Annotated in this window: 101 protein-coding genes, 3 tRNA genes and 2 pseudogenes (2 of these 106 running past the window's edge); 68 read left to right on the top strand and 38 right to left on the bottom strand. The window is 64.9% G+C overall.

From position 1 onward, the window contains the following. The 12 genes from phaC to G5S42_RS45225 form a co-directional block, all read left to right on the top strand. On the top strand, positions 1-1060 hold the 3' portion of the coding sequence (gene phaC / locus G5S42_RS21505; RefSeq protein WP_176110586.1) for a class I poly(R)-hydroxyalkanoic acid synthase. 746 nt of this gene lie to the left of the window's left edge; only the last 1060 of its 1806 coding nucleotides appear in the window; its start codon lies beyond the left edge, outside the window; it ends in the stop codon at positions 1058-1060. 179 nt (positions 1061-1239) lie between these two features. Continuing rightward, complete coding sequence (locus tag G5S42_RS21500) at positions 1240-2421, top strand: acetyl-CoA C-acetyltransferase (RefSeq protein WP_176108640.1); 1182 nt, start codon at positions 1240-1242, stop codon at positions 2419-2421. Between the two features lie 227 nt (positions 2422-2648). After that, a complete protein-coding gene (locus tag G5S42_RS21495) occupies positions 2649-3389 on the top strand; it encodes a 3-ketoacyl-ACP reductase (RefSeq protein ID WP_176108639.1) in 741 nt (246 codons plus the stop codon). Between the two features lie 137 nt (positions 3390-3526). After that, positions 3527-4144, top strand: coding sequence for a polyhydroxyalkanoate synthesis repressor PhaR (gene phaR, locus G5S42_RS21490; RefSeq protein ID WP_176108638.1), 618 nt, complete (start codon positions 3527-3529; stop codon positions 4142-4144). A gap of 430 nt (positions 4145-4574) precedes the next feature. After that, positions 4575-5618 carry a tRNA dihydrouridine synthase gene (locus G5S42_RS21485; protein WP_176108637.1) on the top strand — a complete coding sequence of 348 codons (1044 nt, stop codon included), beginning with the start codon at positions 4575-4577 and terminating at the stop codon, positions 5616-5618. An 82-nt stretch (positions 5619-5700) separates the two neighbouring features. Further along, positions 5701-7095, top strand: coding sequence for a 30S ribosomal protein S12 methylthiotransferase RimO (gene rimO, locus G5S42_RS21480; protein WP_176108636.1), 1395 nt, complete (start codon positions 5701-5703; stop codon positions 7093-7095). Positions 7096-7098: 3 nt separating this feature from the next. Further along, positions 7099-8049, top strand: coding sequence for a sugar kinase (locus G5S42_RS21475; RefSeq protein ID WP_176108635.1), 951 nt, complete (start codon positions 7099-7101; stop codon positions 8047-8049). Between the two features lie 85 nt (positions 8050-8134). Further along, positions 8135-9319 carry a beta-ketothiolase BktB gene (bktB, locus tag G5S42_RS21470; RefSeq protein WP_176108634.1) on the top strand — a complete coding sequence of 395 codons (1185 nt, stop codon included), beginning with the start codon at positions 8135-8137 and terminating at the stop codon, positions 9317-9319. 63 nt (positions 9320-9382) lie between these two features. Next, positions 9383-10051, top strand: coding sequence for a hypothetical protein (locus G5S42_RS21465; RefSeq protein ID WP_176108633.1), 669 nt, complete (start codon positions 9383-9385; stop codon positions 10049-10051). 84 nt (positions 10052-10135) lie between these two features. Beyond that, positions 10136-11320, top strand: coding sequence for a cystathionine beta-lyase (locus G5S42_RS21460; protein ID WP_176108632.1), 1185 nt, complete (start codon positions 10136-10138; stop codon positions 11318-11320). A 181-nt stretch (positions 11321-11501) separates the two neighbouring features. Next, entirely contained in the window at positions 11502-11951 is a 450-nt protein-coding gene (locus G5S42_RS44375; RefSeq protein ID WP_246392044.1) for a hypothetical protein, read from the top strand. Positions 11952-12002: 51 nt separating this feature from the next. Then, positions 12003-12134 (top strand): hypothetical protein, encoded by a 132-nt coding sequence (locus G5S42_RS45225; RefSeq protein ID WP_018432050.1) that lies wholly within the window; start codon positions 12003-12005, stop codon positions 12132-12134. A gap of 74 nt (positions 12135-12208) precedes the next feature. Here the strand turns inward: G5S42_RS45225 and serB are convergent, their stop codons facing one another. Next, a complete protein-coding gene (serB, locus tag G5S42_RS21450) occupies positions 12209-13048 on the bottom strand; it encodes a phosphoserine phosphatase SerB (protein ID WP_176108631.1) in 840 nt (279 codons plus the stop codon). A gap of 286 nt (positions 13049-13334) precedes the next feature. On the opposite strand from serB, the gene G5S42_RS21445 reads away from it, so the two are divergent. The 4 genes from G5S42_RS21445 (at position 13335) to G5S42_RS21430 (ending at position 19031) form a co-directional block, all read left to right on the top strand. Then, positions 13335-14570 (top strand): cytochrome P450, encoded by a 1236-nt coding sequence (locus tag G5S42_RS21445; protein ID WP_176108630.1) that lies wholly within the window; start codon positions 13335-13337, stop codon positions 14568-14570. 197 nt (positions 14571-14767) lie between these two features. Further along, positions 14768-15778: a non-homologous end joining protein Ku gene (gene ku / locus G5S42_RS21440; RefSeq protein WP_176108629.1), complete on the top strand. Its 1011-nt coding sequence runs from the start codon at positions 14768-14770 to the stop codon at positions 15776-15778. Between the two features lie 48 nt (positions 15779-15826). Then, positions 15827-18646 (top strand): DNA ligase D, encoded by a 2820-nt coding sequence (gene ligD, locus G5S42_RS21435; protein WP_176108628.1) that lies wholly within the window; start codon positions 15827-15829, stop codon positions 18644-18646. 82 nt (positions 18647-18728) lie between these two features. After that, on the top strand, positions 18729-19031 hold the full coding sequence (locus G5S42_RS21430) for a hypothetical protein (RefSeq protein ID WP_176108627.1): 303 nt from the start codon (positions 18729-18731) through the stop codon (positions 19029-19031). A gap of 22 nt (positions 19032-19053) precedes the next feature. On the opposite strand, the gene G5S42_RS21425 is transcribed toward G5S42_RS21430, so the two are convergent. Continuing rightward, entirely contained in the window at positions 19054-20022 is a 969-nt protein-coding gene (locus G5S42_RS21425; protein ID WP_176108626.1) for a LysR family transcriptional regulator, read from the bottom strand. 112 nt (positions 20023-20134) lie between these two features. Here G5S42_RS21425 and G5S42_RS21420 point away from each other — a divergent pair, with 112 nt between their 5' ends. Together G5S42_RS21420 and G5S42_RS21415 are read left to right on the top strand one after the other, a co-directional pair. After that, positions 20135-21151 carry a zinc-binding alcohol dehydrogenase family protein gene (locus tag G5S42_RS21420; RefSeq protein ID WP_176108625.1) on the top strand — a complete coding sequence of 339 codons (1017 nt, stop codon included), beginning with the start codon at positions 20135-20137 and terminating at the stop codon, positions 21149-21151. Positions 21152-21384: 233 nt separating this feature from the next. Then, positions 21385-21933, top strand: a complete 549-nt coding sequence (locus G5S42_RS21415) for a DUF6013 family protein (protein ID WP_176108624.1) — start codon at positions 21385-21387, stop codon at positions 21931-21933. Between the two features lie 70 nt (positions 21934-22003). Here G5S42_RS21415 and G5S42_RS21410 read toward each other — a convergent pair whose 3' ends face one another. Further along, a complete protein-coding gene (locus G5S42_RS21410; RefSeq protein WP_176108623.1) occupies positions 22004-22810 on the bottom strand; it encodes an ABC transporter permease in 807 nt (268 codons plus the stop codon). Continuing rightward, positions 22807-23550, bottom strand: coding sequence for an ABC transporter ATP-binding protein (locus G5S42_RS21405; RefSeq protein WP_176108622.1), 744 nt, complete (start codon positions 23548-23550; stop codon positions 22807-22809). Before G5S42_RS21405 ends, G5S42_RS21410 begins: the two co-directional genes overlap by 4 nt. A gap of 211 nt (positions 23551-23761) precedes the next feature. On the opposite strand from G5S42_RS21405, the gene G5S42_RS21400 reads away from it, so the two are divergent. Both G5S42_RS21400 and G5S42_RS45220 read left to right on the top strand, forming a co-directional pair. Further along, positions 23762-26260, top strand: coding sequence for an AsmA family protein (locus G5S42_RS21400; protein WP_176108621.1), 2499 nt, complete (start codon positions 23762-23764; stop codon positions 26258-26260). Continuing rightward, entirely contained in the window at positions 26260-26385 is a 126-nt protein-coding gene (locus G5S42_RS45220) for a hypothetical protein (protein ID WP_013089381.1), read from the top strand. Before G5S42_RS21400 ends, G5S42_RS45220 begins: the two co-directional genes overlap by 1 nt. A 199-nt stretch (positions 26386-26584) precedes the next feature. On the opposite strand, the gene G5S42_RS21395 is transcribed toward G5S42_RS45220, so the two are convergent. Both G5S42_RS21395 and G5S42_RS21390 read right to left on the bottom strand, forming a co-directional pair. Next, positions 26585-27076, bottom strand: a complete 492-nt coding sequence (locus G5S42_RS21395; RefSeq protein ID WP_013089382.1) for a hypothetical protein — start codon at positions 27074-27076, stop codon at positions 26585-26587. After that, positions 27009-27344, bottom strand: coding sequence for a hypothetical protein (locus G5S42_RS21390; protein ID WP_157646264.1), 336 nt, complete (start codon positions 27342-27344; stop codon positions 27009-27011). The genes G5S42_RS21395 and G5S42_RS21390 overlap by 68 nt, the downstream gene beginning before the upstream one ends. Positions 27345-27458: 114 nt before the next feature. Here G5S42_RS21390 and G5S42_RS21385 point away from each other — a divergent pair, with 114 nt between their 5' ends. From G5S42_RS21385 to G5S42_RS21375, 3 genes and pseudogenes are all read left to right on the top strand, one after another. Then, positions 27459-29069 carry a sensor histidine kinase gene (locus tag G5S42_RS21385; protein WP_176108620.1) on the top strand — a complete coding sequence of 537 codons (1611 nt, stop codon included), beginning with the start codon at positions 27459-27461 and terminating at the stop codon, positions 29067-29069. Between the two features lie 54 nt (positions 29070-29123). Then, positions 29124-29362 (top strand): annotated as a pseudogene (locus tag G5S42_RS21380) (hypothetical protein). A 59-nt stretch (positions 29363-29421) separates the two neighbouring features. Further along, a complete protein-coding gene (locus G5S42_RS21375) occupies positions 29422-31395 on the top strand; it encodes a hybrid sensor histidine kinase/response regulator (RefSeq protein WP_176108619.1) in 1974 nt (657 codons plus the stop codon). A gap of 123 nt (positions 31396-31518) precedes the next feature. On the opposite strand, the gene mscL is transcribed toward G5S42_RS21375, so the two are convergent. The 4 genes from mscL to mfd all read right to left on the bottom strand — a co-directional run bounded on the left by mscL (position 31519) and on the right by mfd (position 38050). Beyond that, a complete protein-coding gene (gene mscL, locus G5S42_RS21370) occupies positions 31519-31965 on the bottom strand; it encodes a large conductance mechanosensitive channel protein MscL (RefSeq protein WP_176108618.1) in 447 nt (148 codons plus the stop codon). A gap of 99 nt (positions 31966-32064) precedes the next feature. After that, positions 32065-33099, bottom strand: coding sequence for a threonine/serine dehydratase family protein (locus G5S42_RS21365; RefSeq protein WP_176108617.1), 1035 nt, complete (start codon positions 33097-33099; stop codon positions 32065-32067). Positions 33100-33188: 89 nt separating this feature from the next. Beyond that, positions 33189-34421 carry an acetylornithine deacetylase gene (gene argE, locus G5S42_RS21360; RefSeq protein ID WP_176108616.1) on the bottom strand — a complete coding sequence of 411 codons (1233 nt, stop codon included), beginning with the start codon at positions 34419-34421 and terminating at the stop codon, positions 33189-33191. A 149-nt stretch (positions 34422-34570) separates the two neighbouring features. Continuing rightward, positions 34571-38050: a transcription-repair coupling factor gene (mfd, locus tag G5S42_RS21355; protein WP_176108615.1), complete on the bottom strand. Its 3480-nt coding sequence runs from the start codon at positions 38048-38050 to the stop codon at positions 34571-34573. Positions 38051-38169: 119 nt separating this feature from the next. On the opposite strand from mfd, the gene ispD reads away from it, so the two are divergent. Both ispD and ispF read left to right on the top strand, forming a co-directional pair. Then, positions 38170-38883, top strand: coding sequence for a 2-C-methyl-D-erythritol 4-phosphate cytidylyltransferase (gene ispD, locus G5S42_RS21350; protein WP_176108614.1), 714 nt, complete (start codon positions 38170-38172; stop codon positions 38881-38883). A gap of 82 nt (positions 38884-38965) precedes the next feature. Next, positions 38966-39445 (top strand): 2-C-methyl-D-erythritol 2,4-cyclodiphosphate synthase, encoded by a 480-nt coding sequence (gene ispF / locus G5S42_RS21345; protein ID WP_176108613.1) that lies wholly within the window; start codon positions 38966-38968, stop codon positions 39443-39445. 33 nt (positions 39446-39478) lie between these two features. On the opposite strand, the gene G5S42_RS21340 is transcribed toward ispF, so the two are convergent. The 3 genes from G5S42_RS21340 to gluR all read right to left on the bottom strand — a co-directional run bounded on the left by G5S42_RS21340 (position 39479) and on the right by gluR (position 42333). Beyond that, positions 39479-40027 carry a peroxiredoxin gene (locus G5S42_RS21340; protein WP_176108612.1) on the bottom strand — a complete coding sequence of 183 codons (549 nt, stop codon included), beginning with the start codon at positions 40025-40027 and terminating at the stop codon, positions 39479-39481. 76 nt (positions 40028-40103) lie between these two features. Then, complete coding sequence (gluS, locus tag G5S42_RS21335; RefSeq protein WP_176108611.1) at positions 40104-41453, bottom strand: two-component system sensor histidine kinase GluS; 1350 nt, start codon at positions 41451-41453, stop codon at positions 40104-40106. A gap of 145 nt (positions 41454-41598) precedes the next feature. Beyond that, positions 41599-42333: a two-component system response regulator GluR gene (gluR, locus tag G5S42_RS21330; RefSeq protein ID WP_006048917.1), complete on the bottom strand. Its 735-nt coding sequence runs from the start codon at positions 42331-42333 to the stop codon at positions 41599-41601. Positions 42334-42560: 227 nt separating this feature from the next. Here gluR and G5S42_RS21325 point away from each other — a divergent pair, with 227 nt between their 5' ends. The 3 genes from G5S42_RS21325 to G5S42_RS21315 all read left to right on the top strand — a co-directional run bounded on the left by G5S42_RS21325 (position 42561) and on the right by G5S42_RS21315 (position 44792). Next, entirely contained in the window at positions 42561-42887 is a 327-nt protein-coding gene (locus tag G5S42_RS21325) for a hypothetical protein (RefSeq protein ID WP_176108610.1), read from the top strand. A gap of 351 nt (positions 42888-43238) precedes the next feature. Beyond that, a complete protein-coding gene (locus tag G5S42_RS21320; RefSeq protein WP_176108609.1) occupies positions 43239-43544 on the top strand; it encodes a hypothetical protein in 306 nt (101 codons plus the stop codon). A gap of 72 nt (positions 43545-43616) precedes the next feature. Beyond that, the gene (locus G5S42_RS21315) at positions 43617-44792 is read left to right on the top strand and encodes a DUF1501 domain-containing protein (RefSeq protein WP_176108608.1); all 1176 of its coding nucleotides are present in this window, start codon (positions 43617-43619) and stop codon (positions 44790-44792) included. A 36-nt stretch (positions 44793-44828) separates the two neighbouring features. Here G5S42_RS21315 and G5S42_RS21310 read toward each other — a convergent pair whose 3' ends face one another. Further along, the gene (locus G5S42_RS21310) at positions 44829-45665 is read right to left on the bottom strand and encodes a squalene/phytoene synthase family protein (protein WP_176108607.1); all 837 of its coding nucleotides are present in this window, start codon (positions 45663-45665) and stop codon (positions 44829-44831) included. Between the two features lie 230 nt (positions 45666-45895). Between G5S42_RS21310 and G5S42_RS21305 the strand changes: the two genes are divergently transcribed. Then, a tRNA-Leu gene (locus tag G5S42_RS21305) sits at positions 45896-45982 on the top strand. A 119-nt stretch (positions 45983-46101) separates the two neighbouring features. On the opposite strand, the gene G5S42_RS21300 is transcribed toward G5S42_RS21305, so the two are convergent. The 3 genes from G5S42_RS21300 to G5S42_RS21290 form a co-directional block, all read right to left on the bottom strand. Beyond that, positions 46102-46389 (bottom strand): hypothetical protein, encoded by a 288-nt coding sequence (locus tag G5S42_RS21300; RefSeq protein WP_176108606.1) that lies wholly within the window; start codon positions 46387-46389, stop codon positions 46102-46104. A 119-nt stretch (positions 46390-46508) separates the two neighbouring features. Further along, positions 46509-46958: a MarR family winged helix-turn-helix transcriptional regulator gene (locus G5S42_RS21295; protein ID WP_176108605.1), complete on the bottom strand. Its 450-nt coding sequence runs from the start codon at positions 46956-46958 to the stop codon at positions 46509-46511. 63 nt (positions 46959-47021) lie between these two features. Next, positions 47022-48167: a glycerate kinase gene (locus G5S42_RS21290; protein ID WP_176108604.1), complete on the bottom strand. Its 1146-nt coding sequence runs from the start codon at positions 48165-48167 to the stop codon at positions 47022-47024. A 457-nt stretch (positions 48168-48624) separates the two neighbouring features. Between G5S42_RS21290 and tig the strand changes: the two genes are divergently transcribed. From tig to G5S42_RS21250, 8 genes are all read left to right on the top strand, one after another. Continuing rightward, positions 48625-49971 (top strand): trigger factor, encoded by a 1347-nt coding sequence (gene tig / locus G5S42_RS21285; protein ID WP_176108603.1) that lies wholly within the window; start codon positions 48625-48627, stop codon positions 49969-49971. A 194-nt stretch (positions 49972-50165) separates the two neighbouring features. After that, entirely contained in the window at positions 50166-50819 is a 654-nt protein-coding gene (clpP, locus tag G5S42_RS21280) for an ATP-dependent Clp endopeptidase proteolytic subunit ClpP (RefSeq protein WP_013089401.1), read from the top strand. A 196-nt stretch (positions 50820-51015) separates the two neighbouring features. Beyond that, positions 51016-52287, top strand: coding sequence for an ATP-dependent Clp protease ATP-binding subunit ClpX (clpX, locus tag G5S42_RS21275; RefSeq protein WP_013089402.1), 1272 nt, complete (start codon positions 51016-51018; stop codon positions 52285-52287). A 201-nt stretch (positions 52288-52488) separates the two neighbouring features. Next, positions 52489-54909: an endopeptidase La gene (gene lon, locus G5S42_RS21270; protein ID WP_018432018.1), complete on the top strand. Its 2421-nt coding sequence runs from the start codon at positions 52489-52491 to the stop codon at positions 54907-54909. A 320-nt stretch (positions 54910-55229) separates the two neighbouring features. Next, complete coding sequence (locus G5S42_RS21265) at positions 55230-55502, top strand: HU family DNA-binding protein (protein WP_008923411.1); 273 nt, start codon at positions 55230-55232, stop codon at positions 55500-55502. A gap of 101 nt (positions 55503-55603) precedes the next feature. Then, positions 55604-55679 (top strand) — tRNA-Val (locus tag G5S42_RS21260). Positions 55680-55726: 47 nt separating this feature from the next. Continuing rightward, positions 55727-55803, top strand: a tRNA-Asp gene (locus tag G5S42_RS21255). Between the two features lie 86 nt (positions 55804-55889). Then, on the top strand, positions 55890-57824 hold the full coding sequence (locus G5S42_RS21250; protein WP_176108602.1) for a SurA N-terminal domain-containing protein: 1935 nt from the start codon (positions 55890-55892) through the stop codon (positions 57822-57824). A 95-nt stretch (positions 57825-57919) separates the two neighbouring features. Here G5S42_RS21250 and G5S42_RS21245 read toward each other — a convergent pair whose 3' ends face one another. Then, complete coding sequence (locus G5S42_RS21245; RefSeq protein ID WP_176108601.1) at positions 57920-58261, bottom strand: hypothetical protein; 342 nt, start codon at positions 58259-58261, stop codon at positions 57920-57922. A 118-nt stretch (positions 58262-58379) separates the two neighbouring features. Further along, positions 58380-59084: an arylesterase gene (locus G5S42_RS21240; protein ID WP_176108600.1), complete on the bottom strand. Its 705-nt coding sequence runs from the start codon at positions 59082-59084 to the stop codon at positions 58380-58382. Here G5S42_RS21240 and G5S42_RS21235 point away from each other — a divergent pair. Beyond that, positions 59083-59769, top strand: coding sequence for an ABC transporter ATP-binding protein (locus G5S42_RS21235; RefSeq protein ID WP_176108599.1), 687 nt, complete (start codon positions 59083-59085; stop codon positions 59767-59769). The genes G5S42_RS21240 and G5S42_RS21235 overlap by 2 nt on opposite strands. Positions 59770-59898: 129 nt before the next feature. Here G5S42_RS21235 and pgi read toward each other — a convergent pair whose 3' ends face one another. From pgi to G5S42_RS21220, 3 genes are all read right to left on the bottom strand, one after another. Beyond that, positions 59899-61521 (bottom strand): glucose-6-phosphate isomerase, encoded by a 1623-nt coding sequence (gene pgi / locus G5S42_RS21230; RefSeq protein ID WP_176108598.1) that lies wholly within the window; start codon positions 61519-61521, stop codon positions 59899-59901. Between the two features lie 340 nt (positions 61522-61861). Next, positions 61862-63517 (bottom strand): NAD(P)H-hydrate dehydratase, encoded by a 1656-nt coding sequence (locus tag G5S42_RS21225; RefSeq protein WP_176108597.1) that lies wholly within the window; start codon positions 63515-63517, stop codon positions 61862-61864. 178 nt (positions 63518-63695) lie between these two features. Continuing rightward, a complete protein-coding gene (locus G5S42_RS21220) occupies positions 63696-64991 on the bottom strand; it encodes an FAD-dependent oxidoreductase (protein WP_176108596.1) in 1296 nt (431 codons plus the stop codon). 313 nt (positions 64992-65304) lie between these two features. On the opposite strand from G5S42_RS21220, the gene purL reads away from it, so the two are divergent. Next, positions 65305-69387: a phosphoribosylformylglycinamidine synthase gene (purL, locus tag G5S42_RS21215; protein WP_176108595.1), complete on the top strand. Its 4083-nt coding sequence runs from the start codon at positions 65305-65307 to the stop codon at positions 69385-69387. Between the two features lie 177 nt (positions 69388-69564). On the opposite strand, the gene G5S42_RS21210 is transcribed toward purL, so the two are convergent. The 5 genes from G5S42_RS21210 to G5S42_RS21190 all read right to left on the bottom strand — a co-directional run bounded on the left by G5S42_RS21210 (position 69565) and on the right by G5S42_RS21190 (position 73429). Further along, positions 69565-70344 carry a peptidylprolyl isomerase gene (locus G5S42_RS21210; protein WP_176108594.1) on the bottom strand — a complete coding sequence of 260 codons (780 nt, stop codon included), beginning with the start codon at positions 70342-70344 and terminating at the stop codon, positions 69565-69567. 10 nt (positions 70345-70354) lie between these two features. Then, positions 70355-70666 carry a BolA family protein gene (locus G5S42_RS21205; protein WP_008919166.1) on the bottom strand — a complete coding sequence of 104 codons (312 nt, stop codon included), beginning with the start codon at positions 70664-70666 and terminating at the stop codon, positions 70355-70357. Position 70667: 1 nt separating this feature from the next. After that, entirely contained in the window at positions 70668-71198 is a 531-nt protein-coding gene (locus G5S42_RS21200) for a septation protein A (protein WP_176108593.1), read from the bottom strand. A gap of 176 nt (positions 71199-71374) precedes the next feature. Next, on the bottom strand, positions 71375-71797 hold the full coding sequence (msrB, locus tag G5S42_RS21195) for a peptide-methionine (R)-S-oxide reductase MsrB (protein ID WP_013089415.1): 423 nt from the start codon (positions 71795-71797) through the stop codon (positions 71375-71377). Between the two features lie 75 nt (positions 71798-71872). Further along, positions 71873-73429: a protein adenylyltransferase SelO gene (locus tag G5S42_RS21190; RefSeq protein WP_176108592.1), complete on the bottom strand. Its 1557-nt coding sequence runs from the start codon at positions 73427-73429 to the stop codon at positions 71873-71875. 210 nt (positions 73430-73639) lie between these two features. On the opposite strand from G5S42_RS21190, the gene G5S42_RS21185 reads away from it, so the two are divergent. The 3 genes from G5S42_RS21185 to G5S42_RS21175 all read left to right on the top strand — a co-directional run bounded on the left by G5S42_RS21185 (position 73640) and on the right by G5S42_RS21175 (position 78901). Beyond that, entirely contained in the window at positions 73640-75313 is a 1674-nt protein-coding gene (locus G5S42_RS21185) for a 3-(methylthio)propionyl-CoA ligase (RefSeq protein ID WP_176108591.1), read from the top strand. A gap of 171 nt (positions 75314-75484) precedes the next feature. Then, positions 75485-77575, top strand: coding sequence for a 3-hydroxyacyl-CoA dehydrogenase NAD-binding domain-containing protein (locus G5S42_RS21180; RefSeq protein WP_176108590.1), 2091 nt, complete (start codon positions 75485-75487; stop codon positions 77573-77575). 147 nt (positions 77576-77722) lie between these two features. Beyond that, positions 77723-78901, top strand: coding sequence for an acetyl-CoA C-acyltransferase (locus G5S42_RS21175; protein ID WP_176108589.1), 1179 nt, complete (start codon positions 77723-77725; stop codon positions 78899-78901). 97 nt (positions 78902-78998) lie between these two features. On the opposite strand, the gene G5S42_RS21170 is transcribed toward G5S42_RS21175, so the two are convergent. Continuing rightward, the gene (locus G5S42_RS21170) at positions 78999-79505 is read right to left on the bottom strand and encodes an LEA/WHy family protein (RefSeq protein ID WP_176108588.1); all 507 of its coding nucleotides are present in this window, start codon (positions 79503-79505) and stop codon (positions 78999-79001) included. 171 nt (positions 79506-79676) lie between these two features. Between G5S42_RS21170 and G5S42_RS44370 the strand changes: the two are divergent. The 5 genes and pseudogenes from G5S42_RS44370 to G5S42_RS21150 all read left to right on the top strand — a co-directional run. Next, positions 79677-79841: pseudogene (locus tag G5S42_RS44370) on the top strand (PLP-dependent aminotransferase family protein); the annotation flags it as partial. A gap of 103 nt (positions 79842-79944) precedes the next feature. Then, positions 79945-80430, top strand: a complete 486-nt coding sequence (locus tag G5S42_RS21165) for a PaaI family thioesterase (protein ID WP_176108587.1) — start codon at positions 79945-79947, stop codon at positions 80428-80430. A gap of 76 nt (positions 80431-80506) precedes the next feature. Further along, positions 80507-81505 carry an NADP-dependent oxidoreductase gene (locus G5S42_RS21160; protein WP_176108586.1) on the top strand — a complete coding sequence of 333 codons (999 nt, stop codon included), beginning with the start codon at positions 80507-80509 and terminating at the stop codon, positions 81503-81505. 52 nt (positions 81506-81557) lie between these two features. Further along, entirely contained in the window at positions 81558-82439 is an 882-nt protein-coding gene (locus G5S42_RS21155; RefSeq protein ID WP_176108585.1) for an SDR family oxidoreductase, read from the top strand. Between the two features lie 90 nt (positions 82440-82529). Then, positions 82530-83489, top strand: coding sequence for an alpha/beta hydrolase (locus G5S42_RS21150; RefSeq protein WP_176108584.1), 960 nt, complete (start codon positions 82530-82532; stop codon positions 83487-83489). 65 nt (positions 83490-83554) lie between these two features. Here the strand turns inward: G5S42_RS21150 and G5S42_RS21145 are convergent, their stop codons facing one another. The 5 genes from G5S42_RS21145 to G5S42_RS21125 form a co-directional block, all read right to left on the bottom strand. Then, positions 83555-84421 (bottom strand): NRDE family protein, encoded by an 867-nt coding sequence (locus G5S42_RS21145; protein ID WP_176108583.1) that lies wholly within the window; start codon positions 84419-84421, stop codon positions 83555-83557. A gap of 144 nt (positions 84422-84565) precedes the next feature. After that, the gene (gene ygfZ / locus G5S42_RS21140) at positions 84566-85636 is read right to left on the bottom strand and encodes a CAF17-like 4Fe-4S cluster assembly/insertion protein YgfZ (protein WP_176108582.1); all 1071 of its coding nucleotides are present in this window, start codon (positions 85634-85636) and stop codon (positions 84566-84568) included. 165 nt (positions 85637-85801) lie between these two features. Next, positions 85802-86107, bottom strand: a complete 306-nt coding sequence (locus G5S42_RS21135; RefSeq protein WP_176108581.1) for a hypothetical protein — start codon at positions 86105-86107, stop codon at positions 85802-85804. Between the two features lie 66 nt (positions 86108-86173). Next, entirely contained in the window at positions 86174-86470 is a 297-nt protein-coding gene (locus G5S42_RS21130; protein ID WP_176108580.1) for a hypothetical protein, read from the bottom strand. Position 86471: 1 nt separating this feature from the next. Beyond that, a complete protein-coding gene (locus G5S42_RS21125) occupies positions 86472-87218 on the bottom strand; it encodes a hypothetical protein (RefSeq protein WP_176108579.1) in 747 nt (248 codons plus the stop codon). Positions 87219-87739: 521 nt separating this feature from the next. On the opposite strand from G5S42_RS21125, the gene mltG reads away from it, so the two are divergent. The 10 genes from mltG (at position 87740) to G5S42_RS21075 (ending at position 97558) form a co-directional block, all read left to right on the top strand. Beyond that, the gene (gene mltG, locus G5S42_RS21120) at positions 87740-88750 is read left to right on the top strand and encodes an endolytic transglycosylase MltG (protein WP_176108578.1); all 1011 of its coding nucleotides are present in this window, start codon (positions 87740-87742) and stop codon (positions 88748-88750) included. Further along, entirely contained in the window at positions 88750-89370 is a 621-nt protein-coding gene (tmk, locus tag G5S42_RS21115; protein WP_176108577.1) for a dTMP kinase, read from the top strand. Before mltG ends, tmk begins: the two co-directional genes overlap by 1 nt. Before the next feature lie 95 nt (positions 89371-89465). Continuing rightward, positions 89466-90509 carry a DNA polymerase III subunit delta' gene (locus tag G5S42_RS21110; RefSeq protein WP_176108576.1) on the top strand — a complete coding sequence of 348 codons (1044 nt, stop codon included), beginning with the start codon at positions 89466-89468 and terminating at the stop codon, positions 90507-90509. A 49-nt stretch (positions 90510-90558) separates the two neighbouring features. After that, a complete protein-coding gene (locus tag G5S42_RS21105; protein WP_176108575.1) occupies positions 90559-91074 on the top strand; it encodes a GNAT family N-acetyltransferase in 516 nt (171 codons plus the stop codon). Between the two features lie 80 nt (positions 91075-91154). After that, entirely contained in the window at positions 91155-91946 is a 792-nt protein-coding gene (locus tag G5S42_RS21100) for a TatD family hydrolase (RefSeq protein ID WP_176108574.1), read from the top strand. 48 nt (positions 91947-91994) lie between these two features. Then, the gene (locus tag G5S42_RS21095; protein WP_176108573.1) at positions 91995-92726 is read left to right on the top strand and encodes an ankyrin repeat domain-containing protein; all 732 of its coding nucleotides are present in this window, start codon (positions 91995-91997) and stop codon (positions 92724-92726) included. Between the two features lie 192 nt (positions 92727-92918). Continuing rightward, entirely contained in the window at positions 92919-93275 is a 357-nt protein-coding gene (locus tag G5S42_RS21090; RefSeq protein WP_176108572.1) for a Rap1a/Tai family immunity protein, read from the top strand. A gap of 157 nt (positions 93276-93432) precedes the next feature. Beyond that, entirely contained in the window at positions 93433-94656 is a 1224-nt protein-coding gene (locus tag G5S42_RS21085; protein ID WP_176108571.1) for a mechanosensitive ion channel family protein, read from the top strand. A gap of 155 nt (positions 94657-94811) precedes the next feature. Further along, on the top strand, positions 94812-96224 hold the full coding sequence (gene otsA / locus G5S42_RS21080) for an alpha,alpha-trehalose-phosphate synthase (UDP-forming) (RefSeq protein WP_176108570.1): 1413 nt from the start codon (positions 94812-94814) through the stop codon (positions 96222-96224). A 266-nt stretch (positions 96225-96490) separates the two neighbouring features. Beyond that, positions 96491-97558, top strand: a complete 1068-nt coding sequence (locus tag G5S42_RS21075; protein ID WP_176108569.1) for a glycosyltransferase family 4 protein — start codon at positions 96491-96493, stop codon at positions 97556-97558. 247 nt (positions 97559-97805) lie between these two features. Here G5S42_RS21075 and G5S42_RS21070 read toward each other — a convergent pair whose 3' ends face one another. The 4 genes from G5S42_RS21070 to G5S42_RS21055 form a co-directional block, all read right to left on the bottom strand. After that, positions 97806-98393, bottom strand: a complete 588-nt coding sequence (locus G5S42_RS21070; protein WP_176108568.1) for a BPSL1445 family SYLF domain-containing lipoprotein — start codon at positions 98391-98393, stop codon at positions 97806-97808. Between the two features lie 78 nt (positions 98394-98471). Next, on the bottom strand, positions 98472-98783 hold the full coding sequence (locus G5S42_RS21065; RefSeq protein ID WP_176108567.1) for a hypothetical protein: 312 nt from the start codon (positions 98781-98783) through the stop codon (positions 98472-98474). After that, entirely contained in the window at positions 98780-99229 is a 450-nt protein-coding gene (locus G5S42_RS21060; RefSeq protein WP_176108566.1) for a hypothetical protein, read from the bottom strand. The genes G5S42_RS21065 and G5S42_RS21060 overlap by 4 nt, the downstream gene beginning before the upstream one ends. A 230-nt stretch (positions 99230-99459) precedes the next feature. Next, positions 99460-99759, bottom strand: a complete 300-nt coding sequence (locus tag G5S42_RS21055) for a PsiF family protein (protein WP_018431983.1) — start codon at positions 99757-99759, stop codon at positions 99460-99462. A 39-nt stretch (positions 99760-99798) separates the two neighbouring features. Here G5S42_RS21055 and G5S42_RS21050 point away from each other — a divergent pair, with 39 nt between their 5' ends. The 3 genes from G5S42_RS21050 to G5S42_RS21040 all read left to right on the top strand — a co-directional run bounded on the left by G5S42_RS21050 (position 99799) and on the right by G5S42_RS21040 (position 102272). Beyond that, positions 99799-100032, top strand: coding sequence for a hypothetical protein (locus G5S42_RS21050; protein WP_176108565.1), 234 nt, complete (start codon positions 99799-99801; stop codon positions 100030-100032). 176 nt (positions 100033-100208) lie between these two features. Then, the gene (locus G5S42_RS21045; protein WP_176108564.1) at positions 100209-100508 is read left to right on the top strand and encodes a YciI-like protein; all 300 of its coding nucleotides are present in this window, start codon (positions 100209-100211) and stop codon (positions 100506-100508) included. A gap of 582 nt (positions 100509-101090) precedes the next feature. Then, positions 101091-102272: a DUF6566 family protein gene (locus G5S42_RS21040; RefSeq protein WP_176108563.1), complete on the top strand. Its 1182-nt coding sequence runs from the start codon at positions 101091-101093 to the stop codon at positions 102270-102272. A gap of 69 nt (positions 102273-102341) precedes the next feature. On the opposite strand, the gene G5S42_RS21035 is transcribed toward G5S42_RS21040, so the two are convergent. After that, positions 102342-103913 (bottom strand): mannose-1-phosphate guanylyltransferase/mannose-6-phosphate isomerase, encoded by a 1572-nt coding sequence (locus tag G5S42_RS21035; RefSeq protein ID WP_217709929.1) that lies wholly within the window; start codon positions 103911-103913, stop codon positions 102342-102344. Positions 103914-104521: 608 nt separating this feature from the next. Here G5S42_RS21035 and G5S42_RS21030 point away from each other — a divergent pair. The 8 genes from G5S42_RS21030 to G5S42_RS20995 form a co-directional block, all read left to right on the top strand. Further along, on the top strand, positions 104522-105919 hold the full coding sequence (locus tag G5S42_RS21030) for an undecaprenyl-phosphate glucose phosphotransferase (RefSeq protein ID WP_176108562.1): 1398 nt from the start codon (positions 104522-104524) through the stop codon (positions 105917-105919). An 81-nt stretch (positions 105920-106000) separates the two neighbouring features. Then, positions 106001-107446: a UDP-glucose dehydrogenase family protein gene (locus G5S42_RS21025; protein ID WP_176108561.1), complete on the top strand. Its 1446-nt coding sequence runs from the start codon at positions 106001-106003 to the stop codon at positions 107444-107446. A 36-nt stretch (positions 107447-107482) separates the two neighbouring features. After that, a complete protein-coding gene (locus tag G5S42_RS21020) occupies positions 107483-107935 on the top strand; it encodes an arsenate reductase/protein-tyrosine-phosphatase family protein (RefSeq protein ID WP_176108560.1) in 453 nt (150 codons plus the stop codon). Next, positions 107932-109134 carry a polysaccharide biosynthesis/export family protein gene (locus tag G5S42_RS21015; protein ID WP_176108559.1) on the top strand — a complete coding sequence of 401 codons (1203 nt, stop codon included), beginning with the start codon at positions 107932-107934 and terminating at the stop codon, positions 109132-109134. Before G5S42_RS21020 ends, G5S42_RS21015 begins: the two co-directional genes overlap by 4 nt. 140 nt (positions 109135-109274) lie before the next feature. Beyond that, on the top strand, positions 109275-111473 hold the full coding sequence (locus tag G5S42_RS21010; protein WP_176110583.1) for a polysaccharide biosynthesis tyrosine autokinase: 2199 nt from the start codon (positions 109275-109277) through the stop codon (positions 111471-111473). Between the two features lie 56 nt (positions 111474-111529). After that, a complete protein-coding gene (locus G5S42_RS21005) occupies positions 111530-112471 on the top strand; it encodes a glycosyltransferase family 2 protein (protein WP_176108558.1) in 942 nt (313 codons plus the stop codon). Continuing rightward, positions 112468-113628 carry a glycosyltransferase family 4 protein gene (locus tag G5S42_RS21000; RefSeq protein ID WP_176108557.1) on the top strand — a complete coding sequence of 387 codons (1161 nt, stop codon included), beginning with the start codon at positions 112468-112470 and terminating at the stop codon, positions 113626-113628. Before G5S42_RS21005 ends, G5S42_RS21000 begins: the two co-directional genes overlap by 4 nt. Before the next feature lie 3 nt (positions 113629-113631). Beyond that, positions 113632-114551, top strand: the 5' portion of a protein-coding gene (locus G5S42_RS20995) for a glucose-6-phosphate isomerase (protein ID WP_176108556.1). 583 nt of this gene lie beyond the right edge of the window; only the first 920 of its 1503 coding nucleotides appear in the window; its start codon is at positions 113632-113634; its stop codon lies off the right edge, out of view.

The following is a 114551-nucleotide window of genomic DNA, read 5'->3' as shown; positions in this document are numbered from 1 at the left end:
GATCGTGCCGCCGTGCATCAACAAGTACTACATCCTCGACCTGCAGCCCGAAAACTCGCTCGTCGCGCACGGGCTCGATTCGGGCCACCAGGTATTCCTGATTTCGTGGCGCAACGCCGATCAGTCGATCGCGCACAAGACGTGGGACGACTACATCGCCGAGGGCGTGCTCACTTCGATCGACACCGTGCGCCAGATCAGCGGCCGCGAGCAGATCAATACGCTCGGCTTCTGCATCGGCGGCACATTGCTCGCCACCGCGCTCGCGGTGGCCGCGGCGCGCGGCGAACATCCGGCCGCGTCGATGACGCTGCTCACTGCGATGCTCGACTTCTCCGACACGGGGGTGCTCGACGTGTTCGTCGACGAGGCGCACGTGCAGATGCGCGAGCAGACCATCGGCGGCAAGAACGGTGCGCCGCCGGGGCTGATGCGCGGCATCGAATTCGCGAACACGTTCTCGTTCCTGCGCCCGAACGACCTCGTGTGGAACTACGTCGTCGACAACTACCTGAAGGGCCGTACGCCGGTGCCGTTCGACCTGCTGTACTGGAACAGCGACTCGACCAGTGTGCCGGGGCCGATGTACGTCTGGTATCTGCGCAACACGTATCTGGAGAACAAGCTGCGCGAGCCGGGTGCGCTGACCACCTGCGGCGAGCCGATCGATCTGTCGAAGATCGACGTGCCGACCTTCATTTACGGTTCGCGCGAAGACCATATCGTGCCGTGGCAAACCGCGTATGCGTCCGCGCCGCTGCTCACGGGACCGCTGAAGTTCGTGCTCGGCGCGTCGGGTCATATCGCGGGCGTGATCAATCCGCCCGCGAAGAAAAAGCGCAGTTTCTGGAAGCTCGAGAGCGACGCGAAGACGCTGCCTGCAAGCGCGGACGAATGGTTCGAAGCGGCGACGGAAGTGCCCGGCAGCTGGTGGCCCGAATGGACCGACTGGCTCGATCAGTACGGCGGCAAGAAGGTGAAGCCGCGCGCCACGCTGGGCTCCGACGAATTCCCGGTCATCGAGCCGGCGCCGGGCCGCTACGTGCGGCAGAGGGAGTAGGTTTCACGCACGGGCCGACGCGCGCGTTCGAAGTTGCTGTGCAGTCGGCCGGTGCATAGGTGTTTGGCAGGTGAATGAGCGTCTGGTTGATGAAGGCGTGAGAGCAACGCAAGTTGCGACGCAATTTTTAACGTAACGGGCTGCGGCGCGGTTTGCCGGGATGCCCTGAGGATATGGAAATGACTGATGTTGTGATCGTATCGGCCGCTCGTACTGCAGTGGGCAAGTTTGGTGGGTCGCTGGCGAAGGTTGCCGCACCTGAACTCGGAGCGGTCGCGGTGCGCGCCGTACTCGAACGGGCCGGCGTGAAGCCGGAACAGGTGAGCGAAGTTATCTTGGGCCAGGTGCTGACGGCGGGCTCCGGTCAGAACCCCGCGCGTCAGGCGCTGATCAAGGCGGGTTTGCCGTCGGCCGTGCCCGGCATGACGATCAACAAGGTTTGCGGCTCGGGTCTGAAGGCCGTGATGCTCGCGGCCAACGCGATCATCGCCGGCGATGCGGACATCGTCGTCGCAGGCGGCCAGGAAAACATGAGCGCCGCGCCGCACGTGCTGCCGGGTTCGCGCGATGGTTTCCGCATGGGCGACGCGAAGCTGATCGACTCGATGATCGTCGACGGCCTGTGGGACGTCTACAACCAGTACCACATGGGCGTGACGGCTGAGAACGTCGCGAAGGAACACGACATCACGCGCGAACAGCAGGATGCGTTCGCGGCGCTGTCGCAGAACAAGGCGGAAGCCGCGCAGAAGGCAGGGCGCTTCAACGACGAAATCGTGCCGGTCGAGATTCCGCAACGCAAGGGCGAGCCGCTGCGCTTCGCCACCGACGAATTCGTGCGTCACGGCGTGACGGCCGAATCGCTCGCGGGCCTGAAGCCGGCGTTCTCGAAGGAAGGCACGGTCACGGCGGCGAATGCGTCGGGCCTGAACGACGGCGCGGCCGCGGTGCTCGTGATGTCGCTGAAGAAAGCGGAAGCGCTCGGTCTCACGCCGCTCGCGCGCATCAAGGCGTACGCGAACGCGGGTGTCGATCCGAAGGTGATGGGCATGGGCCCGGTGCCGGCTTCGCGCCGCTGCCTCGAGCGCGCGGGCTGGACGCCGGCCGACCTCGACCTGATGGAAATCAACGAAGCGTTTGCCGCACAGGCGCTCGCCGTGCACAAGCAGATGGGCTGGGACACGTCGAAGATCAACGTGAACGGCGGCGCGATCGCGATCGGCCACCCGATCGGCGCGTCCGGCTGCCGGATTCTCGTTACGCTGCTGCACGAAATGCAGAAGCGCGATGCGAAGAAGGGTCTGGCGTCGTTGTGTATCGGCGGCGGCATGGGTGTCGCGCTCGCGGTCGAGCGAGTTTAAAGTACGCTGGGTACGCCGCGCGCGACCGCGACCGTTCGCGCGTGGCCTTCGCCGGCACAGCCATCTGGCCGCGCCGCACGCCAACTGGCGGTGGGGCGCGCTGCAACAGATGACTCGGGCCGGCAGCGCGCGTTGCCAGACGGTCGCCCGGCGGCAACGTGAACCAGCATCAGGCGAGGCACGAGGCCGCCGGCAGGCGCCTCGACAACGATAACGGAGTGTGGTTTATGACACAGCGAATTGCGTACGTAACGGGCGGCATGGGCGGCATCGGCACAAGCATCTGCCAGCGTCTGCACAAGGAAGGCTTCAAGGTGATCGCGGGCTGCGGCCCGAATTCGCCGCGCCGTGCAAAGTGGCTCGACGAGCAGAAAGCGCTTGGCTTCGACTTCGTCGCCTCCGAGGGCAACGTCGGCGACTGGGAATCGACCAAGGCCGCGTTCGACAAGGTCAAGGCCGAAGTCGGCGAGATCGACGTGCTGGTCAACAATGCCGGCATCACGCGCGACGTTGTGTTCCGCAAGATGACGCACGAAGACTGGACCGCGGTGATCGACACCAACCTGACGAGCCTGTTCAACGTCACCAAGCAGGTGATCGACGGCATGGTCGAGCGTGGCTTTGGCCGCGTAATCAACATTTCGTCGGTGAACGGCCAGAAGGGCCAGTTCGGCCAAACCAATTATTCGACTGCTAAGGCAGGCATCCACGGCTTTACGATGTCGCTCGCGCAGGAAGTCGCGACCAAGGGCGTGACGGTCAACACCGTGTCGCCGGGCTACATCGGCACCGACATGGTCAAGGCCATCCGCCCGGACGTGCTGGAAAAAATCGTCGCGACGATTCCGGTGCGCCGCCTCGGTCAGCCGGACGAAATCGGCTCGATCGTCGCATGGCTCGCGTCGGACGAATCGGGCTTCGCCACCGGCGCAGATTTTTCGCTGAACGGCGGCTTGCATATGGGCTGAGCCATCGGCGCGCCGGACCGGATGGCGGCGCGCTCCGGCTCAGATGGTTTCCCCGGCGTCCCGGCTGCGCAATCGATTCGATCGCACAGCCCGGACGCCGTTTCCGCGTTTGCTTAACTCGAGCTTAAAGGCGTTACATGACTACTACTACAAAGAAAACGGCCGAACGACTGATCAAGAAATATCCGAATCGTCGGCTCTACGACACGGAGACGAGCACCTACATCACGCTGACTGATGTGAAGCAGCTCGTGCTCGATCAGGAAGATTTCAAGGTGATCGATGCCAAGAGCAACGAGGACCTGACGCGTTCGATCCTGCTGCAGATCATTCTCGAAGAAGAGAGCGGCGGCCTGCCGATGTTCTCGTCGTCGATGCTGTCGCAGATCATCCGGTTCTACGGTCATGCGATGCAGGGCATGATGGGCACGTATCTGGAGAAGAACATCCAGGCCTTCATCGACATTCAGGCGAAGCTCGCCGACCAGTCGAAGAATCTCTATGAAGGCAAGGCGATGAACCCTGAGGTCTGGTCGCAGTTCATGAACATGCAGGCGCCGATGATGCAGGGCATGATGACCAGCTATATCGAGCAGTCGAAGAACATGTTCGTGCAAATGCAGGAGCAGATGCAGAACCAGGCGAAGACCATGTTCGCCACGTTCCCGTTCACGCCGGGCGGCGCTGTCAATGCGAACAACGCGAGCAATGCGCCGGCTACGCCCCAGGGCAATCCGGAGCCGGAGAAGAAGTGAACGAGTGAATGGCGGCGACGTCCGCTCGGGTCGACGAGGGCTTCGGGGGTAGCCCGCGGACGCGAAGCCGACCTTCATGGCTGCAACGGGATCGCGCGACCTGGCTGAGCCAGCTCGTGGCCGTCGGCGTAGCGTTGGCATCCCGCCGCTCCGTTGCCAATCTCCCAGATGGCTCGCACGATTGCGCAGCCACCGACGCGCTACAATACCGGCCCGCGCGTGGGGACGCTTTTCCGTCGGAACCGGATTCAGGCCGCGGTTCAAGGTCCGTTGCGTCCCTCTGCCGGCACATCGCTGCTAGCGCCGTTATCGTTTTCCTTCCGCTGGACCCGCCTTATGTTTCCGACCGTCTCCCTGATCACGTCCGTGTCTTCCGTTGCGAAGGCCGCACGGATCGTTCTCCGCTGATCCGCCGTTCACCCACATCCTCATGAGCCGGCTGTTTCTCGCCCCAATGGAAGGGCTTGCGGACTACGTGCTGCGCGACGTGCTGACGAGCGCGGGCGCTTTCGACGGCTGCGTGTCCGAGTTCATCCGCATCACGGGCTCGATGCTGCCGACGCGCGTCTATGAGCGCGAGGCGCCCGAGATCCTGCACGCGAGCGTGACCGCCAGCGGCACGCCGATGGTGATTCAACTGCTCGGCAGCGATCCCGGGTGGATGGCGCGCAATGCCGCGTACGCGGCCACGCTGTCGCCGTACGGTATCGACCTGAACTTCGGCTGTCCCGCTAAAGTGGTCAATCAGCATGGCGGCGGCGCGATGCTGCTCGCGAACCCGAAGCTGCTGAACCAGATCGTCGCGGCCGTGCGCGCCGCGGTGCCGGCCGATATCGCGGTGACCGCAAAAATGCGCCTCGGCGTGTCCGACACGTCGCGGGCGATCGAATGCGCGCAGGCGCTCGTGGACGGCGGCGCGGCCTCGCTCGTCGTGCATGCGCGCACGCGCGACGACCGCTACCGGCCGCCGGCGCACTGGGAGTGGGTCGCGCATATCGACGACGCCGTCGATGTGCCCGTCATCGCGAACGGCGAGGTCTGGACAGTCGCGGACTGGCAGCGCTGCCGCTCGGTCAGCGGCTGCACGGACGTGATGATTGGCCGCGGCGCCGTGTCGGATCCATTCCTGGCGCAGCGAATCCGCGGGCTCATGGACCCGTGTGCGTCGGCCGACGAATGGCCGCAGGTGCTGGGTTCGATCGTCGGCTACCTGAACAAGCTGCGGGCGCACGGCTCGCTGACCCATGAGCACGGCCGCGTCAAGCAGTGGCTCAGCTACCTGCAGCGGACCTGGCCGCAAGCGGCCGAACTGCATGCGGCGATCCGGCGCGTGCAGGACTCTGACGAAATTCTTACGGTGATCGGCCAGGCGCTGGCGGCCGCGGGCGCGTCGGCGCCAACGCGTGAGCACGTTTTTAGCGACGAAAATAGCGAGCTGCATCAACCCGAACCGGCTGAAGCGATCCCCGTTTGAAGACTAGAATTCAAAGACTTACGAGCGGTGGCGGTGGCGAACCGCTACAATTCAGGGTTTAACGTCTTCAAGCGGTTCCCCCATGTCTTCCACCCCCTCGAACGCTCCGGCCGCGCCGGGCGCCACGCCGAAAGTCGGCTTCGTTTCCCTCGGCTGCCCCAAGGCCCTCGTCGATTCCGAGCAGATCATCACGCAGCTGCGCGCCGAAGGCTACGAAATCTCCGGCACCTATGACGGCGCCGACCTCGTGGTCGTCAACACCTGCGGCTTCATCGACGAAGCGGTGCAGGAAAGCCTCGACGCGATCGGCGAAGCGCTCCACGAAAACGGCAAGGTGATCGTCACCGGCTGCCTCGGCGCAAAGAAGAGCGCGAGCGGTTCTGGTCTGATCGAGGAAGTGCATCCGAAGGTGCTCGCGGTGACCGGCCCGCACGCGGTCGGCGAGGTGATGCAGGCGGTGCACAGCCATCTGCCGAAGCCGCACGATCCGTTCGTCGATCTGGTGCCTGCAGCGGGCGTCAAGCTCACGCCGCGCCACTACGCGTACCTTAAGATTTCCGAAGGCTGCAATCATCGCTGCACGTTCTGCATCATCCCGTCGATGCGCGGCGATCTGGTGTCGCGCCCGGTCGCCGAGGTGATGCTCGAAGCCGAGAACCTGTTCAAGTCCGGCGTGAAGGAACTGCTCGTGATTTCGCAGGACACCAGCGCCTACGGCGTCGATGTCAAATACCGCACCGGTTTCTGGAACGGCAAGCCGATCAAGACGCGCATGACGGATCTGGTCGCCGCGCTCGGCGAACTCGCCGCGCAATACGGCGCGTGGGTGCGCCTGCATTACGTGTATCCGTACCCGAGCGTCGACGAAGTGATTCCGATGATGGCCGCGGGTCCGTACAAGGGCCACGTGCTGCCGTATCTCGACGTGCCGTTCCAGCACGCGCATCCGGAAGTCCTCAAGCGCATGAAGCGCCCGGCCAACGCCGAGAAGGTGATGGAGCGCGTGAAGGCGTGGCGCGAGATCTGCCCGGATCTGACGATCCGCAGCACGTTCATCGCCGGCTTCCCGGGCGAGACTGAAGAGCAGTTCGAGACGCTGCTCGATTTCATCCGCGAGGCGGAGCTCGATCGCGTCGGCTGTTTCGCGTATTCGCCGGTCGAAGGCGCGAGCGCGAACGAACTCGACGGCGCGCTGCCCGACGAAGTGCGTGAGGAACGTCGGGCGCGCTTCATGGAAGTGGCCGAGCAGGTGTCGGCGAAGCGCATCGCGAAGAAGGTTGGCAAGACGCTGAAGGTGCTGGTCGACGAGATCAACGCGGACGGCGGCATCGGCCGCACCGCGGCGGACGCGCCGGAGATCGACGGCGTCGTCTATATCGCGCCGTCTACCAAAGCATCGAAGCGCTACAAGGTCGGCGATTTCGTGTCGGTGAAGATCACCGGCGCGGACGGCCACGATTTGTGGGGTGAGGTCTAAGCGATGGCGCTCGGCGCGGCCGCACGGCCTGAAGCTCAAACACCGGACATCCTCGCGCTCGGCGAGGCGATGATCGAATTCAACCAGTCGGCGAAGGATCAGCCGAACTACCTGCAAGGCTTCGGCGGCGACACGTCGAACTTCTGCATCGCGGCCGCGCGCCAGGGTGCGAGGACCGGCTTCGTATCGGCGGTCGGCGCCGATCATTTCGGACGCCTGCTGGTCGATCTGTGGGAGCGCGAACAGGTCGACACGTCGTTCGTGCGCATCGATGCGCTAGCGTCGACCGGCGTCTATTTCGTGTCTCACGGCCCCAACGGCCATGCGTTCGACTATCTGCGCGCGGGCTCGGCGGCGAGCCGCTATGCGCCCGCCGATCTGCCGCGCGACGCGCTCGCGGCGGCGAAGGTCGTTCATCTGTCCGGCATCAGTCTCGCGATCAGCGTCAGCGCTTGCGACGCCGCGCTCGAAGCGATCGCGCATGCGCGCGCGAATGGCGTGCGCGTGAGCTTCGATACCAATCTGCGTCTGAAGCTGTGGCCGCTCGCGCGGGCGCGTGCGGTGATGCTCGAGGCGATCCGCCAGACCGACGTCTGCCTGCCGAGCTGGGACGACGTCACCGAACTGACGGGGCTGACGGGCCGCGACGAAATCGTCGATTTTCTGCTGTCGCACGGGCCGAGCGTGGTCGCGCTGAAGCTCGGCAAGGACGGCTCGTATATCGCGACGGCTAACGAGCGACGCGTCGTGCCGGGTCACGTCGTCGATGCGGTCGATGCGACCGGCGCCGGCGACTGCTTCGGCGGCGCATTCATCGCGCGCATCGTTGCGGGCGACGATCCATTTGCGGCCGCGCGCTACGCGAACGTCGCCGCCGCGCTGTCGACGCAAGGTTATGGCGCGGTCGCGCCGATCCCGTCGCGCGAGACCGTCGAGCGGCTGCTGGCGGGCTAGATATTACGTAAGCCGCGCGCGGCGCAGCATGGCCCGCGTTGGCGCAATCATCCAGGCGAACTGGAGACAACAGGAGGGGCAAGCGATGCAACGGGACGTAGTGGTGGTAAGCGGTGTGCGCACGGCAATCGGCACGTTCGGCGGTAGCCTGAAGGATTTTGCCCCGACCGATCTCGGCGCGCGCGTCGTGCGCGAAGTGCTCGAGCGCGCGAGCGTGTCGGGCGATGAAGTCGGGCACGTCGTGTTCGGCAACGTCGTGCACACCGAGCCGAAAGACATGTATCTCGCGCGCGTCGCGGCGATCAACGGCGGGGTCGCGCAGCATACCCCCGCGCTGACGGTGAACCGGCTGTGCGGCTCGGGCTTGCAGGCCATCGTGTCGGCCGCGCAAAGCGTGCTGCTCGGCGACGCCGATATCGCGATCGGCGGCGGCGCTGAAAACATGAGCCGCGCGCCGTACTCGATGCCGGCCGCGCGCTTCGGTCAGCGCATGGGCGATGCGCGTCTGGTCGACATGATGGTCGGCGCGCTCAACGATCCGTTCCAGTCGATCCATATGGGCGTGACCGCCGAGAACGTCGCGCGCAAGTACGACATCTCGCGCGACGCGCAGGACGCGCTCGCGCTCGAGTCGCACCGTCGCGCGGCTCACGCGATCACGAGCGGCTACTTCAAGGAACAGATTCTGCCGATCACGCTCGCGTCGAAGAAGGGCGACGTCGTATTCGACACCGACGAGCACGCGCGGCTGAACGCAACCGCCGACGATTTCGCGAAGCTGAAGCCGGTGTTCGTGAAGGACAACGGCACGGTGACGGCGGGCAACGCGTCGGGCATCAACGACGCGGCGGCGGCCGTCGTGCTGATGGAGCGCAGCGTCGCCGAGCGGCGCGGCGTGAAGCCGTTGGCGCGGCTCGTGTCGTACGCGCATGCGGGCGTCGATCCGGCGTATATGGGCATCGGGCCGGTGCCAGCGAGCCGTAAGGCGCTCGAGCGGGCGGGTCTGACGGTCGCCGATCTCGACGTGATCGAGGCCAACGAGGCATTCGCCGCGCAGGCCTGTGCGGTCAGCAAGGAGCTCGGTTTCGATCCGGCCAAGGTCAATCCGAATGGCTCGGGCATTTCGCTCGGCCATCCGATTGGCGCGACCGGCGCGCTGATCACCGTGAAGGCGCTGTACGAGCTGCAGCGCATCGGCGGGCGTTATGCGCTCGTCACGATGTGCATCGGCGGCGGCCAGGGGATCGCGGCGGTTTTCGAGCGTCTGTGACCGCGCACGGCAGGCCGGCCCGGCATAGATAGCAAGCAGGAACCAGCAACAAGGATCGACAGGATGCGGGAAGCGAAAGTGACGAAGGGTTCGGCAACACGCACGTTGCGTCGGCGCGCCGGCGCGGTGGCAAGCGCCGCCGCGCTGCTGTGTGCCGGCACGGTGCTGTGGATGCCGTCGCAGGCGTGGGCGGAAAGCGATGCAGTCAAGGAGCTGGCCGCGCCGCCGCCGATTCAGCTGCCGCTGAAACCGAGCCCCGAGTTCGCGAAGTTTCCGCGCTACGTGGGCACGCTCGGCGCGCGGCCGATCGTGCTGCGGCTCGGGCCCAAGACCGACGATCCTTCCGGCGTGCACGGCGAGTATCAGTACACCGATAACGGCGAGGTGATCCTGATCGCCGGCGATCGCGTCGGCGATACGCTCGAAGTCGAAGAATCGAACGACGGCACGCATATCACCGGCAATTGGGTCGGCAAGTTCGCAGCGGACGGCTCGCTCGAAGGCGACCGCATGAACGTCGACGATTCGAACCCTCAGGAATTCAACCTGAAGCCTCTGGCGGCGGGGCAGGCGGCACCTGCGGCCGCTTCGGCCGGCGCGGCGGCCGCCAAGGCGGCCCCCCCAACTCCGCAGCCGGCTGCCGTGAACGGCGCAGTGGCGGCTCCCACGCCGGCATCCGCTGCCGGCGGGCACCCGGTGGGCGGCGTCAGCAACCTGCAAACCGGCGACTGATGCGTACGCACGCCGGGCATCTTGAGTCGCGCGGCGCGGCGGTTGCTCCAAGCCCGCTTCCCTGTGTATTTCATCGAGCTCCACATGACTGAATCCAAACTCAAACACCGCCTGCAGACCCGCATCGTGCGTGCCGAGGACGACATCACCCCGGGCTTCGAATCGTTCTCGACGCCGGTCACGCGGGCGTCGACGGTGGTGTTTCCCGATCTCGCCGCGATGCGCGCGCTCGACTGGAAAAACGACGCGCAATGGCGCTACGGCCTGCATGCGACGCCGACGCAGATCGCGCTCGCGCAGCGCCTCGCCGCGATCGAGGGCGGCAATCATGCGCTGCTGCAGCCGTCGGGGCTGTCGTCGATCTCGAACGTCTACTTCGGCCTAGTGAAGGCCGGCGACGACGTGCTGATCCCCGATAACGTCTATTCGCCGAACCGCGATCACGGCGACTGGCTCGCGCGCGATTTCGGCATAACGGCGCGCTACTACGATCCGCTGATCGGCGCGGACATTGCCAGGCTGATCCAGCCGAACACGCGCCTGATCTGGATCGAGGCGCCCGGCTCGGTGACGATGGAAGTGCCCGACGTGCCGGCCATCACGGCGGCGGCGCGCGCGCGCAACGTCTTCACCGCGATCGACAACACGTGGTCCGCCGGCCTCGCGTTCCGGCCGTTCGACCACGGCGTCGACATCTCGGTGCAGGCGCTGACCAAGTACCAGTCGGGCGGCGGCGACGTGCTGATGGGCGCGACGATCACGGTTGACCGCGACGTGCATGTGAAGCTGAAAGCGGCGCGCATGCGCATGGGCATCGGCGTATCCTCGGACGACTGCTCGCTGATCCTGCGCAGCCTGCCGAGCATGCAACTGCGTTTCGCGCAGCACGATCGCGCGGCGCTGTCGCTCGCGGCGTGGTTGAAGAGCCGACCGGAAATCGTCGCGGTGCTGCATCCGGCGCTGGCCGACTGTCCGGGGCACGAAGTGTACAAGCGTGATTTCACCGGCGCGGGCGGCCTGTTCTCGGTCGTGTTCGATGAGCGATACAGCGCGGCGCAGATCGACACGTTCTGCGAATCGCTCGAACTGTTTTCGCTCGGCTGGAGCTGGGGCGGCGCGCATAGCCTCGCGATGCCGTATGACATCGCGTCGATGCGCACGGCGGCACAGTGGCCGCACCGCGGCACGCTGGTGCGTTTCTATATCGGTCTCGAAGACGAGGCGGATCTGCGCGCGGATATCGAGCAGAGCCTGGCTAAGCTGGCTTAATACGCGTTAGCCTGTTCGACACGTTGTTCGAGAAGCCCGTCGGGATGCGTTCCCGGCGGGCTTTTTTGTTGCCCGGAGTATCGAGCAGACCTGACCGTTTGGCCGAATGTTCGATACGGTTGCGCGACGCTACGATCGTGTGCTTGCCGAATAACGTTGCCGCGCTCGGGGAGGGGCTTCCATGAATCTTTTCTTCTGGGTGTTGCTGAATCTCGCGGTGCCGATTGCCGGGCCGATTTTTACGCTTGCGCTCGTTGCGCCCGCGTATGGCTGGCGCGTTGCGAGGACGATGATTGCGGCGTCAGTGAAAGACGGGCAATTGTTCTGGTGTGCGATCGGACTGTGTGCCGCCGCGATTTATGAGGCGGTGATTGCGTTGGAGCAGGGCAGCGGGGAGTCCTCGATGCTTGCGTTGGGGATTGTCGGGTTTTGCGGGCTGGCATTCGCCTGTTCCATAGCCGTGATGGCGTGCTTGCTCAAGGTGCGGCAGGATGGATTCGTCGCCGCTCGCGATGACAGGCAAACCAAGTCCATGGTTGGCACGCTATCACGTGGGGCGATAAGCGCGTCGATTTTCACGATCTGCCTGGCGGCGTTTCTATTCGCGGCCCTACACATTTACCTTAATTAGATTTATGGGATAGTGCAGCGCTTATACTTGCTCCGTCTCGTGGAGGAGCTTATGAAACAATTTATTCTGTCGCTGGAAATAGGCAAAAATCACGACCGCATCATGAAGGGTGTGTTGATCTTCAACATCCTGATTTCCATCGGCATGTGCGCCCTGTTCCTGCCGGCCATTTTCAACAGATAACAACACAGTTCGCGCATTTCGTTATCGCGTCGGTCGTTGTGCCGGCGCGATAACGAACCCCTCAAGCAACAGCCTCAGAACAACCGCAGCAACCCGTCCAGTCCAACGAAATTGAACGACACGCTGGCTGCTTCGCGCACCACCGGCTTCGCGCGGAAGGCAACGGAAAGTCCGGCTTCGGCCATCATTTTCAGATCGTTCGAGCCGTCACCCATCGCAATTGCGCGCGAAGGCTCGATGCCGAGCGTCGCGCAGGCTTCGCGCAGCGTGCGCGCTTTCACGTCCGCGTTGACGATCTCGCCAATCACGTTGCCGGTCAGCTTGCCGTCGACAATTTCGAGCGTGTTCGCACGCGTGAAATCGAGGCCGAGGCGCGCTGTCAGCTTCGCGGTGAAGAACGTGAAGCCGCCCGACACGAGCAGCGTTTTCAGGCCCGCCCGTTTCGCGCCGGCGAGCATGCGTTCGGCGCCCGGCGACAACTGCAGCCGCTCGTCATACACGCGCTCGAGCGCGCTGGCGTCGAGCCCCTTCAGCAGCGCGACGCGGCGCGTCAGGCTTTCGTTGAAGTCCTTGATCTCGCCGCGCATCGCAGCCTCGGTGATCGCCGCGACTTCGGCTTTGAGCCCGCAGAAATCGGCGATTTCATCGATGCACTCGATCGTGATCAGCGTCGAATCCATGTCCATCGCGACGAGGCCGAAGTCGCGCAACTGGCGGCCGGCTTCGACAAACGCGTAGTCGAGTTGATGCGTATAGCAATACGCTTCGACGTCGGCGCGTTGCGCGAGGTTCGCGCCGGCGATGCGAATCGCGCTCTCGTCGATGACGGTGGCGTGCGAGCCGCGCGCGAGCGCGACGAGCGTTTTGTGGTGGTCGGCGGAAAGGGGGGCGACGCTTTGAATGACGAGGTTCATGGACGACCAGTGACGCGGGAAGAAAGAGGCGCGTGGCGCGCGGAAAATCCCGCTATTGTATCGGTTCCGTGCGCCGCGCCGTCGCGGGCGGCTGTCGTGGGCGGGTTTGCCGTGCGCTCCGACAGTGCGCGGTTCATACTGACGCATCGAATCGTGTGGCGCGGTCGTCGTCAGGTTGGCAGAAGTCGGCATTTCGCATATCGCCGTAACGGAACGGACCGAACAAATGCGGTCACACGAACCCGCCACATCACAAGCGCAACAAGACGCCCCACGGAGACAACGCATGACCCCTGCAACCGCCTGCGACGCTTCCTCCCTTGCCCGCGAATTCGATCTGCGTCATCTGAGCCCCGCGTTCTACGCCGATCCCTATCCGGTCTATCACGCACTGCGCACCTATGACCCGATCCGGCGCATGCCCGACGGCTCGCTGTTCCTGACGCGCTTTCGCGACGTGCAGGCGGTCTACCGTGACCCGAAGACCTTCAGTTCCGACAAGACCGTCGAGTTCCGCCCGAAATATGGCGACTCGCCGCTCTACGCGCATCACACCACGAGCCTCGTGTTCAACGATCCGCCGCGCCATACGCGTGTGCGCAAGCTGATCGCTGGCGCGCTGACCGCGCGCGCGATCGCGGCGATGGAGCCCGCGTTGATCCGGCTCGTCGACGGTCTGCTCGACGCGGCCGCGCAGCGCCGACGGATCGATCTGATCGGCGAGTTCGCGGCGGCGATTCCGGTCGAGGTCATCGGTAATCTGCTCGACGTGCCGCACGACGAGCGCGCACCGCTGCGCGACTGGTCGCTCGCGATACTCGGCGCGCTCGAGCCGTCGCTGACCGACGCGCAGTTCGAGCGCGGCAATCGCGCGGTCAGCGAATTCGTCGACTATCTGCGCGGCCTCGTCGCGCGCCGCCGCCGCGAGCCCGGCGATCCGCAGCACGACGTGCTGACGCGGCTGATTCAGGGCGAGGGCGCGCACGAGCAGCTATCGGAAGCCGAGCTGCTGCAGAACTGCATTTTCATCCTGAACGCAGGGCATGAAACGACCACCAACCTGATCGGCAACGGGCTCGTCACACTGAGCCAATGGCCTGACGAGCGCGCCGCGCTGCTGCGCGAGCCCGAGTTGATCGGCACCGCGGTCGAGGAATGTCTGCGCTTCGAGAGTTCGAACCAGCTCGGCAATCGCATGACCACCGTCGATACCGAGATCGGCGGCGTCGCGGTTGCGCGCGGCACGCCGGTCACGCTGTGCATCGGCGCGGCCAATCGCGATCCCGAGCAATTTGCCGAGCCGGACCGCTTCGATATCCGCCGCGATCCGAACCGGCATCTCGCGTTCGGCTTCGGCATTCATCAGTGCGCGGGCCTGTCGCTGGCGCGGCTGGAGGCGCGGATTGCGATCGGGCGCTTCGTGCGGCGCTTCCCGGCGTATCGCGTCGATGGCGAGCCGACGCGGGGCGGGCGCGTGCGGTTTCGCGGGTTTGCGTCCGTGCCGGTCCTGCTCGAGCCTTGATGCGACCCCGGTAGCGCGCACACGAGGACAGCCGTAGCTTTTGCCGCCTTGTCGCAAGACTTACAGCCTCATGACGGCACGCCGCCGAGCGGAACGGCTCGTGCTTTAAGCGTAGCGGCAGCGCAAAACCCGCCAAAACTCGGGCACGCTTGCTGCTGCGCCTGATATCTCAGGGCCGTGGGACAGGGGAGCGCGCGATGGCACATATGATCTGGAAGGGCGCAATCAGTTTCGGGCTGGTCCACGTACCGGTGCAGCTCTATCCGGCGACGCGGTCGGAGAAGGTCGGCTTCAATCTGCTCGACAAGCGCACGATCGACCCGATCGGCTATAAGCAGATCAACAAGCGCACCGGCAAGGACGTGACCCGCGAGAACATCGTGCGCGGCTTCGAATACGAGAAGGATCACTACGTCGTACTGTCGGACGACGAAATCCGCTCGGCGAATCCCGAGTCGACGCAGACGGTCGACATCCTCGCGTTCGTCGACGCCGCCGACATCTCGTTTCTCTATCTCGACACGCCGTATTTCCTGACGCCCGACCGCAAGGGCGAAAAAGTCTATGCGTTGTTGCGCGAGGCGATGACAGCCTCGGGCAAGATCGGCGTCGCGAGCGTCGTGCTGCACAACAAGCAGCATCTGGCCGCGCTGATTCCGCTCGGTCCGATGCTCGCGCTGAACACGCTGCGCTGGGCCGACGAGGTACGCGGTCTGGACGAATTCAAGGTGCCGCCCGAAGGCATGAAGGCCGCCGGCGTGTCGGCCAAAGAACTCGACATGGCGAAAAAGCTGATCGACGACATGAGCGAGACGTGGGACCCGATGCAGTATCACGATACGTTTCGCGACGACATCATGGCGCTCGTCGAGCGCAAGATCCAGGCGGGCAAGACCGAGGAAGTCACCGAGGTCGAAACGCCGCACGAGTCGCGCAAGTCCGCCGACATTCTCGACCTGTCCGATCTGCTCAAACGCAGCCTCGGCCGCGGCAAGGGCAAGCAGGCTGCCACGGGCCGCAAGCGCGCCGCCGGCGAGGACGAGGATCAGACCGATAGCGAAGCCGAGGCCGATGAAGAGGCGGCCGCGCCCGCGCGCAAAAAGGCTCGCACGACAAGCACCGCGCGCAGTCGCAGCGGTAGTGGCAGCAGCGCCCGCGCTGCATCGAAAACCACAGCAACATCGCGCAAACGGCGCGCGGCGGCCTGAACGCGCGGCCGACCCGCCTATCGCAGCCAACGCACCGGAGTCATCGCCATGAACGACCGACTCGAGCTCTACCACCGCAAGCGCCGCTTCGAAGACACGCCGGAGCCATCCGGCGCGGCGACCCGCAAGCGCGCGGCAAGCAAGGCGGGCAGGAGCGCGACGCGTGCCGCGCCCGACACACTTTCCTACGTGATCCAGGAGCACGACGCGCGGCGTCTGCACTACGACTTCCGGCTCGAACTGAACGGCGCGCTGCTGTCGTGGGCGGTTCCGAAGGGACCGAGCCTCGACCCGTCGGTCAAGCGGCTCGCGGTGCACGTCGAAGACCATCCGGTCGAATACGGGACGTTCGAGGGCGAGATTCCGCCCGGCAACTACGGTGCGGGAACCGTGATCGTCTGGGATCGCGGCACGTGGGAGCCGGCGGGCGGCGTGGCCGAGGCCGCGCGGTCGTACGCGGCCGGCAAGCTCAAGTTTCATTTGCACGGTGAGAAGCTGCACGGCGGCTGGACGCTGGTACGCAGCCATATGCGCGGCAGCGGCGACAAGGAGCAATGGCTGCTGATCAAGGAGCGCGACGAGGAAGCGCGCGACGAGAGCGACTACGACGTGCTCAAAGAACTGCCGGGCAGCGTGCTGGCCGACGGCGCGTCGAAAGGCAGGAAAACGAAGCAAGCGAAAGCGCAGACGAAAACGTCGGGCGACGGCAAAGCCACGGGCACAGGCAAGCCAGCGAAGTCCGCCTCCTTGCGCCGCGCAGCCGATCCCAAGCGCCCCGACATCGTCGCCACGCGTACCGCGCAGTCGTTACGTGAACTCGCCGCATCGCCATCGATCGAAGGCGCGGTCAAAGCCGCCTTGCCCGCGAGCTTGACGCCGGAGCTGGCGACGCTCGTCGACACTGCGCCGCATGGCGACGACTGGCTGTACGAAATCAAGTTCGATGGCTACCGCGTGCTCGCGCGCATCGACCACGCGTCAAAGAAGAAGGCTGGTGCGGTCAGTGTTTTCACGCGCAACGGCAACGACTGGACCACCAGATTCAGCAAACAGATCGAGGCCATCGCCGGGCTCGACCTGCAAAGCGCGTGGCTCGACGGCGAAGCGGTCGTGCTCGATGAACGCGACGTGCCGAGCTTCCAGTTGCTGCAAAACGCGTTCGATGCGCACCGCCCGCAGGACATCGTCATCTATCTGTTCGATGTGCCGTTCCTGAACGGCTACGACCTGCGCGGCGTACCGCTCGAACAGCGCCGCGCGATTCTGCGCGCGCTGCTCGAAGGCGTCGACGATCGCGTGCTGCGCTTTTCGAACGACTTCGCGTTCAGCGCCGGCGAGCTGCTCAGGAGCGCGTGTGACATGGGGCTCGAAGGCATCATCGGCAAGCGGCGCGACAGCCGCTATGTGTCGGGCCGCGCGCCGTCGTGGATCAAGCTGAAGTGCCGACGCCGCCAGGAGTTCGTGATCGGCGGCTATTCAGAGCCGGCCGGCAGCCGCGAGGCGTTCGGCGCGCTGTTGCTCGGCGTCTACGACGCCGACGGCCAACTGCAGTACGCGGGGCGCGTCGGCACCGGCTTCGACGCCGCCTTGCTGCGCTCGGTCAAACAGGCGCTCGACGCGCACGCGAGCAAGAGCATGCCGTTCGCGAGCGCGCCGCGTGAGCGCAGCCGCACGCCCGTGCACTGGGTCGAGCCGGTGCTCGTCGCCGAATGCAACTTCGCCGAATGGACCAGCGACGGCATCGTGCGCCAGGCGTCGTTCGTCAGTCTGCGCGACGACAAACCGGCGCGCCAGATCGTCAGGGAAACCGCCCGACAAGGAGCCGACGTGCAACAGCAAACCGAAACCGCCGCCGACGATACGCGGCAAACAGGCGCGCCGAAAAAGCGCGCAGCCACGAAAACCGCCAGGACCGCCACGCCCGCCGCGACGGAAAGCGCGCCCGCCCGAACCACGGCAACACGCTCGCGCGCGCAAAACGAAATCGCCGGCGTGCGCATCTCGCATCCCGATCGCGTGATCGACAAGAGCAGCGGCGCAAGCAAGCTCGAACTGGTGCAGTACTACGAATCAATCGCCGAATGGATGCTGCCGCATCTGCGCGAGCGGCCCGTCGCGCTGGTGCGCGCGCCCGAGGATATCGGCGGCGAGCTGTTCTTCCAGAAGCACAGTCAGAAGCTGTCGATTCCGCACGTCACGCAGCACGAGGGACTCGACCCGGGCCATCCTGCGCTGATCACGATCGACACGCTTGCCGCGCTGGTCGGCGCCGCGCAGATGGGCACCGTCGAATTTCACACGTGGAATGCGCTCGCGTCGAATATCGAAAAGCCCGATCGGATGGTGTTCGATCTCGACCCGGACCCGTCGCTCGGCTGGGAACGGATGGTCGATGCCGCGCAACTGACCCGCTCGCTGCTCGACGAACTGGGCCTGAAGTCGTTCGTCAAGACGAGCGGCGGCAAGGGCTTGCACGTGGTCGTGCCGCTCGCGAAGCAGGCCGGCTGGGACGAAGTGAAGGATTTCTCGCAGGCGGTCGCGCAGCATATGGCGACGACGCTGCCGCAGTTCTTCAGCGCGAAGATGGGCGCGCAGAATCGCAAGAAGAAGATCTTCATCGACTATCTGCGCAACAACCGCGGCTCTAGCACGGTGGCCGCATTCTCGGCGCGGGCGCGGCCGGGGCTCGGCGTGTCGGTGCCGCTCGCGTGGGACGAACTCGACAGCACGACGGGCGGCGATCAATGGGGCATCCGCAACGTCCACGAGCGCGTGGACGGCCTCGCAAGCGACCCATGGGCCGACTATGCGAAGACGCGTCAGCGCATCACCGCGGCGATGAAAAAACGTCTGGGCGTCGCGTCATGAGTGCTCGTCCAGGTGGCAGAACAACCCGCGAATTCGCCATGCGCACTCAGTGCGCGAACGCGCTTCGCGAAGGAGCAATGCAATGAAGACCCTGCCGCAATCGACTGATGGCGAGTCGCAAGCCGACCCGCACGCGAACAAGGACCCGAAGTCGTTGCAGGAAGCCGCGGCGCCGCTGCCGCATGAAACCGACCAGCATCCGCAGTCACAGCACGAGGACCATCCGCGCGATGTCGGCAAGCAGGCGCATGAGGATATCGAGCATGGCTTGCAGGATACCGACCGCCGCGGCGGCGGCGAGTATCAGCAGCGCACGCAGAACGACTCGCATGCCGATGTGAATTCGGATCGCAAGCAGGTCGGCGCGAAGAGTGGCAAGCGCTGACGCCGCGTACCGGGCGTGACGCCTACGCGCCCGCCAGTCCAACCGGCTCCCGGTCCCAATACGGCGGATCGCCGAAATGCGCGGCGACGAAGTCGATGAATGCGAGCGTCTTCGGCGGCACGAACGCGCGGCTCGGGTACACGGCCCAGATCGCGACGTCGTCCGCGAGCGGATAGCTGTCGAGCACACTGACGAGTTCGCCGCTGCGCAGATAGGGTGCCACGTCCCATGTCGATTTCAGCGCGATGCCGAAGCCCGCGAGCAGCGCGTCGCGAATCACCTCGCCATTGTCGGTGACGAGGCGGCCGCTCACGCGCACGTCGAGCGGGCCAGTGGGCGTCACGAAGCGCCAGTCGCGCTGCTCCGACAGGATGATGCACTCGTACCGCGCGAGATCCGACGGATGATGCGGCGTGCCGTGCGCGGCCAGATAGGCGGGGGCCGCGCACAGCACGCGGCGATTGACCGCGAGCCGCCGCGCGACCAGCGACGAATCCTTCAGCACGCCGACGCGGATCGCGACATCGATGCCCGCGTCGACCAGATCGACCACCTGATCCGTCAGGCGCAGATCGACGTTGACGCCCGGATAGCGGCGCAAAAACTCGCTGATCACCGGCGACACATGCTGACGCCCGAACGACGACGGCATCGTCACGCGCAGCCGTCCCTGCGGCTCGGCCTGCGCGCGGCCGACCGCTGCGCGTGCGGCGGCGGCCGCGTCGAGCAGCGCCTCGGCGCGCGTCATGAACACTTCACCGTCCTGGGTGAGGCTGATGCGGCGCGTGGTCCGATGCAACAAACGCGCGCCGAGCAGCTTTTCGAGTTGGGCGATCCGAGCGCTCGCGACCGCCGCCGACAAACCGAACTCGCGCCCGGCCGCCGACACGTTGGCGAGCAGCGCGGCGCGCACGAACAGCCCGACATCGAGCAGATCGAGCCGTTCGCGCTCGCTGGGCAGGGACCGCCCAGCCGGAGTTGAATCGTTCATTATTCTGAAAAACCAAAAAATGTTTCAGTGATTATGACTGTTTTAGCAGAATAAGAACCGTCTTACGATTCGGGTCATGCTTGCACATCAACCGAACCCACGAGGAGCAGCCATGAAAGCCGTCGGACTCTACCGTTATCTGCCAATAGATCACGCCGAAGCGCTCGTCGACGTCGAGATCCCCAAACCCGAAGCGAGCGGCCGCGATCTGCTGGTCAAGGTCGAAGCCATTTCGGTGAACCCGGTCGACACCAAGGTGCGCGCGCCGAAGGATAGCGTCGAGAAGACGCCGCGCGTGCTCGGCTGGGACGCGGCCGGCACCGTCGTCGCGGCCGGGCCCGAGGTCACGCTGTTCAAGGTCGGCGATCCCGTGTTTTATGCGGGCAGCATTACGCGGCCGGGCGCCAACAGCGAGTTTCATCTGGTGGACGAACGGATCGTCGGACACAAGCCGGCGTCGCTCGATTTCACGCACGCGGCCGCCTTGCCGCTGACCGCGATCACTGCATGGGAAGCATTGTTCGACCGCCTCGGCGTGTCGCCGCAGGGCGCCGACGCAGGCCGCACGGTGCTGATTTTCGGCGGCGCGGGCGGGGTCGGCTCGATCGGCATCCAGCTCGCCAAGCAGCTCGCCAAGCTGAAGGTGATCGCGACCGCGTCGCGGCCCGAATCGGCGAAATGGGCACGGGAGCTCGGCGCGGATCACGTCGTCGATCACTTTGGCGATCTGTCCGCGCAGATGAAAGAGCTCGGCATCGAACAGGTCGACTACGTCCTGATCTTCAACGACACCGATCGCAATTTCCCGGCCGCGGCCGAACTGATCAAACCGCAAGGCGGTATCTGCACGATCGTCGAAAACAGCGCCGCGGTACCGGTCGAATTGCTGAAGGCGAAGAGCGCCGCGTTTCACTGGGAATTCATGTTCACGCGCTCGATGTTCGGCACGCCCGACATGATCGAGCAGCACAAGCTGCTGACCGAGGTCGCGCGCCTCGTCGACGCGGGCACGTTGCGCACGACGCTCGGCGAGGACTTGGGCCGCATCAACGCCGAGAATCTGCGCCGCGCGCATCGGTTGCTGGAAGCAGGGCGCGCGATCGGCAAGCTGGTGCTGACCGGCTTCTGAGATGAAATCGACGCGCAGAAAGCGCGTCGCCGCAAGCGGGTTAACACCCGAGCCTACACGACACGCGCGGCAGCGCGCTTGGCGTTAGACTGACGACGCAGCATGCCAAAACGGTTGCGTGTCTTGCGGCGAGGCAAGGCGGTGTGAACCGGCCGGGCCTCGGCAGTGCGCGAACAGTGCACGGGCAATCGCGTCGACGCGAGCGCGCAGCGGCACAACAACGAGGTGACAGTATGAGCTTCAGCTTCAAACTCTCCGCCGTTTCGATTGTCGCTTCTCTCGCCTGCGCGCTCGAGCCGGCTGCTCACGCAGCCACGCCGATCACGGTGACCAACAAGGCCGCGCTCGACGGTCCGATCCGCTACACCGTTCGCGTCACGTCGAAACAGTTCGGCAATTCCCAGGAGACCCGCACGATCCGCTCGGGCGAAACGGACGACTTCACGTGGAAGACCGTGCCGCCCGGCGGTCCGGTGCCCGCTACCGACGCATGCCCGGACTATGCGTCGCTGCCGGTCGACGAGAACGGCGCGATGATCCGCCAGACGCAGATCCGTCTCGCACCGGTGGTGGCGAGCGACGGCACCGCGACCGTACAGCTGAGCTTCCAGGCGCAGACGCCGCATGGTGTCAAAACCGTGACGAGCGCAGGCAAGTCGCTCAAGTGTCCGAACGATGTGCGCATGAGTCAGATCGTGCGTTTCACGATGCCGGTCAACGGCACGACGAAAACGCTGACGCTGAACGATGGCACTGAGGTCGCCGTCACCGCGAAGCGTTGAATGATCCAGCGCGCGCGGTGATGGCCGCGTGCGCGAACCGTCACATGCGTTAGCGTGTCATCCCGGTGAGTCATCCTTTGCGTGCCTCACGCTCGACGAGCCGCGCCGGCAAGAACTGATGCTCGGCCGAAAACAGTCGTCGGTACGTGAGCAGCACTGCGCCCACCGTCCCCAGCGCCGACGCCGCCGCGATCAGAAACATGATGACGATCTGATAGCGCACCGCCTGCAATGGCGACTGCCCGGCCAGCACCTGCCCGGTCATCATGCCCGGCAAACTGACGACGCCGACCACCGCCATCTGATTCAACGTCGGCATCATGCCCGCGCGCACCGCCTGGCGCGCCGGCGCCTGCGCGGCCTCCCAGCGTGTCGCGCCGAGCGCGAGCGCCATGTCGACGCGGTCGCGCCGCGCGGTCAGTTCCTCGGTCATCCGCTCGATGCCGAGCGATACACCGGTCAGCGTGTTGCCGAGGATCATGCCGAGAATCGGAATCGCATATTGCGGCTCGTACCACGGATGGATGCGGATCACGACGAACAGTCCCACCGCGGCCACGAGCCACGAGCTGACCCAGATCGACAGCACACTGTCGGCGCGTTGTCCGGCATAGGTGTGGCTGCCGCGCTGCGCGCCGGCGAAACCCGCGATCAGCGTCATCACGATCATCAGCGGCAGCACCACGTACCAGCGAGCGAAACTGAACACCCAGCCGAGCACATAGCCGATCGCGAGCAACTGGACCACGGTGCGCACCGCCGCCCATGCGAGCTTGCGTTCGAGATCGAGTTTCAACGCGACCGACACCACGCCATTCACGACGATCAGCAGCGTCGCGATTGCGACGTCCCACAAGCTCAGATTCTGCAGGCTCATGGGCGGGACTCCCGACGCAGGCCCGCAACATCGCGTTGGTCCGCGTCGCGCCGCACCGTGGTGTGTTCGGCCAGCACGCCGGCGCGCATCGTCAAATGCCGTTCGCTCATGCGTGCCGCCTGCTCGAGATCGTGCGATACCCATATCGATGCGTGAGCGCGAGGCGCGGCATCGAACCATGCCTGCACGAGCGCTTCGATCGCGCGCGACGAAGCCGGGTCGAGCGACGCGGTCGGCTCGTCGAGCAACAACACTTCGGGCGTGAGTTGCAGCACCCGGATCAGCGCGGCGATCTGCGCTTCGCCGCCCGACAATTCGCTTGCGCGCTTGCCGAGAAAGTCCTCGCCGCGGCCGGCCTGCATCGCAAGCGTGGCCGCCCGCACGCGATCGAAGCGCGCGTCGCGATACGCGCGCAGCTCGAACGGATAGCGCAGATTGTCTTCGACGCTGCCGTCGATCAGCGCGGGCCGCTGCCGGATATACGCGACGCCGCGCCGATAGCGCGGAATCGCCGCTCGCACGAGCGGCGCACCATGCCACAAGATGCGCCCTGCATCGATCGGATCGAGCAGCGCGAGCGCGCGCAGGAACACGCTCTTGCCGGAGCCGGACGGTCCGGTGATCGCGACGCGCTCGCCGGCGCGCAGCACGAAAGTGGTCTGCTGCAACAGCGTCTGGCCGCGCTGCGCATCCCGCCGCACGATGCCGTCGGCGAAAAGGAGAGGAACATCGGTCGTCATGGTTGGAGCGTCGTGGGGAGGGTGTCGCTTCGATGCCGGCGCGACGGCGTCAATGCGCCGGTCGGTCTGTCGGCAAAGCGTGCGCCATGATAAAACGGCGAGGCGCGAATAGCGCACACAACCCACAACCGGCGCGACGATTCATTGCCACGCGCCAGGCACGATAACTGCTGCACGGTGCACAACGTGGAACAACACGCGGAGCCTTTCAATGGCAGTGTCGAGCAGCATCGGACGACGGGTCGGAAAAATCCTTGCATGGCTGCTGGCGGTGCTCGTCATCCTGATCGTTGCGCTCGTCATCTTCATCCTGACCTTCGACTGGAACCGCGCGCGGCCTTACATCGACGACAAGGTCAGCCAGGCGATCGGCAGGCCGTTCGCGATCAACGGCGATCTGAAGGTGGGCTGGCGTCATGCGGTCGGCGAAACCGGCTGGCGCGGCTGGGTGCCCTGGCCGCGCTTTTCGGCCGCCAACATCACGATCGGCAATCCCGACTGGGCCAAACAGCCGCAGTTCGCGACGCTCGACGAAATCGACTTCGAAGTCGAGGTGCTGCCGCTCCTCGCGCACGACATCGTGATTCCGGCGATCAACCTCGTGAATCCATCGGTCGATCTCGAACGTCTTGTAGACGGCCGCAATAACTGGACCTTCAAACTGCCTTCATCGACCGGGCCATCCGAGTGGAAGCTCGATCTGCACGATATCGCGTTCGCGAAGGGCAATATCGCGCTCTCGGATCAGCAGAAGAAGGTCGAGGTGCAGATGGTCGTCGATACGCTCGGGCAGCCGATCCCGATCGGCGACGCGCTGAAGCAGCAGGAGGCGGCCTCGCGCAGCGCGTCGGCGCAGGCGATCGGCCGCGCGGGTGCGAGCCAGCTTGCCGCGCAGGCCGAAGCGCAGGCGGCCTCGGCGGCGAAGGCGGCTTCCGAAGCGGCAGCTTCTGAGGCACAGACGCCGGCACAGGCGTCGGCAGCCTCGGGCCCGGCTGCAACATCAGGCGCGCCCGCGACTTCCGGCGCGCTCGCGACGAGCGGCGCCGCCGCGCCAGGTGGTGAAACCGCCAGTGAGAGCGCCAGCACGCCTGCGGCCGTCTCGGCCGCGAGCGGCACCGCACCCGGCGCGCCACGCGCGACGCCGCTCTATGCGATCGCCTGGACCGTCAAGGGCATCTACAACCGCACGCCGCTGTCGGGCAGCGGCAAGCTCGGCGGCGTGCTCGCGCTGCAGGACGCGAACCGGCCGTTCCCGGTGCAGGCCGACGTCAAAGCCGGCGACCTGCATATCGCCTTCGTCGGCACGGTCACCGATCCGGCGCATCTCGCGGCGCTCGATCTGCGTCTCTGGCTGCAAGGCAACAGCATGGCCCGGCTATATTCGCTGACGGGGGTGACCCTGCCCGAGACCCCGCCATACGCGACCGAGGGCCATCTGATCGGCCGGTTCAAATCGAGCGGCAACGTGTTCACGTATGAAAACTTTACAGGCCGGGTCGGCGGCAGCGATCTGAACGGTTCGTTGACCTATACCGGCCGCCAGCCGCGTCCGCTGCTGAAAGGCGAACTCGAGTCGCATCTGTTGCAATTCTCGGATCTCGCGCCGGTGATCGGCGCCGATTCGAACGCGAGCAAGGCGAAGCGCGGCGGCGCTGCCGCGCAGCCGAGCAACCGCGCGCTGCCGGTCGAGGAGTTCCGCACCGACCGCTGGAAGGCGATCGACGCCGACGTCAAGTTCACCGGCCGGCGCATCATCAAGAACGCGAATCTGCCGATCACGGATCTGTACACGCATGTCGTGATGACCGACGGCGTGCTGTCGCTCGTGCCGCTCAAGTTCGGCGTCGCGGGCGGCTCGCTCGCGTCGGACATTTATCTCGATGGCAGCGGGGCGCCGTTGAAGGGGCGCTTCGCGATGTCGGCGCGGCATCTGAAGCTCAAGCAATTGTTCCCGAACTTCAAGACGATGCAGAGCGCGCTCGGCGAGATCAACGGCGACGCGTCGCTGTCCGCGACCGGCAACTCTCCGGCGGCGCTCGCCGCGACTTCGAACGGCGAGCTGAAGGCGCTCGTGAGCGAGGGCACCGTGAGCCGTCTGCTGATGGAGGCGGCCGGCCTGAACGTCGCGAACGTCGTCTATGAAAAGCTGTTCGGCAATCGCGACGTGAAGATCAACTGCGCGGCCGCCGATTTCGTCGCGACCGACGGCGTGCTCGAAGCGCGCGTGTTCGCGCTCGATACCGACGACGCGGTGATCAACATCGACGGTCACATCAATCTGCGCGACGAAACGATGGACCTCGGCGTGCATCCGCATACGAAGGGCTTCCGGGTCTTTTCGCTGCGCTCGCCGCTGTACGTGAAGGGCACCTTCAAGGACCCGCACGTCGGTGTCAATGCGGCCGCGCTTGCGCTGCGTGGCGGCGCGGCGGTCGGGCTCGGGCTGATCAATCCGTTCGCGGCGCTGATCCCGCTGCTCGCGCCGAGCAACAACAAGCCGCTGCCGTGCACGCAATTGCTCGCGCAGGTGCGGCAGATGCCGAACGCGCCGGCGCCGGGCGTGAAGCAACAGCCGAAGGCGCCGATGTCGCTGGAGGGCGCGCCGGTCAACAAGTCCTCGGGCGGCGCGTCGTCGCCGGCCGCGACGGATCGCAATCGCAAGCCCGCGACGCAGTCGCCGGCGAGCGCGGCCGACTACAAGGGCAGCTGATGTTGTCGGGCTTGCCTGTGGACTGGTTGAACTGGGGCCTTGGTGGCGGCCTGTGCGTGATCTTTCTGTGGCTGATCAGCGTGCCGCCCGCGCGCGAGCGCGTCGATGATGCAATGGCCGAATGAATGGCAGGGTGCCGCGCGCGCAACTGCGCGCGGTCGCCGTCGAAGCCCGTGTTTCAATGCAATGAAGCGAACTGGAAAGCAACGCAGCGCGCCACCGAAGACGCCAGCGATGGGTGACGACATCGGCTGTCGAAACCGCGGATGAATGACGACGAAACGAGCTGTCAGCAACCCTGAACTTCAGGGTCTCTGAGCGGCGCTATCGGAGAGAGCGCGGTGTTGCATCGCCCGACGCATCCTGGCGACGCACGCCGCGGCGAGTACCGATCCGCGTCGCGCCGAACTCCGTCAGAATCTTGCCGCGCGCACGACTCGCGAACACGAGGAAGCCAAAGCCGTCGGCCTCGTACCAGTAGCCGCCGTTCTCGAGACCATCGAGCGGTTGCTCCAGTGCGTTGGTAATGGATTCGATGCAGCGCCGCCGCAATTCGGCTGGTGCGGGGTAGGGCGGCTGCGCGCCGCGCACACTGCATAGAAGCACGTCGAGTCCGGGCAGTACGTGTGCATAGAGCACCGGTTCGTCCTGCGCGCGAGCCCGCGCAATCTTGGTGTCGAGTTGACCGAACGGCTTGAAATGCCGCAGAACCGCGAGGAACGACTCGTCGCCGTCCACCTTCGCGCGTCTACGCTTTTTCGGGAAGGACATAAAAATTCGCCTGAAAAAGAATTGCAAGAAACGCTGCGTCCTCATGCGACCACTCCCGGCTTTCGCGCGCCGCACGTCGATCTTTTATAGCATACGACAAGGCCGGATTCACGATGATTCGACGTTGCTGCATCGCTCCACCGCTCCCGCACGAATCATGCCGAACCGCCTCGCCGCGCGCATTCGCATCCCAGCACACCTTGTCTCCATCATAGACGCAGGCGGCGCGGAAAAAACATCCCATCCCAATAAAAAAGTCATTTTTGTGTGGTCGAGCGCTTGCAGGCGCGCCGTTGAAATATCTCTGGTTCACGTCGATAATGGCCCGTCCGGCCGCGCGGCGCCCGCCTTACAGGGCGCCACGGGTGCGCGAGCCCCGCCGTTCGAGTGACAGCCTGAACCACAGCCTGAACGCCCTGACGGAACCATGAAACTATTCACCAAAGGCCTGCTGCTGATCGCGATACCGAGCGTGGTCGAACTTGCGCTGCTCGGGGTCGTCTTCGACACCCAGGAGCGCACCGCGCAGGCCGCGCGATGGGTCGACAACAGCAAGCAGATCCTCTACGAGTCGTCGGCCATCGTCGACCCGCTGCTGCGCCAGGCCGCGCGCGTGCGCACCGCGATGGTGACGGGCGATGCGTCGCTGATCGACCGCCACGCGGTGTGGGTCGAACTGAACGACCGGCTCGCGAAGCTCGATGCGCTCGTCGCCGAAACACCGGCCCAGGCCGAGCGCGTACGCAGCATGCGGCGCGCGATCGGCGCGTATCGCGAACAGAGTGTCGCGATCTCGCAGGCTTTGCACGAGGGGCGCAGTCTACGCCGCTATATCGCGCTCGAAACCGGCGAGTTGCCGGAGCAGATCGCCGTGTTCCGCGAGGAGTTGGCCCAGTTCGACGCGGCGGCGTCGGTACTCGATGCCGAGCGCTCGAGCGCGCTCGGCGAGCGTCGTGACCTTCAGCAGCGCGCGCTGATCGCCGCGGCATTCGGCTCGATGCTGATCTGGGCGGTCACCGCCTTCGTGTTCGCGCGCGGCATCGGCCAGCGCCTCGAAGTGCTGACCGATAACGCCGAGCGGCTCGGCAGCGGCCGGCCGCTCGCGGCGCCGTTGTCGGGCAGCGACGAAATCGCCGCGCTCGACTCGGTGCTGCATCAGACCGATACGCGTCTGCGCGAGGCGGAAGCCGGGCAGCAGGCCCTGAAGACCGAGCTCGAAGCACGCGCGCGCGAACTGACGGCCGTCAATGAGGAATTGCGCCAGGAAACGCAGGACAACGAGATGTTCATCTACAGCGTGTCGCATGATCTGCGCTCGCCGCTCGTGAATCTGCAAGGGTTTTCGAAGGAGCTGCACGTATCGTGCGACGAACTCGACGGCCTCGTCGGGCGGGCTCGCCTGCCTGTGATCGAAGCGCGGTGCATGACGCAGATTCTGAATGGCGACATGCGCGAGTCGTTGCACTATTTGCGCACGGCTGTTGCGCGCGCGGCGGCGATCATCGACGCGCTGTTGCGCATCTCGCGCGCGGGACGGCTCGAATACCAGTGGCAGCGGGTCAGCGTCGGGCGCGCGGTGGCGCGGGTCGTCGATGGACTGCAAGGCACGATCGACCAGCGCGCCGCGAGCGTCACGGTGCGCGAGCTGCCGCCCGCATGGGGCGATCCGGCGGCGGTCGAACAGATCTTCAGCAACCTGATCGGCAATGCGCTGACTTTTCTCGATCCGGCGCGCCGCGGGCGCATCGAGGTCGGCGCGCTGGCGCCCGAACCCGTCGATGAAAGCGAGCCGCGCGCGGTCCGTATGCGCACCTATTACGTCCGCGATAATGGGCTAGGCATTCCGGCCGCGTATCTATCGAAGGTGTTTCGCGCGTTCCAGCGTCTGCATGCAGACGTCGCTAGCGGCGAGGGGATCGGCCTCGCGGTGGTGCGGCGCACGGTCGAGCGGCACGGCGGGCGGGTCTGGGTCGAATCGGCCGAGGGCGCCGGTTCGACTTTTTTCGTGGTGCTGCCCGAGCAGCCCGTGCGCTTCTGAGCGTTGCGCATGCCGGCGCGGACATGGATGACGAATCGTTGGCACGCAGAGCCTATGAATCACGCGCAAACGGCCAGCTTCGTTCTGATCGAAGACGACGACGGCCACGCAACGCTCGTCGAGCGGAATCTGCGCCGCGCCGGCGCGAATCCGCTCGCTGCTACGAACCCGGTTGCAACGTCTGCGTCCGCAAGCCGGTCGAATACGATACGTTCATCGAGGCCGTGCGCCGGCTGGGCTTTTTTCTGCAAGTGGTCGAGCTGCCGCCGGCGCATCGGCTCGAGCCGGCCTGAAGGCGACCGAAAGCCGTTCATGACAACATAAGCACTGACCTTAGCCACAGAGCATCCGCATGACCGAAGAAGTGTCCAAGCCGCAAGCCGCTTATGTGCTCGTTGTCGATGACGACGAGGGCATCCTGCGGCTCGCGCGCAAGTCGCTCGAACGCGCCGGCTGCCGGGTGGCGATCTGCGCCGGTGTCGAGGCGGCCCGCGAGCGGCTCGCGAGCGGCGGCCTCGATCTGCTGGTGCTCGACTATCAGTTGAACGGGCCGGAGACCGGGCTCGATTTCTTTCGGCGCCTGCGCGCGGAGGGCGTGCGCATTCCGGCGATTCTCGTGACCGGCTTCACCGACGAGTCGCGCGTGATCGAAGCGCTGCGCGCGGGCGTGTCCGACGTGGTGCCGAAGTCCGGCGACTATCTCGACTATCTGCCGGAGGCCGTGGAGCGCGTGCTGTCGCAGGTGCGGCTGCAACGCGCGTCCGACGAAGCGCTGCTGCTGCGCGATCGCGAACTGCATTACCGCACGCTGTCGGAGACGTTGCCGCATCTGGTGCTGACCTGCGACGCAGCCGGCGATTGCGACTTCCTGTCGAAGCAATGGTACGACTACACCGGCTTGCCCGAATCCAGCTCGCATGGTCTTGCGTGGCTCGACGCCGTGCATCCCGACGATCGCGAGCAGATCCGGCAAAGCTGGCTCAAGGCCGTGGCGAGCCGCAACGGCGACTATCGGCACGAGATGCGGATTCGCCGCCACGACGGCCAGTACCGCTGGTTCGACGTGCGCGTGGTCGCGATGCGCGATGCCGAAGGCAACGTCAGCAAATGGTTCGGCAGTTGCACCGACATTCACTCGCAGCGCGAGGCGATCGAGGAGCGCGAGCGGCTGCTCGAGTCCGAGCAGGCCGCGCGCCAGGCCGCCGAAGAAGCGAACCGCGCGAAGGACCGTTTTCTCGCGATGCTGTCGCACGAATTGCGCACGCCGCTCACTCCGGTGCTGGCGGGCGCGAGCGTGCTCGAGATGATTGCCGATCTGCCCGAGCAGGCGCGCGCGAGCGTGCGGATGATCCGCCGCAACGTCGAGCTGGAGGCACGGCTGATCGACGATCTGCTCGATCTGACGCGCGTCGCGAACGGCAAGCTGCGGCTGTCGCTGGAAACCGTCGACGTGCACGACGTGATCGACAGCGTGCTCGAACTCTTTCGCAGCGAAATCCAGGTCAAGCAGCAGGATGTGCATGTCGACAAGCGCGCGAAACATCACTACGTGCTCGCCGATCGCGCGCGTCTGCAACAGATGCTGTGGAACCTGATTCGCAATGCCGCCAAGTTCACGCCGGACGGCGGCCATATCTATGTACGCACGCGCGACGAACGCATGCAGGTGCAGATCTCGGTCGAAGACACCGGCATCGGCATCGAGCCGGAGCAGATCGGCAAGCTGTTCAACGCGTTCGAGCAGGGCGACCAGAGTATGACGCGGCAATTCGGCGGGCTGGGGCTCGGTCTCGCGATCACGAAGGCGCTGACCGACGTGCACGGCGGCACCGTGACCGCGCAGAGTCCCGGTCCGCATTGCGGCGCGACCTTCACGATCACGCTGCCGACCGCGGCCGCGCCGACCGCCGCGCCGCCGGTCATCGTGCCGAGCACCGTGCAGCCGGCGAGTTCGCTGACCGTGCTGCTGATCGAGGATCATGCCGATACCGCCGACGTGATGGCCCAATTGATGCACGGCTTGGGTCATCAGGTGACGGTGGTCGGGCGCATCGACGATGCGCTTGCGGCGACGCAGCTGCAGAACTTCGATCTGGTTGTCAGCGATGTTGGGTTGCCCGATGGCACCGGCCTCGATTTCATCGAGGCGTTTCGCGAACATTCCGATGTGCCAGCCGTCGCGTTGACCGGCTTCGGCACCGACGAGGACGTGCGCCGTTGTTTGGGTGCGGGCTTTACATCGCATCTGACGAAGCCTGTCAATTTCGGCCAGCTCCAAGCGATGATCGAAAGCGCCGCGCAATTGAAGGCGCAAAAGAATGCGTGAGGCTCTATAAAGGGCAGTGTGCTGAAAGCAAAGTGAAAAGACAAAGGCCTGTTGCGAAGTCAATCGCAACAGGCCTTTTCATTTCACGGGCTCAGGTATTTGAAACCGGGCTTTATTTAACAATTAACGCTGCTGGTTTTGCAGCGAATCGCGGATCTCGCGCAGCAGCAGCACGTCTTCCGGCGTCGGCGGCGGTTCCGCCGGAGCAGCTTGCGGCTCCTTGCGCAGTTTGTTGATGAACTTGACCATCAGAAAGATGATGAACGCGAGAATGATGAAGTTGATCGTCGCGGTAATGAACGAGCCGTAACCGAATACCGCCACGCCGGCCGTCTGCAGGTCTTTATACGATTCGGGGTTGCCTTTGTAAGTCGCTGGAATATGGCCGAGGCGAACGAACAGATTGGAGAAATCGAAGCCGCCGGTAGCGAGCCCGACGACCGGCATGATCAGGTCTTTAACCACGGAATTGACAATGGTGGAAAATGCGCCGCCGATAATCACACCGACCGCCAGATCCATCACATTGCCTTTGAGGGCAAATTCTTTAAATTCCTGGATCATGCTCATACACACACCTCCCTGATATGAATAGCCGAATCATACCAACCTGAAGCGGATAGGCTAGTGCTTTGGCCCCGACGCAACAAGTGCATTCGCCGCGTGTCGTTAATGAGGAAACTGTGACTCGCTATGACGCGCACGCTCCAGATGCGCGGCAAAACTGACCGGGTCGATGTTCGCGCCGCACAGCAGCACGCCCACACGTTTGCCCTGCAACTGTTCGCGCAACGGTCCGAGCAGTGCTGCGGTGGCGGCCGCGCAAGCCGGCTCGACCGCGAGCTTCAGCTGATTGAACAGGATCAGCATCGCTTCGCGCAACTGATCGTCGGACACCGTGACGAGCCGATCGATATGGCGGCGGCACAACTCGTAGCTATATTGCTCGGTATGCGGCGACATCAGCGAATCGGCGATGCTGTACATATGGCCCATTCTGACCGTATGGTTGGCGGCAAAACTCTTGCTCATCACATCGGAGCCTTCCGGTTCGACGCCGTACACGTGTATGTTCGGATTCGCGAGGCGCAGCGCGGTGGAGACGCCGGCCGCGAGGCCGCCGCCGCCGATCGGCACGATCACCGCTTCGAGGTCGGGTGTTTGCGTCGCCCATTCGTAGCCGAGCGTCGCCGAGCCGAGCACCGTGCGATAACCGTTGAACGGATGCACGAAATAACGGCCTTCCTCGGCCTCGATGCGTCGCACCAGTTCGAACGCTTCGGCGAGATCTTCCGCATAGACGATGTCGGCGCCGTATGCACGGCACAACGCGACGCGCGCCGGATTCGCCGCGCTGAACAGCACGACCTTCGCGCTGACGCCGAGCCGCATCGCCGCATAGGCGACCGCCACCGCGTGATTGCCGCCCGACACGCAGGTCACGCCCGCGCTCTTCTGCGCGTCGTCGAGCGCGAGCAGGTTCGTAAAGGCGCCGCGCGCCTTGAAGCTGCCACCCGCCTGCAAGAGCTCGAACTTGAAATTGACGACGGTGCCGCGCAGCGACGAGAAGTCGAGCCGGTCGAACACCGGCGTGCGCGCGACCCACGGCGTCAATGCGAAATGCTGCGCGGCGATGTCGTCGAGCGTGGGGATCGGCTCGCCGTCGATCGTGTGATCCGTGTGCTGCTGCATGGCGCTGGACATGGCGGTCGCTCCGGAGTCGTCGATGTCGCTCAGACCCGTGGCGCGGCGCGCAGGTTCACCGCGGCTGCGCGCCGCTGCAACGAGACGGGCTAAGCGGCCTCGACCGACATGCTGTGAATGAACTTGCGCAGGAAGCGCTCGCACGCGACGAGCTGCTCGAGCTCGACGAATTCGTTCGCCTTGTGCGCCTGCTGGATATCGCCGGGGCCGCAGACGATGCTCGGAATCCCCGCGTTCGAGAAGAGGCCTGCCTCGGTGCCGTACGCGACCTTACGCTTGTCCTGGTCGGCCGTCAGCGCGCGCACGAGTTGCGTGATCGCGGCCTGTTCAGACGAATCCAGTCCGGGCGCCGCGGCGATCTTCGTGATCTCGATCGCGGCCGCCGGATGCTCGCGCAGCATTTTCGGCAGCAGCGTTTCGCGCGCGTAGCTGTCGATGCGCGCGAAGATCTGCTCGGGATCGAGCGTCGGCAGATTGCGGAATTCGAACTGGAACTGGCATTCGGCCGGCACCGTGTTGATCGCGTTGCCGCCCGTGATCGTGCTGGTCTGCGCGGTGCTGAACGGCACGTCGTACAGTTCGTCGAACGGGCCTTGCGCGCGGAACTGGTCGGCCATGTCGCGGATGTGGCAGATCAGGCGCGCCGCGTACTCGATCGCGTTCAAGCCCTTCGGCGTCAGCGACGAATGCGCGGCCTGGCCTCGCACGCAGCAGTGATACGCGTTGATGCCCTTGTGCGCGATGATCGGGCGCATGCTGGTCGGCTCGCCGACGATACAGCCGTCCGGCTTCACGCCGCGCTTCATCAGATCGGCGATCATCAGCGGCGCGCCGACGCAGCCAACTTCCTCGTCGAATGACAGCGCGAAGTGGATCGGTTTCGCGAGCCTGGTACGCTGCATCTCGGGCACGAGCGCGAGCGCCGCGCCGATGAAACCCTTCATGTCGCAGGTGCCGCGGCCGTAGAGCTTGTCACCGCGAATCTCGGGCTTGAACGGATCGCTGTCCCATTGCTGGCCATCCACTGGCACGACGTCCGTATGGCCCGACAGCACGACGCCGCCGTTCGTTTCGCCATCGTGCGCGGGAATCGTCGCGAACAGGTTCGCCCATTTGCCGCCCTTGCCGTGCGTCAGCGTCGCGTCGATACCGACCGCGCGCAGTTCGTCGCGTACGGTTTCGATCAGGCCGAGATTCGGATTGCGGCTCACCGTGTCCATCGACACGAGACGGGTGACCCAGGGCAGAGATACCGGAGAAGCGGGAGAAGCGGAGGAGGCGGGCGACTGCGACGATTGCGCTGTTTCAGCGACGTGAGACATGACATGACTCCATCATTTTGTGTCTATCGATCATATCCCATATTGCATTTTGGTAAGGTGGCCAAAACGCCCGGCGCGCGTTGGCGCAGCGCAGCATCGATGCAAAAAACGGGGGACGTCCCCCCGTTTTTTTTGCTAGTTCAGGACCCTCAGCGCGCGGGCGCCGGCGCGGTGCCGCGGCTCGGCGAACCGAGCGCGCGCAAGGTCTCCTTGACGGTCGCGACGCGCACCGCGAGATCCGGGCTGCGCGTTTCGATACGCAGCTTGTCCTGGCCCGCGAGCTTGATGTGCTTGTGCTTCTGCACCATCTCGATGATCCGCATCGCGTCGACGGGCGGATTTGGGATGAACTGCAGGCCGATCACCGCTTCGCCGGCATCGATCTTCGAAATGCCGAGCGGTTTGGCGGCGAGCCGCAGACGATGCGTCTCCACCAGCGCATGCGCCTGCGGCGGCAGCTTGCCGAAGCGGTCGATCAGCTCCTCCTGGATACCGTCGATCGAATCGCTGTGTTCGCAGTTCGCGAGGCGCTTGTACAGCGACAGACGTTCCTGCACGTCGCCGCAATAATCCGACGGCAGGATCGCCGGCGAATGCAGGTTGATCTCGGTGGTCGCCGCGAGCGGCGCGGTGAGGTCCGGTTCCTTGCCGTTCTTCAGCGCCTTCACCGCGTCATTGAGCATGTCGGTATAAAGCTGGAAGCCGATCTCGTGAATCTCGCCCGACTGCTTGTCGCCGAGCACCTCGCCGGTGCCGCGAATCTCGAGGTCGTGCATCGCGAGATAGAAGCCCGAGCCGAGTTCCTCCATCTGCTGGATCGCTTCGAGCCGTCGTTGCGCCTGCTTGGTGAGCCCCTGCGGATCATGCACGAGCAGATATGAATATGCCTGGTGATGCGAGCGGCCGACGCGGCCCCGCAACTGATGCAATTGCGCGAGACCGAACTTGTCGGAACGATGGATCAGGATCGTGTTCGCGCTCGGCACGTCGATGCCGGTTTCGATGATCGTCGTGCACAGCAGCACATTCGCGCGTTGCGCGACGAAGTCGCGCATCACGCGTTCCAGTTCGCGCTCGTGCATCTGCCCATGCGCGACCGCGATGCGCGCTTCGGGCACGAGTGCTTCGAGCATCTGCCGGCGGTTCTCGATCGTCTCGACTTCGTTGTGCAGGAAGTAGACCTGGCCGCCGCGCTTCAACTCGCGCAGCATCGCTTCGCGAATCACGCTGTCTTCCTCGCGCCGCACGAAGGTCTTGATCGCAAGGCGCTTTTGCGGCGCCGTGGCGATCACCGAGAAATCGCGCAGGCCTTCGAGCGCCATGCCGAGCGTGCGCGGAATCGGCGTCGCGGTCAGCGTAAGCACGTCGACTTCAGCGCGCAGCGCCTTCAGCGCTTCCTTCTGACGCACGCCGAAGCGATGCTCCTCGTCGATGATCACGAGCCCGAGCCGCTTGAACTGCACATCCGACGACAGCAGCTTGTGCGTGCCGATCACGATGTCGACCGAACCTTCGTTGATCTGCTGGATCGCCGCGTTCACTTCCTTGGTCGACTTGAAGCGCGACAGCTCGGCGATGCGCACCGGCCAGTCGGAGAAGCGGTCACTGAAGGTTTGCGTGTGCTGTTCGGCGAGCAGCGTGGTGGGCGACAGCAGCGCGACCTGCTTGCCGCCCATTACCGCGATGAACGCCGCGCGCAACGCGACCTCGGTCTTGCCGAAGCCGACGTCGCCGCACACGAGCCGGTCCATCGGCTTGCCGCCCGTCATGTCCCCGATCACGGCCGCGATCGCGGCGGCCTGGTCCGGCGTCTCCTCGAAACCGAAGCTCTCGGCGAACTTCACATAGTCCTTTGGTTCGAGCGCGAACGCGTGGCCTTCGCGGGCGGCGCGGCGCGCGTACAGGTTGAGCAGTTCGGCGGCGGTATCGCGGATCTGCTGCGCGGCCTTGCGCTTGGCCTTTTCCCACTGGCCCGAACCCAGCGAATGCAGCGGCGCGCTTTCCGGATCGGCGCCGCTGTAGCGCGAGATCACGTGCAATTGCGCGACCGGCACGTAGAGCTTGCTGTCGCCCGCGTATTCGAGGTGCAGGAACTCGGTCTCGCCTTCGCCGAGGTCCATCGTGACCAGACCCATGTAGCGGCCGATGCCGTGCTGCGAATGGACGACCGGATCGCCGACCTTCAGCTCGGACAGATCGCGCACCATCGAATCGACGTTGCTCGCCTGTTCCTGGCGGCGGCGCCCCGCGCGGCGCGCGAGCGGTCCGTACAGCTCGGTTTCGGTGATGATCGCGATGCCGTCGCCCGGAATCGCGAAGCCGTTCGCGAGCGGCGCGACGCCGAGCGAGAACGGCGCATCGCTCTTGAGCCAGTCGGCGAAGCTGTCGGCCGAGGCGGGCTTCAGCTGATTGTCGGCGAGCAGTTGCAGCAGCGTCTCGCGACGGCCCGCCGATTCGGCGGCGAACAGCACGCGGTTCGGCGTCGTGCTCAGATACGCGCGCAGTGCCGAGACGGGGTCGTCGGCGTGACGGTCGATCGCGAGGTTCGGCAGAGCGATCGACCAGGCGCCGCCGCCGTTGGTGGGCAGCACGAGCCGAGCGAACGGTTTCGCGAACGTGAAGAAATCTTCGTCCGACAGGAACAGCTTCTGCGGTTCGAGGATCGGCCGGTCGCGGTCGTGCGACAGGAAGTTGAAGCGCTGTTTCGTGTCGTTCGTGAAGCGCCGGATCGCCGCGTCCAGATCGCCGACGAACGCGAGCTGGGAACCGTCGGGCAGGTAATGGAAGAGGGTGGCCGTTTCCTCGAAGAACAGCGGCAGATAGTATTCGATGCCCGCCGACGGCACGCCGTTGCCGATGTCTTTATAGATCGATGCGCGGCTCGGATCGCCCTCGAAGGTCTCACGCCAGCGGCTGCGGAATGCGGTGCGCGCGGCTTCGTCGAACGGGAATTCGCGGCCCGGCAGCAGGCGCACGTCCTTGACCGGATAGAGGCTGCGCTGCGTGTCGGGGTCGAATGCCCGGATCGAGTCCACCTGGTCATCGAACAGGTCGATCCGGTAGGGCAGCGGGGAGCCCATCGGGAACAGATCGAGCAGCGAGCCGCGCACGCAGTATTCGCCGGGACGCACGACCTGGCTCACGTGCTCGTAGCCGGCGAGCGTCAGCTGCGCCTTCAGCTTCGCTTCGTCGAGCCGTTCGCCCTGCGAGAACGAGAACGTGTAGGCGGCGAGGAACGACGCGGGCGGCATCCGGTACAAGGCCGTCGTGGCCGGCACCAGCAGGATGTCGCAGCGGCCTTCGCCGAGATCGTGCAGCGTCGCGAGACGCTCGGACACGAGGTCCTGATGGGGCGAAAACGTGTCGTAAGGCAGGGTCTCCCAGTCGGGCAAGAGGCGCACGCGCGCGTCGGGCGCGAAGAAGCCGATTTCCTGCGACAGCCGCTGCGCGTCGACCGCGCTTTCGCAGACCACCGCCAGCAGCGGCATCTTCTCGCGATAGCTGAGGTGGTAGCGGGCGATCAGCAGCGCGTCGGACGAACCGCGCGTGCCGTCGAAGGCGAAACGCTGGCCGGCCTTGACGAGCGCGACAGGCGAGGAGGACTGCGAGATTGCGGCGATGTCTGGCATAAAGGAGAGAAAGCGGCTCGGGGCTCACACGACGGCCAAGTTTACGCGTCCACGGGCGTGAATGCGAAGGACGTATTATAAAATCCGTCCTTTACTTTGACCTGGCGGCATCCGCACTCGTGACTTCCCGTCTCTTCGCCCTGATCCCGTGCGCAGGCACCGGCAGCCGTTCCGGCGCCGCGATGCCCAAGCAATACCGCACTGTCGCCGGCCGCGACATGCTGCATTACTCGCTCGCCGCGTTCGACGCGTGCAGCGAATTCACGCAGACGCTGGTCGTCATCGCACCCGACGACCAGCACTTCGACGCGCGCCGCTTCGGCAATCTGCGTTTCGCGGTGCGGCGCGTGGGCGGCGCGTCGCGCCAGGCGTCGGTGCTCAACGGTCTGCACGCGCTCGCCGAGTTCGGCGCCCACGACGACGATTGGGTGCTCGTGCACGACGCAGCCCGGCCCGGCATCACGCCGGCGCTGATCCGCACGCTGATCGGAACGCTCAAGGACGACGCGGTCGGCGGCATCATGGCGCTGCCGGTCGCCGATACGTTAAAGCGTATCGATCGCACGTCGACCGATGACCGCATCGCCCGTACCGAGGCACGCGACGGCTTGTGGCAGGCGCAGACGCCGCAGATGTTCCGCATCGGCATGCTGCGCGAGGCGATCCTGCGTGCGCAGGCCGACGGCCACGATCTGACCGACGAGGCGAGCGCGATCGAATGGTCGGGGCATGCGCCGAAGCTCGTGCAAGGCAGTCTGCGCAATTTCAAGGTCACGTATCCGGAAGATTTCGATCTGGCCGAGGCGATTCTGAGCCGCGCCGCCGGTTCGTGATACTTCGTATTTGCTCAATAGAAAGATTTGGAAAGGCTTTAAAGAAGCTTTAAACGCTTCAGCACTTGAGGATGTGACGCATATGGATTTCAGAATTGGGCAAGGCTACGACGTGCATGCGCTGGTGCCGGGACGCGCGTTGATCATCGGCGGCGTGACGATTCCGTACGAGCGCGGGCTGCTCGGTCACTCGGACGCGGACGTGCTGCTGCACGCGCTCACCGACGCGCTGTTCGGCGCGGCCGCGCTGGGCGATATCGGCCGCCACTTCTCCGATACCGACGCGAAGTTCGCCGGCGCCGACAGCCGCGTGCTGCTGCGCGAATGCGTGGCGCGCGTGAAGGCGGCGGGCTTCGCGATCGGCAACGTCGACAGCAGCGTGATCGCGCAGGCGCCGAAGCTCGCGCCGCATATCGAAGGGATGCGCGCGAATATCGCGGCGGACCTCGGCCTGCCGATCGAGCGTGTGAACGTCAAGGCGAAGACGAACGAGAAGCTCGGTTATCTCGGCCGCGGCGAGGGCATCGAGGCGCAGGCCGCGGTGTTGCTGGTCAGGAACTGAGCGGGCTTTGGTTTGCGTGACCGGCGGTGCCGCTTACAGCGTCGCGCCGCCGATCGTCCGATTGCTCGGACACAGTTCGTCCGTTTGCAGGCCGTCGAGGATGCGCAGCACTTCCTGGGGGTTACGGCCCACGTATAGATTGTTGACCGACACGTGCTGGATCGTGTTGTCCGGATCGACGATATAGGTCGCGCGCAGCGCGACGCCCGCTTCCTTGTCGCGCACGCCGAGCTGGTCGATCAATTCGCCTTTCACGTCGCCGAACGAGTAGTGGTTGAGCCTGTCGAGCGCCTTGTCCTCGCGGCGCCACGCGAGCTTCACATATTCATTGTCGACGCTGCCGCCGAGCAGCACCGCCTCGCGGTCCTCGAACTCCTTGACGAGCTTGCTGAAATCGACGATTTCCGTCGGGCAGATCAGCGAAAAATCCTTCGGATAGAAGTAGATGATTTTCCACTTGCCCGGAAAGGACTGATCGGTGATGTATTCGAACGCCGAGACGCCGTGCTCTTCGGGATGGTTGAAACCCGGTTTCGCGGCAATGACGGTGAACGCTTCGAGTTTGTCGCCAACGGTTTTCATGCAAAGGCTCCTTCGGAAGTCACATAAAGCGGCGTGCTTCGAATCACGACGGCGCGCCGTGTCGCGCGTCGTCGGCTCACGCGCTTTTCGCGAGCGGAAACTCGATCGTCACTTCAAGTCCAGGTCCGGGCGAGCGGTTGCGCAGACGCAGCGCGCCGCGATAACGCGCGACGAGCCGCTGCACGATCGCCATGCCGAGGCCCGTGCCGTTGGCCTGGGTGCGCGCCGAATTTACGCGATAGAACGGCCGCGTGACGAGCGCGAGCTGGTCTTCGGGAATGCCGGGGCCTTCGTCGACCACCGACAGTTCGACGCGCGAATGCGACACGCGCGTTTCGAGAATCACGCGTGGCACACCGTCACCGTCGCTGAGACCATATTTGCGCGCGTTCTCGAGCAGATTGCCGACCACGCGCCGCATGTCGGTTTCATCGGCCTCGATCACCGCCGACGGAGCGAGCCGTGTGATCAGCCGCATGCTGTCCTCGCTTTGCATCCGCGCGGCGAGCTCGCTCGCGATCACCGAGAGATCTACCGGTTCCGGCACCCGCTGCACCGGACGCGCGTAATCGAGGAAGCGGCCGATGATCATGTCCATCTGCTCGATGTCGTCGACCATCGCGTCCTTGGTGGCCTGATCGGACGGGCTCATTTCGGTTTCGAGCCGCAGCCGCGCGAGCGGTGTGCGCAGATCGTGCGAGATGCCCGCGAGCATCAGCGCGCGATCGGCCTCGAGCTGTTCGAGGTCGCGCACCATCTGATTGAAGCTTCGATTGGTTTCGGCGGCGACGCCCATGCCGCGCTCGGGCAGCGGCTCGGGCGATTGCCCGGAGCCGACCCTACGCGCGGCCATCGCGAGGCGCGCAAAAGGCCGGTTCACCAGACTCGTGATGAACGCCGCGCCGAACAGCGACAGCGCAAGCGCGAACACGCCCCAGCCGGCCCACTGCAGGCCGGTCGCGTTATCGAGCTGATCGCGATCGAGGGCGACCCAGTAATCGTCGTCGTCGATCTTGAAGCTGATCCATACGCCGTTGATGTCGTTGACGCTCTGCGCGATCACCGTGTCGTCGCCGAGACGGCCGCGGATGTCGTGCTCGATCAGACGATTCAGTGATTCGTCGGGCTGGAGTTTGTATTTGTCGGTGGCTTCGCGCGGATACACGCGCACCCCTTCATTGCTCTCCAGATCCTGCAGCAGCGCGCGCCGCAGGTCGGGATCGGAATAGAGGAGTGCGGTGCGCGTGAGTTTGACGATCGCGACGAGTTGCAGAGCCACGCGCTGCGCGCGCGGCTCCCGCTCGATCACGCGAAAGCTCTGGAACCACGCGGCGAGACTGACTGCGATCAACAGCGCGATCAGCAGAAAGGTCCGCCAGAAAAGGCCGCCGAACGCGAGCGTCAGGAGGCGCCGGTCGATCCGCATGGGCCCTTCTTATCTGGAGTCAAAGACAGAAACTATATGGGACCGAAGCAGGTGCTTTGCATGAGACCAGATGACGCACTGAAGCGCGAACTCTGATCCACAGCTAAAGCGCCTACTCTGGTCGACATGAAAACGGAGCACAAACTCAGGCTGCGCCGTCGGGAATGAACACGTAGCCGAGGCCCCACACGGTCTGAATGAAGCGCGGGCTGCCCGGGTCCGGCTCGATCAGCTTGCGCAGACGCGAGATCTGCACGTCGAGGCTGCGGTCGAAGACTTCGTATTCGCGGCCGCGTGCGAGCTCCATCAGCTTTTCGCGCGACAGCGGCTGACGCGGATGACGGGCGAACACCTTCAGCACCGAGAATTCACCGGTGGTAAGCGGAATTTCCTGGCCGGCCTTGGTCAGCGTGCGGGTGGCGAGATTCAGTGCGAACTCACCGAACTCGAACACCTCGGTGGTCTCGGACGGCGCGCCCGGCAACTCGGACGGCGACTGACGGCGCAGCACCGCGTGAATGCGCGCGACCAGTTCACGCGGATTGAACGGCTTGGGCAGGTAGTCGTCGGCACCCATCTCGAGTCCGACGATGCGATCGACATCCTCGCCCTTGGCCGTCAGCATGATGATCGGCGTGCGGTCGTTGCTGCCGCGCAGACGTCGGCAGATCGACAGGCCGTCCTCACCGGGCAGCATCAGATCGAGCACCAGCAGATCGAAGCGCTCGCGCACCCAGAGCTTGTTCATTGACGGCGCATTTTCGGCGACGTAGACGTTGAAGCCCTGCTCACCGAGATAGCGGCGCAGAAGATCGCGCAGGCGTGGATCGTCGTCGACGACGAGGATTTTCGAAGGGTTTTTGGTTTCCATGGTCGGCATCTTAGCGCGATTAGAAAGTGGTGCGCGGTTACACCATTTCTGGGGTTACAGTCAGTTACAAAATTTACCCGCGGTATGGCGCGACGTAAAGTATGCGCGTTTAGACTCCTTTACTGAATGCGGCTGTTCGGTGGATACTTCACTCGACAAAACTCTCGTACCCGGCTGTTACCGGGGTTTGTATACGCATCTGAGGTAGCCGGTTGCCGCGCCACGAAGGGAACAACATGAAGGGAGGGGTTTGGCCAAATGTGCGCCTGAGCGTGATTGCACTGGCGGTTGCCGGTACGCTCGCAGGCACACTGGGCCCGACGCTCGCCCATGCGCAGCCGTCCGCGGATAGAGCGGCGAGCGAGCATGCGCCCCGCTCCGGCAATGGCAAACCCAGCCACCGCAACCCGAGCATCGATCACCCTGCTTCTGACGTGATGTTGCGTACCGCGGTTCCCCCTGATCTCGATCAACGTCGGCGCGACGGGCATATGACGCCCGAAGAGCGTCGGCTGCTGCGGCAGCACATCGAAGACGCCGTGCGCGAGTTGTACAAGCGTTAGTCTCAGCGCGTGCATCGTCGCGTGAACAATCCTGTTGCACCTTCAGCTTCCACTTCCTGGTCCGCTGCTCTGTTGAGTCGCTAGCATCCGTTCGAGATTTCACGCGCAACGGATCAGCATTGGCGAACCTTTCCAACGTGTGTGGCGAGCGTCGCGCGTTAGCGCGCGCAGCGAAGCGATATCGGCGTCTCTTGACTGGGTGTTCGAGCCCATTCCAATGCGTGCCGAGCGCATCACACGGAGACCGGACCAGCGTCGCGAGCAACAAATGCGGCTCGGACAGCGTTACGAACTATTACGTGCAAGCTGAGTGCGCGCCGGGCGAACACGCCTTCACCGCCAGTCGAGTTCATGATCGGCGCATTGCGCGCATTCGATGTCGGCTGCGACGATACCTCGCGGTTCGTCGCGCCGATCCGCGCGTTCCGGGCGAACCTGTTCTATCCGCCGAACGCCAAACGATGGCTGGGCGGGGCGTCGCGGATCAACAGCTCGACGCTGCTCGCGCACAAGCAGTTCGTCGAGCAGCTGTTTCGCGCGACCAGGAATGCAGCGGCGCCGCGCATGAATGGCGCGGCCAGCGCTTGCCTCGAATCAGGTGCGCCCGCCGCTGCAGCGCGTCATGGCGCGCAATGGCCGGGGTGGCGTACGCTTTGACATCGCGATCTGGCTCGCGCAGAGGCAACGGGCGGCCCGGCACGCGCCATCATGATCACGACGAGGTGCAGCATGAAACGACGCAGCTTTCTGTCGATGAGCGCGGCCGCCGGCGCATTGCTGTGTTTGCCTCGCGCGCTCGCCGCGGAGGACGCGAACGCTGCGCATTGGCGGGATGCATCGAAAGCGTCGGTTGTGCCGGGGCGCGGTTACGACAACCTGCTGATCCTGATCGAACTCAAAGGCGGCAACGACGGTTTGAACACCGTGATCCCGTTCGCCGATCCCGCGTACTACGCGCTGCGCAAAAACATCGGCATCAAACGCGAACAGATGATCCACCTCGACGAGCGCACCGCGCTGCATCCAGCGTTGCAGCCGTTGATGCCGCTATGGCGCAGCCGGCAACTCGCGATCGTGCAGGGTGTCGGCTACGCGCAGCCGAACCTGTCGCATTTCCGGTCGATCGAGATCTGGGATACCGCGTCACGCTCCGATCAGTATCTGCGCGACGGCTGGCTCACGCGCGCGTTCGCGATGAAGCCGGTACCCTTCGATTTCGCGGCCGACGGCGTCGTGATCGGCAGCGCCGAAATGGGGCCGCTCGCAAATGGCGCGCGCGCGATCGCGCTGGTCAATCGCACGCAGTTCGTCGGGACCTTGCGACTCGCGACGCCGGTGCCTGAGTTGAAGACCGCGTTTCCTGATGGCGCGTTCGGCAATTCGATCAAAACGGCGATGCAGGTGCTGGCCGCTTCGGACACCCTGAAGATAACTGCCGCCGGACGCGCGCCCATGGAGCAGTCGTCGAGCGGCCGAGGTGTGGCCGTGATCCGGCTAACGCTGAACGGTTTCGATACGCACCAGAACCAGCGCGGACAGCACGCCGCGTTGCTTCAACACTTCGCGCAAGGGATGGTGGCGATGCAGGCCGCGCTCGTCGAGTTGGGCCGGTGGAACGATACGCTCGTGATGACGTATGCGGAGTTCGGGCGCCGTCCGCGCGAGAATGAGAGCAACGGCACCGATCACGGCACGGTGGCGCCGCACTTCGTGACGGGTGGTCGCGTGCGGGGCGATTTGTATGGCGTACCGCCGATGCTTGCGCGGCTCGACGGAAATGGCAACCTGCCGGTGGGCGTGGATTTTCGCCAGATTTATGCGACGGTGCTCGGGCCCTGGTGGGGCTTGGACGCGTCGACGATTCTGCAGCAGCGGTTCGAGCCGCTGCCATTGCTGCGGGCGTGAGCGGATGGGCGCGAATCGACGCGCCTCGCTGTCACGCTACTTCGCGCGCCATGCGATCCATAGCTTGCGGATCGGCGTCAACGCGATGCGTTGATGCAGCACGTGATAACCGTCGCGCTCGATTTCATCGAGCAACGCCAACGCGAGCGCCGCGAGCGCGAGCAGCGTGCGCTGGGCACGCCGCGCGCTCGCGGGCACCGCGGCGAGCGCGCTCTGCACGGCATCGCGCGCGCGATGCGTCTCGAAGCGCATCAGCTCGGTGAACGCATCGGTGTATTTGCGGTTGATCAGATCAGCGGCGGTGACGTTGTAGCGCTGCATCTCGTCGATCGGAACGTAGATGCGGCCGTGCCGCGCATCGTTGCCGGTTTCGGCGACGAACTGCGCGAGCATCAGCGCCTCGCCGAGCGGAGCGGCCCACGTCGAAGCTTGCTCGGCATCGTCGGCCGATCCGGCTGCCGCGGCGCGCGACACCAGCGACGCGAAATTGCCGCCGACCCCGCGCACATAGCGCCGCAGGTTCGGATAGTCGAGATAGCGTGCCTGGTCGAGATCCATCTCGAAGCCCGCGAGCAATTCCTGCAGAGCCGGATACTCGGCCTGCGCGTCGGGCAGATAGGCCGCGAGGGCCTTGGACACCGGATGCGACGGCGAGCCCGCGGCGAGCGCGGCGATTTCTTTCTGCCACCACGCGAGCTTGGTGCGGCCGACCGCGGGATCGCTCGTCTCCTTGACCGTTTCCTCGAACTCGCGACGCAATGCGAAGAGCGCCGTCAACAGCGGCTGACTGGCTGCGCGGGCCTGGCGAAGCGCATAGTAGGTGCTCGATCCTGGGGGCGCCGCTTTCTGCTGGCAATAGTCGTCGAAATTCACGGGATGAGAGTGTGGGGAAGGGCTGGCGAGAAGGGCGCTGGCGTCCGTTGCGGCGCCCGTCTCGACGAGCCGAAAATTGTAGCATCGGCGCCGCGCGCGCAGATACCGCTGGGTGCAGACAAGCGCGAATCAATCGGTTAGAATCTCGCGCTTACGCTTTCGGGCACGTGTTTGGCGCGCATGGAAGTGCACAGGACAATCGGGCACGACGCATCGCGGCGTACCCGGCTGCGAGGGTGGCGAAATTGGTAGACGCACCAGGTTTAGGTCCTGACGCCCGCAAGGGTGTAGGGGTTCGAGTCCCCTCCCTCGCACCATTTGTTGGTAGTCAAGAAAAACCCCGTCACGTCTTTGGACCGACGGGGTTTTTTCTTTGCTGCACGGTCTCTGCAAGGCCGCAGGGTTGCCCCGCGGCTTGTCATTGCGGCCGCGCGACTTAGGCGCCCGGCGTTCCCGGCGCTTGCTGCGAACCCGGCAACTCCGCTTGCGCGGCACCTTCGAGGAAGCGGCGCGTCGACTCGAACGCTTGCAGCATCTGGTCCGGCCACGGCGTTTGCAGCATCACGGCCTGATGATTTTCAAATGCCGACGACAGAAGTTTCGCCAGTTCCGGCGAACGAAGATGACGCAGCACGACGCTGACCGCGATTGCGGTTGCCTGGCTCGCGCCGGCGGTCTGAAGTTCCGACGCGGTGAGTGCCGCGACCTGTTTGTTGATGTCCACTGAAACGTCCCTGGATGAAAAAGAGGGTGAAGGCACGTTGGCCAATGCTCAATTTTGACACGCGCCGCCCAATGCCGTGAAACGGCGCTCTTCAGATGTGGCCGGTGCGCCGCGGGTGATCACTCCCGCGCGTTCATCGCGCGAATTACCTTGTCGAGCGCCGCGCCGAACGCGGCCCTTTCTTCTTCGTCGAGACAGTCGAACATATCGCCGTTCCACTTGCGCGCGATCGGCATCACCTTGCGATACAGCGCGCGGCCTTCCTGCGTCAGCGAGACCAGCACGACGCGGCCGTCCGCGGCGCTCGTCTCGCGTTGCACGAGTCCCTGCCGGATCAGCGCTTCGGCTGCGCGACTCGCCTGGCTTTTGTCCAGATTGGCATGACGTGCCAGTTCCATGATCGAGAATGGTCCGAACGATCCCACCGACGCAATCACGCGCGCTTCAGGCAGCGTTACGTCGAGCTTCGCCGCATAGCGCGCGCTGATGCCGCGCTCGGCCAGTTTGTTCAGAACATGCAGACGATACGTGAGGAGTTGCTCGAGCCCGGCTTTGGCGGAGTCCTTCATGGTCACCCCGTGATGTGTGGAACGGTCGTGGCGCTGTGATTGTTGCGGCAACCGTTTCGCGGGTCAACGCACGCCGTATTTCAGCCGCGTCAACTGCTCGGCCTCGTTGGCGAGCAGGCGCGCTGCGTCGCGAATCGCGACGTCGAGCGTGATCGGCCCGGGCGCCGGCGAAAAGCAGCCGCTGAAGTGTTCGGCGAGGCGTGGCAGCGCGGCGGGGTCGACTGCGCCCGACAGCAGCGTAGCGGGCACGCCCGCGGCTCGCGCATGCGCGCACGCGATGAACGGCGCCTTGCCATGCAGCGTCTGTACGTCGGAGCGGCCTTCGCCGGTGATCAGCCAGTCGGCGCCGGCGAGCGCCGCGTCGAGGCCGATTTGCCGCGCGACGGTCTCCGCGCCCGGCTCGAACTGCGCGCCGAGCATATGCAACGCGAAGCCGAGACCGCCTGCCGCGCCCGCGCCCGGCAGGTCGCGCGCGCTGTGGCCGAGCGCGGCTTCGAGCAGATCGGCGAAGCGCGCGAGCGCCGCGTCGATCGGTACGACCTGTTCGGGCTTCACGCCTTTTTGCGGTCCGAAGATCGCGGTCGCGCCGTGCTCGCCGGTCAGCGGATTGTCGACGTCCGACATACCGACGAACTGCGTGTCGGCAAGCCGCGCGTCGAGTAGCGACGCATCGACCCGCGCCACGCGTGCAAGCTGCTCGGGCGTGCCTTCGAGCGCGTTGCCTTGCGCGTCGAACAGTTGCAGGCCGAGGCCGGTCAGCAAGCCGGCGCCGCCGTCGTTCGTGCTGCTGCCGCCGAGCGCGACGAAAAAGCGCCGCACGCCGGCGTCGAGCAACGCGCGAATCGCTTCGCCCATGCCACGCGTGCTGCGCGCCTCGACCGGCACGCCCATGCCGACTGGGTCCGTAATGCCGACGATCTCCGCCGTTTCGATGATTGCGCTGCCATCCGCGAGCAGGCCTGTGAGCGCCGCGCGCGTCGGGCCGGCCGCGCCGCGCACACTAAGCGTGCGGCGCTCGCCGCCGCTCGTGAGCATGGCGTCGAGCGTGCCTTCGCCGCCGTCGGCCATCGGACAAATGCGCACGCTTGCGTCGGGGCGTGCACGCTGGATGCCGGCTGCGATCGCCTGCGCGACCTCTTCCGCGCTGAGCGAGCCTTTGAATGAATCGGGAGCGATGACGACGACAGGCGAGGGCGACGAATTCGGCATGGTGTCTCTGAGAGGTTTGAGTCGTTGTAAGCGGTTGCTGGCGCCGATGAAGCGACCGGCTGCTGGTGACCGGAGGTGGTGGCCCGACCGAGTGCGTTAGCTTATCAGCATGGGGGCGTCGGCTGAATATGTCGAAAGGCATAGGCGGGATCGCTGCAAACCGGATAGCGACGCCAGAGACAAACCACGCTTGCTGTGCCAAAACAACCCGAAAATGCCCCGCAAAACGCGCAGAATGAAGGGAAAACTCGATGCATTCATCGAATCCCGGCTTGGCGCGCAAATAGTTTGCTAAAATATTCGGCTCTTTGGACTCAACCGTGCTGCCGGCGGCCTGCAAGCCCGCGGCGCAGGTGCGTGATCGATGCAATCGGCGCAAATCGATGCGAAGCGACATCGACGGGCAGCACGGAGAAGATAACTGATTCGCTCGAATAATTTTAGGACGATTGAAGCCATGGCTAACGTTGTTGAAAACCTCGGCAAGCTCGAACGCCGCGTGACGATTTCCCTGCCGAAGGATGCCGTGCAGAAGGAAGTGGATTCGCGTATCCGTCAACTCGCGAAGAACGTGCGCATGCCGGGTTTCCGCCCGGGCAAGGTGCCGCTCAAGATGGTCACGCAACAGTATTCGGGCCAGGTGGAAGCCGAAGTGCTGAGCGACAAGGTCGGCAAGGAATTCTTCGACATCAGCCGCGCCGAGAACCTGCGTGTGGCGGGTCAGCCGAGCTTCGCGCCGAAGACCGACGCCGCTGAAGGCAGCTACGCGTTCGACGCGACCTTCGAGGTGTACCCGGAAGTGAAGCTGGGCGACGTCGCCACGGCTGAAATCGAGCGCACCACGACCACCATCAGCGAAGCGGAAATCGACCGCACGCTGGACATCTTGCGCAAGCAGCGCGTGCACTTCCACGCTCGCGGCGAAGCCGGCGAGCACGGCGACGGCGGCGCGGACGCGGCCGCCAAAGAAGGCGACCGAGTGACGGTCGACTTCGTCGGCAAGATCGACGGTGAAGCATTCCAGGGCGGTAGCGCCGAAGACTTCGGCTTCATCCTCGGCGAAGGCCGCATGCTGCCGGAATTCGAAAAAGCGGCGCTCGGCCTGAAGGTCGGCGAAGCGAAGGAATTCGACCTGAAGTTCCCAGACGACTACCACGGCAAGGAAGTGGCGGGCAAGACGGCGCAATTCACGATCACGATGAAGAAGATCGAATGGCCGCATCTGCCGGAAGTCGATGGCGAATTCGCGAAATCGCTCGGTATCCAGGACGGCGATCTGACCAAGATGCGCGCCGAAATCAAGGACAACCTCGAGCGCGAAGCGAAGCGCCGCACGCAAGCCATCGTCAAGAATCAGGTGATGGACGCGCTGCTGAAGATCTCGGAACTCGACGTGCCGAACGCGCTGATCGAACAGGATCAGGAACGCCTCGTCGCTATGGCTCGCCAGGATCTGGAGCAGCGTGGCGTGCCGAACGCGAAGGACGCGCCGATCCCGGCTGCGATGTTCAAGGAACAGGCCGAGCGCCGCGTCAAGCTGGGTCTCGTGTTGGCCGAGCTCGTCAAGGCGAACGAACTCCAGGCGAAGCCGGAGCAGATCCGTGCCGAAGTCGACGAATTCGCGAAAAGCTACGAAGACCCGAAGGAAGTCGTCCGCTGGTATTATTCGAACCAGCAACGTCTTGCTGAAATGGAAGCGTACGTCGTTGAAGCCAACGTCGTCGACTTCGTCCTCAGCAAGGCCAAGGTGACGGACAAGGAAGTGAGCTTCGAGGAACTGGCAAGCGCAACGGCGCAATCGTAAGCGTCGCTGCAACGGCGTGCCGGCTGTCGGAGCGACCGACGGCCCGCACGCCGTTTTTTTGCGCCGCGAGAGTGTGTGACGTACCGGATCCCGGTCGTGGGTGCACACAAAGACGGCACTTGAATACGGGCTCGTCGCACCAACCTGTGTCTAGCAGCTAATATTCAGAATATTTCCAGACAAGGATCCATTGCATGACCTTTCGCGCCCAAATGCTGGACACGTTGACCTCCCAGTCGTCCCGGGATCTCGAAGCGCAGGCACTCGGTCTGGTGCCGATCGTCGTGGAAACGAGCGGCCGGGGCGAGCGTTCGTATGATATTTATTCGCGTCTGCTGAAGGAACGCATTGTGTTCCTCGTAGGCGAAGTGAACGACCAGACAGCCAACCTGGTGGTTGCGCAGATGCTGTTTCTCGAAAGCGAGAATCCAGACAAGGACATCTACTTCTACATCAACAGCCCGGGCGGCTCCGTGTCTGCCGGTATGGCGATCTACGATACGATGCAGTTCATCAAGCCGGACGTTTCGACCCTTTGCATGGGGCTCGCGGCAAGCATGGGCGCGTTCCTGCTCGCGGCCGGCGCGAAGGGCAAGCGTTTCGCGCTGCCGAATTCGCGCGTGATGATTCACCAGCCGCTCGGCGGCGCGCGCGGTCAGGCATCGGACATCGAAATCCAGGCGCGCGAAATCCTGTACCTGAAGGATCGACTGAATCATCTGCTCGCGCATCACACCGGTCAGCCCGTTGAGCGCATCGCGCGTGACACCGACCGCGACAATTTCATGTCCGGCGATGACGCGCAGGCGTACGGCCTTGTTGACCAAGTGGCGCACAAACGTCCTTGACCTGGTACGGTTTTGCCACGCTGTTTTGCCCACTGTTGCGGCAAAACCGTCATCGGGCCGGTGGTGAATGTTCAACTTCCGTCCGGGCGTCTGCGGCAAGCGCCGTTATCCTGCTCACTAGCTCTGCCGCGCCCAAACTGCGTGGCGGGGGCAAACGGCGTATTATGTAATCCGGTGTCCGGAGGCTCACACATCTATGGCGGACAAGAAAGGTTCTAACAGCGAAAAGCTGTTGTATTGCTCGTTTTGCGGCAAGAGCCAGCATGAGGTCAAGAAACTGATTGCTGGCCCGTCGGTATTCATCTGCGATGAATGTATCGATCTATGCAACGAAATCATTCGTGACGAGGCTGCAGGCGCGGGCATCGAGGCGGGCTTGTCCAAGTCCGACCTACCGACTCCGCAGGAAATCCGCGAAATTCTGGACCAGTACGTGATCGGTCAGGAACGTGCGAAGAAAATCCTCGCGGTCGCGGTCTACAACCACTACAAGCGTCTCAAGCATCTCGACAAGAAGGACGAAATCGAGCTGTCGAAGAGCAACATCCTGCTGATCGGCCCGACCGGCTCCGGTAAGACGCTGCTCGCGCAGACGCTCGCGCGCCTTCTGAACGTGCCGTTCGTGATCGCCGACGCGACCACGCTGACGGAAGCCGGCTATGTCGGTGAAGATGTCGAGAACATCATCCAGAAGCTGCTGCAGAATTGTAATTACGAGGTGGACAAGGCCCAGCGCGGCATTGTCTACATCGACGAGATCGACAAGATCAGCCGCAAGTCCGACAACCCGTCCATCACGCGCGACGTGTCGGGCGAGGGCGTGCAGCAGGCTCTGCTGAAGCTGGTCGAAGGCACGATGGCGTCGGTGCCGCCGCAAGGTGGCCGTAAGCATCCGAACCAGGACTTCATCCAGGTCGATACGACCAACATCCTGTTCATCTGCGGCGGCGCGTTCGACGGCCTGGAAAAGGTCATCGTCGACCGTACCGAGAAGACTGGCATCGGTTTTGGCGCCAGCGTGAAGAGCAAGCAGGACCGCGATGCCGGTGAAGTGCTGCGCGAAGTGGAACCGGAAGATCTGATCAAGTTCGGCCTGATTCCAGAACTGATCGGCCGTCTGCCGGTGGTTGCCACGCTCGGCAAGCTCGACGAAGCGGCGCTGATGAAGATTCTCGTCGAACCGAAGAATGCGCTGGTCAAGCAGTATCACAAGCTCTTCAGCATGGAGCGCGTCGAACTGGAAATTCGTCCGGCCGCGCTGCAGGCCGTGGCGCGCAAGGCGATCCGCCGCAAGACCGGGGCGCGGGGCCTGCGTTCGATTCTGGAACAGGCGTTGCTCGACGTGATGTACGACCTTCCGCAAATGAAAGGTGTCAGCAAGGTCATCATCGATGACAACGTTATCGACGGCGACGGCAAACCGCTGCTGATCTACGAAGACGCGCCGAAGGTCGCGGGTTCGAACTGATCGGCTTTCGAGTTCTGCAAAAAAGCCGTTCATGGCGACGTGAACGGCTTTTTCGTTTATCGTGTGGTCAGGCTGGTTGTTCTCAACTATGGAGTCACTGAACCTTCGGAGTCACTGAACTTTTCCCACACGCGGAGGCTTGCAATATTTTCTGCTGGCCTCACCTATCGAACGAACTGATTCCACTCATGGGGAAATGAAATGTCAGGAACCCAACTCCTCCCGCCGGAACGCATTACGCTGCCGCTGCTCCCGCTGCGCGACGTAGTCGTTTTCCCGCACATGGTGATTCCGCTCTTCGTAGGCCGCCCGAAGTCGATCAAGGCTCTCGAAGCAGCGATGGAAGGCGGCAAGCACATCATGCTCGTCGCCCAGAAAACGGCTGCGAAAGATGAGCCGACCGAAAAGGACATGTACGAAGTAGGGTGTATCGCCAACATCCTGCAGATGCTGAAACTGCCCGACGGTACCGTGAAGGTGCTCGTCGAAGGCTTGCAGCGCGCGAAGACGCTTTCCATCGAAGAACAGGAAACGCAGTTCTCGTGCGAAGTCATGCCGCTCGAACCCGACCATGCCGACAGCGCTGAAACCGAAGCGCTGCGTCGCGCGATCGTGTCGCAGTTCGACCAGTATGTGAAGCTGAACAAGAAGATCCCGCCGGAGATCCTGACCTCCTTGTCGGGTATCGACGAAGCCGGGCGTCTCGCGGACACGATTGCCGCGCATCTGCCGCTCAAGCTCGACCAGAAGCAGCACATCCTCGAGATGTTCCCGGTGATCGAGCGGCTCGAGCATCTGCTCGCGCAACTCGAAGCCGAGATCGACATCCTGCAGGTCGAAAAGCGTATCCGTGGGCGCGTGAAGCGTCAGATGGAGAAGAGCCAGCGCGAGTACTACCTGAACGAACAGGTCAAGGCGATCCAGAAGGAACTCGGCGAAGGCGAAGAAGGTGCGGATCTCGAGGAGCTCGAGAAGCGCATCACGGCTGCCCGCATGCCGAAGGAAGCGAAGAAGAAGGCCGACGCCGAGCTGAAGAAGCTCAAGCTGATGTCGCCGATGTCGGCGGAAGCGACGGTCGTGCGCAACTACATCGACACGCTGATCGGCTTGCCGTGGCGCAAGAAGAGCAAGGTCAACAACGACCTGTCGAATGCGGAACGCGTGCTCGACGAAGACCACTTCGGTCTCGAGAAGGTGAAGGAACGCATCCTCGAGTACCTCGCGGTGCAGCAACGTGTCGACAAAGTCAAGGCGCCGATCCTGTGCCTCGTTGGGCCTCCGGGTGTCGGTAAGACTTCGCTCGGCCAGTCGATCGCGCGCGCGACGAACCGCAAGTTCGTGCGCATGGCATTGGGCGGCGTGCGTGACGAAGCCGAGATTCGCGGCCACCGTCGTACGTACATCGGTTCGATGCCGGGCAAGATCCTGCAGAGCCTGACCAAGGTCGGCGTGCGCAATCCGCTCTTCCTGCTCGACGAAGTCGACAAGATGGGCCAGGATTTCCGCGGCGATCCGTCGTCGGCGCTGCTCGAAGTGCTCGATCCGGAACAGAACCATACGTTTGCCGATCACTACGTCGAGGTCGATTTCGATCTGTCGGACGTGATGTTCGTCGCGACGTCGAACTCGCTGAACATTCCGCCGCCACTGCTCGACCGGATGGAAGTGATTCGTCTGTCCGGCTATACGGAAGACGAGAAGGTCAGCATCGCGCAGCGTTATCTGTTGCCGAAGCAGAAGAAGAACAACGGCCTCAAGGATGGCGAGGTCGATGTAACCGAATCCGCGATCCGCGACATCATTCGCTACTACACGCGTGAAGCGGGCGTGCGTTCGCTCGAGCGTGAAGTGTCGAAGATTTGCCGCAAGGTCGTGAAGATGCTTCTGCTGAAGAAGGCGGAAGGCGCGGTGAAGGTCGACGGTAGCAATCTCGACACGTTCCTCGGCGTGCGCAAGTACGACTTCGGTCTGGCCGCAAAGGAAAATCAGGTGGGCCAGGTCACGGGTCTCGCGTGGACGGAAGTGGGCGGCGATCTGCTGACCATCGAAGCCGCAGTGATGCCGGGCAAGGGCAATGTGATCCGCACGGGTTCGCTCGGCGACGTGATGAAGGAATCCGTCGAAGCGGCGCGCTCGGTCGTGCGTTCGCGTTCACGTCGTCTTGGCATCAAGGACGAAGCGTTCGACAAGCAGGATATTCACATCCACGTGCCGGAAGGCGCGACGCCGAAAGATGGTCCTTCGGCTGGTATCGCGATGACGACCGCGCTGGTGTCGGTGTTGACCGGTATTCCGGTGCGCGCCGATGTCGCGATGACGGGCGAAATCACGTTGCGTGGCGAAGTCCTGCCGATCGGTGGCCTGAAGGAGAAACTGCTCGCGGCGCATCGCGGTGGTATCAAGCTGGTGCTGATTCCGGAAGAAAACGTCAAGGACTTGACGGAGATTCCGGACAATGTGAAGAACGCGATCGAAATCGTGCCGGTCCGCTGGATCGACAAGGTGCTCGAACTTGCGCTCGAACGCGTGCCGCAGGCGTTGCCGGAAGAAGAACCGAAGCCTTCGGCGCCGGTTGGTGCCGAGCCGGGCAAGGATGCCGCGACGGACGTCGTCAAGCACTAAGGTCCGAAGCGCATCTGAATGCGCCGGCGTCAAAGCATCCAGCGGCGCTGTTGTTCGCTGAAGCAGAAAACCCGCGGTCAAGGCCGCGGGTTTTTTATTGCCCCCACGACCTTGGCGCGGTGTCGCATCACCAGACTCTCCGCTGCAACATACTGTGATGAAAGCGCCCCTCTAAAATCACCTCGATCAGGCTCAACCCCGGTTGACACAAGGGTTTCGGCCGCTTCTAATGGGGCGGCCTGGCGTTAGCGCCGGCCGCGTGGCGCGAGGTGCTGGAAAGCACTGTCACGATTGCCAATAACCATTCACGGGGGTTTTGAATGAACAAGACGGAATTGATCGATCACATCGCACAGCAAGCCGACATTTCGAAGGCTGCGGCCGGCCGTGCGCTCGATGCAGTCATCGCGGGCGTCAAAAGCACGTTGAAGAAGGGCGGATCGGTCACGCTGGTTGGCTTTGGCACGTTCGCGGTCGGCAAGCGCACGGCGCGCACCGGGCGCAATCCGCGCACGGGCGCCGCGATCAAAATCAAGGCGGCAAAAGTTCCTAAATTTAGGCCTGGCAAAGCGCTGAAGGATGCGCTAAACTAACGGGCTTGCTGCTTGAGGAATTGCTTGACCCGGTTGCATCGTCGATTCATCGGGTGAGCGGCTGCAAGGCAGAAAACACATCAAGCATTGAATCACGAAACGGGTGCTTAGCTCAGTTGGTAGAGCGGCGCCCTTACAAGGCGTAGGTCGGGAGTTCGAGCCTCTCAGCACCCACCAGTTTCAGATTCGGCGGCAGTGTTTTCAATAGCAAGAGCGCAGTAAAAGGAGTGGTAGTTCAGTCGGTTAGAATACCGGCCTGTCACGCCGGGGGTCGCGGGTTCGAGTCCCGTCCACTCCGCCAGTATCCACGAAAGGCGAACTCCGGTTCGCCTTTTTTGTTGCCCGCTGAGGTAAGATCGGGCGTTCTGTTTTTGGCATCCCTCACGCATGCTCGATTTTTTCCGCAATCACCAACGCCTGATGATGTTCATGCTCATCCTCGTCATTTTGCCGGGGTTGGGTTTTGTGGGTATTCAGGGCTTCCGCGGCTTCTTTGACGAAAGCGCAAACGTCGCGAGTGTCAACGGTCACAAGATCACCCGCGTCGAATACGACGACGCGATGCGCCAGCAGATCGACCGGGGGCGTCAGATGCTCGGTGCACAGTTCGACATGAAGTCGTTCGACACACCGGAGCGCCGCCGCCAGATGCTCGACGGCATGATCGAGCAGCGTGTGCTCGCCGACGAAACGCAGCGTCTGCATCTGACCGCATCGGACGAGGCGGTGCGCCGTGCGCTGCTGTCCGATCCGGTGATTTCGTCGCTGAAAAATCCCGACGGTTCGATCGACCTCGAGCGCTACAAGCAGTTGCTCGCGATGCAGGGCATGACGCCCGATCAGTACGACGAGCGCATGCGCTACAACCTCGCGATGCAACAGCTGCCCGCGAGCATCGCGGCGAGCGCGTTCACGTCGAAGACGCTTGCGCAGCACCTGACCGAGCTGGCCCAGCAGCAGCGTGAAGTGCAGGGCATCGCGTTCCATCCGCACGATTACGAAGCGAAGATCCAGCCGACCGATGCGCAACTGCAAACGTATTACGACGCGCATCGCAACGACTTCGCGACGCCCGCTACCGCAACGATCCAGTATCTGGTGATGTCGCCGGCCACGCTGGGCGCATCGGTGCAGCCTAGCGACGCGGACCTGAAGAAATACTACGACGACAACATCGCCCACTTCCGCACCGAAGGTGAAGTCCGCGCGAGCCACATCCTGATCGCGGCACCGAAGGACGCGAGCGCGGCCGACAAGGCCAAGGCGAAGCAGAAAGCCGAGGAGTTGCTCGCGCAGCTCAAGGCGCATCCAGACCAGTTCGCGCAGATCGCGCAGCAGAGCTCGCAGGACCCGGGTTCGGCATCGAAGGGCGGCGATCTCGGTTACTTCGGCCGCGGCATGATCGCGGGCGGCCAGGCGTTCGACGACGCGGTGTTCGCGCTGAAGAAGGACGAAATCAGTGGCATCGTGCAGACGGACTTCGGCTTCCACATCATCAAGGTCACTGATGTAAAGCCGGCGGTCACGAAGTCGTTCGACGAAGTGAAAGACCAGATCACCAGGGAGCTGAAGACGCAACTGGCGAGCAAGGCGTTCACCGACGGCTCGGAAGCCTTCACGTCGCTGGTCTATGAAAAGGCCAAGAGCCTGCAGCCGGCCGCGGACAAGTTCAAGCTGCAGATCCAGACCGCGACGGTCACGCCACAGCCGGATGCGAAGCTGCCGCCCGACAGCCCGCTGAACAATCCGAAGTTCCTCGCAGCCGTATTCGCAAACGACTCGGTATCGGCGCACAACAACACGCAGGCCATCGACGTCGGCAACAACACGCTGATCGCCGCGCGCGTGACGGATTACAAGCCCGCCGCCGTGCCCGCCTTCGACGCGGTGAAGGACGCGGTACGTCAGAAGGTCATCGCCGAGCAGGCGAACGAAGCGGCGCACAAGGACGGCGCTGCGAAGCTGGCCGAGTTCGAGAAATCGAAGGCGACCGCCGGTTTCTCGTCGCCGCTGAAGGTATCGCGCAATGACGCGCAGGGCGTGCCGCCTGCCGCACTGAGCGCGATCTACAAGGTCGATGCGCAAAAGTTGCCGGCCTACGTCGGTGTCGATCTCGGCGATGACGGCTATGCGGTTTATCGCGTGAACCAGATCGTGCCGCCCGCGGCCACCGACGCGCAGCATCTCGCCGTCGCGCAGCAGCAGATTGCGCAGGTGGACGCGCAGTCGCAGGCCGAGGCCTATCTGAAGGCGCTGCGCGAGCGCTCGAAGGTGCAGTTCTACGGCACGCTCGACAACGCCGCGCAGACGGCCGACCAGTAAGCCGCCGCAGTAAGCCGCAGTAAGCATTACCTGCCGGTCAAAAGAAAAGCCCCGCAAATGCGGGGCTTTTTCTATCTACACCCAGGACGACCGTTTCACAGACAGCCGCTGATCGCGCCAGTAGCATTGCTTGCGCCGGCGCCGCCTGCGCGGAAGCCGACCCACGTGCCCTTGCCGCTATACGACGGACGGACCACCGCTGCCGCGCCGTTGGGCGGTTGCTGGCCCGGGACGTAGACGTCCATGGCCTGATCGTTGGCCAGGATACTTTGCGAAACGACCTGCTGTTGTGAGCTATCCGCCCATTTCTGCGCGATGCAGGTTGCGACGGCGCGAGGCGGCTGCTGGCTTTGACCCACCGACTGAACCCCGGCCGGCGGTTGAGCCGCGCAGGCCGAGATGGCAACAGTCAAAGCGATTAACGGTAAGTATTTCAACGTTATCTCCTCAGGAGTCGCTCAAGATTGAGCCGGGTGGTACGGAACGCCCCATGCGCCGAACGGCTCGGCGATCCGTGCTCCCCCAGGTTCCGGAAACAAGTCGTTAGCAGGTGTTTCAGTGCGGCGAACTTGTGCGAAGGAGTGGCTTGACAGCGGGCCACACGTTGTTGAGTAGCAGTGGCTGTGCCTGCTGCGTCGGGTGGATCTGATCGGCCTGGAACATATCCGGATTATCCGCGATGCCGGCGAGCAAAAAAGGCACGAGCGGCAGATGGAATTCCTTCGACAGCTGGCCATAGAGACCGTGGAACTTTTGCGTATAGTCGGGGCCGTAATTGGGCGGCACGTACATGCCGACGAGCACGACCTTCGCGTGGCCTTGCTGCGCCTGTTCGATGATCGTGCGCAGGTTGGCCTCGGTCGTCGAGAGGGGCACGCCGCGCAACGCGTCGTTGGCGCCCAGCTCGACGATCACGATGCTCGGCTTGAGCCGTTCCATCAGCGCGGGCAGACGCGCGCGCCCGCCGCTCGTCGTGTCGCCGCTGATGCTCGCATTGGCGACGCTATAATCGATGCGCTCTTCGGCCAGACGCTGACGCATCAACGCGACCCAGCCCGTATCGCGGGGCAGCCCGTACTCGGCGGAGATGCTGTCGCCGAGCACGACGATCACCGGCTTCGCGGGTTCGGGCGTATTCGCCGCATGAGCCTGCAACGGTAACCAAACCAGCGCGGCGGCCATCATGGTCGCGCCGAATGCCGCAGTCAGCGCCGCGGCGCGAGCGGCGATGGCGCGCACTTTCAACCAACGCTTCACCATGCCAAACAGAACTGATCCAGTCATTGAAGTGCGGGGTTTGTGCAAGAGGGTTAAGGATGCGACGGGCGAACTCACGATTCTCGATGACATCGATCTTGCCATCGATGCCGGCAGCAGCGTCGCGATCGTCGGTGCATCCGGATCGGGCAAGTCTACGCTGCTCGGGCTGCTCGCGGGATTGGACAGCGCGAGCGCGGGCTCGGTTCGGCTGCTCGGCCGCGAACTCGGCGAGCTCGACGAAGACGGGCGCGCCGCATTGCGCAGCGGCGCGGTCGGCTTCGTGTTCCAGTCGTTTCAATTGATGCCGCATCTGACCGCGCTCGAAAACGTCACGTTGCCGCTCGAACTGCAAGGCGGCATCGGCACACGCGAGGCCTCCGCGCGCGCGCGTGAACTGCTCGAACAGGTAGGGCTCGGGCAGCGCACCGGTCATTATCCGAAGCTGCTGTCGGGCGGCGAGCAGCAGCGCGTTGCGCTCGCTCGCGCGTTCGTCACCCGCCCGAAGATCCTGTTTGCCGACGAACCCACCGGCAGCCTCGACGCGGCCACCGGCCACGCGGTCATCGATCTGATGTTCGAGATGAATCGCGCGCACGGCGCGACGCTCGTGCTCGTGACGCATGACATCGAACTCGCGCGGCGTTGCGACACCACGGTGACGATCGAAGCGGGGCGGCTCGCGTAATGGTCTGCCGGATCGCGGGCATGGGCTCACGCACCGCCGCGATCATGTGGCCGTCGAAGCAAAAACAAAGCGGGCCGTAGCCCGCTTTGTTTTTTCCAGGGCGCACTATCGCGCACTTCAAACTTCCACTCAGCGCTTCAATGCAGCCCGCGCCCGCGCGATCAACGCCGACGTCGACGAGTCATGCTTCTTCACGTCGGCACTCGCCGCGCCCAGATCGGCTTCGACCACCTTGCCGAGGATCTTGCCGAGCTCGACGCCCCACTGATCGAACGGGTTGATGTTCCACACCGACGCCTGCACCAGCACCTTGTGTTCGTAAAGCGCGATCAGCGCGCCGAGCGTGCGCGCGCTCAACGCGTCGAGCAGCAGCGTAGCGGTCGGGCGATTACCGGGGAACGTCAGGTGCGGCGCGAGTTCCGGCTTGTCGGGGCCGGCCACCTTCTTCGCTTCATCGAGCGTGCGCCCCAGCATCAGCGCTTCGCTTTGCGCGAAGCAGTTCGCGAGCAACTTCGGATGATGGCTCGCGAGCGGATGCTCGGGCGTCAGCACCGCGATGAAATCGATCGGCACGATCGTCGGGCCCTGGTGCAGCATCTGGAAAAACGCGTGCTGACCGTTCGTGCCGGGCTCGCCCCAGGTGACCGCGGAAGTCGCATAGTCGACGAATGCGCCGTCGAGTCGCGCGGACTTACCGTTGCTCTCCATTTCGAGCTGCTGCAGATACGACGGCAGGAAATGCAGCGCCTGTGAATATGGCGCGACCAGATAGCTCTGCGAGCCGAAGAAGTTGCGATACCAGATGCCGATCATGCCGAGCAGCACCGGCAGGTTCTTCTCGAGCGGCGCGGTGCGAAAGTGCTGGTCCATCTCGTTGGCGCCGGCGAGCAGCTCGTCGAACTGTTGCGGGCCGACCGCGATCATGATCGACAGACCGACGGCCGACCACAGCGAGTACCGTCCGCCGACCCAGTCCCACATCGAGAACACGTTCTCTTTCGCGATGCCGAACTTGACGACTTCGGCCGTATTCGCCGACACGCCGACGAAGTGCTTCGCGAGCGCGCTTTCCGGGCAGCCTTTCTGGATGAAAAAGTCGCGCAGCGAGCGCGCATTCGTCATCGTTTCCAGCGTCGTAAAGGTCTTCGACACGATGATCGCGAGCGTCTCCTCGGGATCGATCTGCTGCATCACGTTGTACAGATCGGCGCCGTCGACGTTCGACACGAAGTGCGTCGAGATCTCGGGCGTCGCCAGATGATGCAGCGCGTGCACGACCATCTTCGGCCCGAGATCCGAGCCGCCGATGCCGATGTTCACGACATGACGAATGCGCTTACCGGTGTAGCCGGTCCACGCGCCGCTGCGAACCTGTTCGGCGAACGCGGCCATTTTCTTGCGCTCGGCCTGCACGTCGGCGAAGAACGGCGCCTTCGGGTCGGTTGCGCGCAATGCCGTGTGAAGCGCGGCGCGGCCTTCGGTCGGGTTGACGACTTCGCCCGCGAACATCGCGTCGCGGCGCTTTTCGACGCCGGCTTCGCGCGCGAGTTGCACGAGCAGTTGCACGGTTTCGTCGGTGATGCGGTGCTTCGAGAAATCGGCCGCGAGACCGCCGCCCGCGAACGTGAAGCGTTCGGCGCGGGTGGGAGCGGGATCGTTCTCGGGGGCGAACCAGTCGCGCAGATGCGCATCGCGAATCGTGTCGTAATGCGTCTGCAGCGAGGACCAGGAGGGGAGCGAGTTCTGGGTCATAGCGTCCGTCTAACCAAGGGGCACGAAGGAAGGCGCGCGCATGAAGCGCGGCCGAGAATGATGCGGCGATTCAGTCAGAGCGATGCCACGCGGGCCGGTTCGCGAGCGGGTGCCGACGATACTTCGCGAAGCGGGTGAACTTCGCGAAAACGCGAGGCGGCGCACGCGCCCGCTGGAGTATCGCCGCGACCCGCAGTCGATCCGACGCGCGGCGCAGGCAATCAGTATAGCGGGGATGCGCGAGGGGCAGCAGTGCGTTGCGCGCGCTCGCAATGATTGGGATGGCGATGTTTCACCGGTCTGAACGGGCGCCGCTAATAAGCCGCGCACGACAGGTCCGTCACGCAGGCGTCGCCGAATAGAACAGCCGGTTCAGCAAGGTACGCACCATCGGTGCCAGCTCGCCGGCCGTCAATCCCGCGGGACCTTGGCCCTGCGCGGTCAGCGTATCGGCGGCGAGACCGTGCAGATAGACGCCCGCGAGCGCCGCCTCGAAGCGTGGCAGGTGCTGCGCGAGCAGCGCGCCGATGATGCCGCCGAGCACGTCGCCGGTGCCGCCCGTCGCGAGCGCGGCGTTGCCGGTTGGGTTCAGCGCGAGGCGACCGTCGGGCGCGGCAATGATCGTGCCGACGCCCTTCAGCACGACGACGCTCGCGAAACGCGCCGCGAGCGCACGGGCGGCCGCGAGACGGTCGCGCTGCACGCTCGCCGCGTCGCCGCCGAGCAGGCGCGCCGCTTCGAGCGGATGCGGCGTCAGGATGCACGGATCGCCTTGCACGCCGCGCGCGGTGAGTTCGGCGGCGAGCGCAGGGTCTTTGGCGATCAGATTCAGCGCGTCGGCATCGAACAGCTTCGGCACGTCGAGTTTCAGCACGTCGTGCAGGACGCGCGTCGCGCGTTCGCCATGCCCCATGCCGCAGCCGACCGCGAGTGCGTCCATCGAATCGAGCGGCAGCGTGTCGATCGGATGCAGCATCAGTTCGGGGTGCGGCGGATCGTAGGGCGGGGCGCCTTCGCCGAGCAGCGCGACATGGACCTTGCCCGCGCCGCTGTAGAGCGCCGCGCGCGCCGCGAGGATCGGCGCGCCGCACATGCCGGTGTCGCCGCCGACCACCGCGAGGCTGCCGAAGGTGCCCTTGTTGGTCGCGAAGTTGCGCGGGGGCATGAACGGGCCGAAGAGGTCGGGGGCGCTGAGCTGGATCGCGGCGCGGGGGGCGCCTGTGGCGGCGTCCGGGCCACCGCCGCCGCCGTTGATCCCTGCGGCGAGCCCGATCGGTGCGACCGTCAGCCGCCCGGTGAGGTCGCGGCCCTGCGCGGTGAAAAGCCCCGGTTTCGCGCCGATGAACGTGATCGTGTGGGTCGCATGGACCGCCGCCGCGCCATTGCCGCCGATCACCGCGCCGGTGTCGCTGTCGAGCCCGCTGGGCACATCGAGCGCGAGCACGGCGCCTTGTGTCGGGCGCGTCTTCGTGCGCTGCGACAGCTGCCGCGCGAGCGTCGCGAAGACGCCGTCGAGCGGCCGCGCGAGACCGATGCCGAACATGCCGTCGACGAGCCAGCCATAGCCGTCGAGCGAGGCGGGCGGCGCCGCGTCGATCGGCACGCCGGCGGCGCGTGCGGCGTCGAGTGCCCAGCGCGCGTCGGCGGGCTTCACTTCGACCGGCATGCAGACTTCGACGGCGATGCCGGCCTTGTGCAGTTCCGTCGCGACGACCAGCGCGTCGCCGCCGTTGTTGCCTGGACCGGCGACCAGCCATGCGCGCTGCTGCGATTTCGTCACCGACGTGTCAGCGGCGATCCGTTCGAGCAGCCAGCGCGCGGCCGCGTGACCGGCTCGCGCCATCAGCGTGTGCTCGGGCAGGGCCGCGGCGGCCTGGGACTCGGCGATCCGCAAGTCGGTCAGCGTCAGCAGCGGCAGCGCAAGCGGCTGCGGGTCGCTGAGTGGGGTGGTTAGCGGATCGAAAAGGGTGAGCAGCGAGTTTTCGGCGTCTGTCATGGCGAAACCTGGCGGTGCGCCCGCGGCGCGGCGGGCAGACTGGGGAATCGCTATGGTAGTGCCGATAGGCGCACGGCGTGCGGCTGTTTCGGTGCTGGCGGTGGGAGGGGCGCGATGAACGCGCGGTGTCGACAGCGGGCTGTCAGCCCGCCATCCCCGCGCGGAAGAGCGCGAAACCTTACTGGAACCGCTCCGGCCGCAACGCCGCGAGCGTGTCTGGCGGCAACGTCGGTGTCTGCCCCGACATCAGCTCCGCAACGAGCTTGCCCGCGCCGCAGGCGAGACCCCAGCCCGCGGGCCCATGCCCGACGTTGACGAAAAGCCGCGGATGCAGCGCGTTGCCGATCACCGGCAAGCCGTCCGGCGACAGCACTTTCACGCCTTCCCACGGCAGTGCCGCCGAAATGCGTGCGGCGCCCGGAATCCAGTCGTGCGTCGCCTGGCCGAGCATCGCGAGCGCCTCCTTGGTCAGCGCTTCGCCGAGCGGCTTGTCGATCTGGCTGGCGCTTTGCAGCACCGCGCCGCCCGCGATCCGCAACCGATGGTTCATGCGGCTGATGCCGATGCGCTTGACCGCATCGACGATCGCGACATGCGGCGCGCATTCCTCGTGCGCGATCGGCGCGACCAGCGAATGCAGCCGCAGCGGATGCAGCGGCAGCTTGAGTCCCGCGCGGTCGAGCAGCGCGAGGCTGCCATAACCGGCTGCGACCACAACCGCGTCGGCCTGGACCACGTCGATTTCGCGCGAGCGGGGCGCGCTGTCGCGCGGCGCCAGTTCGACCGCCGCACGTTGATTTTCGAGCCGGATGCCCGTCACCTCGCAATTAGGCATGAACTGCACGCCGCCCTGCGTATCGAGCACCTGTTTGACGAGCTTGGTGAAAAGCGGACAGTTCGCGGTGCGCTCGTGCTCGAACAGCACGCCGCCGGCGAATTCGGGATCTATGGGCACCGCATGCTCGAACGCCGCGCATTCGGCCGGGCTCATCACGTGATGCGGCACCTCGAATTGGCCCAGCAGATCGAGCGCAGCGGCGCTCAGCTCCCATTCGTGCGCGCTGCGCACGAGGTACAAGAGACCGCTCGCCTGTTCGAATTCGAGGCCGAAGCGGGCTTCGATGTCGGCCATCGCCTCGCGCGACGATTCGATCAGCGGCCGCAACAGCGCGTACTGGCGAGCGAACGCCGCGGGTTCCTGCCATGCTCCGAGCTGTTTGCTGAACTGCCGCGCGGCGCCGTTGAAGCCGGTCTTGCTGATCACGCCATTTTTCGCGTTGTAGCGGCTCGCCATGAAGGTCGGGCCGAACCAGACGTCGAGCGGCGTCGGCAGCACGGTGCCGCCTTGTCCGTAAGTGGCGCCTTGGGCGACGGTCGCGTGACGCTCGACGACGCATACCCGGTGGCCGGCCGCGCGCAGCTGATAAGCGGTGGCGACGCCCGCTACCCCGCCGCCAATGACGATGACATCCATGCTCTGATTCGATGTGCCGACGGGCGGCTCGCGCGCGTTCCCGCTGGCTGTGACATGCGGCGCGCCGCCGGGTGAAGCCCGGGCCGCATGCGCCGATCTGGTGAAACGCGAATGATAGCAGTCAAAGCACCCGCGCGGCGACGTGACGGGCACTCCGGCGGCGCCTCGCGCGGGCAAACGCGGCCCGCCGGCGCCACACCCCGGAGCCCGCTGGAAGCTTGTTCCCGGGGTATAATCTCGGACTTCCTTTCCGCCTCACGTCGCCTGCATGCGCGGCTCTCCGGCATCAATGAGCGACGCAACGTCAAGTCCCATGGCCCACTTCTCGTGTTTCCCCGGCGCTTCGGCCCTTTCCGATTTCCGTCAAACCCGCCTGCTCGAAACGCTCACGCGCATCGACCCGAATATCACCGGCGTGCGCGGGCAGTATCTGCACTTCGTCAATGCCCAGACCGAACTGTCCGCTGAAGACAGCGCGAAGATCGAGGCGCTGATGCACTACGGCGATCCATTCGAAGAAGGCAAGGAACGTGGTGCGGTCGAGACCTTCCTCGTGGTGCCGCGCTTCGGCACCGTGTCGCCGTGGGCCAGTAAGGCAACCGACATCGCGCATCATTGCGGTCTCACGCAGGTGCGCCGCATCGAGCGCGGCGTCGAATACTCGGTGACGCTGAAAAGCGGGCTGCTCGGCGGCAAGAAGACGCTGTCCGACGAGGCGCGCGCGGCCGTCGCCGCCGCGCTGCACGACCGCATGACCGAGAGCGTCGCACCGTCGCGCGACCACGCGCTGCATCTGTTCGACGAACTGCCGGCCAAGCCGCTGCAAACGGTCGACGTGCTCGCGAGCGGCCGCGCCGCGCTCGAAACCGCCAATGTGGAACTGGGCCTTGCGCTCGCCGACGACGAAATCGACTACCTGGTCGACGCATTCACGAAACTCGAGCGCAATCCGACCGACGTCGAACTGATGATGTTCGCGCAGGCCAACAGCGAGCACTGCCGCCACAAGATCTTCAACGCGGACTGGACGATCGACGGCGAGAAGCAGGACATGTCGCTGTTCAACATGATCCGCAACACCGAGAAGCTGAACCCGCAGGGCACCATCGTCGCGTATTCGGATAACTCGGCGATCATGGTCGGCGGCATGGCCGAGCGCTGGTTCCCGCGCACGCCAGCCGAACTCGGCGCGGGCGAATTGCCCGAGCACTACGGTCGCAGCGTCGAGCTTACGCACACGCTGATGAAGGTCGAAACGCACAATCATCCGACCGCGATCTCGCCGTTCCCGGGCGCCGCGACCGGCGCGGGCGGCGAAATCCGCGACGAAGGCGCGACCGGCCGCGGCGCGCGTCCGAAGGCGGGTCTCACGGGCTTCACAGTATCGAACCTCGAACTGCCGGACGGCGTCGAGGCGTGGGAAAACGCGCGCGACTCCGCACAGCCGCTCGCGCAGCGCAATCCCGCCGACCAGCACGAAGCGTACGGCCGCCCGGACCGCATCGCGTCGCCGTTGCAGATCATGATCGACGGCCCGCTCGGCGGCGCCGCGTTCAACAACGAATTCGGCCGGCCGAACCTCGGCGGCTACTTCCGCACCTACGAGCAGAATGTCGCGGGCCTCGTGCGCGGCTATCACAAGCCGATCATGATCGCGGGCGGTATCGGCAATATCTCCGACCAGCACACGCACAAGCACGATCTGCCGGAAGGCTCGCTGCTGATCCAGATCGGCGGTCCCGGCATGCGCATCGGCATGGGCGGCGGCGCCGCGAGCTCGATGGCGACCGGCACCAACACCGCTGAACTCGACTTCGACTCGGTGCAGCGCGGCAACCCGGAAATCGAGCGGCGCGCGCAGGAAGTGATCAACGCGTGCTGGCAGCTCGGCGAGAAGAACCCGATCCTCAGCATTCACGACGTCGGCGCTGGCGGTCTGTCGAACGCGTTCCCCGAAGTGGTGGACGGTGCGGGTAAGGGCGCACGGTTCGAACTGCGCAAGATCCAGCTCGAAGAAAGCGGCCTGTCGCCGCGCGAAATCTGGTCGAACGAAGCGCAGGAGCGCTACGTGCTCGCGATCGCGCCGGCCGATCTGCCGGTGTTCGAGGCGATGTGCAAGCGCGAGCGCTGCCCGTTCGCGGTGATCGGCACGGCCACCGCCGAGCGTCAGCTGAAACTGATCGATTCAGAGCAGAACGAAGCCGCGCACCAGCCGGTCGATATGCCGATGGAAGTGCTGCTCGGCAAGCCGCCGCGTATGCACCGCGACGTGAAGCGCGTCGAGCGCGCGCTCGAACCGGTCGACGTGACCGGGCTCGCGCTGCAAGAGGTGGCGCAGAGCGTGCTGCGTCATCCGACGGTCGCGAGCAAGTCGTTCCTGATCACGATCGGCGACCGCTCGGTCGGCGGCACGACCGCGCGCGACCAGATGGTCGGCCCGTGGCAGGTGCCGGTGGCCGACGTCGCGATCACGACGCTGGATTACGCGGGCTTCAGCGGCGAAGCGATGACGATGTCCGAGCGCACGCCGCTCGCCGTCATCAACGCGCCGGCCTCGGGCCGCATGGCGGTCGGCGAGGCGATTACCAACATCGCGGCCGCGCCGATCGCGTCGCTCGACAAGCTGAAGCTGTCGGCCAACTGGATGGCCGCGTGCGGTGCGCCGGGAGAAGACGCGGCGCTCTACGACACGGTCAAGGCGATCGGCATGGAGCTGTGCCCGGCGCTCGGTATCGGCATTCCGGTCGGCAAGGATTCGCTGTCGATGCGCACGCGCTGGGAAGACCGCGGCGTCGCGAAGGAAGTGGTCGCGCCGGTGTCGCTGATCATCTCCGCATTCGCTCCGGTCGAAGACGTGCGCCGCCATCTGACGCCGCAACTGCGGCGCGTGAGCGAAGTCGGCGAGTCGGTGCTGATCGCGATCGACCTCGGTCGCGGCAAGCAGCGTCTGGGCGGCAGCATCCTTGCACAGGTCACGCAGCAGGTCGGCGACACGGTGCCGGACGTCGACGATCCGGAAGATCTGAAGCGCTTCTTCAACGCGATCCAGGCGCTCAATAGCGGCGGCAAACTGCTCGCATACCACGACCGCTCGGACGGCGGCCTGTGGGCGACGGTCTGCGAAATGGCGTTCGCGGGTCACGCGGGTGTGTCGCTGAACGTCGACATGCTGATACTCGATGCAAACCACGAATCGGATTACGGCGACGCGAAGGACTGGGCGAAGCAGACCAGCGGTCGCCGCGAAGACCGCACGCTGCGCGCGCTGTTCAACGAAGAGCTCGGCGCCGTCGTGCAGGTGCGCGCGGCCGATCGCGACGCGGTGCTCGCCGCGCTGCGCGACCATGGCCTGTCGGCGTGCTCGCACGTGATCGGCAAGACCAACGAGCGCGACGTGATCGAGATCTATCGCGACGCGAAGAAGGTCTACGAAGCCCCGCGTGCCGAACTGCATCGCACGTGGAGCGAAGTGAGCTGGCGCATCGCCCGTCTGCGCGACAACCCCGCTTGCGCCGACGCCGAATACGATTCGCTGCTCGACGCGGCCGACCCGGGCATCACGCCGGTGCTGAGCTTCGATCCGGCGGAAGACGTCGCCGCGCCGTTCGTCGGCAAGGGCGTGCGTCCCCGCGTCGCGATCCTGCGCGAGCAGGGCGTGAATTCGCATCTGGAGACGGCCTATGCATTCGATCGCGCCGGCTTCGACGCGCACGACGTGCACATGAGCGACCTGCTCGCCGGCCGCGCGAACCTCGCCGATTTCGCGGGCGCGGTCGCCTGCGGCGGTTTCTCGTACGGCGACACGCTGGGTGCCGGCGAAGGCTGGGCGAAGACGATCCGCTTCAACGCGCAACTGGCCGACATGTTCGCCGCGTTCTTCGGTCGTGAAGACACGTTCGCGCTCGGCATCTGCAACGGCTGCCAGATGATGAGCAGCCTCGCGTCGATGATCCCCGGCGCCGAAGCATGGCCGAAGTTCACGCGCAACAAGTCGGAGAAGTTCGAGGCGCGTTTCTCGCTCGTCGAGGTGCAGGCATCGCCGTCGCTGTTCTTTGCGGGCATGGAAGGCTCGCGCATTCCGGTCGCCGTCGCGCACGGCGAAGGCTTCGCGGACTTCTCGCAGCAGGGTGACAAGTCGAAGGTCGCGGTCGCGATGCGCTACGTCGATCACCGTGGTCAGGCGACCGAGCAGTATCCGTTCAACCCGAACGGTTCGCCCGAGGGCATCACGTCCGTCACGACGGCCGATGGCCGCTTCACGGTGCTGATGCCGCACATGGAGCGCGTGCATCGCGCGGTGCAGATGAGCTGGCATCCGCAGGGCTGGGGCGAGATCGGCACGGACGCGAGCCCGTGGCTGCGTGTGTTCCAGAACGCGCGTCGCTGGCTCGGCTGATGGTTCAGGGGGCTGCCGCCCGTGTGCGGCGGCCTCTGTTTGCGGCAGCAGTACGTTGACGCCCCGCAAGTCTCACAGCAACAAAAAAGCCGCCCATGGGCGGCTTTTTTGCGTTCCGGCTTCTTCAGAGCCAGGAGGCGGCGGACTGTCCAAAGACGATCTGCGCGCCGCTGACACTCACTGAATCTTCGCATTCTTGCGCAGATTCTCTTCGAACGCCTGCAGCTTTTCCTGCTGGATCTGCTGCACGATCTGCGCACGCACCTGCTCGAGCGGCGGCGGCGTGACGGCGCGGATGTCGTCGACACGGATGATGTGCCAGCCGAATTGCGTACGCACCGGAGTGTCGGTCATCTGGCCTTTCTGCAGATGGGCGGCCGCGTCCGCGAACTCAGGCACGTAGGCCTTCGGGTCCGACCAGTCGAGGTCGCCGCCGTTCTTGCCCGATCCCGGGTCTTTCGAGTACTGCTTGGCGAGATCTTCGAAGCTTGCGCCGGCCTTGATCTTCGCGATCAGGTCCTTCGCCTGCTGCTCGTTGTCGACGAGGATATGGTGCAGGTGATATTCCTTGCCGCCTGCTTCCTTGACGAGCGCGTTGTAGCGCGCGGTGACTTCGGCGTCGCTCGGCTGGTTGTTCTTCACGAAATCTTCGATCAGCCCGCGCAACACGACGGTTTGCTGTGCGACCGCGATTTGCGCCTTGATGTCCGGACGGTTCGGCAGCCCGCGACGCAGGGCTTCCTGCATCAGGATTTCGCGATTCACGAGCTCTTCGCGCACCGCCTGCTGCAGCTGCGGCGTGTCCTGCTGGCCCTGGTGAACCAGTTGCTGGATCAACGCATCGGCGCGCGACTTCGGAATCGGCGTACCGTTCACGACGGCGATGTTCTGTGCGAATGCAGGTGCGGCCGCGAACGCAGCCAGCAATACCCAGAGTCGGGTTTTCTTCAAGGTCATCGAAAGGTTCCTAGCGGGGCAACAAAGCAAATTCTTCGGGCGTGTACGCCGTGATGGCAAGGGCATGAATGCCGCGCTGCATGGCATCGGCCAGCGCATCATACACCATGCGATGCCGCGCCACGCGGGGCTTGCCGGCAAACGCGACGGCCACGATCGTGACACTGAAATGCCCGCCGGCGGCGGCACCTGCGTGGCCCGCGTGCTGCGCGCTGTCGTCGGTGATGCGGATCGACTCGACGGGTGCGAGCGCGGCCGTGAGGCGCGCCTCGATCAGCGCGGCGCGCTCGGCGGTGGTGGCGTGCATGAACAGGTCGCTCATGTCATTCCTCCTTCATGTACTTCGACAGCCACAGGCTCTGTCCGACGATGAACACGAGCAGGCACCCGGTCGCGCCGAACAGTTTGAAATTGACCCACTGATCGGTCGTGTAGTGATACGCGACGAACAGGTTCAGAAGACCGAGCAGCACGAAAAACACCGCCCAGATCAGGTTCAGCTTGCCCCAGATCGCGTGCGGCAGCGTGATCTGCTTGCCCATCATCGCTTCGATCAGGTTCTTGTTGAAGCCGAGCTGCGACAGGATCAGCGCGACCGAAAACGCCCAGTACAGCACAGTCGGCTTCCATTTGATGAAGGTGTCGTTGTGCAGTACGAGCGTCGCACCGCCGAATACCACGACGACGCCGAGGCTCACCCACAGCATCGGGTCGACCTTGCGGTGGCGGAACGCCACCCACGCGATCTGCACCAGCGTGGCGACGATCGCCACTGCCGTCGCCGTGAAAATGCCCCAGATCTTGAAGGCGACGAAGAACAGGATGATCGGGAACAGATCGAACAGGAATTTCATTATCTGGTCGGGAAGTCGGAGAGTGAGTCGAACGGTGAGTCGAACATTGATGCCCGCCAGCCTGGCGTGCATGGTGCGCGGTGCCCGCCAACGAGCGGGGGTACCGCATTGAAAGGGCGCCGCGCGCGGTTTCGCGCCCCGGCGCCCGAAGCGGGCAAGGCTGCTGCCGCGCCGCGTTACTTGGGCTCGAATTGTAACGCAGCCGAATTGATGCAGTAGCGCAGACCGGTCGGCGCCGGACCGTCCTCGAACACGTGGCCCAGATGCGCACCGCAGTTCTTGCACTGCACCTCGATGCGCAGCATGCCGTGCGAGCGGTCGGTCTTCTCGGCGATCACCTCGCCGTTGATCGGCCGGAAATAGCTCGGCCAGCCGCAGCCGGCGTCGAACTTGGTGTCCGATTCGAACAGCGGCGTGCCGCAGCACACGCAGTCGTAGACGCCGCGTTCCCAGTGATCGTTGTAGCGGCCCGTGAACGGGCGCTCGGTGGCCGCGTGTCGGGTCACCTGGTATTCGATGTCGGACAGCTCCTTGCGCCACTCGGCGTCGCTTTTCTGGACGGCTGGGGCGTCATGCTTGAGATCGTCGGGGTTGCTCATGGTCGGGTTCCTGTCTCGGGTTTGTACCGGTGTTTTCTGGCGGGACGTCCGTGGCGATTCAACTGCAAAGGCGCGTCATGACGAACAGCTCACTTCCAGTGAGCTTGCCCAGTCGGGCGGCAGGCCCGCATACGACGCGTATTCTGGCTGCTCGTCGAACGGACGACGCAGCACGGCCGCGAGCCGTTCTACCTCGGAGAAATCCTTCTCCCTCGCACGCTGGATCGCCGTTTCCGCCAGATGGTTGCGAAGTACGAATTTGGGGTTTACACGATTCATTGCAATGGCGCGCGCAGCGTCGTCGCGTGACTCAACGGCCAGCCGCGCGCGGTAGTCGTTCGCCCATGCGTCGAAGGCGGCGCGATCGAGGAACAGGTCGCGTACCGGCGCATCGCCGCTCGCATCGTGTTTCGACAGGCGCGCGAGGTTGCGGAACGTCAGCGTGAAATCGGCGCGGTTCGTGTGCATCGCTTCGAACAGCCGGTTCACCAGCGCGTCGTCGCCGTCTCGCGGCTGTTCGAGGCCGAGCTTCGCGCGCATGCGGTTTTCGAGCCCCGGCGCGAAGCGCTCCTTGAAGCCCGCGAGCACGTGCTGCGCTTCTTCGACCGCCTTGTCGGCGCGCACGCTTTCGTCGTGCTTCTCGCCGAACAACGGCAGCAGTCCCTGCGCGAGGCAGAAGAGGTTCCAGTACGCGATTTGCGGCTGCAGCCGGTAGGCATAACGCCCCTGCGTATCGGAGTGATTGCAGATGTGGCCGGCATCGAAGCCATCCATGAAACCGAACGGGCCGTAGTCGATCGTCAGGCCCAGAATCGACATGTTGTCGGTATTCATCACTCCGTGACAGAAACCGACCGCCTGCCAGTCGACCATCAGATCGGCGGTGGACCGTACCGCTTCGGCGAGCAGCGCCAGATACGGATCGTCGGCGTCCTTGCAATGCGGATAGAAGCGTTCGATGACGTGATCGGCCAGCGCGCGCAACGCGTTGACGCGATCGTTCGCATAGAAATGCTCGAAGTGGCCGAAGCGCACGAAGCTAGGCGCGACGCGCGTGACCACCGCGGCGGTTTCGATCGTCTCGCGCCGCACCGGCTGGTCGGAGCCGATCACGCACAACGCGCGCGTGGTCGGAATGCCGAGATGATGCATCGCCTCGGAGCACAGATATTCGCGGATCGACGAGCGCAGCACCGCGCGGCCGTCGCCCATGCGCGAATAAGGCGTGCGGCCCGCGCCTTTGAGCTGCAGTTCATTGCGCTCGCCGTCGTGTTCGAGCTCGCCCAGCGTGAGCGCGCGGCCGTCGCCGAGCTGGCCGGCCCACACGCCGAACTGATGCCCCGAGTACACCGACGCGTAAGGCAGTGCGTCGGCCGGCCAGTCGCGCGTCGCATTGCCGCAGAACAGCTCGAGGAAGCCCGGCTCGCGTTCGATGCCCTCGGGCATCCCGAGCCGCGCGGCGGTCTCGGCCGAGAAGCCGACGAGGTAGGGTGCGTCGAGCGGCGCGGCGGGCAGCCGCGTGAAGAAGGTGCCGCCGAGCCGCGCGAACGCGTTGGCAGGGGGAGTGGCGAGTGTGTTGGAAAGATCCGTCAATGCTGCGGATAAGCCTGCAAAGCTTGGGGAAAACGACATGTTGAGCGCCTCTGGATTAGCCGATATTGTAAGTCCGCGCCCGCGGCGCTGCTGGGCGGCCGCCTTCATCGTCCGGACCATGCTGCGTACGACGCCGCCACGATCTTGCGCGTCGCGCTGTTCGGCGCGCTATCCGTTTCACGACCACGTATTCAACAAACCCGACCGCAACCCCATCGACACACTGACAAGCCGAGGAGACCCCGCCTTATGACGACGCCGCTGCTGGGCCAGATGATGGACGTGCCGCTCACCGTATCATCGTTGCTCGCGCATGCCGCACGCCATTTCGGCAGCACCGAAATCGTGTCGCGGCGCATCGAAGGCGACCTGCATCGCTACACGTACCGCGATTGCGAGAAGCGCGCGAAGCAACTCGCGCAGGCGCTCATCGCGCTCGGCGTCGAGCCGGGCGACCGGGTCGCGACGCTCGCGTGGAACGGCTACCGGCATCTCGAAGCGTATTACGGCACCACCGGCTTCGGCGCCGTGTGTCACACGATCAACCCGCGCCTTTTCCCCGAGCAGATCGCCTACATCATCAATCACGCCGACGATGCGTACGTGCTGTTCGACACGACGTTCGCGGCGCTGGTCGACACGCTCGCGCCGCAGTGCCCGCGCGTGCGCGGCTGGATCGCACTGTGCGATGAAGCGCATCGGCCGCCGATGCAAACATCGGTGCTGTGCTACGAAACGCTGATGGACGGGCAGGACGGCGGCTTCGACTGGCCCGCGCTCGACGAGCAACAGGCGTCGTACCTCTGCTATACGTCGGGCACGACCGGCAATCCGAAAGGCGCGCTGTATACGCATCGCTCGACGGTGCTGCACGCGTTCGGCGCGGCATTGCCCGACTCGATGAGCCTGTCGGCGCGCGACTCGGTGCTGCCGATCGTGCCGATGTTCCACGTCAACGCGTGGGGCCTCGCGCATGCCGGACCGCTGACCGGCGCGAAGCTCGTGTTCCCCGGCAAGGATCTCGACGGCAAGTCGCTGTACGAGCTGATGGAGAGCGAACGCGTCACGTGTTCGGCCGGCGTGCCGACCGTGTGGCTCGGTCTGCTGAACCACCTGCGCGAAACCGGCGCGAAGTTTTCGTCGCTCGAGCGCACGGTGATCGGCGGCTCCGCCTGTCCGCCCGCGATGCTGCGGGTGCTCGAGGACGACTACGGCGTGCAGGTGATCCATGCATGGGGCATGACGGAGATGTCGCCGCTCGGTACGTTGGCGAAGCTGAACTGGGAGCAGAGCCAGCGGCCGCTCGCCGAGCAGCGCAAGCTGCTCGAAAAGCAGGGCCATGTGATCTATGGCGTCGACATGAAGATCGTCGGCGAGGATGGCCGCGAACTGCCCTGGGACGGCGTCGCGTTCGGCGATCTGCACGTGCGCGGGCCGTGGGTCATCGACCGGTATTTCCGCAAGGAAGACTCGCCCCTCATTGACGGCTGGTTTCCGACCGGTGACGTCGCGACGATCGACCCCGACGGCTTCCTGCACATCACCGACCGCTCGAAGGACGTGATCAAGTCGGGCGGCGAATGGATCAGTTCGATCGAACTCGAGAACGTCGCGGTCGCGCATCCGGCGGTCGCGGAAGCCGCGTGCATCGCGTGCGCGCATCCGAAGTGGACCGAGCGGCCGCTGCTCCTCGTCGTCAAACGCGCGGGGCACGACGTCACGCGCGACGAACTGCTGGCGTTCTACGACGGCAAAGTGGCGAAGTGGTGGATTCCCGACGATGTCGTGTTCGTCGACGAACTGCCGCACACGGCGACCGGAAAGCTGCAGAAGCTGAAGCTGCGCGATCTGTTCCGCGACCACGTGCTGCCGTCCGCGCTCGAAGACAGCCGCAACTGTCCGCTGACCCCGAGGCCTAGGTGAAAACCCTACATTAGAATAAATTGAACGTTCGTGCTTTTTCAGTATATTCTGCCTGCTGACCCCCGGAACCGCCGCTTGAAAAAGTCTGACAATGAGCAGACGCGGTGACCCGGACAGGCGGCGCACCATGCGCCGCCTCAATGAATGCATGGATCGCACGGAGGCACGCAGATGGCAGTGGACTACACAACTCATGACGGCGTGGCCGTTCTCACGCTGAACAATCCTCCCGTCAATGGGCTCGGTCTGTCGACGCGGGCGGGGATCGTCGAAGGACTCGATCGCGCGCAGAACGACTCGGCCATCAAGGCCATCGTGCTGACGGGCGCGGGAAAGGCCTTCTCGGGCGGCGCCGACATCACCGAATTCAATACGCCGAAGGCGACCCAGGAACCGACGCTCGCGACCGTCATCAAGGCCGTCGAAGGCAGCGCGAAGCCGGTCGTCGCGGCGATTCACAGCGTCGCGATGGGTGGCGGCCTCGAGCTTGCGCTGGGCGCGCATTACCGCGTCGCCGCGGCCGGCGCGCAGATCGCGCTGCCCGAAGTGAAGCTCGGCATCCTGCCGGGCGCGGGCGGCACGCAGCGTCTGCCGCGCGCGATCGGTCTCGAAGCGTCGCTGAACATGATCGTGTCGGGCGCGCCGGTGCTGTCCGAAAAGCTCGCCGATTCGGGACTGTTCGACCAGGTCGTCGCGAATCCCGCCGAACTGTCCGAAGCCGCGCTCGCGTTCGCGCACAAAGTCGGCGCGCAAGCGGGCCCGCATCCGAAGGTGCGCGAGCGCAAGATCGAACATCCGAACGCGGCCGGTTTCATCCAGTTCGCGCGCAATAGCGTCGCGGCCATCGCGAAGAACTTCCCGGCGCCGCATAAGTGCATCGACGCGGTCGAAGCCGGCGTGAAGGACGGCTTCGACAAGGGCCTCGCATTCGAGCGCGAATGCTTCATTGCGCTCGTGCAGACGCCGGAGAGCCATGCGCTGCGTCACGCGTTCTTCGGCGAGCGCGCCGCGAGCAAGATTCCCGACGTGCCGTCCGATACGCCCGTGCGCGAGATCAATCAGGTGGCCGTGATCGGCGCCGGCACGATGGGCGGCGGCATCGCGATGAACTTCCTGAACGCGGGGATTCCGGTCACGCTGCTCGAAACGAAACAGGAAGCGCTCGACCGCGGTCTCGCGACGATCCGCAAGAACTACGAGGCGACCGTCCAGAAGGGCAAGCTGAAGCCCGAGGTGATGGAGCAGCGACTCGCGCTGCTGAGTCCGACGCTGTCCTACGACGACCTGAAGCACGCCGACATGATCGTCGAAGCCGTGTTCGAAGAGCTCGGCGTGAAGGAGCAGGTGTTCGGCCGGCTCGATGAAGTCGCGAAGCCGGGCGCGATCCTCGCGTCGAACACGTCGACGCTCGACGTCGACAAAATCGCCGCGTTCACGAAGCGTCCGCAGGATGTGGTCGGCATGCACTTTTTCAGCCCGGCCAACGTGATGAAGCTGCTCGAAGTCGTGCGCGGCAAAGAGACCGCGAAAGACGTGCTCGCCACCGTGATGAAGCTCGCGAAAAAGATCAGGAAGACCGCGGTGGTGTCGGGCGTGTGCGACGGCTTTATCGGCAACCGGATGATCGAGCAATACCTGCGTCAGGCGCTCTTCATGCTCGAAGAGGGCGCATTGCCCGCGCAGGTCGACAAGGCCATCGAGAAATTCGGCTTCGCGATGGGCCCGTTCCGCATGAGCGACCTCGCCGGCAACGACATCGGCTGGGCGATCCGCAAGCGCCGCTATATCGAGCATCCCGACATGCACTACTCGAAGATCGCCGACCGTCTGTGCGAGATGGGCCGCTTCGGCCAGAAGACCGGCGGCGGCTGGTACGACTACAAGGCGGGCGATCGCACCGCGTATCCGTCCGGCGTGGTCAACGAAATGATCGTCGAGTACTCGAAGGAAACCCACTCCGAGCGCCGCACGATCAGCGACGAGGAGATCGTCGAGCGTCTGGTGTTCGCGCTCGTCAACGAAGGCGCGAAGATTCTCGAAGAAGGCATCGCGTCGAAGGCGTCGGATATCGACATGGTTTATCTGACCGGCTACGGCTTCCCGCTATATCGCGGCGGCCCGATGCTGTACGCGGATACGGTCGGGCTGTACAACGTCGAGCGCGCGATTCGCCGCTATGCGGCGCGGCCGAACGGCGACGCGTGGAAGCTCGCGCCGAGCATCGCGAAGCTGGCCGCCGAAGGTCGCGGCTTCAACGGCTGAGCACGGCTCACTTCAGCAGACGAATCGAGCGCTGCGGGTGACGCCCGCAGCGGCTCGCATCAAACGACAGAGGCGGCGCGGTGATGCGTTTTTGAACGTACGGCAGGTAGCCGGCGCGCCACTTCGACATTGCAATTGGAGACACCCATGACTGACGCCGTAATCGTATCCACCGCCCGCACGGGCCTCGCCAAATCGTGGCGCGGCGGTTTCAACATGACGCACGGCGCGACGCTCGGCGGCCACGTGACGCAGGCCGCGGTCGAGCGCGCGAAGCTCGACCCGGCGCGCGTCGAGGACGTGATCATGGGTTGCGCGAATCCGGAAGGCGCGACGGGCGGCAACATCGCGCGTCAGATCGCATTGCGCGCCGGCCTGCCGGTCAGCGTGCCGGGCATGACCGTGAACCGTTTCTGCTCGTCGGGATTGCAGACGATCGCGCTCGCGTCGCAACGCGTGATCGCCGGTGAGGGCGACGTGTACGTCGCGGGTGGCGTCGAGTCGATCTCGTGCGTGCAGAACGAGATGAACCAACACATGATGACCGACGGTTGGCTCACCGAGCATAAGCCGGAAATCTACTGGTCGATGCTGCAGACCGCCGAGAACGTCGCGAAGCGCTACTCGATCTCGAAGGAGCGCCAGGACGAATACGGCGTGCGCTCGCAGCAGCGCGCGGCGGCCGCGCTCGAAGCCGGCAGGTTCAACGACGAGATCGTGCCGCTGACGGTGCTCGCCGGTGTCGCCGACAAGGCGAGCGGCCGTCTCTACACGAAGGAAGTGACCGTCAGCGGCGACGAAGGCATCCGCGCCGACACGACGCTCGAAGGCGTGTCGAAGATTCGCACCGCGCTGCCGGGCGGCGTGATCACCGCGGGCAACGCGAGCCAGTTTTCGGACGGCGCATCGGCTTGCGTCGTGATGAACGCGACGCTGGCCGAACGCGAAGGGCTGCAGCCGCTCGGCATTTTCCGCGGCTTCGCGGTGGCTGGCTGCGAGCCGGACGAAATGGGCATCGGCCCGGTGTTCGCGGTGCCGAAGCTGTTGCAGAAGGCCGGCCTCAAGGTCGAGGACATCGGCCTGTGGGAGCTGAACGAAGCGTTCGCGGTGCAGGTGCTCTATTGCGCGGACCAGCTCGGTATTCCGCACGACCGCCTGAACGTGAACGGCGGTGCGATCGCGGTGGGCCATCCGTATGGCGTATCGGGTGCGCGGCTCGTCGGCCATGCGCTGATCGAAGGCAAGCGGCGCGGCGTGAAGTTCGTCGTCGTGACGATGTGCATCGGCGGCGGGCAAGGCGCCGCGGGTCTGTTCGAGATCGCGTAAGTCGGGCGCGAACGCGCCTCAAGAAGACGGGCGCCGCGGTTCGACGAGGGACAATGTTGGACCCGCGGCGCCTTCTTTTTGTCCGCCGTCCTCGTGTCTACTGCGACGCCATGCCCGGCAGCGTCAACATGCCCTGATCGGTGAAGCGTGTCGTGCCGGTCAGGCCGCCCGCGAGCTTGCCTTGCAGCCGGTACGGAACCTGCCCGGACTGCGCGACGCCCGCAAGCCCGAGCGCCTGGCGAACCGCGGCGAACGCGGGCACGGTCAGCGGCACGCTGACGACGGTTTCGCCGAAGCGCGGCACGGTGCCGCTCTGGTCGCTGACACCGCTCGCGAACGGCTTGCCGTTCAGTTCGAGATCGACCGCGATGCCGTTGAAGCTCACCGCGGAATCGTTCGGGTTCTGCACGCGCAGCTTCAGGTTGAAGCGCATCTCGAGGCCTTCGCCGGCCAGAGGCTCGATGCCGGCGACATTGACGCGCAACGCATCGCCGCCGAGCAGGCCGGCGCATGCGCCAAGCGTCAGCGTGATCGCGCAGGCGAGGTGGAAATAGCGTAAGAAGGTGGCGAAACGGCTGAAACGCCGCGTGCGTGGGAAGGACATGACCGGCACCTCGAAGCAGGAAGCGGTTGGTCACGCATTCTAACTGGCGGCGAGGCGTCGATTTTGGCGATCGAGTCGGAGTTCAGGTAATACGCCGCCACGATCTCGCGACGACATTAGCGAGTCGCCGGACGGCTCGACGCAGGAGTTCGCGAAGTTCCGCTGCATTGCGTCATGCCTGGGACCGTGTTTTCGAACACCGGGCGCTTCGATCGTTTCATCCGCCTGAGTTGCCCGAGCGCGGAGCTCGATCTGGTCGATGAAGCGGTGCGCCGCTCGGGGCGGTTGGCGACGCGCATGACGGAGCGCAATGAGGCGGATGGAGCGAGGCGATAGCCGGTAGAATTTCCCATTTAGCGCCAATGCGTACACCTCGCGGAGTGCCGGGACGCGGCGAATCGATTTCCGAGGTTGCCGGCCACGAACTCCAGACACCGCCATGACCGACCCCACCACATCCGCCACAACAGGCAACCCATCGTTGCCGGAAAGCCCCTTCATCGACCGTCTCGGCGCGCAGTTGCTGCGCGCCGCCGATGGCGTCAGCGAAGTCGTGCTGCCGTTGCAACCCGATCATATGAACACATGGGACGTCGCGCACGGCGGGGTCACGATGACGCTCGCCGACGTCGCGCTCGCGATGGCCGCGCGCAGTCTCGCGGGCGACGGCGTCGGCGTCGTCACCGTCGAGATGAAGGTCAACTTCATGCAGCCGGGGCGCGGCGAGTTGCGCGCGACCGGCCGCGTGCTGCATCGCTCGACCACGATGGCCTATTGCGAAGGCGAGATCCGCGACAGCGAAGGTCACTTCGTCGCCAAAGCGCTCGGCACCTTCAAGTACATGCGCCGCCTCGCGGTGGGCCGCGACGTCAGGCGTCAGCGTCTGCGCAGCGACCCGGCGGCCAGGCCCGGTCCGAGCGACTGAGCCCTCATCGCAGTCAACTTCCGACCTGGATTCGACGAATGCAGGTCAATTCCCGACAACCCAAGGAGACGACTTCATGGCCCAGATCAATCGCCAGGTGCTGCTGATTTCGCGCCCGCACGGCGAAGCCACGCCCGAAAACTTCAAGCTCGTCGAAACGCCGCTGGCGCCGCTCGCCGACGGCGAAGTACGAGTGCGCAACCATTATCTGTCGCTCGATCCGTATATGCGCGGACGCATGAACGACAGCAAGTCGTACGCGCCGCCGCAGCCGCTGAACGAGGTGATGATCGGCGGCACGGTCGGCGAGGTCGTCGAGACGAGGAATCCGAAGTTCGCGGTCGGCGACAAGGTCGTCGCGATGTTCGGCTGGCAGGAGTACGGCACCTCGAACGGCGCGGGCATGCAGAAGGTCGACGACACGCACGTGCCGCTGTCCGCGTATCTCGGCCCGGTCGGCATGCCGGGCGTCACCGCGTGGTACGGGCTGAACCGCATCATCGCGCCGAAGGCGGGCGAGACGGTGGTCGTCAGTGCGGCGAGCGGCGCGGTGGGCAGCGTGGTCGGCCAGCTCGCGAAGGTGGCCGGCGCGCGCGCGGTCGGCATCGCGGGCGGCGCGGACAAGTGCCGCTACGTGGTCGACACGCTCGGCTTCGACGCCTGCGTCGACTACAAGGGCGGCAACCTGTACCAGGACCTGAAAGCCGCGACGCCCGATGGTGTGGACGGCTGCTTCGAGAACGTCGGCGGCGAGGGGCTCGACGCGACGCTCGCGCGCATGAACGCGTTCGGGCGCATCGCGCTGTGCGGCTTCATCGCGGGCTATGACGGCCAGCCGCTGCCGCTCAGGCATCCGTCGCTGATGCTGACGCAGCGGCTGCTCGTGCAGGGCTTCATCGTCAGCGAACATATGGATGTGTGGCCGGAGGCGCTCAAGCAGCTCGGCACGCTCGTCGCGCAGAAGAAGCTGCACTATCGCGAGACGATCGCGCAAGGGCTCGAAGCCGCGCCCGAGGCATTCATCGGCTTGCTGAAGGGCCGCAACTTCGGCAAGCAACTGGTCAAGCTGATCTGAGCACGACGTCGTCATGCATCGGCCAGCCGCCACTCAAACAGGGAGTCACTAGATGTTCGAATTCGCAGGCAAGGTGGCGGTGATCACCGGCGCGGGCAGCGGCTTCGGCCGCGCGTTCGCGCACAAGGGCGCGGCGCTCGGCATGAAGCTCGTGCTCGCCGACGTCAACGCCGAGCAGCTCGCGCAGACCGTCGACGCATTGCGCGAAGGCGGCGCCGAAGCGATCGCCGTGCCGACCGACGTATCGAGCGCCACGCAGGTCGAGGCGCTAGCGCGAGCCGCGCTCGCCGCGTTCGGCAAGGTCCACCTGCTGTTCAACAACGCGGGCGTCGGCACCGGCGGCTTCCTGTGGGAAAGCTCGGCCAACGACTGGTCGTGGGTGTTCGGCGTCAACGTGATGGGCGTCGCGCACGGCGTGCGCGTGTTCGCGCCGCTCATGCTCGCGCAGAACGAGCCCGCGCATATCGTCAACACGGCGTCGGTCGCGGGGCTGCTGGCGCCACCGGCGATGGGCATCTACAACGCGTCCAAGCATGCGGTGGTGGCGCTGACCGAGACGCTGTATCACGACCTGAAGCTCGCGCAGGCCGGCACGGGCGGCGAGGTCGGCTGTTCGCTGCTGTGTCCCGCCTTCGTGCCGACCGGCATCGCGGACGCCGAGCGCGCGCGTCCGGACGAACTGCGCAACGCAAGCCGGCCGACGCGCTCGCAGATCGCTGCAGCCAAGCAGTTGCAGCGTGCGGTGCAGTCGGGCAAGCTCAGCGCCGACGATGTCGCCGACATTGCGTTCGAGGCGATCGCCGCGCGGCGTTTCTATATCATCACGCACCCGGGCATCATGGCGACCGTCAAGCTGCGTCACGAGGATATCGAACAGTTGCGCGAGCCGTCCGATCCGATGTCGCTGAAACCCGAGGTGAAGAACGCGGAGTAGCGGCCGGCTGCGTGGCCGCTGCGCCGGGTCCTCACAACAATTGGCGCACCGCGCGCCGCGCTGCGCTGTGCGCATCACGTTGCTGAAACCATGCCGCTGAATCCAACGATCGAGCAGGTGCTCGACATGATCGCGCGGGCCAAACGCCCGCAGTATCACCAGATGAGCGCGCAAGCGGCGCGCGCGTCGTACGAGAAAAGCGCGCCGATCCTCGAGATCCCGAGCGCGCCGATGTTTTCCGTCGAAGACCTGCGGGTGCCGACGCGCGACGGCGCGACGATCCGCGCGCGCCTGTACTTCCCGGTCGAGCCGAACTGGGCCGAGCCGCTGCCGGCGTTCGTGTACTACCACGGCGGCGGCTTCACGGTCGGCAGCGTCGACACGCACGATGCGCTGTGCCGGATGTTCGCGCGCGACGGCCAGTGCGCGGTGCTATCGGTCGATTACCGGCTCGCGCCCGAGCACAAGTTTCCGACCGCGGTCGACGATGCCTTCGATGCCCTTAGCTGGCTGCACGCGCACGCGGCCGAGTTCGGCATCGACGACACCCGGCTCGCGCTCGGCGGCGATAGCGCGGGCGGCACGCTCGCGACGGTCTGCGCAGTGCTTGCGCGTGATGCCGGGATCGCGCTCGCGCTGCAATTGCTGATCTACCCGGGGACAACCGGCCATCAGCAGACCGACTCGCACTCGCGCCTCGCCGACGGCTTCCTGCTGTCGGGCGACACGATCCAGTGGTTTTTCGAGCACTACCTGCGCGATAGCGGTGATCGTGACGACTGGCGTTTCGCGCCGCTCGACGGCGAGCGCGGCGCGCCGGATTTTCGCGGCGTCGCGCCCGCGTGGATCGCGACCGCCGAATACGATCCGCTCAGCGACGAGGGCGATGCGTATGCGGAAAAACTACGCGCGCTCGGCAATCCGGTAACGCTCAAGCGCTACGCCGGCATGATCCACGAGTTCTTCAAGATGGGCGGCTTCGTGCCCGAAGTCGGACAGGCGCATGCGGATGCCGCGGCGGCGTTGCGCGCGGCATTCGGCATCGGGTGAGGGTAGTCGTCGCGAAGCGGTGAGCGGCCGGCGGCGAATGCGCCGGCGAGGCGCCGATCAAACGATCACGCCACGCTCATCCGGTCGCGCTCGACGTTGAACGCGAAGCTGCGCTCGAAATCGCCGGGCCTCACGATGCGGTGCGAGCCGTTGTCGTCGCTGCGCTCGGCGACCGCGACGCCGATCACGTCGCCATAGGCGGCGACGCGCAGCGCGGTGGTGCTGCGCGTGCCGTATTCCGGCGATTCGATGAATGCCGCCGACAGCACGCGCTCGCGTTCGAGCGGAATACCGGTCGACGGCAATTCGTCGTCGCGCGCGAGCCGCGGATCGCGCATCAGGTCGATCAGGCGTTCGAGCGGCGGCATTGCATTGCGCGCGAGTAGCGTGCCGAGCTCGCCGCGCTTTCTGACCAGCTTCGGCCACGCGGTGTCGAGCACCGCGTTCGAGATGCCGTGCGTGCCGGGCGCGAGCAGCGCGGGGCCACTATTTGCGTCGACGGCGCCGCGATTGCAGTACCACGCGAGCTCACGGCGCGTCCAGTCGCCGACCAACAGGTTGAAGCCGTTGTAGATGTCGCCGCTTTGCGCGACGTGCTCCAGATAGGCGAGCGGCGTTTCGTGCGGATGGCCGTCGGTGTCGCGCGCGGCGCTCGTGAGCCAATTGCTGACGAGCGTGCCGCGGGTCGGCGCATCGGCGCGCATTTCGCCCGGCGCGCGGTAATTGGTCAGCGCGGCGAAGCGGCCGTCGCGCGACAGCCCGAGCCACGTGCCGCCGCCCACGAGATCGCGGCCCGCCAGCACGCCCGGCGCGTCGCGCCACCAGCCGATCGGCTCGGCCGTGCGGCGGAAGAACTCATCGCGATTCGCGGCGAGCGTGAACAGCGGACCATCGACCGCATCGGGTCGCCAGTCGAAAACGATCAGGCACATCGGGGAGCATCTCCCGTTCAGAGCGTGGGGCGGCCGCCTGATGCCGCAAAGGCAGACGGCAAAGAAAGCGACAAAAATCAGACGAGAATAAAGCAGCCAATAAAAAACGGCGCCCGATTGCGCCGCTTCTTACCTGCCCAACGATCAGACCTCGGCCGGCAGCCCGTAGGGCAGCGCCAGGAAGCGCAGCGCGGGGCCGTCGGCCGCGCCGACATGCACGCTGCCGCTGTCGAGCGCCGTGAGCTTGATCTCGACCAGCAGATCGACGCCGCCGCCTTGTGCCGATGCCGCGTTGACGATCATCCCGCACGGCTGGCCAGGATCGTCCGAGTGGAACAGCTCGGCGCCGGGGCGCACCGTATCAAGCTCGCCGGCGACGTTGGCGAGCGACGTGCGCCGCTTGATCGTGCCGCGATACTGGCTGCGCGCGACCACTTCCTGACCCGGATAGCAGCCTTTGCGGAAATTGACTGCGCCGAGCACGTCGAAGTTGACCATTTGCGGCACGAACTGCTCGACGACCGGCTGCGTGATGCGCGGCTCGCCCGCGCGGATGTCGAGCCAGTCCCAAACGGCCGGCGACACGCGCTTCAACTTGCCGTCCAGCGACGGCAGCAGCGCTTCGACCTGCGCCTTCGGTCCGATCCACAGATAGCGCAGCCGCTCCAGGGCGTCCGGCACGCGGATCAGCGTGCCCGCGGTGCCGTCGACCTGCACGTGCACACCGTCGGGCAGCGCGTCGAAAACGCCCGACAGCGCGCCGCGCACGTCGCCCGCGAGGCCGACCACCGCGAGCTCGCCGCTCGCGTCCACGAGCCTGGCTTTTGCGCGCAGCACGAACATCGACAGGCGCTTTTGCACGGCGGCCTGCACGTCTTTCGATACCAGCAGGCGGATCGTGTCGCCGCTGCGCCAGCTGAGGAACGATGCGAGCAGCCGGCCCTTGGCCGAGCAGTAGCCGGCGAGGCGCGCGTTCGCGGCATCGAGATGCTGGACGTCGTTGGTCAACTGGGCGTGCAGGAAGCTGGCCGCGTCGTCGCCGGTCGTGTCGATCACGCCGAACTGCGACAGCGGCATGTACGCGCCATGCTCCAGCACGGCGGCGAATTCTTCGGCCGACGGGCGCGGCAGGATGGGCAGGGCGGCGGCGGGCGCCGCCGCGGTGGGAGCGAGACCGGAAGCGTTAGCTGGGGCGTTCACGAGCGGTGTGTTCATGGATTCCGTCAATTCTGACTTTGGCTAAGGCAAACACCCATTATATTCAGTCCAAGTCCGTCACGTTTCGCACGTCCTTGGCGAATGAAGGCTTTGCGAGCGCCTTACACAGCGCGACCCGAGGTGGCCTAGGCCAAGCCGCTGAGCAAGGCGGATGAGCCATGGTTATTCCGAGGGTGGCTTGGCGGGCGTCCAGTCAACGGCGTGGTGGAGCGTAATCTGCAGCCGACTGTGCAGTTCCGGATGGACCGACGCCTGGTTGAGCACGGCCATGCCACCAATCTGACGCAAGGTTTCGTCCGTGATCGGCGCACCGCAATCTTCAGAACCCAGTGGCACAGTCATTGCCATTCTCCGCGCAATCTGCCGATTTAGGGCCCCCTCGACTTCGTCGCGCGACACGGTACATACCTGTATCTGCTGGACATCCTCGCTATAAAAGATCACGGTGGCACGCTGGCGCTTTGTCATCTCAGAAACCTCTGCAGCTCTGGTAATTTTGGAATGCCGTCTGCTGGAGAGGCGGATGCTCTACTGTCATTCCGAGGGCGGTTTGGCGGGTGCCCAATCCATCGGTTGCTCAGTCGTGATTTTCAGACGTTCGCGCAATTCGGGATGCGAGATTGCCTGAATCAGAATGGCCATCGCTCCCAGCTTCCGTGCGTCTTCGTCGGTAACTGGCAATATTGAATTTTCCGCAGCATCCGGTGGGATAGTGATTGCCAGCGCTCGATCGATTGCCGCTTGCACGTGAACCCGTGAAACTGTGCACATCTTTAACTGCTGCGTATCGGCATCGTAAAAAATGACGCTAGCCCGATCTGATTTAGTCATCTCAATATCCCCTGCATGCCTGGAATTTGTCGAAAGCTCGCTGTGTGCAGAGCGCATAGCTGCGTGGATCTCGATACAAGGCTCGGGCTACCTGACATTGGGCCATGTCTGAATGGTAGTCCGCGAAACACTCAGCCTCATCCGTCTCACTGACGCCACGCGCCGCCAGTTCCTGCACATCGCCGAACTGCGGATCCTCCGGGTATTGAAACGGCCGCGCATCGCCGAGCGGGGTCGATACTGGCGTGGCGATGGTTCCGTCTGGCAAGACGTCGCCTGGGCGGGCGTGCCAGATCGCGAGGTCATCGTCGGCCGCCAGCCGCGGTAATTTGGGGCGCTCGAATGCGCGCTCGGCACGCACTGCCGGCAGCACCCGCCGGAATAGCTGCGACGGCGTGACGGTCGGATAATACGGACGGATCTCCTGTTGGATAGGCGTGCCGCCTACGCTCGGGACGTGCGGCTTCGGGGCCACCGCAATCACCTCGCCGCGCTCGACGGCGGCTCGTAGGGTCCGGGCGAGTTGATCCGGTGCCGTGCCGCTCGCAGATGCGCCGCCGCGCACATTGCGCATGAACTCGACGAGCCGGGGTAGCTGGCGCGTGTCGTGCGTAAGCTCCCAGGCGCTTGCCGAGGTAATGAGCTTACGTCCGTTACGCGCCTCGTCGCTGAGTGCGTTGCCGCGATATTCCTGCCGCGTGTGGAGTGTGCAGCTCCGGTGGATGCCGACTTTGAAGTCGATCGCCATGCGTCTCCTCTGTCATGTCAAATCAGCCGGGATGCCCTATGGCCGGGACCCGATCATGCTTTGGGAAAAAACAAGTTCGAAGCGAGCGCTATTGTTGTCGTATGGCCTTGGCGGCTACAACGACGCAGGCGATATGCAGAATCGAGAGGGACGCATGGACCGGTGTACTTCGCGCCTGCCGCGGGGTGACGGCGCCGTCCAGGGTGCGGTTGAAGCGTGGTTCAAGACTGTCAACAACGGTCAAAGGCGGAAGAGGCCGAAAGTCGTTTGTCGCGAACTGTCCGACCCGGGCGACGTCTGACCCATGTTGTGGCCGCGTAGACCCGCGTAGCATCGGACCGACGCCTGTGGATTTCATGTTGACGTCTCTGGCTTGTGACCATCTTGTGCCCGCATCTATACAATACAGGGCGCAAAACGCCGAAAGGGCTGCCAGGCGGCACCGCCACCGTGTTGACCGACGCAAGACTTTCCCGTTAAAAATCAGTTCGTTGCCATCTAAACGCTAATGCTTTCCTGTCGTGTCCTTTCTTAAGAAATGTTTCGCAGCCGGCGCGCTCGTCGTTGTGCTGGCCGCGGCGGCCATCGCCGCTGGATACTTCTGGGCCACCCGCCCGCTCGAATTGACCCCGGCGCAACTCGACGTCACCGTCAAACCGCACAGCAGCCTGCGCAGCGTCGCGCTGCAGCTCAATCGCGGCGGTGTGCCGGTCGAACCCGAGCTGTTCATCGCGATGACGCGGCTGCTCGGCCTGCAAAGCGACCTGAAGTCCGGCAACTATGAGTTCAAGAGCGGCATCACCCCCTACGAGGTGCTGCAGAAAATCGCCCGCGGCGACGTCAACGAATACGTGGCGACGATCATCGAAGGCTGGACCTTCAAGCGCATGCGCGCCGAGCTCGACGCGAATCCCGCGCTGAAACACGACACGCTCGGCATGAGCGACGCCGATCTGATGAGCGCAATCGGCGCGCCCGAGGCGTCGATCGGCAACGGCGAAGGGCTGTTCTTCCCGGATACCTACCTGTTCGACAAGGACACGAGCGACCTCGACATCTACCGCCGCGCGTACCGGCTGATGCGCGTGCGTCTGGACGAAGCGTGGCTCGCGCGCGCGCCGAACCTGCCGTACAAGACGCCGTACGACGCTCTGACGATGGCGTCGATCATCGAAAAGGAAACCGGCAAGGCGTCCGACCGGGCGCTCGTCGCCGCCGTGTTCGCCAACCGTCTGCGCGCGGGCATGCCGCTACAGACCGACCCGACGGTGATCTACGGGATGGGCGAAAGCTACGCTGGCCGCATCAGGAAGAAAGACCTGCAGACCGACACTCCCTACAATACCTACACCCGGATGGGCCTACCGCCGACGCCGATCTCGCTGCCGAGCGTCGCGTCGCTGCAGGCGGCGATGAACCCGGCGCCGAGCAGCGCGCTGTACTTCGTGTCGCGCGGCGACGGCAGCAGCATCTTTTCTGACACCCTCGGCGAACACAACAAGGCCGTGGACAAATACATTCGAGGGCAATGATGGCGCGCGGCAAATTCATAACGTTTGAAGGCATCGACGGCGCGGGCAAGACTACCCATCTGGGCTGGTTCCGCGAACGCCTCGAGGCGAAGCTCGCGCCGAGCGGCCGCTCGGTGGTCATGACGCGCGAGCCCGGCGGCACGCCGCTCGGCGAGCAGATCCGCGAGATCGTGCTGCATCAGAAGATGGACCTCGAAACCGAGGCGTTGTTGATGTTCGCGCTGCGCCGCCAGCATCTGGCCGAGGTGATCGAGCCGGCGCTCACGCGCGGCGACTGGGTGCTGTCCGACCGTTTCACCGACGCCACCTTCGCGTACCAGGGCGGCGGCCGCGGCCTACCGCGCGACAAGCTGGAGACGCTCGAGCGCTGGGTGCAGGGTGGTTTCCAGCCGGATTTGACCGTGCTGTTCGACCTGCCGCCCGCCGTCGCCAACGAGCGGCGCAGCGCGGCGCGCAACCCGGATCGTTTCGAGAGCGAGTCGGCGGCGTTTTTCGAGCGCACGCGCGCCGAATACATGCGCCGCGCCGAAGAAGCGCCGCATCGATTCGCTATCATCGACTCTTCGCAGAGCATCGTGCGAATTCAGAAACAGCTTGAAGAGTTGATCGCAACTCTTTGATTTCAAGAGGATATAATCGGTTCTTATAACCACGTGTCAAGTTGATTCACCACCTGAAGTAATGCGTGCAACCAATTGATTCAAAAAGACAAACGATGATCTATCCGTGGCAAGCCGATGACTGGAACCGCCTGCAGCAGCTGCGCGGCCATTGGCCGCACGCGTTGTTGCTGCACGGCCAGGCGGGGATCGGCAAGCTGCGCTTCGCGCAGCACCTCGCGCAAGGTCTGCTGTGCGAGGCGCCGCTGCCGAACGGCGAGCCGTGCGGCGCGTGCGCGGCCTGCAACTGGTTCGTGCAGGGCAATCATCCGGACTACCGCATCGTCGTGCCGGAGGCGCTCGCCGCCGAAGCCGGTCTCGCGAACGCCGCGAACGGCGCCGACGACAAGGCCGAAAAAGCCGATGGCGACGAAGGCAAGAAGACCCGCACGCCGAGCAAGGAAATCAAGATCGAACAGATCCGCGGTCTGCTCGACTTCGTCGGCGTCGGTTCGCACCGCGGCGGCGCGCGCGTGGTCGTGCTGTATCCGGCCGAGGCGCTCAACGTCGCGGCCGCCAACGCGTTGCTGAAGACGCTCGAAGAGCCGCCCGCGGGCGTCGTGTTCCTGATGGTGTCGGCGCGCATCGACCGTTTGCTGCCGACCATCATCAGCCGCTGCCGTCAGTGGCCGATGAGCGTGCCAGCGCCGGACACCGCGGCGCCGTGGCTCGCCGCGCAAGGCGTCGAAGACGCCGCCGCGCTGCTCGCCGAAGCGGGCGGTGCGCCGCTCGCCGCGCTCGCGCTCGCCAGCGACGAGAACCGTCCGCTGCGCGACTGGACGCTCAAGCAGCTCGCGGCCGGCGCCGGCTGCGACGCATTCGCCTGTGGCGAGGCGCTGCAGAAGCTGCCGGTGCCGCTCGTGCTCGGCTGGCTGCAGCGCTGGATGTACGATCTGCTCGCGCAGCGCACCGCTGGCGCGCCGCGCTTTTTCCCGCAGGCGTCTGCCGCGCTCGCGCGCTGCGCCGCGCAGGCCGACGCCAATGCATTCGCACGCTTTCTGCGCACCGTTACGCGCCAGCGCGCGGTCGAAAACCATCCGCTCAACCCGCGGCTCGTGTTCGAGGAACTGTTCATCGGCTATCGCGCGCTGTTTGCGTGAGCCCGCAGCCAGACAGCCTTCCGTCTTATTCCATTCAAGCCAAGCCACCATGAGCCTTTCCTACCGCGACGCCACGCTCGACGATCTGCCCGCGATCGTCGCCATCTACAATTCGACGATTCCGTCGCGTCAGGTCACTGCGGACCTCGAGCCGGTCAGCATCGAGAGCCGGCATGCATGGTTTCATGCGCACGGCCCGCAGAAGCGGCCGCTGTGGGTGGTCGAAGATCCGCAGCAGGCGGGCCGCGTGATCGCGTGGCTGAGCTTTTCCGATTTTTATGGGCGTCCGGCCTACCAGCGCACCGCCGAAGTCAGCATCTATCTGGACGAAAGCGCGCGCGGCCAGGGTCTCGGCAAGCAGTTGCTGGCGGCGTCGCTCGAAGCGGCACCCGGTCTTGGCATCGACACGGTGCTCGGTTTCGTGTTCGGTCACAATGAAGCGAGCGTGCGGCTGTTCCGCGGCTTCGGCTTCGACGCATGGGGCACGCTGCCGCGCGTCGCGGTGCTGGACGGCGTCGAGCGCGATCTGGTGATTCTTGGCAAGCGCCTTGCGCACGCTACCTAAGCAAGCTACCTGAGCCGTCCCAAGCGGCCCCGGCCATGCCGTCGCCCGGCCGCAAAGCCCTTTTTTCGCAGGACCTGACCATGTTTGTCGATTCACACTGCCATATCAACTTCGAAGGACTCGCGGACCGTCTGCCGCAAGTGCTCGAAAACATGCGCAGCCATTCGGTGTCGCACGCGCTGTGCGTGTCGGTGGACCTCGAAACGCTGCCGTCGGTGCTGGATATCGCCAACCGCCATGACAACGTGTACGCGTCGGTCGGCGTGCATCCCGATCACGAGCACATGCGCGAGCCGAGCGTGGCCGAACTGGTCGAACTGGCCGAGCACCCGAAGGTCGTCGCGATCGGCGAAACCGGGCTCGACTACTACCGCCTCGAAGGCCGCTCGATCGCCGACATGGAGTGGCAGCGCGAGCGCTTTCGCACGCACATCCGCGCCGCGCACGCGACCGGCAAGCCGCTCATCATCCACACCCGTTCGTCGTCGGAAGATACGTTGCGCATCATGGCCGAGGAGCGCGCGGGCGTGCCGGGCGGCGTGATGCACTGCTTCACCGAACCGTGGGCCATCGCCGAGCAGGCGCTTGCGCAGAATTTTTACATTTCGCTGTCGGGCATCGTCACGTTCAAGAACGCGACCGATGTGCAGGAGGTCGCGCGCCGCGTGCCGCTCGAGCGTCTGCTGATCGAAACCGATTCGCCGTATCTGGCGCCGGTGCCGTATCGCGGCAAGCCGAATGAACCTGCGTACGTCAGTTATGTCGGACGCTTCATCGCGCAGCAACGCGAGATGCCGGACGAGGCGCTGGCTGCCGCAACCACGCAAAACTTCTTCAGGCTGTTCGGAATCGCCGCGCCGGCCGATGTCTGAAAAAGCCGAGTAACATCAAAGAGATAGGAAGCTTTCCTAAAGTACCATATGAAAAATATTTCGACGTCGTCCGCTGCTTTCCAACCGCTGTCCGCCGGGCCGGGCGCCCGGGCTCTCGCGCCGGCACGCCGTCTTGCGTGCGCCGCCGCGCTCGCCTGCGCGGCGCTGGTCGCGGTGCCCGCGCATGCAGCGCCGATCGACACGCTCATCAAGGCGGTCAAGTTCGACGACGTCGACGGCGTCAAAAAGCTGCTCGCTAAGGGCATGGACCCGAACAGCGTCGACAATCAGGGCATGCCGCTGCTGGTGATCGCCGCCCGCGAGAAATCCGACAAGGTCGCGGCCGCGTTGCTCGCGAATCCGAAAACCGACATCGAGATCCAGGACAAGGCCGGCGAGAATGCGCTGATGATGGCGTCGTTGGTCGGCGACCTGAACCTCGTGAATCTGCTGATCGCGAAGGACGCCGAGGTCAACAAGAAGGGCTGGGCGCCGCTGCACTACGCGGCCGCCAACGGCCACGACGACATCGTCAAGGTGCTGCTCGACCACTCGGCCTACGTCGACACGGGCTCGCCGAACGGCACCACGCCGCTGATGATGGCCGCGCGCGGCGGCCACGTGTCGACGGTCAAGCTGCTGCTCGACAACGGCGCGGACCTGTCGGTGAAAAACCAGATCGGCATGACCGCGCTCGATTTCGCCAAGACCTACAAGGAGCCGGACGTCGTCGAAGGACTCACGGCCCGCATGCAGCAGACCCAGCAGCAGAAACAATGACGCTGTCGGCAGGCGGTGCGGCGGGCCCGCGAGGCCGTGCCGTTTTGCTGCGGTTTTGTCCGAGCCGCGCGGCAGCGGGCCTGCTGCCGCCGTGTAAAACAGTGCAGAATGACGACTTCGGCGCGCCGCGTAGCGCGCCGCCCGGACGCGGCAGAAAGACCGCGTGATAAACAACCCTGGAAAAGGAACACCATGCTGCGGGCATTGATTTTCGCCGGCGCGCTTGCCTTGCCGCTTTCGGCAGCCGCGTTTACGGGAGGCGACCTCAACAAGCTGTGCACCAAGACGGACATCGCTTCGCGTAGCGCCTGCGCGGCCTACATAGAAGGCGCGGCCGACGGCATCTTCAACACGATCGACGCGATCGGCGGCACCACCGGTCCGCGCGTCGGCCAGTACTTCTGCCTGCCGCCGGATGCGCGCTCGGCGCAGTTGACCGACGCCGTGCGCAAGTACATCGCCGAGAATCCTAACGCCGCGGGCTACAACGCTAGCACGGCGATTTCGCTGGGTCTCGGCAAGGCGTTTCCGTGCAAGAGCGGCGGCTGATCGATAACCGCCGCGCATCGAAGAACCCGTTGTAACGCCCCAGGCGCCGTCGAGCGCCTTGGGTGTCGGGGTCGTCGCTCCCGCTGGGGGCGCCCCCGGATGTCAGTAGTCCCGCAGGCGCGCCGCCGCTCATCGAGCCCGGAGGAAGATGCCCGTTATGCCTACTATCGACGACTTCTACCGCGTGGCCGCCGCGCCGCTGCATACGTGGCTCGGCGCGCTGATCGTGACGGCATTCGTGACGATCGTGGCGATCGGCGTTCACCGCCTTGGCGCGCGCGTCGTGATGCGTCTAGCCCGACCGCATGCGCTGACGAGCGTCGTGCTGCGCTATATCGACAAGCCCTCGCTGTTCGTCCTCGTGATCCTCGTGTTCGCGTGGGTCTGGTCCGAGGCGCCCGATACCCTCAACTTCATCGAACCGGTGCGCGACATCACCGGCATCGCGCTGATCGCCGCACTGACGTGGCTGTCGGTGCGCTCGGCCGCGGCGATCGGCGAAGCGATCATCCGCGCTCATCCGCTCGATAGCGCCGATAACCTGCAAGCGCGCCGCATCCATACGCAGGCGCGTGTGCTCGCGCGCTCGGTGATGATCGTGATCGTGATCATCGGTGTCGGCGGTGCTCTGATGACCTTGCCCAATGTGCGGCAAATCGGTGCGAGCCTGCTGGCTTCGGCCGGCGTCGCCGGTCTGGTCGCCGGTATCGCGGCGCGGCCGGTGCTCGGCAACCTGATCGCCGGTTTGCAGATCGCGCTGTCGCAGCCGATCCGCCTCGACGACGTCGTCGTGATCCAGAACGAGTGGGGGCGCATCGAGGAAATCACCGGCACCTACGTGTCGGTGCGGCTGTGGGACCAGCGCCGCCTGATCGTGCCGCTGCAATGGTTTATCGAAAACCCGTTCACGAACTGGACGCGCAACAGCTCGCAGATCATCGGCACCGTGTTCCTGTTCGTCGATTACCGGATGCCGCTCGCGCCGCTGCGCGAGGAGCTCGCGCGCATCGTCGAGAATGCACCCGAGTGGGACCGCCGCGTGCAGGTGCTGCAAGTGACGGACTGCACCGAGCGCGCGATGCAGTTGCGCGCGCTCGTCAGCGCGCCCGATTCCGGCCTCGCGTGGGATTTGCGCTGCCGCGTGCGGGAAGGGCTGCTCGATTTCGTGCACCGGCATTACCCGGAATACCTGCCGCGGGCGCGTGCGGAGGTGTCGGCGGAGCTGGAGACGAGCGGCGCTGGCCCGATCGACTGGCTGCCGCGCAGCCGCCAGGCGCCCGCCGGCAGCACCGCCGCGCATACGGAAGCCGATCCGGTGGCGAGCCGCCTCGGCCGCACTGGCACGGCCGAGGTCCCGCAGAAGGCGAAGGAGCAGGCTTAGCCAGGCGTTGCCGAGCGCCAATCACGAATCGCGCGCCGCGAACGTCGAGCCCGCTCACGCCCAACGAAGCCCGGGCACACCGATTGCTCTTTACGGGCGCACCACGCCCGCGCAGTCGGCGCGGCGCAGCGCAAGAACTACGGAGGACATGCACTATGGGCCGATTGATCGTCGTGTCGAATCGCGTCGCGACGCCGACGGAGACCAAGGGATCGGCGGGCGGACTGGCCGTCGGCGTATTCGGCGCGCTCAAGGATGCAGGCGGCGTCTGGTTCGGCTGGAGCGGCGACGTGGTCAGCGAGACGGTCGCCAACGCGGGGCCGATGCTCGAGCAGGACGGCGCGGTGACCTTCGCGACCGTCGGCCTCACGCGCAAGGACTACGACCAGTACTACCGCGGCTTCTCGAACGCGACGCTGTGGCCGGTATTCCACTACCGCAACGACCTCGCGCGCTACGAGCGCGACGAGTACGCCGGCTACCGGCGCGTCAACGCGTGGCTCGCGCACAAGCTGGTCAAGCTGCTCGAACCGGACGACATCATCTGGATTCACGACTACCATCTGATCCCGTTCGCCGAGGCGCTGCGCAGCGAGGGCGTGACGAACCGCATCGGCTTCTTCCTGCACATCCCGTTTCCCGCGCCGCAGATCCTGCTCAACATTCCGCCGCACGAGGAGCTCGTCAAGTCGCTGTCGTGCTACGACCTGCTCGGCTTCCAGACCGCCACCGACCAGCAGGCGTTCCACGACTACGTGACCCGTCACGCGCGCGGCACGGTCAGCGCCGACGGCATCGTCGAGGCGTTCGGGCGCAAGCTGCGCACCGGCGTGTATCGGATCGGCGTGTTCCCCGACGAAATCGCCGAGCAGGCCAAGCGCTACGAAAGTCGCCAGCATGTGCTCGAACTGAAGCAAAGCCTCGAAGGGCGCAAGCTGATCATGAGCGTCGACCGGCTCGATTATTCGAAGGGGCTGGTCGAGCGGTTTCGCGCGTTCGAACTGCTGCTCGAACGCTCGCCCGAATGGCGCGGCAACGTCACGCTCGTGCAGATCGCGCCACCGACGCGTTCGGACGTCGCGACCTATCAGAAGATCCGCCAGGATCTCGAATACGAGGCGGGGCGCATCAACGGCCGCTACTCGGGGCTCGATTACACGCCGATCCGCTATCTGAACCAGCAGTACGACCGCTGGAAGCTGATGTCGCTGTTTCGCGAGTCGCAGATCGGCTTCGTCACGCCGCTGCACGACGGCATGAACCTCGTCGCGAAGGAGTACGTGGCCGCGCAGAATCCCGATGATCCCGGCGTACTCGTGCTGTCGATTTTCGCGGGCGCCGCGGCCGAGCTTTCCGGCGCGGTGCTCGTCAATCCGCACGATGCGATCGGCATGTGCGAAGCCTTGCAGCGCGCACTGCAGATGCCGCTCGACGCGCGCCAGCGGCGTCACGAGATCAACATGGCCGCTCTGCGCGAGAACGATCTCGGTGTATGGCGCGACAGCTTTCTCAGAGATTTGCGCAGCGTGCCCGTGCGCCGATCGGGCGAGGGTGGGGGCCACCAATGACGACGCGGTGATGGCGCGGCAAAGGCAAAGTTCGGCCAAAGCCGGCGCGCGGCCCCGTGTCACTGGATGTAAGCCGTATGTAACAGCACCGAGCAATTGCAAGACCTGCGGCTTTTCCACCGCCGCCAGGGAATAATCCTCCGTAGCGACGATGCATGCGGGGCTTAGGGACCGCGTGAATTGATCCGACGTCATGGCGCTGTCATACTCGGCGTCGCCGACGGCATCGCGATTGCGCGGCAGCCGCCGGCTCACGGAGACACAATATGAAGATTGCGCAGATCGCCCCGCTGACCGAATCGGTGCCGCCGAAGCTTTACGGCGGCACGGAGCGGGTCGTGTCGTACATCACCGAGGCGCTGGTCGAGCAGGGCCACGACGTGACGCTGTTCGCGAGTGGCGACTCCGTCACGAACGCGAAGCTCGAACCGGTGTGGCCGCGCGCGCTGCGGCTCGATCCGGGCATTCGCGACCGCGTCGCGCCGCACATGCTGCTGATGGAACTGGTGCGCCGCCAGGCCGAAGACTTCGACGTGCTGCATTTCCATCTCGACTATTACTCGTTCTCGGTATTCAAGCGGCAGGAAACGCCGTTCGTCACGACGATGCACGGGCGGCTCGATCTGCCCGAGCAGCAGCCGGTGTTCGACACCTTCAACTCGGTGCCGGTGATCTCGATCTCGAATGCGCAGCGTCATCCGCTGCCGCAGGCGCGCTGGCTCACCACGGTCTATCACGGCCTGCCGGAGCAGCTCTATACGCCGCAACCGGTCGAGCAGAAGTACCTCGCGTTTCTCGGCCGGATTTCGCCGGAAAAACGCGTCGATACGGCGATCCGCATCGCGGGCCGCTGCGGCATGCCGATCCGCATCGCCGCCAAGGTCGATGCGGCCGACCGCGAATACTTCGAGCGCGATATCCGGCCGTTGCTCGACCTGCCGTACGTCGAGTACATCGGCGAGATCGCCGATCATCAGAAGGCCGAGTTTTTGTCGGGCGCGCATGCGCTGCTGTTTCCGATCGACTGGCCGGAGCCGTTCGGTCTCGTGATGATCGAGGCGATGGCATGCGGCACGCCGGTGATCGCGTTCAATCGCGGCTCGGTGCCGGAAGTGCTCGAAGAGGGCGTGACCGGGTTCATCGTCGAGGACGAGATCGGCGCGGTGGCGGCCGTCAACCGGCTGCACAAGGTGCCGCGCGCGGGCGTGCGGCGCCGCTTCGAGGAGCGCTTCACGTCGCACCGGATGGCGCGTCAGTATGTGGAGGCGTATCAGTCGGTGATTCGCGCGCAGAAACGCTCGCGGTTCAAGGTGATCGATTCGTCGGGCGCTTGACGCGGGATCGTTCGCACGTGTCGAAGTGAAGAACGGCGGTGCGCGATGCGCGGCGCCGTTTGTTTTCGCGCTTGAGTCTTCTCGCGTTTGAGCGTCGGCATCGGCATCGCACGACAAAAAGGCCGCGCGATGGCCCACACAGGGTCCCTCGCGCGGCCTTCGCCGCGATGCGATCCGGATGCAAAGCCTGCGCGTGTCTCGGGATGCACGCGCGCAGGTGTTCAGCGAAGCGTGCCGGGCAACGCGCTCAGATCTTCAGCCGCGTGACCTTCGTGCCTTGCAGCGACACGTCGCCCATCAGGCCCGCGTTGGTCAACACGAAAACCTGCACCGGCGCGGTGGCCGTGGTCGTGTCGACGGCGCCGTTCGCGCCGATCTTCACGAGCGCGACCGATGCATCGACGCCGGCCGACCAGCCGTCCGCGTTGCGGAATTTGTCGAGCGAATCCTGCGTCATGAACAGGAAGATCAGTGCCTTCGACTGCGCGCCCGCCGTCAGGCCCAACGAGCCCGACACGGTGCTGTAGTAGCCGACCGTCGCGCCGCCCACTCGCAATGCGCCTTCGCCATACTGACCGCCGACGATGAAGCCCGCCTGTATCACCGACGGGAACACCAGCACACCGCGCGCCTTCGACACCAGCTCGCGCGAGCCCGGCACGGTCGTGAACAGCCTGGACAGCGTGCCGTCGACGCTGGCGTCGATCGACTGCCGTTTCGAGGCGTTGACATGAGCATTGTCCGGAGTGTTGCCCGTCGTCGTGCACCCGGCGAGTGCAAGGCCTCCGAAAGCTAGCGCAGCGGTCGTCTTCAACATGAAGTGTCGTCTTTGCATCGTTTTTCTCCGTGGTGGATCCGGGGCGCAACCGTGTTGATGTCGCCTGGTTGCCTCTGAGTTATAACACAGCCCGGTCTAAAAGGCGCGTTGCGTGGCAACGCGAAAAGCCTTATGGAACAAGGGTTTGAGGCTAATCCCAAGGTGCTTTTCAGTAATTTTGACCGGCCCGCCGGGCGGCGTCGAAGTACGCGTCGAGCGAAGCTCGGAGGAGGCGAAGCAGACGAGCGCCCGAGGCGAGGCGATTTTGGTGACGCTTCGCCGCAGCCCCGCGATGCGCCTGTTTTTACCGATTTTCGCGTGGCGCGGCGGCCCATCGACATGGAAATGAAAGTGTTGTTTCGACGCAGCAAATGGCAGCGGAGTAGCAGCGGCGCGGCCGCCGCTCACCCGTGATTCACCGGACTCTTGACCGCGGGCGGGCGCCGCAGCGCGCGGCGCACCATGCCGATGATCGCGCCGATCGCGAACAGGATCGCCGCCGGCACGATCCAATAGCCGACGAACGCGTGCCACAGATACGCGAACAGCGTCGAGCGACGCACGTTGTATTCGTTGATCGCCTCCTGCTGACGCGGCGCGTTGGCGGCCAGCACGTCGGCCGGGCAGCCGGCGGCCTTTGCCTCGTCGGGCTTGCCATGGCAATGCGCGGGCGCGCCGGCGGCGCGCTGCGCCTGAGTGAAATTCCAGGTGGTCAGCGCGCGCTCGAGATCGACCGCGTTGTACGACATTTCCTCGCGGATCTCGTTGACCGCGACGATCGCCACCGGCACGGCCCAGAATATGATGACCAGCAACCACCGCCTTAACCAGCGGTTTTTGTGCTTCGATACCATCCTTGCCTCCAATCGATGCTCAGTAGCACCAACGACAAGATGGCGGCCCCGTTTTGATTGGTTCTATAGGTGAGGGTGGGCCGTCTCCGCAGCCATCATAGAAGAAAACGGCGCGTTGCGCCGGTGGGCTACGAAGAAGGGGGCGAGCGGAGCGCCGCGTGGGTGGAACGATGCGCCGGCGCCGCGTCGACAGGCAGCGCGCCGGCTGGAGGAACGGCTACGCGTCTCGCTCAGTTGGCGGGCGCCGACGAGGACAGGCAGGTCTTCATGAACGCCTTGCGGTCGTCGCCTTTCTTGTCGCCCGCCTGCTTGTTGCAGGCCTTCATCTTGTCCTGCTGGCTCATCGGCGCGGCGGCTGCCGGCTTCGCGGAAAGACAGGTTTGCATGAACGCCTTGCGCTCGTCGCCCTTCTTGTCGCCGGCCTGCTTGTTGCAGTCGGCCATCTTGGTCTGCTGGCTGTTCGCCGCGAACGCCGGCGATACGAGTACCGCGCCCAACACCAGCGTAGCGATAGCGGATTGGATTTTCATGGGACACTCCATCGGTGGTGAAAACGTTTCTGATCGTTTATGCGCGCGGGCGACGACAGCATCCACGGGCCCATCGGCGCATCCATTATGGCAAATGCCGTCTGCCAGAACGGCTCGAAATGCATTCTGGTTGACAGCGGTGCGCGCTCGTTTTCCCTGAGTGGCGCAAAGCAAGCGGTGATGCGGCGTTTGAAACGATCGAATCAACGAGCGCGCGAATTTTGTTATGCAATGCAGATTGGTTGCGCCGATTATTCCTTGCTTATTGAATAGAAATTACGGATCGCGGTATTTGGATATATTGCCGACAGGCAATCAGGATTTCTACATTGCTGCAATGCAACTGAATAGAAAATTGGCATGAAATTCGGCAGCCGCCGTTGTGCAGAATCGCGCTCCGATGCATGCCGGCACTGGTGTCAACCTTGATCGTTGCGAGGAGACTTGCCATGCATTACCTGTTGATGTACGAGTTGGTACCCGACTATCTGGAGCGACGCGGCGAGTACCGCGACGCGCATCTGAAACTCGCTTGGGCCGCCGCCGAACGGGGCGAACTGCTGCTGGCCGGCGCGCTCACCGAGCCGACGGACGGGGCGGTGCTGCTCTTCACCGGCACCTCGCCGGCAGTCGCGCAAGCCTTTGCCAAGGCCGATCCGTACGTGCTATCCGGACTCGTCACGCGCTGGCGAGTGCGCGAATGGACCACCGTCGTCGGCGAGCACGCATCGAAACCAGTGCGCCCGTAGCGTCGCTCGAAGCGACTTCAACGTCTTTGCTCTCGCCTCTAACTCCGCGCATGCGCAGCAGCCGCATGCGCGCCTCCGATTGCCTCGATGTCACCGCACGTGCGTGTCGCCGTTCTTTCGCCGACGCTCGACACCGCCGACCACATCAAACATCAAATGGCATAGAAATGCGTGCTGGATTGGCAATTGCGTTTTTAAAGCGCATTCTGTGCGGCAATGCTGTATTGTGCTTTGCAATAGACCGATTCGATGCCAGATAAGCAGGCGGCTTCTGTTACGGCAATACGAGAATCGACGCAGCGAAACGGAAAAGATTGTTTCTATCCGTAACACTTGTCTCAACTGTACTCATGCAAAGAACGGGATGGTATGCTTCGTGCACAAATTTTCCCGTGCACGAGTGAGACCGCGTTTTGTGCTTCGCAATAGGGAAGAGCCGCACCATGCGTGGGCGGACTGCTCCGGCGAGCCGAACGGATAAAACAAATTTGTGCAACCGAGGGCCGCACACGGGTCGTGAACGCTGAGAATCCGTGGCAGGCCCAACGCCGCGGCCAGGCCAGGCCGCGTGGAGAAAATCCAATGTTTTTCGATGAGCTAAACAACGACGAATGGGCGCTGCTCGCGCCGCTCGTCTCCGACGAGCCGGCCGTCCGTCTGAACCGGCGCGGGCGGCCGCGCGCCGAACCGCGCATCGTGACGAATGCGGTGCTGTGGATCATGACCACGGGTGAGCCGTGGTCGAAGCTGCCGGGCCGCTATCCGTCCGGTCCCACGTGCCGTCGCCGCTTCGAAGAGTGGCAACTGAACGGCACTCTGCTGGAGATGGTCCGCCTGCTGTCGCAGAGCGGCCGCACCTTCGCGTACATTCCCCAACCGGCGCCGCCCGTTACGGCCAGACCCGTGGCGCCGGTTGCGCAAACCCCGAGCCCGCGCGAAGACAACAGTCTGCGCGGCGTGTCGTGGAAGAGTCCCGAGTCGTGGCAGGCGCCCGGCGTCGCGAGTGCGTTGAGCCAATGGCGCACGGCCGATCCGATCGGCGACATCACGCGGCAATTGTCGGGGCTCGGGCCCGCGGCAGTGCCGGCGACGCCCGTGGCGACATTCGCGTCGGCCGCGGCGCCAGTGGCGCATGTCGAACCCGCCGCATTCGACACGGCCGGGACCTTCCCGCCCGACGAGCCGCGCCCGTCGCTGACGATGGCCCTCGCGCCGAGCGGCATGCAGGTCGCCGACTCGCGCGGTTATCTGATCTACGTGGTGGTCGAGGAAGTGCCGAATGCGATGTATCGCGGGTGGGCGGAGATCATCAGGGACGGCAAGCGTGTCGAGCGCTCCGGCCTCGTCGGCCCGCGCTTCGAGGATGCGCAGCACGCGCAGCAATTCGCGCTCGACTGGGCACGTCAGTGGATCGATCGCGAATGCGCAACCGACGCGGCGGCCGCCGCGCTGACCGAGGCAAGCGCCGCTGAACCTGCGTCGGCAACCGCATCGAGCAACCCTGTGCAGCGCTCGGCGAGCCGTTCGTTGGCGGGCCTGCGGCATGTGCCGGAACCGGCGTCGATCGATGGCAGCGCGAATCACGGCGCGCCTTTGCACGGGCAGCTGAAGCCATCACCGAATGCATTGCGCGTGCCGCTGCGCCGCTATCCGTCGGACACCGCGAGCGCGAGCGTGACGAGCACGCCCGCGGTGACGACCGACAGCGGCACCGTGGAGCACTTTTCGGCGACCTACAAAGAACTCATCTCGTACGTGGGATGAACCCGGCGGACCCCGCGGCCGCCTGGCGCCGCCGCAGGGTCCCGCATCGTTATCGCGGCCGGTCGCGCGTCATTGCCGTCCGTACGTATCGTCGAAGCGCACGATATCGTCTTCACCGAGGTACGAACCGGACTGCACCTCGATCATTTCGAGCGGCATCTTGCCCGGGTTTTCGAGGCGATGCGTGGTGCCGAGCGGAATATAAGCCGACTCGTTTTCAGACACGATAAAGCGCTCGTCGCCGCGCGTCACGAGCGCGGTGCCGCGCACGACGATCCAGTGCTCCGCGCGATGATGATGCATCTGCAACGACAGCCGCGCACCCGGCTTCACGACGATCCGCTTGACCTGGAAGCGTTCGCCGGTGTCGACGGAATCGTAGTTGCCCCACGGGCGATGCACCTTGCGATGATTGGCCGCTTCGAGCCCGCCATCCTCGCGAATCCGGTTGACGATCTTCTTGACCTCCTGCACGCGTGATTTATCGGCAACGAGAATCGCATCGGCGGTCTCGACGACGACGAGATCCTGCGTGCCGACGCAGGCAATCAGTCGTCCTTCGGAATGCGCGAAGGTCGAGTTCGCACCTTCGAACATCACGCGGCCGCGGCTCACATTGCGATCGGCGTCCTTCTCGGAGATGTCCCAGATCGCGTCCCACGAACCGACGTCGGACCAGCCGGCCATCAGCGGCACGACCACGCCCGACGCGATGCTCTGATCGGCGCCGAGCTTTTCCATCACCGCGTAGTCGATCGAATTCGACGGCGACGCGCCGAACGCATCGCGTTGCAGCCGGAAGAAGTCGCCGTCCGCCGTGCTGCCCGCGAAGGCCGCTTCGGATGCTTCGTAAATGGCCGGTTGAAAATGGCGAATTGCTTTGAGCCACGTCGATGCGCGCACGATGAAAATACCGCTGTTCCACCAGTATTCGCGTGATTCGACGTAGTGCCGCGCGAGTTCCAGATGCGGCTTTTCGACGAAGCTATCGAGGCGGTGCGCGACGAGGCGCGCCGATGCATCGGTCTGTCCAACATCCTGCGCATCGTCAGAACCGAGCGGCGCGCCGATGCGGATATAGCCATAGCCGGTTTCCGCGCGCGTCGGCACGATGCCCATCGTCACGATCCGGCCGGCGGCCGCATGCTGGACGCCGGCGGCGACCGCCGCGTGAAAGCCTGCGCTGTCGGTGACCGCGTGATCGGCGGGCATCACGACCATGATGCCGTCTTCGTCCTGCGCGGCGACGGACAACGCGGCCACCGTCAACGCGGGCGCGGTGTCACGGCCTACCGGTTCGAGTATCAGCCGGCTCGGCTTGCCGCTCGTGCGCAACTGTTCGGCCGTCGTGAAGCGCTGCTCTTCGTTGGCGACGACCACGAGCTGGCCGGCGAGCGGATAGCCGGCTTCGAGCCCATCGAGACGGCGGGTCGTCGATTGCAGCAGCGACTCGTCGCCGAGCAGGCCGATCAGCTGCTTCGGATGCTGCTCGCGCGACATCGGCCACAGCCGGGTGCCCGAGCCGCCGGCGAGAATCACGGGATGAACCTTGAGCTTGACGCTGGTTCCGGTTGGGGAGGTGGACGAAGCGGCGGCGGTGGGCCGGGTGCAGGCGGGCTTGACCGGGGCCGGAGCTGTCATGGTGAACTCTCCTCGAGGCTGGATGAATGCGTCGAGTTTTATCACGAAGTCGAGAATCAATAAAAGCGCGTTAAATACAAATCGGATAAATCGCGCGTCGAATTTATTCGAAATACCGGAAAAAATGTGTCGCCGATTGATTCAAAAATAAAAATTACCTGAAAAAAATCGACAAGCATTTTTTTCGCTTAATGATGCGCAAGAATGATGGCACCCATGGAGCCGGGCGTCCCCGGCAGAACTGTTGGAAAAAGCGCAAGTTTCGGTGGGCAAGGCCTCGGATGGGCGGCTAGGAAACCGCTGTCGAGCCTGAATGCGGCAAAAATTACCTCTCAAAATGCACAAAAAATGCCGAAATTTTGACCGATACAATTTGAGATTTTTTGCGGCCTTGCCGTGCGAATTTTAATACGGCTTTATTGAGGCATGTACAAGGGTATTCACTCATCCGGCCGCGGTTTTTCCGCGATGGTCTGTTCATGCGCATTCAGTCCAATTCAGCCGCGAGGCAAATGGGAAATAAAAAGCGCAACGGTGAAACCCGCATGCAACACCCATTTCAACCAACCGACGGATCGCACTTTGACTGACGAACAGAGGGGCGGCGCATGCTGAGCGTTCTAGCGAGAATCATCGACATAGCCATGGTCGCGCTCGCCGCGATGGCGGCGGCGGCCGTGCACAGCGGCAGGGTGGTATGGCTCGACGATATGCAAAGCGTGTCGCTCGCGTTCGGCTGCCTGCTCGTGGTGGTGTTCTTCCCGGCGCTCGGCATCTATCAGTCGTGGCGCGGCAAGCCGCTCTACGATCTGCTGTCGCGCGTCACGGGCGGCTGGCTGATGGTCGAAGTGACCGGCGTGCTGATCAGCTTCAGCGTGCACCGCGCCGACAGCCTGTCGCGGCTGTGGCTCGTGTACTGGGCGCTCGCGTCGATCGTGCTGCTGGTCGTCACGAAGGTGATCGTCTATTCGATCCTGCGCGGACTGCGCCGCGAGGGCTTCAATCAGCGCGCGGTCGCGATCGTCGGCGGCGCGCCTTATGGGCGCTTCCTGATCGAACAGATGAGGGGCCGGCCGGAAGCCGGCTTCACGCCCGTGGTCGTGTTCGACGAGGGCGGCACGATCAATCCATATGAAGACCCGGACGCGGCGCCCGCGGTCGCTGGCGTGCCGGTCGAGCGTGACTATCAGCGCATGATCGAGCTGGTGCGCCAGCGCTCGATCCGCGAGCTGTGGCTCGCGCTGCCGATCTCGAAGGAGAAGGCGATCCATCGCTTCGTGATGGATCTGCGCAACGACTTCGTGAACATCCGCTTCATCCCCGATGTCGGCAGCCTGACGCTGTTCAATCAGCCGATGGTCGAGCTGCTCGGCGTGCCCGCGATCAACCTCGCCGCCTCGCCGATCACCGATCTGCGCGTGCTGCCCAAGCGCGTATTCGACAGCCTGTTCGCGCTCGGCGCGTTGCTCGCGCTGTCGCCGCTGATGCTCGTGATCGCGCTGATGGTGAAGCTCAGCTCGCCGGGACCGGTGTTTTTCCGCCAGCGCCGCAAGGGCATCGACGGCCGCGAGTTCGAGATCTTCAAGTTCCGCTCGATGAAGGTCCACAAGGAAGCGGCCGGCCAGATCACCCAGGCGACGCGGCGCGATCCGCGCATCACCGCGGTCGGCGCGTTCCTGCGCCGCACCAGCCTCGACGAGCTGCCGCAGTTCATCAACGTGCTGCGCGGCGAGATGTCGGTCGTAGGCCCCCGTCCGCACGCGCTCGAGCACGACGACATCTACAAGGATCTGGTGAAGGGCTATATGCACCGCTACCGGATCAAGCCCGGCATCACCGGCTGGGCGCAAATCAACGGTTATCGCGGCGAAACCGACCGCATCGAAAAGATGATGGGTCGCGTGAAGCTCGATCTGTACTACATGCAGCACTGGACCTTCTGGCTCGACATCAAGATCGTCGTGCTGACGCTGTGGAAAGGCTTCGCCGGCAGCAATGCCTATTGAACGTGGCGCGCCGGGCCGCGCCGATGCCACGCATCGCGCGAGCGCATTCCTGAATCAACTTTATTTATCGAGGTGCAATCCATGAACCTGACGATCATCGGTAGCGGCTATGTCGGCCTCGTGACCGGCGCGTGTCTGGCCGACATCGGCCACGACGTGTTTTGTCTCGACGTCGACGCACGCAAGATCGACGTGCTCAACAACGGCGGCGTGCCGATCCACGAACCGGGTCTGCAGGAGATCATCGCGCGCAATCGCCGCGCGAAGCGCCTGACGTTTTCCACCGACGTCGAGGCCGCGGTCGCGCACGGTGACATCCAGTTCATCGCGGTCGGCACGCCGGCCGACGAAGACGGTTCCGCCGATCTGCAGTACGTGCTCGCCGCCGCGCGCAACATCGGCCGCCATATGAACGGCTTCAAGGTGATCGTCGACAAATCGACTGTGCCGGTCGGCACCGCGTCGCGCGTACGCGAAGTGGTCGCCGCCGAGCTAACCGCGCGCGGCGTCGAGCAGATGTTCTCGGTCGTGTCGAATCCGGAGTTCCTGAAGGAGGGCGCGGCCGTCGAAGACTTCACGCGGCCCGATCGCATCGTGCTCGGCTGCGACGACGACGTGCCCGGCGAAAAGGCGCGCGAGCTGATGAAGCGCCTGTATGCGCCGTTCAATCGCAATCGCGAACGCACGCTGTATATGGACGTGCGTTCCGCCGAGTTCACCAAGTACGCGGCCAACGCGATGCTCGCGACGCGCATCTCGTACATGAACGAGCTCGCGAATCTGGCCGATCGCGTCGGCGCGGATATCGAGGCGGTGCGCCGCGGCATCGGTTCCGATCCGCGCATCGGCTACGACTTCCTGTACGCGGGCTGCGGCTATGGCGGCTCGTGCTTTCCGAAGGACGTGCAGGCGCTGATTCGCACCGCAGCCGATCACGACGCGAACCTGCGCATTCTCGAAGCGGTGGAAGCGGTCAACGACGCGCAGAAGCAGATCCTCGCGCAGAAGATCGTCGCGCGTCTCGGCGAGGATCTGTCGGACCGCACGTTCGGCGTGTGGGGTCTCGCGTTCAAGCCGAACACCGACGACATGCGCGCGGCGCCGAGCCGCGAGCTGATCGCCGAACTGCTGCGCCGCGGCGCGCGCGTGAAGGCCTACGACCCGGTGTCGATCGACGAAGCGAAGCGCGTGTTCGCGCTCGATCTGAAGGACGTGCCGCAGCAGCATGCGCGCCTGTCGTTCGTGAACGAGGAGATGGAAGCGGCGAGCGGCGTCGATGCACTCGTGATCCTGACCGAATGGAAAGTCTTCAAGAGCCCTGATTTCGATGCGCTGAAGCGCATGCTGAAGACGCCGCTGATTTTCGATGGCCGCAATCTGTACGAGCCGGATGTGCTGCTCGAACTCGGCATCGAGTATCACGCGATCGGCCGGCGGCACGCATTGCGCAATGCGCCGGCACGGGTCGGCGCGAACAGCGCGATGCATGCGGCGGACCTCGCCGCCGCGGAAACCTCAGGCCGCTGAGGCCATTGCGACCGCCGCCGCGCGAGGGAATCCGCCATGTTCGCCAACGTTCTGATCGTGTGCCACGCCAACGTGTGCCGCTCGCCCGCCGCCGAGATGCTGTTCAAGGCGCGCCAGGCGCGCGCGCCGCGTCCAGGCGCCGCGCCGATCGCGTTTCATTCGGCGGGCATTCGCGCGCTGAACGGCCACGGCATGGACCCGGTGATGCGGCGCCTGCTCGAAGAGCGCGGCGTCGCCGCCGGCCTCCATCACGCGCGGCGTCTCGACCGCTCGCTCGTGCGCGCGGCCGATCTCGTGCTGGTGAGCGAGCGCGCGCAGGTGAGCAAGGTCGAAGCGCTCGATCCGTCCGCGCGCGGCAAGGTCTATCCGCTCGGCAAGTGGGAAGCCGATTCGGACGTCGCCGATCCGCACGGCGGCGCGGAAGACGAATACAGGGAGAGTCTCGTGCTCATCGAACATCTGGTCATGGGATGGCTGAAAAAAATATGAAGCAACCCCGCATCGAAAACTCATTCGCGAGCTTGCGCACGAAGCTTGCCGCCTCACTTCTGCTGACGTCTTTTCTGTCGGCCTGCGCGACCGCACCGGGCAATTATCTCGACACGTCGCGGCTCAAGGACAACGATCAGGCGCCGAGCGAAACCTATCCGGTCCATCTGATCGACGCGAACCTGATCATGGCGCAGGCCCAAGCCGCCGCCGCGAAAACCGAGCCGTTGCCGCCGTCGGCGCTGTCCGATCCGTCGCTGTACGTGTACCACCTCGCGCCGCAGGACATTCTCGGCATCACCGTGTGGGATCATCCCGAGCTGACCACGCCGCAGGGCAGCACCTTGTCCTCGGGCGGCAACACCACGCAGACGATCGCGGGCGCGTTGCAGCAGCCGTATACGGCCGCGCTGCCGGGCCAGGCCGATCCGTACGGCCAGACCATCGCCGCCGACGGCACGATCTTTTTCCCGTTCGTCGGCCGCATCCAGGCCGCGGGGAAGACCACCACCCAGCTGCGCGATCAGCTCGCCGCGCGCCTCGTGCCATATATCCGCAATCCGCAGGTCGACGTGCGCGTGCTGTCGTATCGCAGCCAGAAGGTGCAGGTCACCGGCGAAGTGAAGCAGCCGGGACCGCTCGCGGTCAGCGACGTGCCGCTGACGCTGGTCGACGCGATCACGCGCTCGGGCGGCACCAGCCCGGACGCCGACATCCAGCGCGTGCGCCTCACGCGCAACCACAAGCTCTACGTGCTCAACGCCGATCGCATGCTCGATCAGGGCGACACCAGCCAGGACGTGATGCTGCAGAACGGCGACGTGGTCAACGTGCCGGACCGCACCGACAGCCGCATCTTCGTGATGGGCGAAGTGAAGACGCCGATCCAGGTGCCGATCATCCGCGGCCGCATGACGATCGCAGATGCGCTCACGCAAGGCGGCGGCATCCTCAATACCGACGCCAATCCGCGCCAGATCTTCGTGATGCGCGGCATGCGCGAGCATCCGACCACGCCCGAGGTGTTCCGCCTCGACATGACGCAGCCGGACTCGATCATGCTGTCCTCGCAGTTCCAGTTGCAGCCGCTCGACGTCGTGTACGTGGGCACCGCCGCGTCGACCACGTTCAACCGCGTGTTGCAGCAGGTGCTGCCGAGCGTGCAGACGCTGTTCTATCTGAAGCAGCTGACGCGCTGAACGTTTGGGCTGTAACGTCCCGCGCGCGCCGTTGTTGTCCGGGCGGCGCGGGATGCGCAACGAAAGCAGAAGTACCGCTGACGCGAAAGCCGAAGCCAACGACACGGGATGGAACAGTGAGCAATCAACTCTCTCCACACATGGCTGGTCCGATCAAGACCGAAGAAGAAGACGTCGTCCTCGGACAACTGGTGCAGGTGATCCTCGACGACATCTGGTGGCTGCTCGCGATCACCGCGGTCGTCGTCACGATGGCGCTCGCGTACTGCTACCTCGCCAAGCCGACTTATTCGGCCGATGCGCACGTGCGCGTCGAGCCGTCCGACAGCATGTCGCAGGCGCTCACGCAAACGCAGACGGGTGCCGCGATCACCAGCGGCTCGACGTCGCTGCCGACCGACGCCGAGATCGAAATCATCAAGAGCCGTGGCGTGGTCGCCCCGGTCGTGCAGCAGCTGAAGCTGAACTTCAGCGTGACGCCGAAGACGATCCCGCTGCTCGGCAACATCGCCGCGCGCCTCGCCACGCCGGGCCAGCCCGCACGCCCGTGGCTGGGGCTCACGTCATACGCGTGGGGCGGTGAAGACGTCGATGTCGATTCGATCGACGTGACGCCGTCGCTCGAAGGCGAGAAGCTGCTGCTGCGCGTGATCGACCCGCAGCACTATGAGCTGTTCGCGCCGAACGGCTCGCTGCTGCTGCGCGGCGAGGTCGGCCAGCAGGCGCAGGGCGGCGGCGTGACGATGGTCGTCAACCAGCTGGTCGCGCGCCCCGGGCAGGAGTTCACGATCGTGCGCTCGAACGATCTCGACGCGATCACCGCGTTCCAGTCGGCGATCACGGTGCAGGAGCAGGGCAAGCAGACCGGCGTGATCCAGATCTCGCTGGAGGACAAGAGTCCGCAGCATGCGGCGCTCGTCGCCAATGCGCTCGCGCAGTCGTATCTGCGGCAGCACGTGTCGAACAAGCAGGCCGATGCGAGCAAGATGCTCGACTTCCTGAAGAGCGAGGAGCCGCGCCTGAAGGCCGACCTCGAACGCGCGGAAGCCGCGCTGACCGCCTACCAGCGTCAGTCCGGCTCGATCAACGCGAGCGACGAGGCGAAGGTCTACCTCGAAGGCAGCGTGCAATACGAGCAGCAGATCGCCGCGTTGCGGCTGCAGATGACGCAGCTCGCCGAGCGCTACGGCGACGACCATCCGACGCTCGTCGCCGCGCGTCAGCAGATGGCCGAGCTGCAGGCGCAGCGCACCAAATACGCGGACCGTTTCCGCGATCTGCCGGCCACCGAAGTGAAGGCCGTGCAGTTGCAGCGGGACGCCAAAGTCGCCGAAGACATCTACGTGCTGCTGCTCAATCGCGTGCAGGAACTGTCGGTGCAAAAGGCGGGCACGGGCGGCAACGTGCACATCGTCGACGCGGCGCTGCGCCCCGGTGCGCCGGTCAAGCCGAAGAAGATGCTGATCATGTCGGCGGCGGTGATTCTCGGGCTGATCGCGGGCACCGGCTTCGTGTTCCTGCGCCGCAATCTGTTCAAGGGCATCGACGACCCCGATCACGTCGAGCGCGCGTTCCATCTGCCGGTGTTCGGCCTCGTGCCGCAAAGCGCCGAGCAGGTGCAGCTCGAAAACAGCTATGCGCGCGGCGGCGAACGGCTGCGTCCGGTGCTCGCGAATGCGCGGCCGAAGGACCTGACGATCGAAAGTCTGCGCAGCCTGCGCACCGCGATGCAGTTCACGCTGATGGACGCGCGCAACCGCATCGTGATGCTGACTGGCCCGATGGCCGGCGTCGGCAAGAGCTTCCTCAGCGTGAACCTCGCGATGCTGCTCGCGCATTCGGGCAAGCGCGTGCTGCTGATCGACGGCGACATGCGGCGCGGCGCGCTCGAATGTCAGATCGGCGGCGTGCAGGAGAACGGCATGTCGGAGTTGCTGAGCGGGCAGATCTCGCTGGAAGAGGCGATCCGCCCGTCGAACGTCGAGGGCCTGAGCTTCATTTCGTGCGGCCGCCGTCCGCCGAATCCGTCCGAGCTGCTGATGTCGCCGCGTCTGCCGCAGTACCTCGACGGCCTCGCGAAGCGCTACGACGTGATCCTGATCGACACGCCGCCGGTGCTCGCGGTGACCGATGCATCGATCATCGGCGCGTATGCGGGCTCGACGTTCTTCGTGATGCGCTCGGGCATGCACAGCGAGATCGAGCTAGCCGACGCGCTGAAGCGCCTGCGCGCGGCCGGTGTGCACGTGCAGGGCGGCATCTTCAACGGCATGCCGGCGCGCTCGCGGGTCGGCTACGACCGCGGCTACGCGGCGACCCAGGAATACCTGAGCACGTGACGCGCGCACCGCACCCCGGCACCGGCTTCTGCACGACAGGAACAGAGGACATCACGATGAAAGTAACGGTACTGGTACCGACTTATCGCCGCCCGGCCGATCTCGCGCGCTGCCTCGCGGCGCTCGAGCGGCAATCGCGCGCGCCCGACGAAGTGATCGTGGTCGCGCGCGTCGACGACGACGCGACCCATGCATGCCTGCGCGATCCGTCCACGCGCGGCCGCCTGCCGCTGGTGATCGCGCCGGTGGACATACCCGGCCAGGTCGCGGCGCTCAATCGCGGGCTCGATGCCGCCAGCGGCGACGTGATCGCGATCACCGACGACGACGCCGCGCCGCGCCGCGACTGGGTCGAGCGCATCGCCGCCGCGTTCGAAGCCGATGCGCGCCTGGGCGCCTTGGGCGGGCGCGACTGGGTGCACGAAAAAGGCCGCGTGCTCGACGGCGAGCGGCCGCTGGTCGGCAAGGTGACCGCGCACGGCAAGATCATCGGCAATCATCACCTGGGGGTCGGTGCCGCACGCGAAGTCGACATCCTGAAGGGCGCCAACATGAGCTACCGGCGCGACGCGGTGCGCACGATCCGCTTCGACGCGCGTCTGCGCGGCGCGGGCGCGCAGGTGCACAACGACATGGCGTTCAGCCTCGCGGTAAAGAACGCGGGCTGGAAGCTCGTCTACGATCCGCAGGTCGCCGTCGATCATTTCCCCGCCGAACGTTTCGACGACGACAAACGCGACGCGCAGACGATGGCCGCGCTGCGCAACGCCGCGTTCAACTTCCATCTGATCCTGCGCGACCAGTTGCCGCCGCTGCGCCGCGAAGCCGCGTGGTGGTGGTGGACGCTGGTCGGCACACGGCTTTATCCGGGCCTCATGCATGCGGCGCTCGCGCTGCTGTCGAAACAGGCGCAGTTGCAGCTGTCGCGCTGGCGCGAGGTGCGCGCGGGCGCCCACGAAGCGCGGCGCGCGCTGTCGAAGAGCGGAGTGTCCGCATGAGTACCAAGGTTCATGTTCATCTGTTCTACGGCGCCGATCCGCGCTTTTATCGCAAGGGCGACGATATCGGCTGTCTGTACGGTTATCACCACGCGGAGTCCGAAGCATTCGCGCTGACCTATTCGCAAGACGCGCGCGAAAGCCGGCCCGTACGGCTCGTGCGGCGCGCGCTGAAGGCCGCGCTCGGCTTCGATTTCATCCATACGTGGCGCAATCGCGCCGAGATGCTGCGCTCGGACGTGATCTGGACGCATACCGAGCAGGAATGGCTGTCCGCCGCGCTGATGCTGCTGCTGTGCGGCCGCAAGGCGGGGCCCGGCGCGTCGCCGCTCCTGCTCGCGCAAAGCGTGTGGCTGCTCGACAAGTGGCCGTCGTACGGCATCGTGCGCAGCTGGCTGTATCGCAAGCTGATGACGCGCGCCGATCGGCTGACCACGCTTGCGAGCGAAAACGCCGAGCTATGCCAGGACTACTTCCGCCGCGACGCGACGCCGCTGCTGTACGGCCTGAACACGCGCGACTTTCCGGTCAATGCGCCGACGCAGTGGACGCCGCGCACGCCGCTGCGCATCGCGGCGATCGGCAACGATCGCGACCGTGACTGGGAGACGCTGATCAAGGCGTTCGGCAACGATTCGCGCTATTCGGTGAAGCTCGCGACGCGGCGGCGGATTCCCGCGTCGCTGCGCGCGTCGAATGTCGAGATCGCGCTGTTCTCCGGCATCAAGAAGCAGCACGAGCTGTACGACTGGGCCGACGTGATCGTCGTGCCGTTGCGACCGAACTCGCACGCATCGGGCATCACCGTCATGCTCGAAGCGGCGGCGGTCGGCAAGCCGATGGTCGCGACCGACGTCGGCGCACTGCGCGACTATTTTCCCGCCGACGAAGCCGCCTACGTGCCGCCGTTCATTCCGGAGGCGCTGCGCGCCGCGGTCGACCGGCTCGCCGCCGACCCCGCCGAGGCGCTGCGCCAGGCGCAGGCAGCCGCGGCCGGTCTGCTCGCGCGCGATCTGACCACCGAGCACTACGCGATGCAGCACGTGCGGATCACGCGCGAGATGCTGAGCGCGCGCGGGCAGGCGAGCGCGCACGCGGCCGCGGCCAGGCACGAGCAACGCGCCGCACCTGCGCGCGAATCGCGCGGAGGCCTCTAAGCGATGTCGACGATTCCGCGCGCGAACCCATTGCCGCCGGCCGGCGCGGGCAACGCCGGCGCCGCGCAAACCAATGCGAGCGGGCTGCTGTCCGGCGCAACGCGAGAATGGCTGCCGCCGCTGTTGCTGTGGCTGATCACCGCGGTGCTGATCGTCGCGCATCAGGGCACGGTGCTGACGCTCGCGTTTCCGGTGCTCGCGATCCTCACGGGCCTGTGGCTCTACTTCAAGAGCCCGGCGCGCTATATCGGCTTCATGTGGTGGCTGTGGTTCCTGAGCCCCGAAGTGCGGCGTCTCGCGGACTGGTCGAAAGGCGCGTTCACGCCGACCAGCCTGATCCAGGTCGCGCCGCTCGCCGTGACGATGATCAGCGGCCTGTCGCTGCTGCGCTACTACCGGCTGCTCGCGCAGCGCCGTGGTTTGCCGGTGCTGCTGATCCTGCTCGGCCTCGTCTACGCGTTCCTGATCGGCGTGATGTCGAGCGGGCCGCTTGCGGCCACCTACGACCTCGCGAACTGGCTCTATCCGATCCTGATCGGCTTTCACATCATGGCGCACACGCGCCAGTATCCGCAGTACCGCGACACGATCGTTGGCACGTTCATCTGGGGCATGCTGGTGATGGGCGGCTACGGCCTGATCCAGTTCTTCATCATGCCGCCGTGGGACGCGCTGTGGATGCTCGGCTCGCAGATGAACTCGCAGGGCGACCCGGTGCCGATGGGCGTGCGGGTGTTCAGCACGATGAACTCGTCGGGCCCGTTCGCGTTCGCGATGATGGGCGCGATGGTCTTCGTGATGGCCGCGCAGCACCGCCTGCGCTGGATCGCCGCCGGGCTCGGCTTCTTCTCGTTCGCGTTGAGCCTCGTGCGCTCGACGTGGGGCGGCTGGGTCATCGCGCTCTTCATCCAGCTGGTGAAGTC

This window comes from Paraburkholderia youngii (assembly GCF_013366925.1).
Classification (GTDB): domain Bacteria; phylum Pseudomonadota; class Gammaproteobacteria; order Burkholderiales; family Burkholderiaceae; genus Paraburkholderia; species Paraburkholderia youngii.
The sequence above is the reverse complement of the archived record's forward strand: the minus strand, read 5'-3'. Positions and strand labels throughout refer to the sequence as shown.

Excerpts from the sequence above, each read along its gene's own strand:
- G5S42_RS21425 (WP_176108626.1), bottom strand. The coding sequence starts at position 20,022 with ATGAACGATTCAACTCCGGCTGGGCGGTCCCTGCCCAGCGAGCGCGAA.
- G5S42_RS21175 (WP_176108589.1), top strand. The coding sequence starts at position 77,723 with ATGACTGACGCCGTAATCGTATCCACCGCCCGCACGGGCCTCGCCAAA.
- G5S42_RS21200 (WP_176108593.1), bottom strand. The coding sequence starts at position 71,198 with ATGAAATTCCTGTTCGATCTGTTCCCGATCATCCTGTTCTTCGTCGCC.
- clpP (WP_013089401.1), top strand. The coding sequence starts at position 50,166 with ATGACCTTTCGCGCCCAAATGCTGGACACGTTGACCTCCCAGTCGTCC.
- G5S42_RS21220 (WP_176108596.1), bottom strand. The coding sequence starts at position 64,991 with ATGGATGTCATCGTCATTGGCGGCGGGGTAGCGGGCGTCGCCACCGCT.
- tig (WP_176108603.1), top strand. The coding sequence starts at position 48,625 with ATGGCTAACGTTGTTGAAAACCTCGGCAAGCTCGAACGCCGCGTGACG.
- gluS (WP_176108611.1), bottom strand. The coding sequence starts at position 41,453 with ATGCGGATCGACCGGCGCCTCCTGACGCTCGCGTTCGGCGGCCTTTTC.
- G5S42_RS21265 (WP_008923411.1), top strand. The coding sequence starts at position 55,230 with ATGAACAAGACGGAATTGATCGATCACATCGCACAGCAAGCCGACATT.
- ygfZ (WP_176108582.1), bottom strand. The coding sequence starts at position 85,636 with ATGAACACACCGCTCGTGAACGCCCCAGCTAACGCTTCCGGTCTCGCT.
- G5S42_RS21075 (WP_176108569.1), top strand. The coding sequence starts at position 96,491 with ATGAAGATTGCGCAGATCGCCCCGCTGACCGAATCGGTGCCGCCGAAG.
- G5S42_RS21095 (WP_176108573.1), top strand. The coding sequence starts at position 91,995 with ATGAAAAATATTTCGACGTCGTCCGCTGCTTTCCAACCGCTGTCCGCC.
- G5S42_RS21420 (WP_176108625.1), top strand. The coding sequence starts at position 20,135 with ATGAAAGCCGTCGGACTCTACCGTTATCTGCCAATAGATCACGCCGAA.
- G5S42_RS21125 (WP_176108579.1), bottom strand. The coding sequence starts at position 87,218 with ATGGCGATCGACTTCAAAGTCGGCATCCACCGGAGCTGCACACTCCAC.
- G5S42_RS21365 (WP_176108617.1), bottom strand. The coding sequence starts at position 33,099 with ATGTCCAGCGCCATGCAGCAGCACACGGATCACACGATCGACGGCGAG.
- G5S42_RS21160 (WP_176108586.1), top strand. The coding sequence starts at position 80,507 with ATGGCCCAGATCAATCGCCAGGTGCTGCTGATTTCGCGCCCGCACGGC.
- G5S42_RS21415 (WP_176108624.1), top strand. The coding sequence starts at position 21,385 with ATGAGCTTCAGCTTCAAACTCTCCGCCGTTTCGATTGTCGCTTCTCTC.
- G5S42_RS21205 (WP_008919166.1), bottom strand. The coding sequence starts at position 70,666 with ATGAGCGACCTGTTCATGCACGCCACCACCGCCGAGCGCGCCGCGCTG.
- argE (WP_176108616.1), bottom strand. The coding sequence starts at position 34,421 with ATGTCTCACGTCGCTGAAACAGCGCAATCGTCGCAGTCGCCCGCCTCC.
- G5S42_RS21100 (WP_176108574.1), top strand. The coding sequence starts at position 91,155 with ATGTTTGTCGATTCACACTGCCATATCAACTTCGAAGGACTCGCGGAC.
- G5S42_RS21340 (WP_176108612.1), bottom strand. The coding sequence starts at position 40,027 with ATGAAAACCGTTGGCGACAAACTCGAAGCGTTCACCGTCATTGCCGCG.
- G5S42_RS45225 (WP_018432050.1), top strand. The coding sequence starts at position 12,003 with ATGAAACAATTTATTCTGTCGCTGGAAATAGGCAAAAATCACGACCGC.
- G5S42_RS21190 (WP_176108592.1), bottom strand. The coding sequence starts at position 73,429 with ATGTCGTTTTCCCCAAGCTTTGCAGGCTTATCCGCAGCATTGACGGAT.
- pgi (WP_176108598.1), bottom strand. The coding sequence starts at position 61,521 with ATGACCCAGAACTCGCTCCCCTCCTGGTCCTCGCTGCAGACGCATTAC.
- lon (WP_018432018.1), top strand. The coding sequence starts at position 52,489 with ATGTCAGGAACCCAACTCCTCCCGCCGGAACGCATTACGCTGCCGCTG.
- G5S42_RS21170 (WP_176108588.1), bottom strand. The coding sequence starts at position 79,505 with ATGTCCTTCCCACGCACGCGGCGTTTCAGCCGTTTCGCCACCTTCTTA.
- G5S42_RS21315 (WP_176108608.1), top strand. The coding sequence starts at position 43,617 with ATGAAACGACGCAGCTTTCTGTCGATGAGCGCGGCCGCCGGCGCATTG.
- G5S42_RS21070 (WP_176108568.1), bottom strand. The coding sequence starts at position 98,393 with ATGCAAAGACGACACTTCATGTTGAAGACGACCGCTGCGCTAGCTTTC.
- G5S42_RS21500 (WP_176108640.1), top strand. The coding sequence starts at position 1,240 with ATGACTGATGTTGTGATCGTATCGGCCGCTCGTACTGCAGTGGGCAAG.
- G5S42_RS21035 (WP_217709929.1), bottom strand. The coding sequence starts at position 103,913 with ATGACAGCTCCGGCCCCGGTCAAGCCCGCCTGCACCCGGCCCACCGCC.
- clpX (WP_013089402.1), top strand. The coding sequence starts at position 51,016 with ATGGCGGACAAGAAAGGTTCTAACAGCGAAAAGCTGTTGTATTGCTCG.
- phaR (WP_176108638.1), top strand. The coding sequence starts at position 3,527 with ATGACTACTACTACAAAGAAAACGGCCGAACGACTGATCAAGAAATAT.
- G5S42_RS21460 (WP_176108632.1), top strand. The coding sequence starts at position 10,136 with ATGACTGAATCCAAACTCAAACACCGCCTGCAGACCCGCATCGTGCGT.
- mscL (WP_176108618.1), bottom strand. The coding sequence starts at position 31,965 with ATGAGCATGATCCAGGAATTTAAAGAATTTGCCCTCAAAGGCAATGTG.
- G5S42_RS45220 (WP_013089381.1), top strand. The coding sequence starts at position 26,260 with ATGTTGTCGGGCTTGCCTGTGGACTGGTTGAACTGGGGCCTTGGTGGC.
- msrB (WP_013089415.1), bottom strand. The coding sequence starts at position 71,797 with ATGAGCAACCCCGACGATCTCAAGCATGACGCCCCAGCCGTCCAGAAA.
- serB (WP_176108631.1), bottom strand. The coding sequence starts at position 13,048 with ATGAACCTCGTCATTCAAAGCGTCGCCCCCCTTTCCGCCGACCACCAC.
- G5S42_RS21055 (WP_018431983.1), bottom strand. The coding sequence starts at position 99,759 with ATGAAAATCCAATCCGCTATCGCTACGCTGGTGTTGGGCGCGGTACTC.
- G5S42_RS21000 (WP_176108557.1), top strand. The coding sequence starts at position 112,468 with ATGAGTACCAAGGTTCATGTTCATCTGTTCTACGGCGCCGATCCGCGC.
- ligD (WP_176108628.1), top strand. The coding sequence starts at position 15,827 with ATGAACGACCGACTCGAGCTCTACCACCGCAAGCGCCGCTTCGAAGAC.
- G5S42_RS21015 (WP_176108559.1), top strand. The coding sequence starts at position 107,932 with ATGAAGCAACCCCGCATCGAAAACTCATTCGCGAGCTTGCGCACGAAG.
- gluR (WP_006048917.1), bottom strand. The coding sequence starts at position 42,333 with ATGCCGACCATGGAAACCAAAAACCCTTCGAAAATCCTCGTCGTCGAC.
- G5S42_RS21105 (WP_176108575.1), top strand. The coding sequence starts at position 90,559 with ATGAGCCTTTCCTACCGCGACGCCACGCTCGACGATCTGCCCGCGATC.
- G5S42_RS21185 (WP_176108591.1), top strand. The coding sequence starts at position 73,640 with ATGACGACGCCGCTGCTGGGCCAGATGATGGACGTGCCGCTCACCGTA.
- G5S42_RS21025 (WP_176108561.1), top strand. The coding sequence starts at position 106,001 with ATGAACCTGACGATCATCGGTAGCGGCTATGTCGGCCTCGTGACCGGC.
- ku (WP_176108629.1), top strand. The coding sequence starts at position 14,768 with ATGGCACATATGATCTGGAAGGGCGCAATCAGTTTCGGGCTGGTCCAC.
- G5S42_RS21295 (WP_176108605.1), bottom strand. The coding sequence starts at position 46,958 with ATGAAGGACTCCGCCAAAGCCGGGCTCGAGCAACTCCTCACGTATCGT.
- G5S42_RS44375 (WP_246392044.1), top strand. The coding sequence starts at position 11,502 with ATGAATCTTTTCTTCTGGGTGTTGCTGAATCTCGCGGTGCCGATTGCC.
- G5S42_RS21235 (WP_176108599.1), top strand. The coding sequence starts at position 59,083 with ATGCCAAACAGAACTGATCCAGTCATTGAAGTGCGGGGTTTGTGCAAG.
- G5S42_RS21050 (WP_176108565.1), top strand. The coding sequence starts at position 99,799 with ATGCGCGCGGGCGACGACAGCATCCACGGGCCCATCGGCGCATCCATT.
- G5S42_RS21005 (WP_176108558.1), top strand. The coding sequence starts at position 111,530 with ATGAAAGTAACGGTACTGGTACCGACTTATCGCCGCCCGGCCGATCTC.
- G5S42_RS21180 (WP_176108590.1), top strand. The coding sequence starts at position 75,485 with ATGGCAGTGGACTACACAACTCATGACGGCGTGGCCGTTCTCACGCTG.
- G5S42_RS21060 (WP_176108566.1), bottom strand. The coding sequence starts at position 99,229 with ATGGTATCGAAGCACAAAAACCGCTGGTTAAGGCGGTGGTTGCTGGTC.
- G5S42_RS21145 (WP_176108583.1), bottom strand. The coding sequence starts at position 84,421 with ATGTGCCTGATCGTTTTCGACTGGCGACCCGATGCGGTCGATGGTCCG.
- otsA (WP_176108570.1), top strand. The coding sequence starts at position 94,812 with ATGGGCCGATTGATCGTCGTGTCGAATCGCGTCGCGACGCCGACGGAG.
- G5S42_RS21410 (WP_176108623.1), bottom strand. The coding sequence starts at position 22,810 with ATGAGCCTGCAGAATCTGAGCTTGTGGGACGTCGCAATCGCGACGCTG.
- G5S42_RS21085 (WP_176108571.1), top strand. The coding sequence starts at position 93,433 with ATGCCTACTATCGACGACTTCTACCGCGTGGCCGCCGCGCCGCTGCAT.
- G5S42_RS21130 (WP_176108580.1), bottom strand. The coding sequence starts at position 86,470 with ATGACTAAATCAGATCGGGCTAGCGTCATTTTTTACGATGCCGATACG.
- G5S42_RS21385 (WP_176108620.1), top strand. The coding sequence starts at position 27,459 with ATGAAACTATTCACCAAAGGCCTGCTGCTGATCGCGATACCGAGCGTG.
- G5S42_RS21150 (WP_176108584.1), top strand. The coding sequence starts at position 82,530 with ATGCCGCTGAATCCAACGATCGAGCAGGTGCTCGACATGATCGCGCGG.
- G5S42_RS21240 (WP_176108600.1), bottom strand. The coding sequence starts at position 59,084 with ATGGTGAAGCGTTGGTTGAAAGTGCGCGCCATCGCCGCTCGCGCCGCG.
- G5S42_RS21225 (WP_176108597.1), bottom strand. The coding sequence starts at position 63,517 with ATGACAGACGCCGAAAACTCGCTGCTCACCCTTTTCGATCCGCTAACC.
- G5S42_RS21020 (WP_176108560.1), top strand. The coding sequence starts at position 107,483 with ATGTTCGCCAACGTTCTGATCGTGTGCCACGCCAACGTGTGCCGCTCG.
- G5S42_RS21325 (WP_176108610.1), top strand. The coding sequence starts at position 42,561 with ATGAAGGGAGGGGTTTGGCCAAATGTGCGCCTGAGCGTGATTGCACTG.
- G5S42_RS21010 (WP_176110583.1), top strand. The coding sequence starts at position 109,275 with ATGGCTGGTCCGATCAAGACCGAAGAAGAAGACGTCGTCCTCGGACAA.
- G5S42_RS21030 (WP_176108562.1), top strand. The coding sequence starts at position 104,522 with ATGCTGAGCGTTCTAGCGAGAATCATCGACATAGCCATGGTCGCGCTC.
- mfd (WP_176108615.1), bottom strand. The coding sequence starts at position 38,050 with ATGCCAGACATCGCCGCAATCTCGCAGTCCTCCTCGCCTGTCGCGCTC.
- rimO (WP_176108636.1), top strand. The coding sequence starts at position 5,701 with ATGTCTTCCACCCCCTCGAACGCTCCGGCCGCGCCGGGCGCCACGCCG.
- G5S42_RS21400 (WP_176108621.1), top strand. The coding sequence starts at position 23,762 with ATGGCAGTGTCGAGCAGCATCGGACGACGGGTCGGAAAAATCCTTGCA.
- G5S42_RS21135 (WP_176108581.1), bottom strand. The coding sequence starts at position 86,107 with ATGACAAAGCGCCAGCGTGCCACCGTGATCTTTTATAGCGAGGATGTC.
- G5S42_RS21475 (WP_176108635.1), top strand. The coding sequence starts at position 7,099 with ATGGCGCTCGGCGCGGCCGCACGGCCTGAAGCTCAAACACCGGACATC.
- G5S42_RS21090 (WP_176108572.1), top strand. The coding sequence starts at position 92,919 with ATGCTGCGGGCATTGATTTTCGCCGGCGCGCTTGCCTTGCCGCTTTCG.
- G5S42_RS21465 (WP_176108633.1), top strand. The coding sequence starts at position 9,383 with ATGCGGGAAGCGAAAGTGACGAAGGGTTCGGCAACACGCACGTTGCGT.
- G5S42_RS21250 (WP_176108602.1), top strand. The coding sequence starts at position 55,890 with ATGCTCGATTTTTTCCGCAATCACCAACGCCTGATGATGTTCATGCTC.
- G5S42_RS21445 (WP_176108630.1), top strand. The coding sequence starts at position 13,335 with ATGACCCCTGCAACCGCCTGCGACGCTTCCTCCCTTGCCCGCGAATTC.
- G5S42_RS21430 (WP_176108627.1), top strand. The coding sequence starts at position 18,729 with ATGAAGACCCTGCCGCAATCGACTGATGGCGAGTCGCAAGCCGACCCG.
- bktB (WP_176108634.1), top strand. The coding sequence starts at position 8,135 with ATGCAACGGGACGTAGTGGTGGTAAGCGGTGTGCGCACGGCAATCGGC.
- G5S42_RS21495 (WP_176108639.1), top strand. The coding sequence starts at position 2,649 with ATGACACAGCGAATTGCGTACGTAACGGGCGGCATGGGCGGCATCGGC.
- G5S42_RS21165 (WP_176108587.1), top strand. The coding sequence starts at position 79,945 with ATGACCGACCCCACCACATCCGCCACAACAGGCAACCCATCGTTGCCG.
- G5S42_RS21040 (WP_176108563.1), top strand. The coding sequence starts at position 101,091 with ATGTTTTTCGATGAGCTAAACAACGACGAATGGGCGCTGCTCGCGCCG.
- G5S42_RS21290 (WP_176108604.1), bottom strand. The coding sequence starts at position 48,167 with ATGCCGAATTCGTCGCCCTCGCCTGTCGTCGTCATCGCTCCCGATTCA.
- G5S42_RS21485 (WP_176108637.1), top strand. The coding sequence starts at position 4,575 with ATGAGCCGGCTGTTTCTCGCCCCAATGGAAGGGCTTGCGGACTACGTG.
- purL (WP_176108595.1), top strand. The coding sequence starts at position 65,305 with ATGGCCCACTTCTCGTGTTTCCCCGGCGCTTCGGCCCTTTCCGATTTC.
- G5S42_RS21210 (WP_176108594.1), bottom strand. The coding sequence starts at position 70,344 with ATGACCTTGAAGAAAACCCGACTCTGGGTATTGCTGGCTGCGTTCGCG.
- G5S42_RS21395 (WP_013089382.1), bottom strand. The coding sequence starts at position 27,076 with ATGAGGACGCAGCGTTTCTTGCAATTCTTTTTCAGGCGAATTTTTATG.
- G5S42_RS21405 (WP_176108622.1), bottom strand. The coding sequence starts at position 23,550 with ATGACGACCGATGTTCCTCTCCTTTTCGCCGACGGCATCGTGCGGCGG.
- G5S42_RS21155 (WP_176108585.1), top strand. The coding sequence starts at position 81,558 with ATGTTCGAATTCGCAGGCAAGGTGGCGGTGATCACCGGCGCGGGCAGC.
- G5S42_RS21110 (WP_176108576.1), top strand. The coding sequence starts at position 89,466 with ATGATCTATCCGTGGCAAGCCGATGACTGGAACCGCCTGCAGCAGCTG.
- tmk (WP_176108577.1), top strand. The coding sequence starts at position 88,750 with ATGGCGCGCGGCAAATTCATAACGTTTGAAGGCATCGACGGCGCGGGC.
- ispF (WP_176108613.1), top strand. The coding sequence starts at position 38,966 with ATGGATTTCAGAATTGGGCAAGGCTACGACGTGCATGCGCTGGTGCCG.
- G5S42_RS21045 (WP_176108564.1), top strand. The coding sequence starts at position 100,209 with ATGCATTACCTGTTGATGTACGAGTTGGTACCCGACTATCTGGAGCGA.
- G5S42_RS21320 (WP_176108609.1), top strand. The coding sequence starts at position 43,239 with ATGATCGGCGCATTGCGCGCATTCGATGTCGGCTGCGACGATACCTCG.
- G5S42_RS21375 (WP_176108619.1), top strand. The coding sequence starts at position 29,422 with ATGACCGAAGAAGTGTCCAAGCCGCAAGCCGCTTATGTGCTCGTTGTC.